The following is a 113,271-nucleotide window of genomic DNA, read 5'->3' on the forward strand; positions in this document are numbered from 1 at the left end:
TCCGTCCCACCAGCGGCACCATGGCCGCGTCCCCGACGGCCGGACCGCTGTCGGCGGGGTTCTCGGTCGAGACCCCGGGCAGGTCGATGAGGACCTCCATCGCGCGGGTCTTGCCGGCGTCGCGGCGGAGGTAGCCGCTGAGCTCGAGCTGGTTGAGCTGGTGCGTGACGCTCGAGAGGGATTTCAAGCCGACGGCATCCCCGATCTCGCGCATGCTCGGCGGGTAGCCGTAGCGGGCGATGGAGCGCTGGATCACCTCGAGGATCGCGAGCTGCTTGTCGCTCAGGCTCTTGCGCCGGCGCGTCTGGGGCTTTTCGCGGCCGTTCGCCTCGCTCATGGTCCTGCTCCTGTCTCCCGCTTGGGGGGCATCGGTCTTCGAATGTCGGAGGCCCGTGGTGGGGTGTCGGTATCGAAACCGTATCCGGTATCGACGCGGCTCTGCGGGAGGCTCCCCGCGTGTCGCGTTCGAGGAATCCTGATCCGGATCGCCAGTTGACAGTCTACAACTTCGAATATAACTTCGGAAGAGAGATTCGCATCCGCTGTTCCCGGCCGAGTGGCGGATGCGAACCTCTCCCCACCTGCAGGAGGACCCCATGAGCGCAATCGGCATCACCGCATCCACCGCGACCGGTCTGCCGGCGACCCGCCTGCGGCTCACCGTACGCGGCCGGCGAGTGCTCGCGGCGGCTGCTGCGCTGCCCGCCGTGATCGCGCTGAGCCTTGCGATCGTGGGCGGCGGTGCGGCCCTGGCATCGAGAGACAGCGGATCGCCCGCGGGCTCGTTCGCCACCGTCGTCGTCTCGCGGGGTGACTCGCTCTGGTCGATCGCCGAAGAAGTCGCGCCGAGCGCCGACCCCCGGGATGTCGTGGACGCCATCGTGCGACTCAACGCGCTCGACGGCGTGACGATCGCGGCGGGACAGCGTCTGGCGATCCCGGCGGAGTACTCAGCGGGCCGCTGAGCGTTCGCCCTACCATGGGACGGGTGAGCGCTCGCCTCGACGACCTGCCCCTCCGCGACGATCTGCGCGGTCAGACTCCGTACGGCGCGCCACAGGCATCTCTGCCGGTCGCGTTGAACGTGAACGAGAACACGCACCCGATGCCCGAAGACGTCGCCGACGACATCCTGGATGCCGTCGCCGTGGCGCTGCAGGAGGTGAACCGCTACCCCGACCGCGAGTTCACCGCCCTGCGAGAGGGTTTCGCCGACTACCTCGGGTTCGGCCTCACGCGCGACGAGATCTGGGCGGCGAACGGCTCGAACGAGGTTCTGCAGCATGTCCTGCAGGCCTTCGCGGGGCCCGGGCGGACCGCATTCGGCTTCGCGCCGACGTATTCGATGTATCCGATCATCACGCGGGGCACCGGCGCGGCCTGGACGGCGGGAACGCGATCCCACGACTTCACCGTCGACGCCGGGAGCGCGGCAGCCCAGGTCGCGGCGACGGCACCCGACGTCGTCTTCCTCTGTGCACCGAACAACCCCACCGGAACCCCGATGCCCCTCGACGTCATCGAGGCCGTCTACGAGGCGACGCACGGAGTGGTGGTCGTCGACGAGGCGTACCAGGAGTTCGCTCCGCGCAGCGAGCCGTCGGCCCTCGCACTGCTTCCGGGCCGCGAGCGGCTCATCGTCTCGCGCACGATGAGCAAGGCGTTCGCTTTCGCGGGCGCGCGGGTCGGGTATCTCGCCGCCGACGCCGCGGTCATCGACGCGCTGCGGCTCGTGCGCCTGCCGTATCACCTGAGCACGCTGACACAGGCTGCGGCGACGGCGGCGCTTCGTCACGCCCTCACGATGCTGCGGATGGTGGATGAGATCGTCGCCCAGCGGGATCGCATCTCGGCGACCCTGCCCGCACTGGGATACGAGCCCCATGACTCGTCGACGAATTTCGTGCTGTTCGGCGGTGTCAACGACCCTGCTGCGATCTGGCAGCAGCTGTACGACCGGGGCGTGCTGATCCGCGACGTCGGAATCCCGCATCACCTGCGCGTGACCGCGGGAACCGACATCGAGACGACCGCGTTCCTCGACGCACTCGCCTCGATAGACTCCCGATCATGACCCGTTCGGCCGCTCGCATCGCATCGATCCACCGAGCGACGAGCGAGTCCACGGTCGAGCTGGAGCTCGATCTGGACGGCGCTGGACGCAGCCATGTCGACACCACAGTGCCGTTCTTCGATCACCTCCTGACCGCCTTCGCGAAGCACTCGCTCACCGATCTCACGGTCCGCGCGTCGGGCGACACCGACATCGACGCCCATCACACGGTCGAGGATGTCGCGATCGTGCTCGGACAGGCGATCGGCGAGGCCCTCGGCGACAAGGTGGGGATCTCGCGCTACGGCGACGCTCTCGTGCCGCTCGACGAGGCACTGGCGCAGGCGGTCGTCGACATCAGTGGACGTCCGTATCTCGTCCACTCCGGCGAGCCGGCCGGTTTCGAGCACCACCTGATCGGCGGCCACTTCACCGGTTCGCTGGTGCGCCACACGTTCGAGGCCATCGCGTTCAACGCGGCGCTGACGGTCCACGTGCGCGTCGTCTCGGGGCGCGACCCCCACCACATCGCCGAGGCCGAGTACAAGGCATTCGCCCGTGCCTTCCGGCAGGCCAAGGCTCTCGACCCGCTGGTCGAAGGCATCCCGAGCACCAAGGGCGCTCTGTGAGCTCGAAACCGCTCGTCGCGGTCCTCGACTACGGCTCGGGCAACGTCCACTCCGCCGTCAAAGCGCTCGACGCGGCCGGGGCCGACGCCCGACTGACGTCCGATCGGGCACTCGTCCTCGAGGCCGACGGTCTCGTCGTCCCGGGCGTGGGGGCGTTCCGCGCCGTCATGGAGGCCCTTCGCGCCAGCCGCGCCGATCAGCTCATCGATCGCCGGCTCGCCGGGGGGCGTCCCGTCCTCGGCATCTGCGTGGGCATGCAGGTGCTGTTCGAGCGCGGAGTGGAGCGCGGCGTCGACACCGAGGGGCTCGGCGAGTGGCCGGGGGTGGTGACGGAGCTGGACGCGCCCGTCCTGCCCCACATGGGATGGAACACGGTCCGCGCCGGTGACGGCTCACGCCTGTTCCGTGGGATCGAGGAGGAGCGGTTCTACTTCGTCCACTCTTTCGGCGCTCAGAAGTGGCTGCTCGACGTCGTGCCGCCCTTCCCGCAGCCCGTTCTGACCTGGTGCGACTACGGCGAGCCGTTCCTCGCGGCCGTCGAGAACGGTCCGCTGTCGGCGACGCAGTTCCATCCTGAGAAGTCAGGGGATGCCGGCATCCGCCTGCTCGCGAATTGGATCGACGGGCTCGGCAGGGCTACTCTCTGAACTCGTGCCATCTTCGGGAGCGTCTGCCTTCGTGATCTGTCGGCACGAGGAGCCATGAACGATTTCGCGTCAACGCCCGAACTGATCCTGCTGCCCGCCGTCGACGTCGCGGACGGCAAGGCCGTGCGCCTCACGCAAGGCGAGGCGGGGAGCGAGACCAACTACGGGGATCCCGTCGACGCCGCACTCGACTTCGCGCGCCAAGGTGCCGACTGGATCCACCTGGTCGACCTCGATGCGGCCTTCGGACGCGGCAGCAACACCGGTGTGCTGCGCCGGGTGATCCGCCAGGTGCGGGGGGTGCAGGTGGAGGTGTCGGGCGGCATCCGTGACGATCGCAGCCTCGAGGAGGCGCTCGAGAGCGGTGCGTCGCGCATCAACCTCGGCACCGCGGCGCTGGAGAACCCGGAGTGGGCGGCAGACGTCATCGGACGATACGGCGATGTGATCGCCGTCGGCCTCGATGTGCGCGGCACCACGCTCGCCGCGCGCGGCTGGACGCAGGAGGGCGGCGACCTGTGGGCGGTGCTCGAGCGCCTCGAAGAGGCGGGATGCAGCCGTTACGTGGTCACCGACGTGACCAAGGACGGCACACTGCAGGGTCCGAACCTCGACCTGCTGCGCGAGATCACCTCCCGCACCACCAAGCCCGTCGTCGCGTCGGGCGGCGTGTCGAGCCTCGACGACATCATCGCCCTGCGCGACCTGGTGCCGCTCGGCGTCGAGGGCGCGATCGTGGGCAAGGCGCTCTACGCGGGCGCGTTCACGCTCGCCGAGGCACTGGATGTCGCCGGACACTGATCCGCACGCGCAGGGCGACTCCGCCGGGGTCCCGTGGGAGGGTCGCGTCTTCGAGCCCAACCCGCACGCGGGCGACGACGGCTCGGCCGACCCGCGCCTGCTGGCCGCGCTCACCGCACAGCGAGGGAGCGCCGCGGGGCAGACCGAGGTCATCGACGCCTACCGCACGGCGCGGCTGCTGATCCCGCTGGTCGCGGCGAAAGGCGATGAAGGCGTCGGCGCAGACGGGCTCGTGGTCGACAAGACCCAGGAGCTCTCGATCGTCACAGTTGCAGCACCCGATGGGCGCCGCGTGCTGCCGGTGTTCACGTCGGTGACGGCGATGCAGCGGTGGGATGCCGAGGCCCGGCCGGTTCCGGCCGACGGCGTCCGCACGGCGGTGGCGGCATCGACCGACGACACCGACCTCATCGTCATCGATCCGGGTTCCGACACCGAGTTCGTCATCCGCCGCCCCGCCGTGTGGGCGATCGCCCAGGGCCAGCCGTGGGAGCCGAGTCCCTCCTCACCCGAGGTGTTCGCGGCTCTGCACGAGAGCGTGGGCGGCGAGCTCGCCGTGCTCGACCTCGCCGTGGAGTCCGGGGATCCGTCCGCGCGGCTGCGCGGACCCGAGCTGCTCGTGCGGCTGGAGCTGATCAAGGGTCTCGATCAGGCGGAACTGGACGCAGTGCTCAGTCGCCTCGCCCGGCGGTGGGCCGCCGATGACCGCATCGCCGTGCTGGTGGACTCGCTGAGCGTCAAGCTCGTCCGGGGCGCCTGAGCTCCGCGGTGGTTCGGCGCGTTTCGTCTCGGCGCTTCGCGCCTCGCTCAACGACCAATGGCCCCCGGCCCGATGCCCCCGCCGGTCGTTGAGCGAGCCGAAGGCGAGACGAAACGCGCCGACTACGTGACCGGCCCGGTCCACTTCTCGCCGGGCCCCTTGCCGATCGGATCGGGGATGACGGATGCCTCGCGGAACGCCAGCTGCACCGAGCGCAGGCCGTCACGCAGCGACCGCGCGTGTACGTCGCTGATCTCGGGGGCCCCGGCCGTGATCAGGCCCGCCAGGGCGTTGATGAGCTTGCGCGCCTCATCGAGGTCGGTCTGCGTCCCGGGGTCGTCGGCGAGTCCGACCTTGACGGCGGCCGCGCTCATGAGGTGCACCGCGGCGGTCGTGATGACCTCCACAGCGGGAACGTCCGCGATGTCGCGGGTGGCGGATGCCGCGGCCCGCTCCTGCTCTTCCCAGCGGGCCTGGCGCTCGGCCGGGCCCACGCGCCCGGAGGCTCCGCGCGGCGCGTCAGCGTCGCGTGGAGGGGGCGGGGGGACCGCCGTCGGCAGTCCTGTCGCGCGGTCGCCGTCGGCGTCCCGAATCGTGTCCACGTGCCACTCTCTGTTAGACTATGGCGGGCTCCGGAGCGTTCTGCTTCGGAATCGAAAGAGGATCACATCCCACCCGCGCTTGCCGCTCCAGGCTACCGGGTCACGCACTCCGCCTCGTCCGCGCTCCGGACGGGGTAGCCAGTGAATGGTTCAGGGTGCAGGAGCCGGCGCTCACGCGTCGTGCCGGGTGGCATGCGACTCTTCCGCCCGCGACACTCCCTGTGCCGCGGTGGCCGACACCCTGCACGAAAGAGGAGTTCCGCATCAGCGATCCCCGCACCAATGACCGCATCCGCGTTCCCGAGGTCCGCCTCGTGGGCCCCGCGGGTGAACAGGTCGGCGTCGTCCGCATCGAGGTGGCGCTGCGCCTGGCTCAGGAAGCCGATCTCGATCTGGTCGAGGTGGCTCCCAACTCGAAGCCTCCCGTCGTCAAGATCATGGACTACGGGAAGTACAAGTACGAAGCCGCCCAGAAGGCCAAGGAAGCGCGTCGCAATCAGGCCAACACGGTCCTCAAAGAGGTCCGCTTCCGGCTGAAGATCGAGCCGCACGACTACGAGACCAAGCGCAAGCGCGCTGAGGGCTTCCTCAAGACCGGCGACAAGGTGAAGGCCATGATCCTGTTCCGAGGCCGCGAGCAGTCGCGTCCGGAGCAGGGTGTGCGGCTCCTGCGCAAATTCGCCGAGGATGTCTCGGAGTTCGGGACAGTGGAGTCAAACCCCACCATCGACGGTCGCAACATGGTCATGGTGATCGCCCCGCACAAGAACAAGTCCGAGGTCAAGACCGAGCAGAACGCCCAGCGCGCGGCGAACAAGGAAGCGGCGCGCTCAGCCCGCGTCGGCTCGGCCGCGGACGGCTCCACGGCGACCCAAGTCGTCGAGGAACCCGCCGAATAGGCCCCCACAGACTCCCGCACCGCGGGACACCGACTCCCGCAGCGCGGGACACCGACTCCCGCCCCGCGGGACGTGAAACGAAGGAAGAAGAGATGCCGAAGCAGAAGACCCACTCGGGCGCCAAGAAGCGCTTCAAGGTCACCGGCAGCGGGAAGCTCATGAAGCAGCAGGCGAACCTTCGCCACAACTTCGAGGGCAAGCCCAGCCGCCGCACCCGCCGACTTTCGCAGGATCAGGTGCTCGCACCCGGTGACGCGAAGATCGCCAAGAAGCTCCTCGGTCGCTGAGCCGCGCCGACGCAAGTTAGGAACGAAACGAAATGGCTAGAGTCAAGCGGGCCGTCAACGCCCACAAGAAGCGTCGCGTCATCCTCGAGCGCGCCTCCGGTTACCGGGGTCAGCGCTCGCGTCTGTACCGCAAGGCGAAGGAGCAGGTCACCCACTCGCTCGTCTACGCGTACCGCGACCGCCGCAAGCGCAAGGGTGACTTCCGTCGCCTGTGGATCCAGCGCATCAACGCGGCGAGCCGCCAGAACGGGCTGACCTACAACCGCTTCATGCAGGGCCTCGGCCTTGCGGGCGTGCAGGTCGACCGTCGCATGCTCGCCGAGCTCGCGGTCAACGAGCCCGCGACCTTCGCGTCGCTGGTCGAGACCGCCAAGAACGCGCTGCCCGAGAACGTCAACGCGCCCAAGACCGCGTAGTTCCGGCATCCCGACGTCGAGAGGCGTCCTCCTTCGGGAGGGCGCCTCTGCTTCGTCGACTGTTGTATACCGAACACGGGATGCCGCGGCCCTACACTGAGTCCGTGCTCGAGAATCCGCGGTCGCCGCGTGTGCGCGCCGTCGCGAAGCTCACCAAGCGCAGCGCCCGGCAGGAGACCGGGCTGTTCCTCGTCGAGGGTCCGCAGGCCGCCCGTGAGGTCCTCGCGTTCCGGGCGGACACCGTCCTCGAGGTGTTCGCGACCCCGACCGCTATGGAGCGGCACTCCGACGTGCGCGACGCTGTCCGTGACGCCGGGCTGGATGTCGTGTTCACGGCCGAGCCCGTCCTCGACGCGATGGCCGACACCGTCACGCCGCAGGGGATCGTCGTCGTCGCGAAGCAGTCGCCGACCTCGGTGCGAGATGTCTTCGCCGCATCCCCGCGGCTCGTCGCGATCTGCGAAGAGGTGCGGGATCCCGGAAACCTCGGCACCATCATCCGCGCGGCGGATGCGACAGGCGCGGATGCCGTCGTGCTGACCGGTCGCACGGTCGACCTGTACAACCCCAAGGTCGTTCGCGCATCGACCGGTTCGCTGTTCCATCTGCCCGTCGCCATCGGCGTCGACCTCGCGACGGCGGTCGACCGGGCGCACGCCGCCGGCGTCCGCGTCGTCGCCGCGGACGTCGGCGGAGAGGACTTCCTGGCGTCGCGGGCGCTGCTCGCCGAGCCCACGGCGTGGCTCTTCGGCAATGAGGCGCGAGGGCTCGAAGACGAGGCGCTGCGCCTCGCGGACCTGTCGCTGCGGCTGCCGATCTACGGGCGCGCCGAGTCTCTGAACCTCGCCACCGCGGCGAGCGTCTGCCTCTACGAGACGGCCTTCGCGCAGCGCGCGGCGGGCTGAACCGCTCCGTTCCGGCCCTGTCACAGAACGGTAAAGGCTCCCCCCGAGGTCTGGTCGCGCGTCACAGCCCGCCCATAGGGTGGCGATATGACGACCTCCGAGCGTGGCCCGAAGACGTCGAACATCAACGTCAGGCGCGGTGATCCGCTCGTCGAGATCACCGATGTGCAGAAGCACTACGGCGATTTCCAGGCGCTGAAGGACATCGACCTCACCGTCAATCGCGGCGAGGTGGTCGTCGTGATCGGTCCATCCGGCTCTGGCAAGTCGACGCTCTGCCGAACGATCAACCGGCTCGAGACGATCACGTCGGGCACGATCCGGATCGACGGCAGGGATCTCCCCAAAGAAGGCAAGGATCTCGCGACGCTGCGGGCGGATGTCGGGATGGTCTTCCAGTCGTTCAATCTGTTCGCGCATCTCACGATCCTCGACAACGTGACACTCGGCCCCATCAAGGTGCGCAAGCTCAGGAAGGCGGATGCCGTGCGCGAGGCCAGGGCGCTGCTGGACCGGGTCGGCGTCGGCCAGCAGGCGGACAAGCTTCCCGCGCAGCTGTCCGGTGGGCAGCAGCAGCGCGTCGCTATCGCCCGAGCGCTCGCTATGAACCCGAAGGTGATGCTCTTCGACGAGCCGACGAGTGCTCTCGACCCCGAGATGATCAACGAGGTCCTGGACGTCATGGTGAGCCTCGCCCAGGAGGGGATGACCATGATCGTGGTGACCCACGAGATGGGATTCGCCCGCAAGGCGGCCGACCGCGTCGTCTTCATGGCCGACGGGCAGATCGTCGAGGAAGCGACCCCCGAGGAGTTCTTCACCCACGCGAAGAGCGAGCGAGCGAAGGACTTCCTCTCCAAGCTGCTGACTCACTGACCCTCGCCCGACCCCGAGACCCGCCGAGAAAGGATCCCGCAGACCACACCACCAAGATGCATCCCAGACGGACCCGAACGTCTCATACGGAACCAACCCGGATATACGCAACCAGGAGGACAGCAATGAGAAAGTCACGGATCATCACAGGACTGAGCCTCGCGGCCGCGGCGCTTCTGACGCTCACCGCGTGCAACAGCGGTGCACCCGGAGGGTCGCCTACGAGCGGGACGCCGAGCGGGTCCGCCTCGGGCACGTGGTTCGAGGTATCCAAGGACGTATCGCTGCAAGGCAGCCCCACGTTCGATGCGATCACCGCACGAGGCTCGGTGAAGGTCGGCGTCAAGGAGGACCAGCCGGGGCTCGGATACCTCGACCCCACGACCGGTGAACGGACCGGCTTCGACATCGACATCGCACGCTGGATCGCGGCATCCCTCGGCTACGACGAGGACAAGATCGAGTTCACCGCGATCCCGTCCGCCAACCGCGAGCAGGCTCTGGTCAACGGCGACGTCGACTACTACGTCGGCACCTACTCGATCACCGACTCCCGCAAGGAGCAGATCTCGTTCGCCGGCCCCTACTTCACCACGGGCCAGGGCCTGCTGGTCGCGGCCGACAACACCGACATCAACGGTCCCGACGACCTCGCGGGAAAGACGGTGTGCTCCGCGACGGGGTCGACCTCGATCCAGCGCATCAAGGATAAGTATCCCGACGCGCAGACCACCGAGTTCGACACGTACTCCCAGTGCGTCGAACAGCTCAAGAACGGCCAGGTGGATGCCGTCACGACCGACGAGTCGATCCTCATCGGCTTCGCGGCGCAGGATCCCGACAACCTCAAGGTCGTGGGCGACGTGTTCAGCGAGGAGCGGTACGGCGTCGGGATCGCCAAGGGCGACACGGCGCTGCAGGAGTTCATCAACACGATGTTCACCGACGGCGGCGACATCTGGCAGGCGATCTTCGACAAGAACCTCGGCCCTGCCGGGGTCAAGGGCGAGCAGCCCGCAGTCGATCCTGTCAGCTGACCGATCCGGTGGCGGCATCCGCGACGAGCGGGTGCCGCCACCTCAGCGGAGGAGGAGGATGCCGTGAACCAGATCACCGATTACCCCGACCTGTGGGCGGCGGCGCTGTGGGGCACGCTCGTGCTGTTCTTCGCAGGCGGTGCGATCGCGCTCGTGCTCGGGGTCATCGTGGGTGGGATGCGGGTGTCGCCTGTGCCCGTGGCACGGGCTGTAGGCGCCGTGTACGTGAACTGGATCCGCAACACCCCGCTGACCCTCGTGATGTTCTTCTTCGCGTTCTGCGTTCCGCTCCTGCTGCCGGGGCGCGCGAACTTCCTCGTGCTGGCGATCTGGGCTCTCGGCATCTACACCGCGACCTACGTGGCCGAGACCATCCGCTCGGGCATCAACACCGTCCAGGTCGGTCAGGCCGAAGCGGCACGCGCGATCGGACTCACGTTCGGCCAGGTGATGTCCCTGGTGGTGCTGCCGCAGGCGATGCGCTCGGTCATCCCGCCGATGATGAGCGTCTTCATCGCGCTGCTGAAGAACACCACCGTCGCCGCGGGCTTCTCGGTCGTGAACCTCGGCAACATCCGCGCCGAGATGAGCGAGAACGGCGAGAACCAGCTCGTCACCATCCTCTGGGTGATGGTCATCTTCGTCGCCATGGTGCTGCTGCTGGCCTGGCTGCAGCGCACTCTCGAGAACCGCTGGAGGATCGCGCGATGAGCACCCCGAACGCGTCCCGCGCGCGCCGGCGCGTCGATCGCCCGAAGGGGGCGATCGAATGAGTTCAGTCCTGTACGACGTCCCCGGGCCGCGCGCGATCGTCCGCAACCGGATCCTCGGGGTGCTCACGATCCTGGTCGTCCTCGTCATCTTCGGGTTCGTGCTCTGGCGGTTCTGGGTCACCGGGCAGTTCAGCGCGGAGAAGTGGTACGCGTTCACCTTCACGCGCATCTGGGAGCAGTTCGGCCTCGCCACGCTGCGCACCCTCGCCGCGTTCATCGTGGCGGCGATCGGCGCGATCATCCTGGGCTTCGTCCTGGCGATCGGGAGGCTCTCCGATCACACCTGGCTGCGGGTTCCGGTGACGCTCGTCATCGAGGTGTTCCGCGCCATCCCGGTCCTGGTCCTCATGATCCTGCTGTATTACGGGCTTCCGGTGATCGGAATCCGGATGCCGTCCTACTGGGCCGTGGTGATCGCCCTCGTCGTGTACAACGGCTCGGTCCTGGCCGAGGTCATCCGCGCCGGCGTCGAGTCCCTGCCCCGAGGCCAGCGCGAAGCCGGGTTCGCGATCGGGCTCCGCAAGGCCGGTGTGATGCGGATGATCCTGCTGCCGCAGGCGATCCGCGCCATGATGCCGGTCATCATCTCGCAGCTGGTCGTGACCTTGAAGGACACCGCGCTCGGCTTCATCATCACCTACCCCGAGCTGCTCTACTTCGCCCGCCTGCTGGGCTCGAACGCCGTCCTCGGCTCGCCACTCATCCCGGCGGCCCTGGTCGCGGGCGCCATCTACGTCACCCTGTGTCTCGCACTGTCGTACACGGCATACGTCGTCGAGCGTCGCCTGCGCCGTTCGCCCAAGCTCGCGACCGGTCCCGCCGCTCCCGCGACCGACACCGAGGTGCTCGTCGCGCAGCAGTCGTTGACGCGGATCGAGAAGGGCGACGCCGGCGGCACCTGATGCGGGCGGGTCGGGGGATAGGCCGTCGGTAGACTCGTCTCTCGTGTCTGACGAACCAGAAATCTCTCCCGAGGCGGTGCATGCCGCGGTCGAGGCCGCGCTCGCCGCCATCGCCGGCGCCGCCGACGCCACCGCGCTGAAAGCGGCTCGCGCCGCGCACACCGCTGAGGGTTCGCCGCTCGCGCAGCTGAATGCACGGCTGCGGGATGTCGCGCCCGATCGCAAGGCGGAGTCCGGCAAGCTCGTGGGCCAGGCACGGGGGCGCGTGAGCCAGGCGCTCGTGGCGCGCGAGCAGGCACTAGACGCCGCAGAGACCGCGGCGAGGCTCGAGGCGGAGCGCGTGGACATCACCGCGATGCCGACCCGCGCTCGCGTGGGGGCGCGGCATCCCATCTCCCTGCTGCAGGAGCAGATCGCCGACCTCTTCGTCGGCATGGGATGGGAGATCGCCGAGGGGCCTGAGCTCGAGCACGAGTGGTACAACTTCGACGCCTTGAACTTCGACGCCGACCACCCGGCCCGGCAGATGCAGGACACGTTCTTCGTCGAGCCGACCTCACGCCACCTCGTGATGCGCACGCACACGAGCCCGGTCCAGGTGCGCTCGATGCTCGAGCGCGAGGTGCCGATCTACGTGCTGTGCCCGGGACGCGCCTACCGCACCGACGAGTTCGACGCCACGCACCTCCCCGTCTTCACGCAGTTCGAGGGCCTCGTCGTCGACAAGGGCATCACCATGGCCCACCTCAAGGGCACGCTCGACCACGCCGCGCGCGTGCTGTTCGGCTCCGAGGCCAAGACGCGCTTCCGCGCGAACTACTTCCCGTTCACGGAGCCGTCGGCAGAGCTCGACCTGTGGCATCCGACCTTCAAGGGCGGTGCCCGGTGGATCGAATGGGGCGGCTGCGGCATGGTCAACCCGAACGTGCTGCGCGCGGCGGGCATCGACCCCGAGGAGTACTCGGGCTTCGCGTTCGGGATGGGCGTCGAGCGGACGCTGATGTTCCGCAGCGACGTGCAGGACATGCGCGACATGGCCGAGGGCGATGTGCGCTTCAGCGAGCAGTTCGGGATGGTGGTCTGATGCGCGTCCCGCTCTCGTGGCTGCGTGAATACGTGGATGTACCCGTCGGCGCGTCGCCCGAGGAGGTCCTCGAGGCGCTCGTGCGCGTCGGGTTCGAAGAGGAGGAGGTCTTCCGGTTCGACCTGCACGGTCCGATCGTCGTCGGCGAGGTCCTCGAGTTCGTCGAGGAGCCGCAGGCCAACGGCAAGACCATCCGGTGGTGCCAGGTGCGCGTCGCGCCCGATGGTGGGCACGCAGCGGATGCCGGTCCCGCCGTCCACGGCATCGTCTGCGGCGCCCGCAACTTCTTCGCCGGCGACAAGGTCGTCGTGACTCTGCCCGGATCCGTGCTGCCCGGACCGTTCCCGATCGCAGCGCGCAAGACGTACGGCCATGTCTCCGACGGGATGATCGCCTCGGCGAAGGAATTGGGACTCGGCGACGAGCACTCCGGCATCCTGCGCCTCGTCGAACTCGGCGTCGACGCGCCGGTCGGCACCGACGCGATCGCGCTCCTGGGCCTCGACGACGTCGCGGTGGACATCAACGTGACGCCCGACCGCGGCTACGCCCTGTCGATGCGCGGTGTCGCGCGCGAGTACTCGCACGCGACGGGAGCGGCTTTCCGCGACCCCGCGATCCGCGCGGTCGACGAAGTCGCGCCGGGCAGCGGCTTCCCGATCGCCGTCGACGACCGCAGCCCGATCCGCGGCCGGGTCGGCGCGTCCGAGTTCGTCGCGCGCATCGTCCGGGACGTCGACCCGACCCGGCCCACGCCGCCGTGGATGATCGCACGGCTGACGCTCGCCGGCATCCGCTCGCTCGGCATCCTGATCGACATCACGAACTACGTCATGCTCGAACTCGGCCAGCCGATCCACGGGTACGACCTCGATCGGCTCACCGGCGGCATCACGGTCCGCCGCGCGACGGCGGGCGAGAAGCTCGAGACCCTCGACGGCAAGGTCCGCACGCTCGACGTCCAAGACCTGCTCATCACCGATGAATCGGGTCCGATCGGCCTCGCGGGCGTGATGGGCGGCGGCACGACCGAGATGGGGCCGGCCACCCGCAGCGTGCTCATCGAGGCCGCCACGTTCGACCCGGTGTCGATCGCGCGCACGGCCCGGCGGCACAAGCTGCCCTCCGAGGCGTCCCGCCGGTTCGAGCGCGGCGTCGATCCGGCCATCCCGTACGTCGCTGCCCGTCGGGTCGCCGACCTCATGGTCGAGTACGCCGGCGGCACGCACGACGATCGCGGCGGCGCGCTCTACGCCGAACTCCCGCGCACGCGCATCGCGCTGCCCGCAGGGTTCGTCGAGGGGGTGATCGGCGTGGCCTACACGCCCGAGCAGATCGCCGGCGCGCTGCGCCTCATCGGCTGCGACCTCGACGAGCGGCCCGAGGGCTGGATCGTCACGACGCCGACCTGGCGCCCCGACCTGACCGACAAGTGGACCCTCGCCGAGGAGGTCGCCCGCATCGAGGGGTACGACCGCATCCCCTCCGTGCTGCCGCTTCCGCCCTCGGGCCGAGGTCTCACCCCCGCGCAGCAGGGACGCCGCCGCGTCTCGAACGCGCTCGCGGCGGCCGGGTACGTCGAGACGCCCTCGTTCGCCTTCACGAGCGAGGAGCAGAACGACCTCCACGGCTCGGCGTCCGGGGGGCACCTGCCGAGCATCAAGCTGGCCAATCCGCTCGACGGGCAGATGCCGTTCCTGCGGCGCACGCTCATTCCCGGGCTCCTCGAGATCGCGCACCGCAACGTCTCCCGCGGATTCACCGACCTCGCGCTGTTCGAGGTCGGCGTGGTGTTCCTCCCCGAACCCGGCATCCGGTACGGCACGTCCTTCGTGCCGCCGCTGGCCGTGCGTCCGGATGCCGCGACCCTCACCGCGCTGGACGCGTCGATCCCGCCGCAGCGCCGCCATGTCGCGGTGCTGCTGTCGGGCAACGTGGTGGCGAAGCAGCCCGGAGCGGCCGCGATCGCGAGCGGGCTCGCCGATGCGCTGGATGCGGTGCGCACCATCGCCGCCGCGGCCGGAGTCACGATCGAGGTGGAGCAGGGTGAGCGCGCCGCGCTTCACCCCGGTCGCACGGGCGTCCTCGCCGTGCCTTCCGCGGCCTCGGGCACATCGGTCGAGGTCGGATACGTCGGGGAGCTGCTTCCGGCGGTAGCCGAGGCATCCGATCTTCCCGGCCGAGTCATCGTCGCCGAACTCGACCTCGACCTCGTGCTGTCGCTCTCCCGAACCCAGCCGGTCGCGCCCTCTCTGTCGGGGTTCCCCGCCGCGACGCAGGACGTGTCGCTCGTGGTCGGGTCGGACGTGCCCGCGGCCGAAGTGCGGGCGGCCCTCGTCGAGGGCGCGGGCGACCTGCTCGAGTCGCTGCGGATCGTCGACGACTACCGCGGCGCCGGAGTCGCCGACGGCGCGAAGAGCCTGACGTTCGCATTGCGATTCCGTGCGCCCGACCGCACGCTCACGGCGGGGGAGGCCACCGAGGCCAAGCTCGCCGGTGTGGCCGTCGCGGCGACCCGATTCGGAGCCACCCTTCGGGAGTAGCCATGTGCCCCGTTCCGGTCGTTGAGAAACCACAGCGCCGCTGAGAAACCACCCCGCGGATGGGACGTCCCGCGACGCACGCTGTCTCGTCCGGAAGGCGGTTTCTCGCCGTAGCGGCGCGAGCACGTCCCCCACCGAGCCTCCGTCTGGTGGGATGGATGCATGACCGACGTGCTGATCCTGGGCGGTACCGGCTGGCTGAGCGGGCGCGTCGCGGCGCGCTGGGTGGCTGACGGCGCATCCGTGACCTGCCTGGCCCGCGGTGGTCGCCCCGTGCCCGATGGCGCGACGCTCGTGGTCGCCGATCGCGCCGAGGCGGATGCCTACACGGCGGTCGCGGCGCGCGAGTGGGACGAGGTCGTCGACATCTCGTCCATTCCCGAACACGTCGACTCCGCCGTGAGGGCGCTGGCAGAGCGCGCCGCGCATTGGACCTACGTGTCGTCGCTCTCGGTCTACGCGAGCGACGTCGACGTCGACGCGGATGAGACGGCGGCGCTGCACGAACCCGCGGTGACAGGGGAGGAGTACGACTACGGCCGCGCCAAGTCGGCGGCCGAGGCATCCGTTCGCGCGGCTCTCGCGGAACGGGTCGCCATCGTGCGTCCCGGCCTGATCGTCGGCCCCGGCGATCCCACCGACCGCTTCGGGTACTGGGTCGGTCGGTTCGCGCTGGCAGGCGCCGAGCCGGTGCTCGCGCCCGTGCTCGACGGCCTCAGAGCACAGGTCATCGACGTCGACGATCTCGCAGGGTTCATCACGGCACGCGGCGGTGCAGGATGGCACGGCGTCGCGAACGCGACGGGCGAGAGCATCCCGCTCCGCGAACTGCTGACCGCGGCACGTGAGGCCGCCGGTCACACCGGCCCACTCGTCGAAGCCGACGACGAGTGGCTCACGGCTCGTGACGTCGCGCATTGGGCAGGCCCGAGGTCGCTGCCGCTGTGGCTCCCGCGCGACATGCCGGGCTTCGCGACGCGCTCGATCCGTGCCTATCACGCCGCCGGGGGAGGTCTCCGCGACCTCGGCCAGACACTCCGACGCACCCTGTCCGACGAGCGCGGTCGCGGCCTCGACCGCGAGCGCCGGTCGGGTCTCTCGCGCGCCGAGGAGCTCGAGCTGCTGGCGCAGCGGCCCTGACGCCGGATCGCGTCGATCCGCGGAAGCGAGCGCCTCGATTTGCGGATGCCGCAATCCGGCCGCTATCGTCGGCCCATGCCTTCGGCGACCCAGGGATCCGCGATGCTCGCTCCGAGCCTCGCTCCCGCGCGCCGACGTCTGGACCTCCGCCGACTGTAGGCGACCCCCTGCGCACCTTCTGAGAAGGGGAGCCGAGGGCGTCGCCGCTTATGGCCCTTCGTCCGCCGAGCCTCGGCGATCGACGAGACAGTCCAGACTCTAAGGTGGAACCCATGACATATTCGGTCGCCGTCTCCGGCGCATCCGGTTATGCGGGCGGCGAGATCCTCCGGATCCTCGCCGCACATCCCGACGTCGAGATCCGCACTGTCACCGCACACTCGAACGCGGGACAGCCCCTCATCCAGCATCAGCCGCACCTTCGCTCGCTCGCGCACCTCACGCTGCAGGAGACGACCCCCGACGTTCTCGCGGGCCATGACATCGTGTTCCTCGCGCTGCCTCATGGCCAGTCCGGGCAGTACACCGACGCGCTTCTCGACACGCCGCTCGTGATCGACGCGGGGGCCGATCACCGTCTCGAGTCCATCGCGGACTGGGACCGGTTCTACGGCGGCGACTTCCACGACCCCTGGACATACGGGGTTCCCGAACTCGTGGTCGGGGGCGCGAAGCAGCGCGAGCGGCTCGTGGCCGCGACACGGATCGCCGCCCCCGGCTGCAACGCCTCGACCGTGAGCCTGAGCCTCGCGCCCGGGGTGGCCACGGGGGTGATCGACCCGTCCGACGTCGTGAGTGTTCTCGCAGTGGGGCCGTCGGGTGCCGGCAAGAGTCTCAGGGCGAACCTGCTCGCGAGCGAGATCCTGGGCACCGCGAACCCGTATTCCGTCGGCGGCACGCATCGGCACATCCCCGAGATCCGGCAGGCGCTCGCCGCAGCCCGCAATTCGGGGATCGGCACGGATCTCGGGGCCGCCCCGGCCGGCACTCCGAATTCGGTGGCGGACCCCGATGGTCGGATCCCGTCATCGACCGGCGTCGACGCGTCCCGCGGCGCCGATGAAGGCATCCGCATCTCGTTCACCCCCGTCATCGTGCCCATGGCACGCGGCATCCTGGCGACCTCGACCGCGCCGATCACGGCGGGAGTGACGGATGACGACATCCGCGGCGCCTGGGAGTCCGCGTACGGCGACGAGATGTTCGTGCAGCTGCTTCCCCAAGGCGAGTTCCCGCGCACCGCAGACGTGCTCGGGGCCAATACGGCGCTCCTGGGACTCGCCATCGATCGCGCCGCCAACCGGGTGGTCGTCGTCGCCGCCGTCGACAATCTCGTCAAGGGCACGGCGGGCGCCGCCATCCAGTCCATGAACATCGCGCTGGGCCTTCCTGAAGGCCGCGCCCTGACCATCAACGGAGTCGCCCCGTGAGCGTCACTGCAGCCGACGGATTCGACGCGGCCGGAGTCGCCGTGGGCCTCAAGTCGACCGGCGAGCCCGACGTCGCCGTTGTCGTCAACCGCGGACCTCTCAAGGTCGGGGCCGCCGTGTTCACGTCGAACCGCGCGAAGGCCAACCCGATCATCTGGTCGGAGCGCGTCATCCGGGACGGAGTCGTCGAGGCGATCGTGCTCAACTCCGGCGGAGCGAACTGCTTCACCGGGTCGTTCGGCTTCCAGACGACGCACCAGACCGCGGAGAAGGCCGCCGCGCTGCTCGGCGCGAGTGCGGGCGACATCCTGATCTGCTCGACAGGTCTCATCGGCACCGGCGACGAGGTGTTCCGCGGCCGGGTGCTCGACGGCGTCGAGCAGGGCGTCGCGGCACTCAGCCCGGACGGCGGCGACGCGGCATCCCTCGCCATCATGACGACCGATTCGAAGCCGAAGCGCTCCACCGTCAGCCGCGACGGCTGGACCATCGGCGGCATGGCGAAGGGGGCCGGGATGCTGGCGCCCGGCCTCGCGACGATGCTCGTGGTGATCACGACCGACGCCGTCGTGGACGCCGCCCAGGCGGACGGGGCGCTGCGCGCCGCGACCCGCATGAGCTTCGACCGCCTCGACTCCGACGGCTGCATGTCGACGAACGACCAGGTCACACTCATGGCGAACGGTGCGAGCGGCGTGCAGCCCGCACCCGCTGCCTTTGCGGCCGCTCTCGCCGCGGTGTGCCTGGACCTCGCCCGGCAGCTCCAGGGCGACGCCGAGGGCGCGAGCCATGACATCACCATCGAGGTGCGCAACGCGGCATCCGAGGAGGATGCCGTCGAGGTCGGCCGCTCCGTCGCGCGCAACAACCTCTTCAAGGCCGCGATCTTCGGCAACGACCCGAACTGGGGCCGCGTGCTCGCCGCGATCGGCACGACCCACGCGGCGTTCGATCCGTACGACGTCGACGTGTGGATGAACGGCGTGCGGGTCTGCAGCGCGGGCGGTCCCGATCGTCCTCGCGAAGAGGTCGACCTGACGCCGCGCGCCACCGACCTGGTCATCGATCTCAAGTCCGGCGCAGCCACGGCGACGATCCTCACGAATGATCTGACCCACGACTACGTCCACGAGAACAGCGCCTACGCGTCATGAGCGACATCGACATCCAGGACACCGATCCGAGCGAGGCGAGCGCGAAGGCCGCCACCCTCATCGAGTCGCTGCCGTGGCTCCGCCGATTCGGCGAGCAGATCATCGTGATCAAGTACGGCGGCAACGCCATGGTGTCCGAGGAACTGCAGGATGCCTTCGCCGCAGACATCGCCTATCTGCGCTACGTCGGGGTCAAGCCCGTCGTCGTGCACGGCGGCGGCCCGCAGATCTCCTCGATGCTGGATCGCCTCGACATTCCGAGCGAGTTCAAGGGCGGCTACCGCGTCACGAGCACGGAGGCGATCGGGGTGGTGCGGATGGTGCTCACCGGTCAGATCAACCCTCAGCTGGTCGGCAAGATCAACGCCTACGGACCCCATGCCGCAGGACTGAGCGGCGAGGACGCCGGCCTGTTCGGCGGTCGACGGCGCGGTGTGGTGCTCGACGGCGTCGAGCACGACCTCGGCCGGGTCGGCGACGTCGTCACGGTCGATCCGCAGCCGGTGCTCGATCAGCTCGCGGCCGGCCGGATCCCCGTCGTCTCGAGCATCGCTCCCGACCTCGACCACCCCGGACATTCCCTGAACGTGAACGCGGATGCCGCGGCATCCGCTCTGGCCGTCGCGCTCGGCGCCGCGAAGCTCGTGGTCCTCACCGACGTGCCGGGGCTGTACGCCGACTGGCCGAACCGCGACTCTCTCGTGTCGCACTTGACCTCGACCGAGCTGCGCGCGATGCTGCCGCAGCTCGAGTCCGGCATGATCCCGAAGATGCAGGCGTGCCTGGAGGCGGTCGAGGGCGGCGTCGAGACCGCCGCGATCATCGACGGACGGGTGCCGCATTCGGTGCTCGTCGAGATCTTCACAAGCAAGGGAATCGGAACAGAGGTGGTGCTCGGATGAGCTGGCAGGAAGACGCAGGGCGCGATCTCGTCCGCAGCTTCGGTGAGCGGATGGCGTTGTTCGTCCGCGGCGAGGGTGCCTATCTCTGGGATGCCGACGGAAAGCGCTATCTCGATTTCCTCGCCGGGATCGCGGTCGACTCCCTGGGGCACGCCCACCCGGCGTTCGTCGAGGCGATCGCGTCACAGGCCGCGACGCTCGCACATGTCTCGAACTACTTCGCCACGCTGCCGCAGCTCGAGCTCGCCGCGCGGCTGAAGCGTCTTGCCGGCACCGGAGACGGCGGCCGCGTGTACTTCGGCAACTCGGGCGCCGAGGCCAACGAGGCGGCGTTCAAGCTCGCCCGGCTGCACGGTGGTGCCGAGCGGCCGCGGATCCTCGCGCTGACCGACGCCTTCCACGGCCGCACGATGGGCACGCTCGCGCTCACCGGCAAGCCGTACATGCAGGAGCCCTTCCTGCCGATGACCCCCGGCGTCGAGTTCATCGGCTCGACGGTCGAGGCGCTCGAGGCCGCACTCGACGACGGTGTCGCCGCGCTGTTCGTCGAGCCGATCAAGGGCGAAGCCGGTGTCATCGACCTCGCGGACGGGTACCTCGAGGCCGCGCGGGAGCTCACCGAGAAGCACGGGACGCTGCTGATCATCGATGAGATCCAGACGGGCGCGGGCCGCACCGGCGAGTGGTTCGCCTTCCAGCACGCGGGCATCACGCCCGACGCGATCACGGTCGCCAAGGGCATCGGCGGCGGCTTCCCGATCGGGGCGCTCATCACGTTCGGCAGCGCGAGCGAGCTGTTCTACCCGGGCACCCACGGCTCGACCTTCGGCGGCAACGCGCTCGGCACGGCGGTGGCGAGCGCCGTGCTCGCCGAGATCGAGCACGAGGACCTGGTGCGCAACGCCGCCGAGCGCGGCCGGCAGCTGCGCGACGCGATCGCCGCGATCGACACGACGCTGGTCGATGGATGCCGCGGCAAGGGCCTTCTGATCGGCGTAGGGCTGCGGCATCCGGTCGCGAAGGCCGTCGTCGCAGCCGCGCAGGAGCACGGCCTCGTCATCAACGCCCCGAACGACGAGACGATCCGGCTCGTCCCCGCCCTGAACATCGGCGACGTCGAGATCGACGAGTTCGTCGCCCTGTTCACCGCGGCGTTGCACACCGTCGAGCACGCGCTCATGCTCGACGATGCTCCGTCGCTGCCGAGTGCGGATGCCCACGACATGGAGGTCTCGGCATCCGCCGCATCGAGCGACCGCGGGGAGTCGAGATGACCCGCCACCTGCTGCGCGACGACGATCTGACCCGCGAAGAGCAGACCGAGATCATCGACCTCGCCATCGAGCTCAAGAAGGACCGCTGGAAGCTCACGCCCCTCGCCGGGCCCCAGACGGTGGCGGTGATCTTCGACAAGTCGTCCACCCGGACCCGCGTCTCGTTCGCGGTCGGCATCGCCGACCTCGGGGGCTCGCCGTTGATCATCTCGACCGCGAACAGCCAGCTGGGCGGCAAGGAGACCCCCGCCGACACGGCGCGCGTCCTCGAGCGCCAGGTCGCCGCGATCGTGTGGCGCACCTACGCCCAGGCGGGGCTCGAAGAGATGGCGGCGGGCACCCGCGTGCCCGTCGTCAACGCGTTGAGCGACGACTTCCACCCGTGTCAGCTGCTCGCCGACCTGCTCACGATCCGCGAGCACAAGGGAGAGCTCGCCGGTCTGACCCTCGCCTTCTTCGGGGACGGGATGTCGAACATGTCGCACTCCTACGTGCTCGCCTGCGTCACCGCGGGCATGCACGTGCGGGTCGCCTCGCCCGAGGACTACGCCCCGCGCGACGACGTCATCGCGGCCGCCGACCGCAGAGCCGCCGAGACCGGCGGCTCGGTCACGCTCTATACGGACCCCAACGAGGCGGCGGCGGGCGCGGACGTGATCGTCACCGACACCTGGGTGTCGATGGGCAAGGAGGAGGAGAAGCTCGCGCGATTGCGCGACCTCGGCGCCTACAAGGTGACGCGTGACCTCATGTCGCTCGCGAAACCCGAGGCGATCTTCATCCACTGCCTGCCCGCCGACCGCGGCTACGAGGTCGAGGCCGAGATCATCGATGGTCCGCAGAGCGTCGTATGGGACGAGGCCGAGAACCGGCTCCACGCCCAGAAGGCGCTGCTGGTGTGGCTGCTCCGCCAGGCGTGAGCGCCAGCGGGTGAGCGGGACCGAGCGGTCCCGGCCGTCCACCGATTCCGGCGAGACGGAACGCACGTACCTCGGCGAGCGCTTGGCGACCGGCCCGGTGTTCCGGCGCGTCGGCCGGGTGCGGGCACGGTCGAGGGTCGTCGGTAGGGTGGAGCGGTGAGCACAGGCAAGTCCGACGGGACCAACGACGGCGCCCTCTGGGGGGCCCGCTTCGCGACCGGACCCTCGCCCGAGCTTGCCACGCTGAGCCGCTCGACGCACTTCGACTGGGCGCTCGCGCTCTACGACATCGCGGGATCCCACGCTCACGCGAAAGCGCTTGCCGCCGCGGGATACCTGACCTCGGACGAGGAGAGCGCCATGCACGCCGGGCTGGACGAGCTCGCCCGCGGCATCACCGACGGCACCCTCCAGCCGGATCCCGCCGACGAGGACGTCCACGGTGCGCTCGAGCAGGCGCTGATCCGGGCCGTCGGGTCGGAGGTCGGCGGCAAGCTGCGCGCCGGCCGCAGTCGCAACGACCAGATCGCCACTCTCGTGCGGATGTACCTGCTGGATCATTCGCGCACGATCGCCCGCGACATCCTGCGTCTCATCGACGCGATCGTGGCGCAGGCCGAGGCCCACCCGGACGCGATCATGCCCGGACGCACCCATCTGCAGCATGCGCAGCCGATCCTGCTCGCGCACCACCTGCAGGCGCACGGCTGGCCGCTCGTCCGCGACCTCGAGCGGCTTCGCGACTGGACGGCTCGCGCCGCGGTCTCGCCATACGGCGGGGGAGCCCTCGCCGGCTCGACGCTGGGCCTGGATCCGCAGCTCATCGCCGCCGAGCTCGGTCTCGATCGCCCCGCCGAGAACTCGCTCGACGGCACCTCGGCGCGGGACGTGGTGGCCGAGTTCGCCTACATCGCGGCCCAGATCGGCATCGACCTGTCTCGGTTCGCCGAGGACGTCATCCTCTGGAATACCCGCGAGTTCGCCTTCGTGACGCTCGACGACGGCTACTCGACCGGCTCGAGCATCATGCCGCAGAAGAAGAACCCCGACATCGCGGAGCTCGCCCGCGGCAAAGCCGGAAGGCTCGTGGGCAACCTTGCGGGACTGCTGACCACGCTGAAGGGACTCCCCATCGCGTACAACCGCGATCTGCAGGAGGACAAGGAGCCGGCGTTCGATTCGGTCTCGACCCTCGAGATCGTCCTTCCGGCCTTCGCCGGCATGATCGCGACGATGCGCCTCGACACGGCGCGTATGGCCGAGCTCGCCCCGCAGGGGTTCTCGCTCGCGACGGATGTCGCCGAGTGGCTCGTGAGGCGCGGCATCCCGTTCCGCGACGCTCATGAGATCTCGGGGCAGCTGGTGCGCCGGTGCGAGTCCGAGGGCATCGAGCTCGACGAGGTCACCGACGCCATGCTGGCCGACGTGTCGCCGCACCTCACGCCCGCCGTTCGCGAGGTGCTGACGATCGAGGGCTCGGTCGCGAGCCGGGACGGCGTGGGCGGTACCGCGCCGGTGCGCGTCGCCGAGCAGCGGGCCGAGCTCATCGCACGGTCGCAGGCGGCGGTGCACGCACTGGGGCTCTAGCTACCAGATCGCGAGGCGGATGAGCCCGCCCACGATGCACGCCCACAGCAGGCTCGCGAGCGTGCCGATGATGAAGCGCTCGCGGGCTTCGGCTTCGGCCAGCTCCGAGAATCGGCCGATGCCCTTGACCGCGACCACTACGGCGATCGCCTCGGGGAAGCCGGCGACGATCGCCACGGCGACGCTCAGCCGTTCGAGGTAGCCGATCGTCGCTCCGCCGCGCAGCACCTCGTGCACCGGCGTGGCCGCCGACGGGGCTTCGCTTGCGGATGCCGTCTGCAGCAGGATGCCGCCGTTGTCGCCGTCCGGCACCCGGCCGTGGGTGGCGATCGTCAGAATGCGACGCGTGACCGGGTTGCCGCCGAGCACGGCGAGCGTGACGCCGAGAAGCGTGATCCCGAGCCCGACGATCACGGGGACGTTCACGGGCGACACGACGACGACGAGCAGACACAGCACGACGAGTCCGCCCGCGACGAGCAGCGGGATGTCGGTGGGCTTCCGCAGGCTCACGACCACGAGCGCGAGCGCCCCGCACAGGGCGAGGAACAGGAAGATCGACAGGATGCCGGCGACCAGCGCGTCGGGGATGACCATGCGGTCAGTCTCGCACGCGCCCCCGACGCCCCTGGCGTGGGCGCGCGGGTCTCCGACAGCCATCGCGACCGAGCTTCGGCTCCTACGGAACGCGGTCCGCACGATCGAGCATGCGAACCAGGGCGGGCACGGCGGACTCCTCGGCGCGCAGTGCGGCGACCTTGGCGCGAAGGCTCACAGCACCTTCGCTGATCCCCAAGCGCCGTGCCGCGTCACGCTGGCTGAGCCCGTCCGCGAGCAAGTCGTGCACTTCCCACCCCTCGGTGCTGCGCCGATCCCGCAGCTCGACGAGCAGACGGATCAGCGCCTCGGCGTCCGACGGCGCCTCGCCGTCGCCGGTCACGGCGAATCGGGTCGTTGCGCGCTTCGCGCGCTCGACCGCCTCGCGTGCATGGATGAATGCCTCGCCGCGGCCGGCCCGCACGCTCGCGGGGAGTGGCGTCTCGACATCCCCGATCCCGACGCCGACGCTCCACGAACCGAGTCGTGTCAGATGGAGGGCGATCGAGAGCACCGCAGCGGGGTCGCGATCGGCGACCTGCAGCTCGTCGCCCGCCGTGCGCTCCGCGACCGAGGTCGCATGCGGGCCCGTGATCCGCGCCACGTCATCGATCGCGGCCGGCACCAGGTCGTCCCCGGAGCGGCTGTCGCGCTGGTCCGCGGTGATGACGAACATGGATCGCTCCCTTTAGCTACTAGACTAACTCCATCAGAGTTTAGCATGAGGAATTGAACCGATGATGCCCTGGAACTTAATTCACCATTAGTTAAGCTCGTGAGCTAATGCGCTGGGCCGCCCGCCCCCGGGCAGAGGCATCCCGAACCCGCTGATAATCTGGCACGCGTGCAGGCCCCCCTCGTGAGCGCGACCGCCCCCGCCAACGACCCCGCATTCGATAACGTGTGGGATGAGATCGTGTGGCGCGGATTCGTGCAGGTGTCGACGGATCAGGAGGCGCTGCGGGCGCTGTTCGCCGGACCGCCGATCACCTACTACTGCGGGTTCGATCCGACCGCGCCGAGCCTCCATCTGGGCAACCTCGTGCAGCTTCTGCTCATGCGGCGGCTGCAGCTCGCCGGACACAGGCCGCTCGGACTGGTCGGCGGCTCGACCGGACTGATCGGCGATCCGCGACCCAGCGCGGAACGCACCCTCAACACGAAAGAGACCGTGAGCGAATGGGTCGGCTACCTGCGCTCGCAGGTGGAGCGGTTCCTGAGCTTCGAAGGCGACAGTGCCGCCCGGATCGTCAACAACCTCGACTGGACCGCGCCGCTGAGCGCCATCGACTTCCTGCGCGAGATCGGCAAGCACTACCGGGTCGGCACGATGCTCAAGAAGGATGCGGTCGCCGCTCGCCTGAACTCCGAAGCGGGCATCAGCTACACCGAGTTCAGCTACCAGATCCTGCAGGGCCTCGACTACCTGGAGCTCTTCCGCAGCTACGACTGCGTGCTGCAGACCGGCGGATCCGACCAGTGGGGCAACCTCACGAGCGGCGTGGATCTCATCCACTACGTCGAGCATGCGCCGGTCCACGCGATCGGGACGCCGCTCATCACGAACAGCGACGGCACCAAGTTCGGCAAGAGCGAGGGCAACGCCATCTGGCTGGACCCTGCGATGTGCAGCCCCTACCGGATGTACCAGTTCTGGCTCAACACCGACGACGGCGACGTGATCTCGCGCCTGAAGATCTTCACGTTCCTCACTCGCTCCGAGATCGAGGACTACGAGCGCCTCGTCGGGGACGAGCCATTCCGTCGTGCGGCGCAGAAGCGTCTCGCGCTCGAGGTCACGACCTTCGTCCACGGGCCGGATGCCGCGACGGCGGTGATCGCCGCGTCCGAGGCGCTCTTCGGCCAGGGTGATCTGTCGGCCATCGACGCCCAGACCCTCGGCCAGGCGCTGGAAGAGCTGCCGAACGCGACGGTGGCGTCGGGGACCCCGGTGATCCAGGCCCTCGTGGACACCGGGTTGGTGACGAGCCTCAGCGAGGCTCGTCGCGCGATCGCGCAGGGCGGCGTATCCCTGGACGGTGCGAAGGTCGAGGACGACGACGCCGTCGTGGGTGGCAGCCTTCCTGGGGGCGTATCGGTGCTTCGCCGTGGCAAGAAGACGCTCGCCGGTGTCTTCGTTGCCGAGGCGTAGGCGACCCGCGGTGTCGCTTGGGGCCGGCCACAGCGGCTGAGCGAGAGATAGGCGCCGGTGCGACGCCGATCCCGGCGCCGTGAAGACCTCCGGCGCTCGCTAAGAGTTGCGCAGCTCTGCAGCGACGACGCGCGCGACGGCTCGCGCGTCCAGATTGATCTGCAACAGCTGGCCCTTCAGAGGGAACGAGAGGCCCATGAACCGCAGACCGGGAGCCGACGGCAGCGTACGGACACCCGTGACGAGGGGGTGTCCGCGATGGTCGAGGACGCCGAGGTGCCCGACCATGGGCGCCAGGCCGGTGCTGTATCCCGTCGCGGCAATCACGGCATCCGGGGTCAGGCGACTGCCGTCGACCAGAACCACCTCGCCACCGTCGAATCGCTCGACCGCGGCGACCGGCATCACGCGGCCGGCGCGCAGCGACGCGACCATTCCGACATCGATCGTCGGTGTCAGGCCGGTGGCCCGCGCTTGAGCGACCAGTCCGGCGCGAGGCGCGGGAAGGCCGTAGCGCGTGAGATCGCCGAGGGTCCACCGCTGCAGGAGCCGATTGACGGGGTCGACCAGCCAAGCAGGGGAGTAGTCCATGGGGATGGCGACCAGCGTCGTGGGCAGGGGGCCGAGTTGTCGCGGGATGACGTTGGGTGGCGTCCGCACCGACAGGTGCACCGTTCCCGCACCACCCGCCGCGAGGTCGGCGGCGATCTCCGCGCCGGAGTTCCCAGCGCCCACCACCAGAACGTTCCTGCCGACGTAAGGCGTCGCCGTCCGGTACTCCGAAGCGTGGAGGATGTCGCCGCCGAATGTCTCCTGCCCGGGCCACGCCGGCCGGAGGGCGGAGTTGGCGTAGCCGGTGGCGAGGACGACCAGCCGGGCCGAGACCTCACCGCCGTCGGTGAGCGCGGTCCAGTGGCCGCCGTGCCGCTCGAGCCGACGCACCTCCGAGCGGAATCGAGGCAGGATCGCGTGATGCCGCGCGTAGCGCCGGAGGTAGTCGGCCACGTCGTCCTTCGACACCCACCGCCCGTACTCCGCGGGCATCCTCAGGCCCGGGAGCGCCGACTGAATCCGCGGAGTGTGCAGGTGCAGCCGGTCGTAGCGTGACCGCCAGGTGTCGCCCACGTCCGCGCCGCGGTCCAGAATCAGCGCGTCGATGCCCTTCCGCTGCAGGCAGGCCGCCGTGGCGAGGCCGGCGGGTCCAGCCCCGACCACGAGCACCTCGGCATCCACGGCACCACCTCCGGCGTCACGGTAATCGCGGCGAGCGCCGACGTCCAGCCGACTCCGGCACCGTGGGATGAGGGCCCGCCGGGGCGGAGTCACGGCCGGGAGGGCTCGCCGCCCATCATCCCGATCTCCCCGGTCTCGGGGTACGCCGCGTCGTGGGCGTCGGGATTCCAGCCGAGCGTCGTCCATGCCTGCACGCGGACCCGCTCGACCGGGTCGTCGACGAGGCGGTCGATGATCCCGTCGGGGTCGTCGATCCCGTGCCGCCGGATCACCTTGAGGCTCATCTCGCGGACGCGCCACGAGTCGTCCGAGAGCGCCCGCAGCAGCATCGCCGGATGCGCCGGCGGCCCGACGTGCAGCAGCCCCCGCGCGCCCCACACCCGGCCCCAGTAGTCCGCCCATCCGGTCGTGCCGCCAAGCCACGCGATATCGGGCCACCCGGGGTCGCCGGCCTGAGTCCGGCCGGCCAGGAGCCCCTCGCACCACAGCACGACGTGCTCGCGCCCGAACAGCTCCACCGCCTGCGCCGCCAGGTCCTTGGGCAGGGCACCGGGAGTCGCCGGGTGAACGGGTTCGCCCATACGCGGGACACTACGCCGCACGCCGCGCCCGCGCCAGAGTCGCTGCGCCGCGAGAACCCCGGAATTCCGCGGCACGACGCGACGACACGCCCGGGGTGCAGCCCCGATTTGCCCGATCCCCGCAAGCCACGTAACTTATTACCTGTTCGCCCCACAGGGAAGCGGAGAGGCCGAGAGCCTCACCCCCCTCAAGCGGAGAACCACCCCCCATCTCGTCTCTCTCATTGAGGGCGCAGACCCTTGGGTCTACGATGGAGGTTCCCACTCCTCGAAGCTGTCGTTGAGTGCTGCCGGAGACGCTGAAACAGTCCCGGTCAGCCGATTTGACAAGCAGAGCGGGAGGGATAAGATAGAGAAGTTGTCCCGCCAACTGACGGAGTCAGAGCGTGGGCCATCGGATCTCTCTTCGTGAGACGCTGTCGCCGGCACCATTCGAATTCATTTCGAATCACGCCGATTTGACAAGCCGAAGACGAAGAATAAGATAGAGAAGTTGCCCTGAAGGGGAAGCCGAGAGGCCGAGCCGCAGGAGCATCCGATCCTTGAGAACTCAACAGCGTGCACTTGTCAAATGCCAAAAAACCTCGCGGTCAGCTTGTCTGATCGATGAGATTCTTTTGAGATTAAACGAGATGTCAGCAATGACATCCGATCGTCAGATCAAACTCGCTCGGCGCGACCTATTCCGGTCTTGTCGCAGCAAAATTCTTTTACGGAGAGTTTGATCCTGGCTCAGGATGAACGCTGGCGGCGTGCTTAACACATGCAAGTCGAACGGTGAAAGAGAGCTTGCTCTCTGGATCAGTGGCGAACGGGTGAGTAACACGTGAGCAATCTGCCCCTGACTCTGGGATAAGCGTTGGAAACGACGTCTAATACCGGATACGAGCTGCGAAGGCATCTTCAGCAGCTGGAAAGAACTTCGGTCAGGGATGAGCTCGCGGCCTATCAGCTAGTTGGTGAGGTAATGGCTCACCAAGGCGTCGACGGGTAGCCGGCCTGAGAGGGTGACCGGCCACACTGGGACTGAGACACGGCCCAGACTCCTACGGGAGGCAGCAGTGGGGAATATTGCACAATGGGCGAAAGCCTGATGCAGCAACGCCGCGTGAGGGACGACGGCCTTCGGGTTGTAAACCTCTTTTAGCAGGGAAGAAGCGAAAGTGACGGTACCTGCAGAAAAAGCACCGGCTAACTACGTGCCAGCAGCCGCGGTAATACGTAGGGTGCAAGCGTTATCCGGAATTATTGGGCGTAAAGAGCTCGTAGGCGGTTTGTCGCGTCTGCTGTGAAAACCCGAGGCTCAACCTCGGGCCTGCAGTGGGTACGGGCAGACTAGAGTGCGGTAGGGGAGATTGGAATTCCTGGTGTAGCGGTGGAATGCGCAGATATCAGGAGGAACACCGATGGCGAAGGCAGATCTCTGGGCCGTAACTGACGCTGAGGAGCGAAAGGGTGGGGAGCAAACAGGCTTAGATACCCTGGTAGTCCACCCCGTAAACGTTGGGAACTAGTTGTGGGGTCCATTCCACGGATTCCGTGACGCAGCTAACGCATTAAGTTCCCCGCCTGGGGAGTACGGCCGCAAGGCTAAAACTCAAAGGAATTGACGGGGACCCGCACAAGCGGCGGAGCATGCGGATTAATTCGATGCAACGCGAAGAACCTTACCAAGGCTTGACATATACGAGAACGCTGCAGAAATGTAGAACTCTTTGGACACTCGTAAACAGGTGGTGCATGGTTGTCGTCAGCTCGTGTCGTGAGATGTTGGGTTAAGTCCCGCAACGAGCGCAACCCTCGTTCTATGTTGCCAGCACGTAATGGTGGGAACTCATGGGATACTGCCGGGGTCAACTCGGAGGAAGGTGGGGATGACGTCAAATCATCATGCCCCTTATGTCTTGGGCTTCACGCATGCTACAATGGCCGGTACAAAGGGCTGCAATACCGTAAGGTGGAGCGAATCCCAAAAAGCCGGTCCCAGTTCGGATTGAGGTCTGCAACTCGACCTCATGAAGTCGGAGTCGCTAGTAATCGCAGATCAGCAACGCTGCGGTGAATACGTTCCCGGGTCTTGTACACACCGCCCGTCAAGTCATGAAAGTCGGTAACACCTGAAGCCGGTGGCCCAACCCTTGTGGAGGGAGCCGTCGAAGGTGGGATCGGTAATTAGGACTAAGTCGTAACAAGGTAGCCGTACCGGAAGGTGCGGCTGGATCACCTCCTTTCTAAGGAGCATTTGGAGCTCTTCGGAGCTTCCAGAGCCAGACTCGAGACGAACGTTCTCGACTGGTCAGCTCATGGGTGGAACATTTGACAAGGTGCGAGGGCAGCGATCCCTCATCCAGTACGCCGCTTGCCGGCCGGAACGATGAGAGTTCGAACGCCTCGCACTGCACGCTGTTGGGTCCTGAGGGACCGGATGCCTCGACCTTCGGGTCGGAGCAGACGAAACTCAGGACCTTTTCTGATGTCGGCCGTGCGCCGGCAGCGGGGAAGGTACCGCCCGTACTTTGAGAACTACACAGTGGACGCGAGCATCTTTTGAATCGATCTTTGATCGGTTCATATTGATGATCTTAAAGATCATTAGTCAATTTCGAGTCGGACTCCGGTCCGAGCCGATTCTTGATAAAACTCATGTGATTTCAAGTCTTTAAGAGCAAACGGTGGATGCCTTGGCATCTGGAGCCGAAGAAGGACGTAGCAATCTGCGATAAGCCTCGGGGAGTGGATAAGCACACTTTGATCCGAGGGTGTCCGAATGGGGAAACCCCGCTGGGCGGCGTGCCGACCCAGTGACTCCCGCCTGAATATATAGGGCGGGTAGAGGGAACGTGGGGAAGTGAAACATCTCAGTACCCACAGGAAGAGAAAGCAACCGCGATTCCGTTAGTAGTGGCGAGCGAAACCGGAACAGGCTAAACCGAGTACGTGTGATATCCGGCAGGAGTTGCGTATTCGGGGTTGTGGGACTTTTCAGGCTGCTCTGCCGAGCAGCCGGCGTTACAAGAAGGTATAGACGAACGGCATTGAAAGGCCGGTCATAGAGGGTGCCAACCCCGTAGTCGAAATGCCTCCCTTGACGCGAAGAGTATCCCAAGTAGCACGGGGCCCGAGAAATCCCGTGTGAATCTGTCAGGACCACCTGATAAGCCTAAATACTCCCAGATGACCGATAGCGGACAAGTACCGTGAGGGAAAGGTGAAAAGTACCCCGGGAGGGGAGTGAAATAGTACCTGAAACCGTTTGCTTACAAACCGTTGGAGCCTCCTTAGTAGGGGTGACAGCGTGCCTTTTGAAGAATGAGCCTGCGAGTTAGCGATATGTGGCGAGGTTAACCCGAGTGGGGTAGCCGTAGCGAAAGCGAGTCTGAATAGGGCGATTCAGTCGCATGTCCTAGACCCGAAGCGAAGTGATCTATCCATGGCCAGGCTGAAGCGACGGTAAGACGTCGTGGAGGGCCGAACCCACTTAGGTTGAAAACTGAGGGGATGAGCTGTGGATAGGGGTGAAAGGCCAATCAAACTTCGTGATAGCTGGTTCTCTCCGAAATGCATTTAGGTGCAGCGTTGCGTGTTTCTTGCCGGAGGTAGAGCTACTGGATGGCCGATGGGCCCCAAAAGGTTACTGACGTCAGCCAAACTCCGAATGCCGGTAAGTGAGAGCGCAGCAGTGAGACTGTGGGGGATAAGCTTCATAGTCGAGAGGGAAACAACCCAGACCACCAACTAAGGTCCCTAAGCGCGTGCTAAGTGGGAAAGGATGTGGAGTTGCTTAGACAACCAGGAGGTTGGCTTAGAAGCAGCCACCCTTGAAAGAGTGCGTAATAGCTCACTGGTCAAGTGATTCCGCGCCGACAATGTAACGGGGCTCAAGCACGCCACCGAAGTTGTGGCATTGACATTATTGGTAGGCCTTCGTGGTCCAGCCGTGTTGATGGGTAGGAGAGCGTCGTGTGGCCAGCGAAGCGGCGGTGTGAACCAGCCGTGGAGGCCACACGAGTGAGAATGCAGGCATGAGTAGCGAAAGACGTGTGAGAAACACGTCCTCCGAAAGACCAAGGGTTCCAGGGTCAAGCTAATCTTCCCTGGGTAAGTCGGGACCTAAGGCGAGGCCGACAGGCGTAGTCGATGGACAACGGGTTGATATTCCCGTACCGGCGAAGAACCGCCCAAACCAATCCAGTAATGCTAAGTGTCTGAATCCCACTGACGGATCCCTTCGGGGTGAAGCGTTGGGCCTAGCACACGACCCTATGCTGAGGCGGTTAGCGTATTAACAGGTGTGACGCAGGAAGGTAGCCCAAGCCAGGCGATGGTTGTCCTGGTGCAAGTGCGTAGGCCGAGTGATAGGCAAATCCGTCACTCATACAGGCTGAGACACGATGCGGATGAAAAGTGGGTGATCCTATGCTGCCAAGAAAAGCATCGACGCGAGGTTCAAGCCGCCCGTACCCCAAACCGACTCAGGTGGTCAGGTAGAGAATACCAAGGAGATCGAGAGAATCGTGGTTAAGGAACTCGGCAAAATGCCCCCGTAACTTCGGGAGAAGGGGGGCCTTCGACGTATAAGGATTTACTCCGAAAGCGTTTGGAGGCCGCAGAGACTAGTGGGTAGCGACTGTTTACTAAAAACACAGGTCCGTGCCAAGTCGCAAGACGATGTATACGGACTGACGCCTGCCCGGTGCTGGAAGGTTAAGAGGACCGGTTAGCCGCAAGGCGAAGCTGAGAATTTAAGCCCCAGTAAACGGCGGTGGTAACTATAACCATCCTAAGGTAGCGAAATTCCTTGTCGGGTAAGTTCCGACCTGCACGAATGGCGTAACGACTTCCCAACTGTCTCAACCGCGAACTCGGCGAAATTGCAATACGAGTAAAGATGCTCGTTACGCGCAGCAGGACGGAAAGACCCCGTGACCTTTACTACAGCTTGGTATTGGTGTTCGGTGTGGCTTGTGTAGGATAGGTGGGAGACTTTGAAGCATGGACGCCAGTTCATGTGGAGTCATTGTTGAAATACCACTCTGGTCACTCTGGATATCTAACTTAGAACCGTAATCCGGTTCAGGGACAGTGCCTGGTGGGTAGTTTAACTGGGGCGGTTGCCTCCCAAAAAGTAACGGAGGCGCCCAAAGGTTCCCTCAACCTGGTTGGCAATCAGGTGGCGAGTGTAAGTGCACAAGGGAGCTTGACTGTGAGACTGACAGGTCGAGCAGGGACGAAAGTCGGGACTAGTGATCCGGCAGTGGCTTGTGGAAGCGCTGTCGCTCAACGGATAAAAGGTACCTCGGGGATAACAGGCTGATCTTGCCCAAGAGTCCATATCGACGGCATGGTTTGGCACCTCGATGTCGGCTCGTCGCATCCTGGGGCTGGAGTAGGTCCCAAGGGTTGGGCTGTTCGCCCATTAAAGCGGTACGCGAGCTGGGTTTAGAACGTCGTGAGACAGTTCGGTCCCTATCCGCTGCGCGCGTAGGAAGTTTGAGAGGATCTGACCCTAGTACGAGAGGACCGGGTTGGACGAACCTCTGGTGTGTCAGTTGTTCCGCCAGGAGCACCGCTGATTAGCTACGTTCGGGATGGATAACCGCTGAAAGCATCTAAGCGGGAAGCCGGCCTCAAGATGAGACTTCCATGCCTTCGGGCGAGAGGCTCCCAGCCAGATTACTGGGTTGATAGGCCAGATGTGGAAGCGTGGTAACACGTGCAGCTGACTGGTACTAATAAGCCGATGACTTGATAACACACCGTTTTTGGTGCTTGCGTCCACTGAGTGGTTCTCGATGTACGGTCGAGAACCGCACGACAATGACTTTTGTTGTGCAGACTGAAACATCAATAGTGTTTCGGCGGCCATAGCGTGAGGGAAACGCCCGGTTACATTCCGAACCCGGAAGCTAAGCCTCACAGCGCCGATGGTACTGCAGGGGGGACCCTGTGGGAGAGTAGGACACCGCCGGACTTCTTTCGAGAAATGGCCACCCAGAGCTGGGTGGCCATTTCGCGTTAACAGCCGTCATTGCCCGAACGTCGGGTACCCGGAAGGATCGAGAGATGGCAGAGCAGGAGTCGCGCGACGACCGGACCGGTCGGGAATCGCGCCCGCGCAGCGATCACGATCCGCGCCCGCCTCGTGGGTCGGGAGCCGGCAAGAAGCCGCACCAGAAGCACGACGGTGAGCGGAAGAGCTACCCGCCCCGTGACGGTGAGCGGAAGAGCTACCCGCCTCGTGACGGTGAGCGGAAGTCCTATCCGCCCCGCGACGGAAATCGCAAGCCCTACGCCGCGAGCGGTGGCAGCAAGCCCTATCCGCCTCGTGACGGTGAGCGTAAGTCCTATCCGCCCCGTGACGGTGAGCGGAAGAGCTACCCGCCTCGTGACGGTGAGCGGAAGTCCTATCCGCCCCGCGACGGAAATCGCAAGCCCTACGCCGCGAGCGGTGGCAGCAAGCCCTATCCGCCTCGTGACGGTGAGCGTAAGTCCTATCCGCCTCGCGATGGTGAGCGTAAGTCCTATCCGCCCCGTGACGGAGAGCGTAAGTCCTATCCGCCTCGCGATGGAAATCGCAAGCCCTACGCCGCGAGCGGTGGCAGCAAGCCCTCTGCGAAATACGACGGCGAGCGGAAGTCGTATCCGCCTCGCGATGGTGAGCGGAAGTCGTATCCGCCTCGTGGCGGAGCTCAGCGTACCGATCGCCCCGCGCGTGGGGGCGTCGATCGGCCCGACCACGGCCAGCGTCCTGACGAGAACCGGCCGGTTCGGCCGCGCCACGACGATCCGTTCATTCCGGATGACATCACCGCCGCCGACCTGAACGCGGGCGCGCGCAACGAGTTGAAGACGCTGAGCAAGGAGAACGCCGAGTGGGTGGCCCGTCACCTCGCCATGGCGTCGAAGCTCATCGACGTGGATCCCGAGCTCGCTCACCAGCATGCCCTCTCGGCGTCTCGTCGAGCAGGGCGTATCGCGATCGTCCGTGAGACGCTCGCGATCACCGCCTACGCGACAGGCGACTTCGCTCTGGCACTCCGCGAGCTGCGCACGTACCGTCGGATCTCGGGCCGCGACGACCAGATCGCGCTCATGGTCGACAGTGAGCGCGGTGTCGGGCGTCCGGACCGTGCGCTCGAGGTCGGCCGTGCCGTCGATCAGAAAACTCTGCCCACCGGAGCGCGGGTGGAGCTTGCGATCGCGATGTCCGGGGCGCGGCTCGACCTCGATCAGCCCGATCGTGCGCTGCTCGAGCTGGACATCCCCGAACTCGACCCGGATCGCGCGTTCGAGTGGAGCCCCGCGCTGTTCGCCGCGCGCGCGATCGTGCTCGAAGAGCTCGGTCGCGACTCCGAGGCCGAGGAATGGCATCGCCGGGCCGAAGTCGCGGCTGACGCGCTCGACGCCGCAAGCGGTCTCGGGGATCTCGAGACGGTCATCGTCGAAGAGGTCGAGGAGCAGTTCATCGACGACTCGCCCGAGGAGCAGGGCGAGCAGCAGGATGTCGTCGTCGAGACGTCCGATCGCTCGACCTCCGATGAGCCGCTCACAGAGGCAGCGCCATCCGACATCCCTCTGCCGCAGGACGATTGATGGCACTGTTCACCCGTCGACGCGAGCTCGCGCCGTTGGACGGGGTCGACGTGATCCTCGCCGACCTCGACGGGGTGGTCTACGCCGGCGCCGGCGCGCTGCCCTATGCCGTCGAGAGCCTCACCCGCGCCCGCGACGGGCGGACGCTCGCATACATCACCAACAACGCTTCGCGGACGGATGCCTCGGTTGCGGCCCATCTCTGCGACCTGGGTCTGGAGACCGAGCCCGAAGAGGTCGTCACGAGTCCGCAAGCGGCGATGCGACTGCTCGTGCAACGGATCACGCCCGGCGCGACCGTTCTGGTCGTCGGCGGCGACGGGCTCGTGAGCGAGGTAGAGAAGGCCGGGTTCGTCGTCACGCGCAGCGCCGACGACGCTCCGGCCGCGGTGGTGCAGGGGTTCGCCCCCGAAGTGGGCTGGTCGCAGCTCGCGGAGGCCGCGTACGCCCTGAAGGTGCCGGAGGAGGAGGGCGGCATCCCCTGGATCGCCACGAACACCGACTGGACCATCCCGCAGGCCCGCGGGATCGCGCCGGGCAACGGCACGCTGGTGTCTGCCGTGCACACCGCCATCGGGCGGCTCGCGACCGTCGCCGGAAAGCCCGAGGTGCCGATCTTCGAGGAGGCCGTCGCGAGATTCGGGGCGCGGCATCCGCTCTTCCTCGGTGACAGGCTCGACACCGACATCCTCGGCGCGAATCGCGCCGGCATCCCGTCGGCGATCGTGCTCACCGGGATCGACCGGCCGAAACACGTTCTCGCGGCGCCTGCAGGATCGCAGCCGACCTTCATCCTCGGCGATCTGCGCGAGCTCCACGAGCCCTACCCAGACGTCCGCGTGCACGAAGGAACCGCCACCGTGCGAGGCGCCTCGGTGCGCATCCACGGGCCCGACGTGCAGATCGTGTCGACGGGGGATCGGCCGATCGACCTGCTGCGTGCCGGTGCCGCCGCGATCTGGGCGACGGGGCGTGCGATCTTCGGATTCCGGGTGCCGGAAGAGCTGTACGCGGATCCGTTCCACAGGCCCTGACATCCCTGCCACGACCAGAGTCCGGCCGTATCCTGGGGACATGGACGAGACCCGCGACGACGAGGCCGCCGATCTGCTGTCCCGGCTCGAGGTGATCGAGGCGCAGCCCCTTGCGACACGAGCCGACGCGTACGATGCGCTGCACGATGCGCTCTCACGCCGCCTCGAAACCGGCCCCGCGGGCGCTGCGGCGCCCCGATGACGGCCCGACTCGATGCGGCACTTGCCGCGCGGGGCCTGGCGCGCTCACGCACGCACGCTGCGACACTGATCGCCGACGGACTCGTGACCGTGGATGGCCGACCCGTCGTCAAGGCATCCGCACAGGTGGACGATGACGCCGTGCTCGTTGTGGCAGGCGCCGATCATTACGTCAGCCGGGCTGCCCGCAAGCTCATCGCCGGTCTCGACGCGTTCGGTGTCGACGTCGCGGGGCGCCTGGCTCTGGATATGGGAGCGTCGACCGGCGGCTTCACGCAGGTGCTGCGCGAACGGTGCGCCGAGCCGGTGATCGCGGTGGATGTCGGCCACGGACAGCTGGCGGCATCCATCGCCCTCGACCCCGGGGTGATCTCGATCGAGGGATTCAACGTCCGCTACATGACGTCCGACTCGCTCGCGACGGCCAGCGGAGTGCATGAGGCGCCGTCGATGATCACCGGTGATCTCTCGTTCATCTCGCTCGTCCATGTGCTGCCTGCCGCCCGCGCGGTGTCGGCGGACGATGCGGATCTGGTGCTGCTGGTCAAGCCGCAGTTCGAGGTCGGGCGCGCCGCGGTCAGGGGCGGACTGGTGACGGATGCCGCAACCCGCGCCGACGCCGTGACGAATGTGCTGTGGGCGGCGTGGGACGAGGGGCTCGGCACGTGCGGTGTCGTCTCCTCCCCGATCGCCGGTACGCACGGGAATGCCGAGTACCTTGTGCACCTGGCTCCGGGCCGCGGCCGCAATCCGACAGAATGGTTGAGCACCGTGAACCGACTGGCGGGGAGCCGATGACACACGACGACGCGAACACCCAGCGCAGCATCCTGGTGGTCGCCCACGCGCATCGCGCCGACACCGTGGTCGCCGCCGAGCGGGTCGTCGGAGCGCTTCGTGCAGCGGGAGCGCGTCCGGTGCTGGCCGTCGACGACCGAGCGGAACTCGCCGCGGTGCGCCCGTCACTGGGTGAAGTCGCGACGCTGGACGACGTGCCCGTGGACGAGATCGAGCTCGCCATCGTGCTGGGCGGGGACGGCACGATCCTCCGCGCCGCGGAACTCGTCCGCGATGGGACCGCGCCCGTGCTCGGCATCAACATGGGTCACGTCGGCTTCCTCGCCGAGATCGAGCGCGACGACATGGACGACGCTGTCCGGCGTGTCATCGCCCGCGATTACGCCGTCGAAGAGCGCCTCGCGCTGCAGGTGCGGGTGAAGGATGCCGCCGACGCGGTCGTCTACGAGACGTGGGCGCTGAACGAAGCCACGGTCGAGAAGGCCAGCCGTGAGCGCATGCTCGAGGTCGTCATGGAGGTCGACGGACGCCCGTTGTCGACGTTCGGCTGCGATGGAGTCGTGGTGTCGACGCCGACCGGCTCGACGGCCTACAACTTCTCCGCCGGCGGCCCGGTGATCTGGCCGACCGTCGAGGCGATCGTGGTCGTGCCGCTTTCCGCGCATGCGCTGTTCGCCAAGCCGCTCGTCGTCGGCCCTGAGCACGCTGTCGCGATCGAGCTGCTCGAGGGGACGACCGACGCCGGCATCCTCTGGTGCGATGGACGTCGATCACACGACCTGCCCCCCGGCGCGCGCGTCGTCGTACGTCGCTCCGACCGGCCGGTGCGACTCGCGCGGCTGCATCCGGCCGCGTTCACGGATCGCCTCGTGCGCAAGTTCCGGCTTCCGGTGGCAGGATGGCGCGGCCCCGCGGCCATGCAGGGCGAGACGCCGTGATCGAAGAGATGCGCCTGCGAGACCTGGGTGTCATCGCCGAGGCGACGTTGCACATCGGCCGCGGGTTCACCGCGATCACCGGCGAGACCGGTGCGGGCAAGACGATGGTCGTGACCGGCCTCGGACTCCTGCTCGGGCAGCGCGCCGACTCGGGCGCCGTGCGATCGGGCGCGTCGCAGGCATCCGTGGACGGCGTGTGGATCGTCCCCGAAGACGGGCCGGTCGCCGATCGCGTGCGCGAGGCGGGCGGATCCGTCGAGCCCCTGGGCGACGGCACCGCCGAGCTCTTCGTCGGGCGCTCCGTCTCGAGTGAAGGCCGTGGCCGCGCCACCGTCGGTGGCCGCTCCGCTCCGGCCGGCGTGCTGGCCGACCTCGCCGATGAGCTCGTCGTGGTGCATGGCCAGTCCGACCAGCTGCGGCTGCGCTCGGCTGTGGCGCAGCGCGACGCACTCGACCGGTTCGGCGGCGAAGAGGTGCACGCAGCGCGCGAGTCCTATCGCGCGGCGTACGAGCACTGGCGTGCGATCGAGCGGGAGCTCACCGGCCTGACAGCCGACCGTGACGCGCGTGCAGCCGAGGCCGCGCAGCTGCGCACCTGGATCGCGGACATCGAACAGGCGGCACCGCAGCCGGGTGAGGATGCCGAGCTCGCGGTGCGGGCCGAGCGGCTCGCCAACGCCGAGGAGCTGCGGCTCGCGGCGGCGGCAGCGCACGAGGCGCTCTCGGGCGACGGCGAGGAGCCCGACGCCGGTTCGCTCCTGGCCGAGGCGCGCCGTGTGCTCGAGCGTGCGCACGATCCCGCGCTGGCGGAGCTCGCGGTGCAGGCGGCCGAGCTCGGCTACCGCACGGCGGACCTGGCGGCATCGCTGGCGGGCTACCTCGCGGATCTCGACGAGACCGGGCCTCACGAGCTCGCGGCTGTGGAGGAGCGGCGGTCCGTGCTGACCGGGCTCATCCGAACCCACGGCAGTCTCGACGACGCGATCGCCCTGCTCGACACGGGGTCGTCACGGCTTGCCGAGCTCGATGACGACGGCGACAGGATCCAGCGTCTCACGCGCGACCAGGATGCCGCGGCATCCGCACTCGACGAAGCCGCTGCCGCGCTCACGGCCGCCCGCACCGCCGCGGCCGGTCGGCTCGGAATCGCCGTCACGACCGAGCTGCGGGCTCTCGCGATGCCCGACGCCCGGTTGTCGGTGGCGGTCGGTTCGGGTGCCGAGACGGCATCGGGGCGGGATGACGTCGCGATCCTGCTCTCGCCGCACCAGGGCGCGGAACCGCGGCCGGTGGCGCGTGGCGCGTCGGGCGGTGAGCTCAGCCGGGTGATGCTCGCGATCGAAGTCGTGATCGCGGCAGCCGATCCGGTGCCGACATTCGTGTTCGACGAGGTCGACGCGGGCATCGGCGGGGCGGCGGCGATCGAGGTCGGCCGCCGGCTGGCGCGGCTCGCCGAGGCATCCCAGGTCATCGCCGTGACGCACCTCGCCCAGGTCGCGGCCTTCGCGAACAATCACCTGTCGGTCGTGAAGGCGAGCAACGGCTCGGTGACGGCATCCGACGTCCGCCGCCTCGAAGGGGCAGACCGCGAGGCGGAGATGGCGCGGCTGCTGTCGGGACTGACGGATTCGGCGGCCGCCCTGACTCATGCCCGGGAGCTGCTGTCGCTGGGCGGTTCGGTCGTGTGAGACCGCCGGCTCGCCGCGTTCGTCCAGTTTGGGCCGCAGGACGTGGGATAGGATAAAAGCCCGTGATGCAGAACTCTTCTTCAGGCGCGGGAACTTCGAACGACACCACCAAGCACATTTTCGTGACCGGGGGTGTCGTTTCCTCGTTGGGGAAGGGCCTCACGGCCGCGAGCCTCGGCAACCTCCTCACGGCCCGCGGACTGCGCGTCGTGATGCAGAAGCTCGACCCGTACCTGAACGTCGATCCCGGCACGATGAACCCGTTCCAGCACGGCGAAGTCTTCGTGACGGATGACGGTGCCGAGACCGATCTCGATATCGGGCACTACGAGCGCTTCCTCGACATCGAGCTCAGCCAGGCCGCGAACGTCACCACCGGTCAGATCTACTCGCAGGTCATCGCACGCGAGCGGCGCGGGGAATACCTCGGCGACACCGTGCAGGTGATCCCGCACATCACAGACGAGATCAAGCGACGGATGCGGCTGCAGGCCACCGAGGATCCGCATCCCGACGTGATCATCACCGAGATCGGGGGCACGGTCGGCGACATCGAGTCCCAGCCCTTCATCGAGTCCGCGCGCCAGATCCGTCATGAGCTGGGGCGGGCCAACGTCTTCTTCGTCCACGTGTCGCTCGTGCCCTTCATGGGCGCCTCCGGTGAGCAGAAGACCAAGCCGACGCAGCACTCCGTCGCGACACTTCGGTCCATCGGCATCCAGCCCGACGCGCTCGTGCTGCGCAGCGACCGCCCCGTGACCGAGGCCAACAAGCGCAAGATCGCCCTGATGTGCGACGTCGACGAGGGCGCCGTCGTCAACGCGGTGGATGTGCCGAGCATCTACGACATCCCGTCGATGCTCAACGAGCAGGGTCTGGACGAGTACATCGTGCAGACCCTGGGCCTCTCGCAGGCCAACGATGTCGACTGGTCGCGGTGGGAGCGGGTGCTGCAGGCCGTGCACAACCCCAAGCACGACGTGACGATCGGCCTCGTCGGCAAGTACATCGACCTGCCGGATGCCTATCTCTCGGTGACCGAGGCGCTCAAGGCCGGCGGGTTCGCGCAGGAGACCCAGGTCAAGATCCGCTGGATCCCCTCCGACGCATGCGAGACGCCGGAGGGCGCCGCGAAGGCCCTCGGCGAGGTGGACGGGATCGTCGTGCCGGGCGGGTTCGGCATCCGCGGCATCGAGGGCAAGGTCGGCGCCCTGCGCTTCGCGCGCGAGCAGGGGATCCCGGCGCTGGGGCTCTGCCTCGGACTGCAGTGCATGGTCATCGAGTACGCCCGCCACGTCGCCGGACTCGAGGGGGCGTCATCGAGCGAGTTCGACCCCGACACCGAGTTCCCGGTGATCGCGACGATGGCCGAGCAGGTCGACATCCTCGAGCACGGCGATCTGGGCGGCACGATGCGCCTCGGCCTCTACCCGGCCGACCTCGCCGACGGCTCGCTCGCCGCCGAGCTGTACGGCTCGGAGATCGTCCAGGAGCGGCACCGCCACCGGTACGAGGTGAATAACCGCTACCGCGACCGGATCGCCGACGCGGGACTCGTGTTCTCGGGTTTGTCGCCCGACCGCAATCTCGTGGAGTACGTCGAGCTGCCGCGCGAGGTGCACCCGTACTACATCGCGACGCAGGCGCACCCCGAGCTGCGCTCCCGACCGACGGATCCGCATCCGCTGTTCCGCGGCCTGGTGGGGGCGGCGATCGAACGCCACCGTTCCAGCGAGCTGTTCGACGTCGAGAATGACTGAGCCGGGCGTGGGAGTCGGGACCCGGCCCGTCGATGGTGTCGGCGAGCCCGTCGATGATCTCCGCGACGAGGCCTTCTCGGCGGAGGTCGTCGCGAGCGACCTCGTCTACGAGGGACGCGTGTGGGACGTGCGCAACGACACCCTGCGGTACCGCGAAGGCGAGATCAAGCGCCAGTACGTCGACCACCCGGGGGCGTCGGCCATCGTGGCACTCGACGCCGACGGCCGCGTGCTGCTGATCCAGCAGTACCGGCATCCGATCCGCTACCGCGACTGGGAGATCCCGGCGGGCCTCCTCGACGTCGACGGGGAGTCCCCGCTCGAGACGGCGAAGCGCGAACTCATCGAAGAGGCCGACCTCGTCGCATCCGACTGGCAGCCGCTGGTGAGCGTCTTCACCACTCCGGGCGGCAATGACGAGGTCGTGCACATGTTCCTCGCGACCGGGCTGTCGCTGGTCGGTCACGCGCACCCGCGCGAGGCAGAGGAGGCCGACATCCGCATCGAGTGGGTGCCGTTGGCGGATGCCGTCGCCGGCGTGCTCGAAGGGCGGCTGCGCAACGGGATACTGGCGACCGGCGTACTCGCGACGGCGGAGCGGCTGCGCCGCAGCGCTGCGGAGTCGCCGGAGGGCGCGCGTCCGCGGGCCGGGGGTTCGGGGCGGAGCCCCTTAGGACACTGACATGCGGCTCGAGCGTGCGGTCGACGCCTACCTGCGGCACATCTCGATCGAACGCGGACTGTCCGATCACACCGTCGCCGCGTATCGCCGAGACCTGGGCGGCTACGTCGCCTGGCTCGCCGAGCACGGCGTCGCGGACTCGAACGCGGTCACCCCGGAGCTCGTCGCGGAGTTCGCGGCCGACCGTGCCTCGGCGCAGCCGCCGGTCGCGGCATCCAGTCTCGCCCGCCTGCAGTCCTCGGTGCGCGGGCTGCACCGATTCCTCGCGCGGGAGGGCCTCGAGCCGGTCGACCCGTCGACGCGGCTGCGGCCGCCGAAGCAGCCCCAGCGGCTGCCGAAGGCCCTCACGATCGACCAGGTCGAGCGACTGCTGGATGCTCCTGAGCGCGAGACCATCCTGGGTCTGCGCGACCGGGCACTGCTCGAACTGCTGTACGCGACAGGCGCGCGCGTGTCCGAGATCGTGCAGCTGGACGTCGACGATCTCGCACACGGGGACGTCCTGAGGGTGCGCGGCAAGGGCTCTAAGGAGCGGATCGTGCCGGTCGGCTCCTATGCCCGCGCCGCCGTGGACGCCTACCTCACGCGGGCGCGGCCGGAGCTCTCGCGGCGGGGGCGGGCCACCCCACGGCTGTTCCTCGGCGCGCGCGGTGCGCCGCTGTCCCGGCAGAGCGCGTGGCTGGTGATCCAGGATGCCGCTGAGCGCGCGGACCTCACCGCACACGTGTCGCCGCACACGCTGCGGCACTCGTTCGCGACGCATCTGCTCCAGGGCGGCGCGGATGTTCGGGTCGTGCAGGAGCTGCTCGGGCATGCCTCGGTCGCGACGACGCAGATCTACACGCACGTCTCGGTGGACGCCCTCCGCGACGTCTACGCCACGTCGCACCCGCGCGCCAGGTGATCCTCCCGGGCGAAGGCCCCGGTCGTGGCTAGAATCGGTGCACGGCATGGCGAAGTCAAGGAGAGTCTGTGGCGGTCAGCAAGCGGGGCGCGACGACGACCTCAGAGGACGGGACCCCGATCGGTCCCACCGGGCGTCCCTACCACGGCTTCCCGACTCCGCCGAAGCTCGACGGTCACGGGCCCGCCCGTATCATCGCGCTCTGCAACCAGAAGGGCGGCGTCGGCAAGACGACGACCACCATCAACCTGGCGGCGGCTCTCGCGGTCTACGGGCGCAAGGTGCTCGCGGTCGACTTCGATCCGCAGGGAGCGCTGTCGGCGGGCCTCGGCATCCAGACCCACGAGATCCCGACCATCTACGACCTTCTTCTCGACGGCAAGCGCGACCCGCGTGAGGTCGTCGTGCACTCGCACCTCGAGAACCTCGACGTGATCCCGGCCAACATCGACCTCTCGGCCGCCGAGGTTCACCTCGTCAACGAGGTGGCGCGTGAGCAGACGCTCTCTCGCGCACTCCGCCGGGTCAGCGCCGACTACGACGTCGTGCTCATCGACTGCCAGCCGTCGCTGGGTCTGCTGACCGTCAACGCGCTGACCGCGAGTCACGGGGTGATCATCCCGCTCGAGTGCGAATTCTTCGCGCTGCGCGGTGTGGCGATGCTGATCGAGACCATAGACAAGGTGCGCGATCGCCTGAACCCGACCATCACGCTCGACGGCGTGCTCGCGACCATGTACGACTCGCGCACGCTGCACTCGCGCGAGGTGCTCGAACGGGTCGTCGACGCATTCGGCGACGACGTGCTCGAGACGGTCATCGGGCGGACCGTGAAGTTCCCGGATGCCTCGGTCTCGGGCATGCCCATCACCGAATTCGCGCCCGAGCACGCCGCCGCCCAGGCCTACCTGCGGCTGGCGCGGGAGCTGGTCGCCCGTGGCGCCGTCGCCTGACGAAAAACCCACATCTGAGGTCCACGAGACCGATCGCGAGTCGGGCGACGGGTTCCAGGTGTCGCTCGGCGTGTTCGACGGGCCGTTCGACCTGCTGCTCTCACTTCTGTCGAAGCACGAGCTCGACATCACCGAGGTGTCGCTCTCGCTCGTGACGGCGGAGTTCATCGCGTATCTGCGCGAACTGGGCCCCGATGAGGAGCTCGACCAGGCGTCGGAGTTCGTGGTCGTCGCCGCCACCCTGCTCGACATGAAGGTCGCCGGGCTGCTGCCGCAGGGTGAGCTCGTCGATGCGGAGTCGGTTGCGCTGCTCGAAGCACGCGACCTGCTGTTCGCGCGTCTCCTGCAATACCGGGCGTTCAAGGAGGTCTCAGCGTGGTTCGCCCGATGCCTCCAGCGCGAGGACCGTCGTCACTCGCGCTCCGTCCGCCTCGACGAGAAGTACCGCAACGCCGTTCGGGAGCTGGTCTGGACGCTGAGCGCCGACGATTTCGCGACCCTCGCCCTGCTTGCGATGACGCCGAAGGAGATTCCGCACGTCGGCCTCGACCACCTGCACGCGCCGCTGGTCAGCATCCGAGAGCAGGCGGCGGTCGTCGTGACGCTGCTCCGGGATGCCGGCACCCTGAACTTCCGCGAACTGATCGCCGGCGTCACACAGCCGGGGGTCGTCATCGCACGATTCCTGGCGGTGCTCGAGCTGTACCGCCACTCCGCCCTTTCGTTCGAGCAGATCGAGCCGCTCGGCGAGCTGACCCTGCGCTGGACCGCGCAGCGCTGGTCCGACGAGAGCCTCGCCACTCTGGGAGCCGACTATGACCGATGACCCCGAGTCGACCTTCGTGGAGCTGACCGAGCCGCCGGTCGACGAGCACGCCGCACCCGCACCGGTCGCCGATGTCGCGCGGCGACTGGAGGCGATCCTGCTCGTGGTCGACGAGCCGCAGAGCCTGGTCAGCCTCGCGGCTGCGGTCGCGGCACCCGTGCCCGCGGTCCGGCAGGCCATCGAGGGACTGGTCGAGGACTACGACGGCGAGGCCGGCGGACCACGTCGCGGGTTCGAGCTGCGCGAAGTCGGCGGCGGCTGGCGGCTCTATGTGCGCGAAGAGCACGACGACCTCGTCTCGGAGTTCGTCAACTCCCAGGCGCCGTCACGGCTGTCGCAGGCCGCCCTCGAGACACTGGCCGTGATCGCCTACAAGCAGCCGGTGACCCGTGGCCAGGTGGCGTCGATCCGGGCGGTCAACGTCGACTCGGTCGTGCGAACGCTGCTGTCGCGCGGGCTGATCACCGAACTGTTCACGGATGCCGAGACCGGCGCCATCCACTACGGCACGACGGATGCGCTGCTCGTGAACCTGGGCATCAACTCGCTCGACGAGCTGCCCCACATCTCACCCCTCCTGGAGGACGGCGCCGATGGCTTCGACGACGAGGTCCGACGATGAGCTCGCCGACAGGCTCGGGGGTCGCCGAGCCGGAGGGGGTGCGGCTGCAGAAGGTGCTCGCGAACGCCGGAGTCGCCTCCCGCCGAGTCGCGGAGGAGCTGATCGTGCAGGGCCGGGTGCGGGTCAACGGCGAGGCGGTCACCGAGCTCGGCTCGAGGATCGATCCGGCCGTCGACATCGTCGACGTGGACGGCACCGTCATCCAGCTCGATCCGTCGAAGCGCTACGTCATGCTCAACAAGCCGACCGGCGTGGTGAGCTCGATGAAGGACGATCGCGGGCGCCCCGACCTCCGGGGGTTCACGAAGGAATGGCCGGAGCGCCTGTACAACGTGGGCAGATTGGATGCCGAGACGAGCGGCCTGCTCGTCCTGACGAACGACGGCGAACTCGCGCACGTGCTCGCACACCCGTCCTTCGGGGTGACCAAGGTCTACATCGCCAAGGTCGAAGGTCGCGTCACCCCGCAGACGATCGCGAAGCTGACGCGGGGGATCGAACTCGAAGACGGGCCGATCGCCGCCGACAAGGCGCGGCTGCTCGACGCTTCGGCCGGCTCGGCGACCAGAGGAGACGCCGGGCACAGCATCGTGGAGCTGACCCTGCATTCCGGACGCAATCGCATCGTGCGTCGGATGATGGATGCCGTGGGCCACCCGGTCGTCGAACTCGTGCGGCGGCAGTTCGGGCCGCTGCACCTGGGAACGCTGCCAGCTGGGCGGGCGCGGGAGTTGACTAAAGTGGAGCGGGGAGCGCTGTTGACACTCGCGCGCCCGGCCACGAGCGGCCCGTCGCAGGATGAGCACCGCGACGAAGACCCGCACTCGGCGGGGAGCGACCAGGAGAGACAGTGACCGATTCCGCCGGATCGACGGCAGTGCCGCACGTCCGCGGCACGGCGCGCCCGCGTCCCGCCGATTCGGCTCTCGCGTCGCGCGTGCAGGGCACGGTGCGGATCGTGGGTGCAGGTCTGCTGGGGTCCAGCATCGGACATGCGCTCACCGGACGTGGCGTCGACGTGGCGCTGTACGACACCTCGCCCTCGCAGCTGCGGCTCGCCATCGACTACGGCGCAGGGCGCTTCGCGCGCGACGACGACCGGCCGTCGCTCGTCGTGGTCGCGGTGCCGCCCGACGTGACGGCGGACGTCGTCGAGCGGGAGCTCTCCCGCTACCCGCAGGCGGTGGTGACGGATGTCGCGAGCGTCAAGCTCGAACCGCGCAAGGTGCTGCGCGCCAGAGGTGTCGACCTGACCCACTACATCGGCTCCCATCCGCTCGCGGGCCGGGAACGCGGCGGGGCGATCGCCGCGCGCGCGGACATCTTCGTCGGCCGGCCATGGGTCGTCTGCCGCGACGAGGACACGTCGGCCGCCGACCTCGCGCTCGTCGAGGGCCTCGCGCTCGATCTGGGCGCTACGCCGCTCGAGATGTCGCCGGAGGAGCACGATCACGCGGTCGCCCTCGTGTCGCACGTTCCCCAGCTGGTCGCGAGCCTGCTCGCCGGGCGTTTCGTCGATGCGCCGGACGGATTGCTCCGCCTCGCTGGACAGGGCGTTCGCGACACGACGCGGATCGCGGCATCCGCCCCCGAGCTGTGGGTGCAGATCCTCGGAGCCAACTCCGCGCCCGTCGTCGATGTGCTCGACGCCCTCGCGACCGACCTCTCGTCGGTCGCCGACGCGCTGCGCGCACCCGATGCACCGGGCTCGCGTCGGGCGGTCGCCGACACGATCCGTCGCGGCAACGACGGCGTCGAGCGACTGCCCGGCAAGCACGGCCAGAACCGCCGTTTCGAGCAGGTCGTCGTCATGGTCGACGACACTCCTGGACAGCTCGGGCGGCTCTTCGGCGAGCTCGGCGAGCTCGACGTCAATGTCGAGGACCTCCGCCTGGAGCACTCGCCGGGCGCGCAGTTCGGGCTCGCCGAGATCAGCGTCGTACCGAGCGCCGTGCGCCGCGCCGTCGACGGGCTCGAATCCCGCGGCTGGAAGATCGCGAGCAGCAATGACTGACCGTTCCATCGCGGATGCTTCGGGCGCTTCGCGCGCCTCCGGTGCTTCTGAAGCCGCCGCAGCCTCAGCGGCCGAGGTGCCTGCGGGGTCCGCTCCGGTCGTGATCGCGATCGACGGGCCCGCCGGCAGCGGCAAGTCCAGCGTCTCGAAGCAGGTGGCACGTCGCCTCGGCTACGGGTTCCTCGACACCGGCGCGGCGTATCGCGCGCTGGCGTGGCACGCGCTCGAGCACGGGGTCGAGACGGCGGATGCGGCATCCGTCCTCGACGTCCTGGGCGAGTTCGACTACGCGATCTCGCTGGATCCCGATGTCTTCTGGGTGCGCGTCGGCACGAGCGACGTCACCGCCGCGATCCGCGAGCCGCGGGTGACGGATGCCGTCAGCGGCGTCGCGCGCGTGCCGGCCGTGCGCGAGTCGGTGAACGACCTCTTCCGCGCGCTGATCGCGGCATCCGATCGCGCGGGAGTCGTGGTCGAAGGACGCGACATCACGACGGTCGTGGCGCCGGACGCGCCGGTCCGGATCCTGCTGACGGCCGCGCCGGAGGTGCGCGCCGCTCGCCGCAGTGCCGAACTGACGACGCAGGATGCCGCAGCCGTCGCGGCAGCGCTGCACCGGCGCGACGCGAAGGACGCGGCGGTGGTCGACTTCCTCACCGCCGCGCCCGGTGTGACGGTCGTCGACTCGACCGACCTCGATTTCGAACAGACCGTAGACGCCGTGCTCGGCGTCATCCATGCGGGCGTCAGTGAACAGACAGGAGCCCGCGATGGGCGCTGAGAACCCCTCGACAAGCTCAGAGGAAGAGTACGAGGGCGGCCCCGACAACCTCGAAGCGAAGCTCGCCGATCTCGACGAGGAGCTCGCCGAGCAGCGCGCCGCCTCGTTGCGCGCCGGGCTCGCCGACTACGACCTGGACGATGAGGATGCCGACCTGCTCGCGGGCGTCGAACTCGGCGAGGACGGCATCGAGTACTCGCCGGCGCTGCCGGTCGTCGCGATCGTCGGACGGCCGAATGTGGGCAAATCCGCGCTCGTTAACCGCATCCTCGGGCGCCGCGAGGCGGTCGTGGAAGACACGCCGGGTGTCACGCGCGACCGCGTGACCTACAAGGCGGAGTGGATGGACCGTCGGTTCTCGCTCGTCGACACCGGCGGCTGGGAGCCGGACGCCCGCGGGATCGATGCGTCCGTCGCCGCGCAGGCCGAGGTCGCGATCGACCTGTCGGATGTCGTGATGTTCGTGGTCGACGCCATGGTGGGGGCCACCTCCACCGACGAGCACGTCGTGCGGCTGCTGCGCAAGGCCGGCAAGCCCGTGTTCCTGGTCGCGAACAAGATCGACGACGCGCGCCAGGAGCCCGAGGCCGCGGCGCTGTGGAACCTGGGACTCGGCGAGCCGCATCCGGTCTCGGCGATCCATGGGCGCGGCGTCGCCGACCTGCTGGACGAGGTCATGAAGGTGCTGCCCGATGTCTCCGCCGTCGCCAAGCGCGAGATCGGCGGACCGCGGCGCGTGGCGATCCTGGGGCGCCCGAACGTCGGCAAGTCATCGCTGCTGAACAAGGCTGCAGGCGAGGAGCGCGTCGTCGTCAACGAGCTCGCGGGTACGACCCGCGACCCGGTCGACGAGATCGTGGACCTGGGCGGCAGGCTGTGGCGGTTCGTCGACACCGCCGGCATCCGTCGTCGCGTGCATCTTCAGCAGGGCGCGGACTTCTATGCCTCGCTGCGCACATCGGCCGCCCTCGAGAAGGCCGAGGTCGCCGTCGTCGTGCTGGACGTGTCCGAGACGATCTCGGAACAGGATGTGCGCATCATCGACCTCGTGCTCGAGTCGGGGCGGGCGCTCGTGCTCGCGTTCAACAAGTGGGATCGCCTGAACGACGACGACCTCGAGAACCAGGATCGGCGCCGCTACCTCGAGCGCGAGATCGAGCAGGACCTCGCACACGTCGCGTGGGCGCCGCGGGTGAACATCTCGGCGCGGACCGGCCGTCACCTCGACAAGCTCGTGCCGGCGCTCGAGACGGCACTGGACTCGTGGGATCGCCGGATCCCGACCGGCAAGTTCAACGCGTTCTTGTCGGAACTCGTCGCCGAGCATCCGCATCCGCTCCGCGGAGGCAAGCAGCCGCGCATCCTGTTCGGCACGCAGGCGTCGACCCGGCCGCCGACGTTCGTGCTCTTCACGACCGGATTCCTCGACCCGGGGTATCGACGGTTCATCCAGCGGCGCCTGCGCGAGCTGTACAGCTTCGACGGCACGCCGATCGTCATCAACATGCGGGTGCGCGAGAAGCGCCAGCGCTGACGCGGCCTTTCGGGTGGATCGGCCGTGGCGGCGAGACTCGGTGACTCAGCCCTGCCGACTCGGCCGGACCATCGCGGTCGCATCGGGGGCGGCGAATCCGAACTGCTCGTAGAGCCCGTGGGCGTCGCCGGTGAACAGCACCCAGCGGAAGTCGCGTCCAGGACCGTCGTCGATCATGTGCCGCATGAGGCGCTTACCCAGTGCCCGCCCGCGATGCTCGGGCAGGATGAACACGTCCGCGAGGTAGGCGAAGCCCACGCCGTCCGACACCGCGCGCCCGAACCCGATCTGCTCGCCGGTGTCTGCGCGATACGCGCCGACGACCCGCCAGGCCGACACCAGCTGTGCGTCGAGGTCGGCGCGCGAGCGCCAACGACCCCAGTACGCATCGGTCGATAGGTACGTCCACACCACGTCGGGCTGGATGCGGGCGGGGTCGTCGTCGAATTCGTAGTCCACCGTCCCATTCTCGCGAGACTCCGGATGTCGGTGCCGGGGCCGATCGAGACCCGGTGGCCTGTCCGTGTGTCAGGCTGGGCGGGTGACGATCGAGCCGCCCGCACCCGGAGCGCCGCGGCGACCTTTCGGTCCGCGCGATCCCGGTGACGCGTGGGTGGTGGCGCCCACAGGGGAGCGGTACTGGGGCCGATTCGGAGCGGCGGGGCTGCTGGCGGTGGATGCCGAGCGCGGCGTGCTGCTGCAGCACCGGGTCTCGTGGAGCCATTTCGGCGATACGTGGGCCCTCCCCGGCGGTGCACGGCATGAGGGCGAGTCGGCGACCGAGGGGGCCCTGCGCGAGGCCGCCGAAGAGGCCGGCGTTCCCGGGGCGGCGGTGCGACCGCGGTTGATGAGCGTCCTTGATCTGGGGTACTGGAGCTATGCGACCCTCGTTGCGGACGTGGTCCGGCCGTTCGATCCGACGATCAGCGACCCGGAGAGCCACGAGCTCGCGTGGGTGCCGGTCGAGGCCGTCGACGAGCGTGCCCTCCATCCCAGCTTCGCAATCTCGTGGCGACGACTGCGGAGGATGCTCGGCATCCGTCCTGCCGTCGTCGTGGATGTCGCGAACGTGATGGGCGCCGTCCCGGACGGCTGGTGGCGCGATCGCGCGGCTGCGGCCGACCGCCTGATCGCCCGGATCGAGACCCTCGCCGCAGCCGGCGTGCGGGGCACGGCGCTGGATCTGGCCGAGGACACCTGGTTCGCGGAGTGGACTGCGGTCGTCGAGGGTCAGGCGCGGGGCGCGGGCGCCGGCGCTGCAGCGGTCGAGGTGGTCGGGGCCGCGGCATCCGGCGACGACACGATCGTGGTCGAGACATCGCGCCTCATCGCCGCCGGGCGGACCGTCACGGTCGTGACCAGCGATCGCGCGCTCGCGCGCCGGGTGACGGACCGAGGGGCGGCCGTCCGGGGCGCGCGCTGGCTGCTCGACCTCTTGGGCTGAGCCGGCTCACCCTTCGCGACCGCGCAGTCTGTCGATGTCGCGGCGCTCGCGCTTGGTCGGGCGGCCTGCGCCGCGGTCTCGCATCGGCACGAATGCCGTGAGCTCGCGTGGGGGTGAGGGAGGCGTGCGGTCTTCGACGGCGGCTGCCGCCTGGACTGCGCCGACGCGCTTGGTGATCGGCTGGCGGACGACGAGAATCCGGTCGAAGCCGGAGATGCGCACGCGAAGCTCATCTCCCGGGCGCACCGGCTGTGCGGCCTTGGCCCTGTCTCCGTTCACCCGCACATGCCCGGCGCGGCATGCGCTCGTGGCAGCGGAGCGTGTCTTGTAGACCCGGACGGCCCACAGCCACGCGTCGACGCGTGCCGAGCCGTCGGTCACGGCGTCGCTCCCGCCGTTTCAGCGTCGCCCGCGAGAGCACGGAGGCGGTCGGCGACGATGACACCCGCCGCGATGAGCCCTTGTCCGAGGCAGTAGGCGAGCATGATGACCGGGCTCGTCCACGCCGGCGTCACATCCGGCATGAACAGCTCCAAGGCCAGGATCGTGTCGGACGCGAGGAAGAACGCGCCGCCCACGGCGATGAGCGGATGACAGCGGGATGCCGCGACGGCCGTCCCGCCGAGCACGATCCCGTACAGAGCCACGGCGATGAGGAGTCCGCCGAGCGTCGGCCACAGCACTGCGAGCAGGATGCCGTACCAGAGCGCGTAGACCACGGCCCAGGGCGGAACCCGCCGCACCGCGAGGATGCGCCAGAACAGCCAGATGTAGCAGAGGTGGGCCATGCCGAAGCACAGCAGCATCATCGGCACCGTGGGCGCGAACGGGAAGAATGTGGTCGCGCCGTCGCCCAGCCAGGAGAGTGCGATCGCAGTGAAGAGCAGTGCGTAGGTCGTGCCCCAGCGCGATCCGCGCCCTCCCCAGAACACCGCAACGGCCAGCAGGGGCATCAGGACGAGCTTCGTCGGCGCGGCGACCTGGTCGGCGCCCAGCGCGAGCGCGGCGATGTGCACCAGCGAGGCGATGCCGAAGGGAACGAAACCGATCCAGAGCCGATTCATGAGCCTCCTCGACGAGCGTGCGACACCAACATATTCGCACGCTCGCCCGGGGTTCTTGCACGGGTGCGGAGGCTACGACGTCAGGTCGAGCGAGACGATCGCGCGATCAGGCTTGGGTCGGGCGACTTCGCGGAATCCCGCGCTTGCGAACGTCGACACGATGCCGCGGAACAGGTTGTTGACCGGCTTGTTCTTACCCGTCGCGGGGTCGATGGGTTCGGTCGGATACGCCTCGATCACGCGGGCGCCGTGCGCGCGCGCGAACTCGATCGCGGCGTGGAGCAGGCGGCTGTTGAGCCCCTCGCCGCGATGCTCGCGGCGGACGACGAAGCACGTCACCGCCCACACCGACTCGTCATCCCACGGCTCGACGGAGTGCCCGGTGAACTCCTTGGTGCGTGCCAGCCGCACCTGTCGGGTGCGGGGTCCGACTCGGATCCAGCCGGCGGCTTCGCCGTCCACGTAGGCGATGAGCGCCGGCGGGGGTGCTTCAGCCATCTCGTGTTCCAGGAGCGTCTTGCGCTCGTCGCGCGTGGTCTGCTGCCACTGCGTGTTGGTGATGGTCCACCAGGCGCACTGACAGGATGCGCCGTCGCCGCCGCCGCTGAGTGCATGCTGGGCGTCTTCGAATCGGTCGGCGGTCGCGGGTTCGATGGTGATCGTGGCCATGGAGCGACGCTATGCCCGGCCTCGGACACCGACAAGGCCGATGGCGCGAGGCTACGTCGCCAGACCGTGTTCACAGCTGCGGAGCGGTGTGCACAGCGGCGGGGCTCGATGCCGACCCGAGGTGATAGAGATCGCGCCGCGGCGTGTCGCCGAAGATCCCGCAATCGTGCACAGGGGTGGGATGGGGTCCCCGTGCGTTCGCGCCGGATGCAGGGCTCGGGTAGGATGGGGGAGTTGTCCGCGCTGAGGCTCGGGCTTCGGGATGTGGCGCAGCTTGGTAGCGCACTTGACTGGGGGTCAAGGGGTCGCAGGTTCAAATCCTGTCATCCCGACCGGAAAGTCCCGGGAACTCAAGGGTTCCCGGGACTTCCTAGTTGGTGAGATGTGACCACGTCACCGAAAACCTACCGAATTGACCTCGTTGCGCTTCTCCTGAGTCGGTCGGCGTCGACAGGCGCGAGTTCGTTGCGATTGCCCCCGGGTGGTTGGGCGGTGCGCGTCGCACCTCGTGAATATGGACGCAGACAACAACCTGTCGCTCGAGCTGTGGGGGCTGGAGAAGCTCCTCGACATCAACGAGCTCGCCGCGTATCGCCGCTTGTCACTCGACCGACGCGCCCTCGGTTAGCGGCACAACCCTTGGGCACGAGGAGCGTGCGCGCCGCAATCACGGACTCGTTCTCGGCGAGAACCAGCGCACCGCGCTCCACGCGATTGCAACCTCGGGACGAGCCCTGAACGTGCTCATCGGCCCGGCCGGTGCAGGCAAACAACAGCGATGCACGCCCTGCGCCTCGCGTGGGAGCACGAACACGGCAACGGTTCGGTGGTCGGACTCGCACCCTCCGCGGCGGCCGCGTCTGGGTCGAGGGCCGTGAGAGTGGCAGATAGGAATGGCGCGGTTGAGGTCCGGCTGACGAGCAGGGTGAGATGGCAACGAGTTACCTCGGTTCATACGTGAGGTGCACGGCGACGAGCGAGATTCGACCCGCGAGCGGGACGATCCTCTCCGAACATTGTCCGATTGGGTCGAGGGGCGCGGATGGGGATCGTTTGCGCGAGCGATGGATGGGAGGCGGGGCGGTCTGTTGCGGTCAACCATGCGCCCATCCGCTCCACTTCGTCACCTCGACCACGATGATCGGCCCAGGATGTGCGGCGTGACGGTACTGCTCATACTTGTCGTTGAGCGCCTCCCATGCTCGTTCCCAGAACCAACCGTCCTCGGCGACGGCGGCGACCCCATCAGCCCGTACCCACCACAGTCGGCTCCAGTCCTCGTCGTACCGGTCCCAGCAGAGGGCGACGCGTGGATCTCTTCGGATGTTCCTCAGACGCTTCAGATCGAGGGTGGACTTCGGTTTCTCGTCGATGCCGATGACCACGAGTCCCCCTGAGACGGCGAAGGTCACGGGCACCAGATGTGGACCGCCAGCCTCCGATACCGTCGCCAGCCGGCCGACCCGCTGCGCCAGCGCGAGGCTTCGGGACTCCTCGGCGGAATACCTCATCCAGCCATCCTGCCCCTCGAGGGGTCTCGCTGCCCTCGACATTCGGCAGCGTGACGGGATACCTGAATCGTCGTAGGGTGGGCGCGTGTCGGTCCTTCGGAGCGGCGCGGGCGCGGCATTGCTCGTCAACGCTGTTCCACACGGCGTGAGCGGTCTCCAGGGCAGACCGCTCCCCAGCCCATTCAGCGACCGATCCGGTGTGGGCGTGTCGCCCCCACACGTGAATTGCGGCTGGAGCGCGGGCAACGCGCTGGCAGGGACACTCCTCCTACGGCACGGCATCCGTTCTACAGCCGAAGGCGTAGCAGCGGCCGTCGGCGCCATCGCCATGGCAGTGGTGCTCTCATACCATTTCAGTGGCGTGCTGCGCGGAGGCAGGTCTCCGAGGACTCCGCGAACGACGTTCAGTCGACAGCGGCTGAGGACCACCGCGCGGTCACCGGCGCGAGACCCGCACCACGGGCGAGGTCAGCAATCGAGCCCGCGCCCCAGTGTAGAAGCACGAGGCCGATCCGCGACCCCCGGAAGCCGCAACCACGCGCCGCTGGTTATGTGCCGGCGAGACGGGCGACGACGGGGGCGAATTCGTCCATGCGATGAGGCATGACAGCGATGTACGAGATACTCAGCTGCTCGCGCCAGCCCCTGAGCTGGTCGACAATCTCGTCGACCGTGCCCACCAGGAAATGGACCGAGTCGAGAACCTGATCACCCGAGATGCCCCATCGTCGACCGATCTGCTCGGCACCCTGTTGCCGCTCCGCAGTGACTTCCACATCCAGCACCAGGATGTTGAGCTCGATGTCATCGAACCTCGCACCGGCTGCCTGACGAACCCACTCCACGCGCTCTGCGGTGGCAGCGACGGAATCGTCATCGAAGTCGAGGGCGCCATCCCGGGACCTCATCAGCAGCCCGACGATGTCCGCCTCGCGGGCAGCCAGCGACAGAATCCGCTGCACGCCGCCGGCGATCAGAATAGGCGGATGCGGCTGTTGGACGGGTTTGGGGAACCCGTCCAGTTCAGCAATGGTGTAATACTCACCGGCGAACGTAACCGGTGTCGGTCCGAACAGACCGTTGATGACATGCACCGCCTCGATCAGCCGGCTGACCCGCACTCCCGGAGCATCGTAGGGAATCCCAGTCTGCGCATAGTCGGGGCCGAAATAGCCCGCGCCGAGACCAAGCTCGAGTCGACCGTCAGTGAGCAGGTCGAGCGTGGCGGCCTCCTTGGCCAACACCGCGGGGTGCCGGTAGTCGTTGTCACAGACGAAACTGCCGACGCGAAGTGTCTTCGTCGCGTTCGCTGCGGCCAGCAGAGCGAGGAACGGGGTGAGTTGATCGTTGAAGTGATCCGGGAGAAGCAGCGCGGCGTAGCCCAGATCCTCGATCTTGCGCGCGAGAGCCGCATACTCCCCGGCGGAGGGCGCGTAGAACGCACCCGTTGCAAATCGAAAACGGCGGTCCACGGTCATGGCGATCGCTCTTCCTCTTGGCGTTGCGCCCGCTGGCCCGCGATCACTCTATGCCGATCTCGCCTAGACACAAGAGTCCCCGACGCCCACGGGAGGACCCTTGAACGCCCGATCAGCCACCCGGATTACGAACGCTGACGGACCCGCTTGTGTTCGGGGTGTTTGGTGATCAACGGCCTGACCCTCAGAATCGCCAGCGGTTTCTCGGCAAGCAGGGATAGCTGCCGGATCCTGGATCCCGAGGCCCTTGGCCCCGTGATGTCGGCGCTAACTGGTAGACCAGGGGCATGCCCGAGCACAATCGCATCGATCTCATCGAATTCCCTGTCGGCGGCGGCGATCTGGCTGCGGCACGCGTGTTTTACGAAGCGGTGTTCGCATGGCGGTTCACGGATTACGGCGAGTACCTCGACACCTCGGACAGCGGGGTGACAGCGGGATTCAACGCCGTCGACGACGGCACTCGTCAGAGGCAGCCGCTCGCGGTGCTGTACGTCGACGACCTCGAGGCGGCGCGCGAACGGGTGACGGATGCCGGGGGCACTATCCGGCACGACATCTATGAGTTCCCCGGCGGCCGGCGGTTCCACTTCGTCGATCCGGCGGGCAACGAGCTCGCGGTCTGGTCGCAGTAGCCCGCATCGCCTGCGGTCGGGTTCGCCGCACGTCAGCGGCGCGTGCGGGGAGCGTCGCTCAGGGCCACCGCGCCCAGCCCCGCGTAGGGCGAGCGTCCGAAACGCGAGCGCACAAGGCCGAGCGCCCTCCACACATGGCGCGCAAGAGGACCGGCTTGCGGGCCACGACATGCGTCGTCGAGCCCGGCAGGGACGTCAAACTCCAAACGCGGGTGCCCTCCAATCCTGCAGGGTGCCCGCGTGTCCTCGCAGTTGACGTCGCCCCCGTTCGTCGGAACGAGTGCGGCGTCGGTTGACATGCGGCCACCGATTCCTTCGCCCCGATCGCACGCCCCTCGACGACACGCGCTTCATCGACGAGACGGTGCAGTTCTTCGATGTATACCCCGAAGTCGTGCCTGTTACGGTTCGTTGGTCGCGGTCGGCGTCGGCGTCGGTGTTGGGGATGGTTCCGGATTCTGAAGCTCAGCGATCGTCTTCTCGAAGGCGGCAATGGTCGCGGAGTCCACGGTGCCTGTGGGCTCGACGCCCAGTGCGCTCTGGAATTCCTTCAGGGCCTCAGTCAGTTCGGGGGTCCACGCGCCGTCGACCGGTCCGTCCCAGAACCCTGCGAGCTTGAGGGTCTGCTGGACTGCAGCCGTTGTCGCTGTGCTCTGCTGCGCCGCGGCCCCGCCGAGCGCCTCGAGTTCGGCCTGCAGCGCGGCAGCGGTCGCCTTGTCCACGGTGCCGGTGACAGGCAGCCCGTTCGCCTTCTGCACGTCTTCGACGGCAGCCACCGTCGCCGGCCCATACACGCCGTCGACGGCACCGGCGTAATGACCCGCAGCAGCGAGATCCTGCTGCAGCGTCGTCGTATATGCGCGAACAATCTCCTGTGCCTGCTGCTGCTGCGCATCGGAGAGGCACCCGGCATCCGCGAAGAGCTGCAACCACGCCATCTCGAGAGCGACAGCGGCGCTGTTGAACTGCTCGGATGCGTCCGTCAACGTCGTGTCGTCCGTGACAGCGCCCTGTGCCGCCGTGAACTCCGCCTCCGCCTGCGTCACGCGGTCGACCGTCGTGGCCGGCGCAAGCGGCGTGCTGGTCGGCTGATCTGCGCTGGAGGGAGATGCGTCCGAAGAGCCGCCCTGAGCCTGCTGCAATGCGGCGCGAGCGTCGACGAGCTCCTGCTCGGCGACCACGAGAGCCTGCTGGGCTTCGACAGCCGCCTCGGCTCCGGCGAAAGCATCCGCACGCGGCTCCGTCAGGTCTGCGCCGGCGACCCGGATGTCTCCGACAGTCGGCGCGGTGGCATTCAGCACGTCGCCGTAGCGATCGAGCGCCGTGATGTAGGTCTTGCTCGCGTCGCAGAACTCGCCCGACGCGGCCGCCAGGTCGGCCTCGGCTTGCGTGACCGCGTTCTCTTTCGCGGTCACCCTCGCTTGAGCCACGTCGACACTGCTGAAGTCGCCACTGCAACCGGTGAGCCCGACAGCCGCGAATGCAACGCACAGCGCGGTCGCCGCCCGGAAGCCCGGCATCCCTCTCGGAGGGGTCTTCCCAGGTGCGGTCCGACGCAGGGCACTACCTCGCGAGTGACGGAGTGACATCGACGGCCTTTCGCAGTGGTGGCGCGGCGGCGCTCGGCATCTGCTGGTCACCGCGGAGCCGGGGCCGAGCGATGCGAAATCGTAGCTGAACGATCGATCGGCCGCGTACTCCTGACCGAGCCAACAACGCCGACGTGAACCACGCATCACCCCGCAGGAGTGATCAGACGCAATCCAAGAGCACCCCAAGCGTTCGACTGGATCTGCGCGAATCTCGACGAGGACGTCGCCGCGTTCCGCGACCGCCCGCTCGCGGACACCAGCTATCCGTTTGTGTTCCTGGACGCGACCTATTGCAAAGCGAGGGTGGCCGGCGGGCCGTCTCCCAAGCAGTCGTGGTTGCGGTGGGCGTCGCCGCGGACGGCAGAAGGGAGGTCCTCGGCTCCGACGCCGCTCGGCTGAGGCGCTGCCTGAGCCTCCGGGCTCAGAGACTGGCGCCCTCCAGCGACCGCCTCGCCCGACCGACGGCCTCCTCGACGGCCAGCTTTCGCCCACTCTTCCGCGCCGCCTCGAACGCCTCGTCGGCGGGATTGGGCTGCGCCTTCTCCATTCGCGGCAGCGCGAAGGCGGGCGGGGTCGCGAGACCTGCGCGCCCGCGCAGCCGCGCGGCCTCGAATGTCGCTTTGTCCGGACCTGACCGGAGCTCCGCCATGAAAGGCCCGTGGAAGGTGGGCTGGCTCGCGAGCCCGGTCCGCTCGCGAACCGACTGCGCCGCGCCGAGCAGGAACCCTGCGCGCTCCACGTCACCCTCCGACGCGGCCACAGCCGCCAGTCCTTCGAGAGCATAGGCCGTGCCCTCGTGGTGACCGATCCGGGAGGTCACGGCCAGGCCACGATCGAAATCGTCCGCCGCTCCTGCGACGTCCCCGAGAGTCAGCCGCACCCATCCTCGGTAGTACAGGGTGATCCCGAGGCAGAAGGAGTCTCCCAGTCGCTCGGCGACCGCAACTGCGGGGGCGATTCGCTCGAGCGCGAGATCGAACTGCCCAGCCCCGACAGCGAGTCGAGCGGTACCGATGCGCACGATCGTCTCGCCCCACCCGTCCCCGGCAAGGCGCACAAGTGCGGCGGCGTTCGCCAACAGCTCCTCGGCACGCTCGCTGCCCGATGGGGTCGGCAGCGAGAAGGCGATCGCACTCAGGGTCATCGCCTCGCCTGTCGGATCGCCGGCATCACGGAAGCACTCGGCGCCTTCGACGAGTCCGTTCACGTCCACGATGTCGGTGCCTTGCCAGTACCCGACAGTCCCGCGGAAATAGAGCGCGATCGCCCGCGTGCGGACTTCGATCGGCTCTCCGGCATCCAGGATCTCCTCCATCCACGTGCGCACCTCGGCGTGCCCATCGAGCCACCAGTAGACGAACAGCGACCACACACAGCGAGCGGCGAGATCCCATTGGCGGGTGTTCAGCAGATGTCGGATGCCTCGGCGGATGTTCTCGACGTCCTCGGCGAGCCGCGCGATGCATCCGGTCTGATCAGGGCCCTTGAGCGCCGAGGCGGAGCGCTCGGCACAGGACGCCACCCATGCAGCCTGCCGGTCCCGGAGCGCCTGGGCATCGGGGCGCGCGTCGAGCGCCGCCGAGACGTACTCGTGAACGGTGGAGAGCAGCATGAATCTCGCACGGTCTCCGCGATCCTGCTGCCGGAGGAGACTTCCGTCGACGAGAGCCCCGAGATCCGCGAGCACCCCCGCGCCCTCGGGGTCATCGGCGATGGCCTCGACAGCGTCCAGCGGAAACGAGCACGCGAAGACGCCGAGACGGGTGAGCAGCTCGCGGGCGGTGGGCGGGAGCAGCTGCACCGACCACTCGATGGCGGCCCGCATCGTGCGCTGGCGCTCCGGAAGATCGCGTGCACCGCTCGCCAGCACCGTCAATCTGCGGTGCAGCCGGTCGAGGAGATCAGCCGGCGGGAGCACTCTCGCATGCGCAGCGGCGAGTTCGATCGCGAGCGGCACGCCATCGAGGGCCACGCAGATGCGCCGAACGTCCTCGAGGTTGGAAGCAGTGAGCTCGAAGTCGGGCTTGGCTGCGCGAACGCTCGAGATGAACAGAGCGACCGACGGATTCGCGCTTTCGATCTCGACCGTGGATTCGCGCTCGAGATCGGGCACGTCGAGCGGCTCGACCTCCATCCCGTGCTCCCCCGACACGCGGAGCAGGATGCGGCTCGTGACGAGGGCCTTGGCGCGGGGCGCGCCCTGCAGCAACGAACGGATCGCCGGCGCCGCGTCGACGACCTGCTCGAAGTTGTCCAGGAGCAGCAGGACGCACCGATCGTGCAGAGCGGTGCGCAGCAGGTCCTCGATACGGCCGATCCCGTCGTCGCGGACGTCGAGCGCTTCGGCGATGACACCGAGCACGAGGGCGGCGTCGCTGACCGGGGCGAGATCGATGAACACGACTCCGTCAGGAAAGCGATCGCGCAGCAGCGTGCCGGCCTCGAGGGCGAGCCGGCTCTTCCCGATCCCACCCGATCCGGTCAGCGTGACCAGCCGAGCCTCACCCTCGAGCAGGCCGACCACCGCATCGAGGTCGCGATCTCGGCCAAACAGTCGAGTGAGCGCCGACGGCAGAGCGACCTCCGCGCCGCCGGCGGCCATCGGCGCTGGTGGATCACCAGCAGCCAGGGCGAACCGCTCCGCGAGCAGCGTGGCCAGGTCGCCGCGGACGAGTTCGGCGAGCTCGTCAAGGCTCGTGAAGTAGGCGTAGGACGTGCCGTCGTCGTCCCTGATCTGGTCGAGAAGCGCCTTCAGTCGCTCCTCCTGGTGGGCGCCCTCCTTGATATAGACGAGCTTTGGCATCTGTCGTGGCGCCAGTCGGTATTCGTCCTCCAGGCCTGAGATCTCCTCGCCCGGAGCGACCCATCCGTACCGCCCGGCGTAGATCCCGACGAAGACGTCGCTCTGCTCCAGGTAGGCGCGATACAGATCCCGCGGCGGGTGCGGCCGCGCCCCGAGCTCGAACATCACCGGGGCCAGGCGCAGCCCCTCGATCGCCACACGGACGGCGCGGCGCTCGGGGGCAAGCTCCTTGAGGGTGGAGCTCACGAAGATCCGCAGGCGCTGATCCGGCGTGCGGATCGAGCCGGTCCCCGGGGTCATGGGGTCAGTCTGATCCCGCCGTCACCCCGCTGTCCAGGACCAGAATCCGCTCCGCCCTCAGACGATCCCGGCGTACTCCCGCAGTGGAGTCTCCGCCGGGTCCGCGTCGGGATCGACCCGGTCGGCCCAGCCGAACCCTCCGCGGGGCGGACGGTCAGCGCCGGTGCCCGTGTCCTCGGCTCGCCTCTGGACGCGCCACGCGGCCACTGGCGTGACGGTGAGCGCCGCGAGTAGCCACACACCGAGGGGCCAACGGCCGGCAAGACTCCGATGGGCCGCGCAACCAGGGACCGGAAGGCGCCGACGGAAGGTGAACGGCAGCCAGGAGTGGACGGTCTGGAACAGGTCGGGCGTGGTCTGGATGGGATAGGTCGCGCCTGCAGATGCGAGCTGGAACACGATGAGCACGAGGACGACGAAACGACCGACCGGGCCCATCAGAACGATCAGGGCTGGTTGATCGCGACGAACGTCAGACTGGTCAGCAAGGCGATCCCGGCGAGGCCGGCGAGGTTGGAGGACTCGATGCCCACCCCGAACCGGACCATGAGAACGACCAGCAGGCTCTACACGCGACCTTGTCGGGCCGAGAACGAGCGGTACTCCGCTGCGTCGTTCGGGGCCTACTGGCACGAAAACGGCTTCCACGATGACAGACGCACGATCGGACTAGCGAATCTGCTTTGGGCCGCCCCGGGGGGTCCCTGATCCGTCCAGGGCTCCGGCTCCCCCGTTCAAGGATCGTTGCCGTTCGAAACTAGCCGAGCAACGCCACGCCGAACCCGGCGACCACAGCCCGCACTTCAGCAAGGTAGCGCTGAGCCTGTTCGGTGAGCGGAATTGCGGCGTGGCCGATCCAGCCGATCTCGATGCGTTCGTCGACGTCGAGCGGGATGGCCACGATCTCAGGGTCGAGTTTCTCGCTGATGATGCCGGTCGAGATCGTGTAGCCATCGAGTCCGATCATGAGGTTGAAGATAGTCGCGCGGTCGGCGACCCGGATCTCCTGCTTGCTCGACAACGTGGAGAGGATCTCCTCGGCGAAGTAGAACGAGTTGTTCGCCCCCTGGTCGAAGGTGAGCCGCGGCAGATCGGCGAGATCGGCGAGCGTCGCCCGATCTCGAGAAGCGAGTGGGTTGTTCCGGGAGATGAAGATGTGCGGCTCGGCGAGGAAGAGCGGGCGGAACGCAAGCCCGGAGTCCCGGAGCAGCTTGTCGATGACCTTCCGGTTGAAGTCGTTCCGGTAGAGGATGCCGATCTCGCTGCGGAGCGTCCGGACATCCTCGATGATGTCCCAGGTGCGAGTCTCACGCAGCGAGAACTCGTATTCGGCTGCTCCCGAAGCCTTGATCATCCGAACGAACGCGTCCACCGCGAACGAGTAGTGCTGCGCCGACACGCCGAGCAGGCGTCGCGACGGCGGTCGACCGAAGTAGCGCTGTTCGAGAAGTGCGACCTGCTCGACGACCTGTCTCGCGTAGCCGAGGAACTCCGCACCATCGACGGTGAGGGTGACGCCGCGGGCGGAACGGACGAGGAGCGGGCGACCCACCCGGGCCTCGAGGTCTTTCATCGCCGCGGACATGGTCGGCTGCGCGACGTAGAGCACGTCGGCGGCGCCGGAGATCGACCCCTCCGCTGCGACTTCGATGAAGTAGCGGAGCTGTTGCAGCGTCAGGCCGCTCGATACCTGGGGCATAGGTAAAGGCTATATGCATACATAGACGCCGCGAGTTACCCGATATTATCCCGGCGCCTGCACGATGGAGGCATCACTTCCGAAGGCCGAACCGCGGCCGTCACCCACCGGATTGGCCATCATGGCGGACGAGTTCACGTTCAGTTTCACTACTACTCGCTTCGACGAGGACTATTCGCCGTCGGAGAGCTCCCGGATGACGACGAACTTCGCCAACCTGGCGCGGGGCGAGCAGCGTCAGCAGAACCTCCGCAACACGCTCGCGATGATCAACCGCCGGTTCAACGATCTCGCGCACTGGGACAACCCGAACGGCGACCGCTACGTGGTCGAACTCGAGATCGTCTCCGTGCAGTTGCAGTTCGCTGCGGAGGGGGCGCATCAGCAGTTCCCGCTGCTCGAGATCCTCGACACCCAGATCGTCGACCGATGGACCGGTGCCCGCCACCACGGGATTGTGGGCAACAACTTCTCGTCGTATGTCCGCGACTTCGACTTCAGCGTGCTGCTGCCCGCGTTCAACGAGGGCGCAATCAAGCCGAGCGTCCCCGATGATTTCGGCGATCTGCACGGAAAGCTGTTCCAGCACTTCCTGGACTCGGCCGCATATGAGGAACGCTTCGCCAAGTCGCCCGTCATCTGCATCAGCGTCTCGACGAGCAAGACCTACCATCGGACCGCGAACCACCACCCCGTCCTCGGGGTCGAGTATCAGCAGGACGAGTTCTCGCTGACCGACGAGTACTTCGGAAAGATGGGGCTGCGCGTCCGGTACTTCATGCCCCGGGGCAGCGTGGCACCGCTCGCGTTCTACTTCCGCGGCGATCTGCTCAACGATTACTCCAACCTGCAGCTCATCAGCACGATCTCCACGATGGAGACGTTCCAGAAGATCTATCGCCCGGAAATCTACAACGCGAACTCGGCCGCCCCGGCCGTGTACCGGCCGAGCCTCGAGGCGCAGGATTACTCGCTAACCGAGATCGCCTACGACCGTGTCGAGCGCAGTCAGCTCGCGATCACCCAGGGGAAGTACACGGAGGAACACTTCATCACGCCGCACAGAGAAGTGCTGGAGCAGTGGGCCGGCGGCTACCTCACTCGAGTCGCATGATGAGCGGAGAATCTCCGGCCCCGCACACGCTGTTGCCGACCTCGATCGTCGGCAGCCTGCCGAAGCCGTCGTGGCTCGCACAGCCGGAAGTCCTCTGGTCTCCTTGGAAGCTGCATGGTGATGCGCTGGTCGAGGGCAAGCAGGATGCGCTGCGTATCGCCGTCGAGGAGCAGAGCCGACGCGGCATCGACATCGTCGGCGACGGGGAGCAGACCCGCCAGCATTTCGTCACGACGTTCGTCGAGCATCTCAGCGGGGTCGATTTCGAGCAGCGCAAGACAGTGCGCATTCGTGATCGCTACGACGCGAGCGTGCCGACCGTCATCGGGTCGGTCAGTCGCGAACAGCCCGTGTTCGTGGACGACGCGAAGTTCCTCCGCGCGTCCACCGATCGTCCGATCAAATGGGCTCTCCCCGGTCCGATGACGATGGTCGACACGCTCTACGACGCCCACTACAGAAGCCGCGAGAAGCTGGCTTGGGAGTTCGCGACGATCCTCAACGAGGAGGCGAAAGAACTCGAAGCGGCGGGGGTCGACATCATCCAGTTCGACGAGCCCTCGTTCAATGTCTTCTTCGATGAGGTTCACGACTGGGGAGTAGCGGCGCTGGAAAGAGCCGCGGAAGGATTGCGCGCGGAAACCGCCGTGCACATCTGTTACGGCTACGGGATCAAAGCGAACACCGACTGGAAGGCGACCCTCGGCTCGCAGTGGCGGCAATACGAGGAGTCGTTCCCGCTCCTGCAACAGTCCTCCATCGACATCGTCTCGCTGGAATGCCACCACTCCCATGTGCCGATGGACCTCATCGAGCTCGTCCGCGGCAAGAAGGTCATGCTCGGGGCCATCGACGTGGCGAGCGAGACGATCGAGACCCCTGAGGAAGTCGCCGACACCCTCCGGAAGGCGCTCAGGTTCGTCGATGCGGACAAGCTCGTTCCCAGCACGAACTGCGGCATGGCGCCGTTCCCTCGCGACGTCGCGCTTGGGAAGCTGAGCGCGCTCAGTGCGGGGACGAAGATCATTCGCGAGGAGCTGGCCGTTGCGGAGCCTTGACCCGCATGCATCCCCCACGGGCGGCCGGATCGAGACGCCGAAACACGGCTTCTCGTCCTCCCTTTCGCCCGACGATTTCAAAGCCCTGTTCCGCGGGCACCCAGCGGGTGTCGCCGTCATCACGGCGGATGCGGGCGATGGGCCCGTCGCGCTGACGGCGACGTCGGTCGCCTCGGTGAGCGCCGAGCCTCCGTTGCTGATCTTCTCGATCTCGGCACTGTCGTCGGCATCCGACGTGCTCTCGCGCGCCGAGACCGTCGTCGTGCACCTTCTCGACGCGCACGACATCGAACTGGCGAAGCTCGGTGCGACCGGCGGCACCGATCGCTTCGCCCAGACGCACCGCTGGTCGCGCCTGGTCACCGGTGAGCCGGTTTACCGCGATGTCCGCGCCTGGGTACGCTGCACTGTCATCGATCGCATGGATGCAGGGACCTCGACAGTCATCGCCGCCCACGCGCTGCAGTCCCACATCGAGCGCGACGTCCACCCGGGCGGGCCCGGCGACGCGCTGATCTACCACAACCGAACATGGCACCGACTCGGCGAGCACTCCCGCATCGAGGGCTGATCTGAGCGATCCCCCGAATAGGGATCCGAGCGGCACGGTGGCGGGTCCGAATCAAGTCGCGGCGCGGGCGCGGATTGTTTGATTCGCGCGCCCGCAACCCCCGATTAGGCGAGTTCAGCTGAGAACCGACGCTGCGCGGCGTCGAACTCGAGCACGCGCAACTCGAGCTCGGCACCTGGCTCACCCCCACCCTCCACGCCCCTCGCCGGCCCCGACACATTCGCGTAGTGCACGAGACCACCGAACGGCAGCGACTTCGTCATGGCCGCGGTGACCACAGTCACCGGCCGAGAAAACTTCTCATTCCTGCATCCACCCCGTCTCCCTGTATCGGCGAAGGAGAACGGACGGATCACGGGGCGGGCGGGTCGCACTTCCAGTTCGTGCCGCGCATCGCGTCCGGCACCATCCCGATCGGCGCGCGCACGCTCTAGCCCCGCCGCCAGGTGCCCAGAGCTGGGTGCCCTCACGGAGCCGTCGGCCGCAGCGCCCGGTTTGGCGATCCTACGCTGGCGTGGGTGGCAGCTGTATCTGGAGTGTCTCCCGGGTATACGCGCTCCTTATACTGACGACCGTCAGATGATCGCGGAGCCAAAGGAGAACCGACATGACTGATGAGACAGCCGCCGCGGCGGACGAGATCGCGGTGGCAGCCGTCAGCGACGGCGCGTACACGCTGATCGCTGCCGACTTCACCGACGTCGACGTCGCGTTGGAGGCCTATCAGGCGCTCAAGGACGTCGAGGACGGCGCGACAGTCAAGATCGACGGCGTTCTGGTCGTCAAGCGCGACGGCGCCGGCAAGCTTGAAGTGCAGAAGGTCACCGATCACAGCACTCGCGAGGGCCTCGGTTGGGGAGCCGTCGGCGGCGCTGTTGTCGGCATCCTGTTTCCGCCCTCGATCCTTGGCAGCGTCCTCGTCGTGGGCGCGGGCGGAGGGATTATCGGGAAGCTGCGTGAGCGCCACCACAAGAAGGAGCTGGCGGAGGAGCTGCAGGACGCGATCGAGCCGGGCCACTCCGGCATCATCGCCCTGGTGTCCGACCCGGGCGAGGTGAAGATCCGCAAGGCGCTCGAAAAGGCCGACAAGATCGTCGAGAAGGCAGTAGACGACGCGGTGGCCACGGACGCGAAAGCAGCGGTAAAGGCAGAACCCGACGACAACAAGTAGCGCGCAGACGGCGAGGAGTGCCGCCATTTCGCCTCCGGTCAGGACGTCGCGCTGATACTCGCCGCCACCGTGGCTCTGGACCAGTTGTCCCACTGACACCGTCGCTCTCCGACCCCGAGCACCCGGCAGTCGACCGACCGTCGCGGGGTTGTGTCGGCGTTGCGTGGTGGGGGCCGCGCGGCGCTGCGTCCGACCGGGAACCCCGGCCCGTCGAAGAGGTGGTCGGTCAGACGCCGCGCACGTGCTCGAGCACCTCAGGCGCACTCATCGGCGGGACTCACCCTGTTGCAGGAGCTGACAACCCTCCCCAACCTCGCCGCTCAGCTCCACCGAGTCCTCACGAACGATGGCGCATTGGTGTGTCGACGGTGCATCCCACGGGGTCAGCGGCCGCTATGCCCAGTACTCCAGGTTGCGACCGGCAGTTGGATCGGACTTCTACCCATTCCCCACCTGAGCATCTGACGTGGTTGAGGGTGGACCCGAATCCTGAGGTCCGTCGCGCGGCCTCTACGGTCCAAGCACCGCCCGATCGAGGATCCGACCGGGCGACAGCTTCGAGCGAGAACGCCGCGGAGCAAAGATGCGCGATGGAGCTGCGAAGTGTTCTGCCACCCCGGCAAACCGGGACCCGACCTCGGCGGCACTTCTCACCGCATACACACCGGCGATGGCGGCGGCCACGCTCATGACGATCGGTGTGACCGCGAGCACGAGGGCGATCGCATTGGGTTTGAAGACCGTCCCACTGGGGCCTTGGACGTATGCGCCAATGGGCAGCGCGATCCCGCCTCCGCCGCCACCCGAGCCTTCCCCCTTGCCCTGGGGCAGCTTCTCGGTCACGGGAGTCTCGCCGGACCCCTCCCCGGCACCGAACCCGAACGCGACGATCGCGACGGGGACGATGTCCTGCCCGCCGACCGTCGACTTCTCTCCGTACGCGATGCGGGCGCCCCACGAGGGTACGGACCCGGCGAGCTTCTCGACCAGTCTCTCCGTCATGAGGCGACCATATCGGCCAGCGCACTCCAGGACCAGCCTCCCGACGGTGCCGCTTCGGCACACTGCCCGATTGCGGATGGTCTCGGAGCGCGCGGGTTCCGGGTCTACTTCAGGTTCTGAGTGATCCCATCCGCCGTTGCGTCGACCTTCTTGAGGGTGTTCGAGAGAGGGGACATCATTCTCCGAAGCCTCGGCGTCGACCCTCCGCCTCACGCGCGCGTCCTGAACCCCCTCACGCCGCCGCGCTCGAGAGGACCCAATTGGTCGCGGTGATTCGCCCGCTCGCAGCGGGTCGTGCAGAGGTGATCCGTCCAGCCCGTAGAGGGATCCCAATCGCACCCGCTCAGGCCCGCACGCCATCTACCGTCAGCGTGAGCTGACTACTTACGGATCGCCTGTCGGTGGAAGATTGCCCGGGCTGATTCGACGCTGTTCAGGTGCTGGGCTGTTGGAGTTGCTGTGTGAGTCGTTCGGTTGCGCGTTGGAGAACCCGCACGGCTACGGCGAGGTCGTCGGGGTCGGCGTCCTCGAATGACATCGCCTGGGACACGGCCACGGGGTCGGGAAGGTTCGCCCAGAGGTTCCGCCCGGCTTCGGTGAGTTCCAGGATGCGTTGACGCTGGTCCACGGTGTCGGCGCGTTGTTCAACCAGGCCTTTGCGTACGAGGGTGGTCACGATGGCGCTGAGGGTGGCGCGCTCGATGTTCAGGATGCGGCCAAGATCTCGCTGCACCATCGCACCGTCGTGGGCGAGTTGGTACACCACGGCCCATTGGGTCGAGCCGAGGTCGTACGGGCGCAGGATCGACTCGATGGCGGCGCGGTTCGCGAGGTGGTACCTCTTCGCCCACGCCCCCACGGAAGCATGCGTCTCGGGATTGTCAGCCACCAGACATTCTCACCCGAACACGATCGCGTGTGTCAAGGCGGCCAGGAGCGGTCACCACGGGATGTCGGCGTTCTCCCACCGCGTGAAGGTGCCACGCGGGTCGTCGGGACCGTATTTCGCGACACGGACGATCTCGCGCGCACCCTGTTCCAGCGGCTCGGCTCCGGCGAATCCGTTGAGGTTCGTGGCGGTGAACGCGGGTGAGGCGATGTTGACCTTGATGTCGGTGTCCTCGAGCTCGATCATCATCGCGAGGCTCATCGCGTTCAGTGCGGTCTTCGAGGCGGCATAGATCGGCCCGTACATCTTGTGGTACGGGTAGCCCGGGTCGGCGTTCGTCGTGAGGGATCCGACGCCGCTGCTCACGTTGATGATGCGGGCATCCTTCGATTTGCGCAGCAACGGCAGCATGGCCTGGTACACGGCCAGGGCTCCGAACACATTCGTCTCGAACACGGCGCGCACCTCGTCGAGCGAGGCATTGCTGGCGAGCGCTCCCGCCCAGTATTCGGGTGACCCCAGCTCGCGACCCGAGGTGTTCGAGATACCGGCGTTGTTGACGAGCAGGTCAAGCCGACCGGCCTCGCGCCGGATGCGTTCCGCGGCGGCGGCGATCGAATCGGCGTCGGTGACGTCCAGCTGCACGGCGATGGCGCCCGGGCCGATCTCGGCGGCAGCGGTCTCGCCGCGCTGCAGATCCCTCGATCCGACGAATACGGTGTTGCCGACTGCGACCAGTTCCTTGGCGACCTGGAACCCGACGCCCTGATTGGCGCCGGTGATGAGAGTGATGCGGCTCGCTGACACGGCGATCTCCTTAAGACTTTGTTCGTTGCCTAACGACTATTGTTAGGTAGCAAACGACAATTGTCAAGGTGTCGGATGCCGCCGCCCACGGGCACGGCGATGCCCGCAGGCGGTAGAAGGCCGGGCGTGGAGAAGATGAGCAGCCTGTCCGCCTGAGTTCAGTCTTATGCTCGATGACGGTGGGGATGGACATTTCCCACTGAGCGGGCCATGGTGTGGGCATGCCAAATATGGACGAGGCGTCACAGAACATCCTCGCTGCCCGTGAGGCGGCGAACTCCGGGAATCTCAGCGGGGCCTTCGGCATTCTGCTCCACGGGCAGCAGGGCGCGGCTTCTCCGGGAGACGGCAACTCTGCCCCGACGAGCTCTGGAGACTCGTATCCTTATGTCGGTCAGACGAGCTCGGGAGACCCCTACTATCCCTACGTGCCTCCGACCACTGATCCCTACTACCCTGAGGTTCCGCCCCCTCCAGCGTTCGTCGTACAACCCGGATGGTACGCAGATCCGTTCGACGGCGTCGGCTACCGGTGGTGGAACGGTTCGGGCTGGACTCAAGCGACCTCCGGCTAGACGACACAAAACCATCACGGAGCAACGCCGCCGAGACGACGAAGTCGCATCGGGCTACCTCCAACTCAGCATCGCGCCAATCAGCCGGCAGCGTCGCCCTCGACTCGGGGGCGCCGAGCCGCTAGGGTTCCCGCATGCTCGACGGCCAGACCACCATCGCGCTCGTCGTGGCGCTACTGGGATTGGTCGGGGTATTTGGCGCATCGATCATCGCGCAGTTCTCGAGCCGAAATCAACAGGCTCGTGAGGTCCTGTTTGGACCTGCGCGCACGTTCGCGCGCGACGCGCTCAATGCTCTCGCAACGATGCGAGGGATCACCCCACCTCGGCCGCCAACCGACGGACAGGCACCGCATCGTAATGAACAGTTGATTGGCGATGCCGATGACCGGACAAAACGATTTGCGGAGTGTGAGGATGCGATCGACCAGATTCGCGTGGCGCGGGCGGACGTGAGGCTGGTCTTCCTGCCGCGCTCTCTCGCGGCCGAATACACCCGTCGAGTCCTCCTCGCTGAACGGATGGCGATGGAAGCGGCGGCAGACTACTTCCGTGAACTCGCCCGCGAGGATCCCGCCAATCACCAGCAATGGCGCTTGACGCGAGGTCGGGAGTTACGTGATCAGTACACGGCGTGGCGTGCAAGCGCCTATTTCAATCTTGATCGATTCTTTGATGACGTTGCCGCCCGGGTCAGGTTCCCCACATGGAATCCTCACCGGATCCCTCCGCGCTGGGACCTAGACACCCCGGTCACGCTCAATGCCCGCCTCGTGGATCAAGAAAACGTTTGGTCCGACGAGCGCCTTGACGCAGCCACGTACCACACGGGTCTTCAGCGGCTCGACGTCATCGCCAACCGAACCGACCGCACCCTGGGCTACCTCAACAGCATCCAGCGGCGCGGACGCCGCTGACCAGCCCTGATGTTTCGCATCGGCGCAATAGTCCTATGACCGTCACGGGGGTGACCGACCGCTGCCTGCCGGAGCCGCTTCCGCGACCGTGACCGCTGAAGGATCGCTAAGAGACTTGTCGCCGGCGGGCGTCAGTAGGCTCGACCCCCGCGTGTGCCTGGTCCGCCGACGATGCGAACACGCGGTTGCGGGGCTCCCGGCCTCAGGCGAGCACGGCGGCGGCCGCGCGTCGGAACGATCGCAACGCGGCGCCCCAGTATGAGCCCACGCTCAGGCCGCACGTCCGCAGCGCCGCCCCGTGATCGATCGCGACGACCGTGGCGGCGCCGACCGCGACGCACCACCACACACCGAACAGCAGTACTCGTACGAGCGCGGGGAGCGCCGCGAACCCCAGCCGCAGTTGATCGATCTGGAACGCCAGGTGGTGCTCCTCGTCCAGCGCGATCCGTGTGCCGATTCCCCGGATCACCTCGTCGGGTCCGCAACGCGCGAGCACGACGAAGTACGGCATGGCGACGGCTTCGGCGGTGAGAAACACGGCCAGCTCGGTGCGCAGCCCGAGAGACCGGCGCAGCTGTGTGAAGACACGGTCCGCCCAGTGGCCGGCCAGTGGGGGAGCACCAAGGTGCCGAAGACCCCGCTGGAACAGCCCGGAATGCTCCTGCTCCTCCGCCACGAGCATGCGCAGCGCTTCCTGCTGAGCCGCGCTGCAGCGAGAGGCGTTGTGGAGAAGGTGCGCACCGTCGCCCCCCTCACCCAGTTCGAACCTCTGGAACGACCGGATGAAAGCAGTCCGCACGGCGTCAGGAAGATCGGCCGGTGCGTCCCAATCGACGCCGGCCTCGATTGCTTCATGCCGCGCCCGGTTGGCGGCAAAGTGGGCGACCCAGCGTTCGAAGACGGGGTCGCCGACGCCGGCGGACACGGCAGCCTTCATGACGGCCAGTCTTGCAGCGCTATCCCGCCTCCGGGCCGGTCATCACGACGAAGACGACCATGTGGTGAACAATGCGACCCTGTCTGAACTGCCAGCGCGGACAACTGCACAGCGGGTATCCGTATCAGGATCAAGCCGAGCATTCCGCTGCACGGCGCCGCCGCTTAGTACTAACGAGGCGAGCCTCCAGCCGGAGTCAATCCATCGAGCCGACGATCTAACTCATGGAAGACGAGCCTCCCGCGCCAAAGTGGGTCATGCCCTCAAGAGCTAAGCCCCAACTCCGGTTGCCGCGAGGGCGGTGGTGGCGCGAAGCGCGACCAGGATTCGTGAGTCATGCGACCTCAGCGAGAAACCCGGGGCAATGGCGCTCGACAGCCGACGAACTGCCCGACAATCTCGCCCGGGCTCGCTAGCCTTGCGCGCGGCTGCGCGTTGAAGGATCCTTGCCGAGCGCGGCCGGCTGCCGTGGCGTCAGTAGATGTGCACCTCGCACGAGGCGAGGAACGATGCCCGCCGACGTTGCAGCTCACGGTAGACGGTCGCTCGAGAGACCCCCTGGGGGGTCTGGTCGCGACCCCGCCGTGGGTCCTCTGCTGACCTCCGCTCCGCTCGTCTGGAGGGGTCAGCTTCCGCCTTGCGGGCAACTCCCTCCGGCCTACTGAGCCAGAGGTGCGAGCTGGATCTGCTTCGCGAGCGCGTAGGCAGCGGGTCGGTCACTGTCGTCGTCGACGAAGACCCGTCCGATGACGAGAGCGGAAGCGTGGGGCGCTGAGATCTGCGTCATGCCCGCGGGGACTGTTCCCTGCCAACCCGGGCCGCTGAGCAGGTACTCGCCCGCCTTGGTGCCAGTTGCGCGCTTGCCGACGTACGCGAAATTGGCGCTGCTCGGGGGGTCGGTGAACTGAAGGCTGTAATACCGGCTGGCCATGTCGGGCACGCGCAGGACCTGCGGCCCGTCCTTGAGGTCGAGCCACCCGGCGATGTAGAGCACGTCGTCCGTTCCGGTTCCCATCAGGCTGCCAGTCGGCGATGCGGAAGAGACGTTGGGCTCGGCATACAGCGAGTTCACCGGGATCGGACCACCGCCGAAACCACGTTTGAGGATCGCCCTCTTGAAACCACCCACCGTGATGCGCGGCCAGAGAAGGACGAATGTCGGTGTGCCGATTGCCCACACCACCACCGCGGCGATGGCAAGCGTGGTGATCTCGCCGCTTCCTCGAACGAGCCTCGTATAGACGACCCACGCGAAGATCACCAGAATGACCGCGGTGATGGGATACGCGTACTTCACAATCAGGCGGTTCACGTCATCCCACCCGCACTACCGGCGGCACTCGGTAGCTGCCGTTGAGGACCGCTGCGCCCGGCAGATATGCGCGGAGCGTCAGCTTGAACTTCCCGGCAGGCGTCGGCAGCCAATTCTGCTCACGCCCCGTCGGAGCCTCGTGCCGCAGGTAGATGTCGATCGAGCCGTCGGCGTCTCTGGCGAGACTCGAGCGATCGTTGAAGCTCGAGCGGCCAATCGGATTGCTCACCATGTACCCGACAACATCAGTGATCGTGAGAGACCAGAACGCATCGTTAGGAGGGAATTGCCCGGCCGGAAAACGCAGCACGTACTCGTGCGTGCCGGTCAGCGTTCCGCCCGAACCGTCTCTCGTGGTCGTCCAGTACGCGGCTTCTTCAAACACATTGACGGCAGGCAGTGCTTTCGCCGCGGCGGCACGGATGAGGACACCGTTTCCGGGCTGGCCGACCGTCATGACGGAATCCCAGCCATTCGTCGTCGTGGTGATCATCCGACCCACGACATTCATCACGACAATTGCCGTGAGAAACGCCAACGTTCCGCCGATGATCACCCCCTGCACGACCCCGGAGGTCGAGACCCACCCAAGGACATTCGACATATCGGCACATTAGCGCTCGACAACCGACGGCCGGACTGTAACCCTCAGCAGGCGAACAGGCTTGAGTCAGCTGCCCGCTCAGGGATCTGAATCGGCCGCGGTTTCGTGCAAAGCACGCATTGGGATCCGAGCAGGCCTTTGGGGAAGCGACGAGAGAACTGTCCACAAGTCGGGGACGTTGGCGTGGGTCGAGATGGCTGCACCGAGTACGCTCGCCCGGTGACTGAACGTGCTCATGAACTCGCCCGTGACTGAGCAGAACGGGGACCCGCAGCTTCGCCGCATGCACCTGCGGTACAACGGGCAATGCCGCGTGTGCGGGATTGCCCTATCCGCAGGGACATTCGCAGTCTATGAGCGCTCACTGCGCACCGTTCGCTGCATCGATTGCGAAGCGCGGTCCTCACAACCGCCGGCCCCTTCTGCCACGATCGACGAGCTTCCGGCTGAACCCGTGGCAACCACAAACGATCTGCGACTGCGGGCGCCCGCTTCCGCCGTCATTGCTGAGGCTCTTCGTGTCCAGGCGGGCGCGGCACCGCGTTCTGCGGCCGCGCGCGTCTTCGGTCGCAGCCCGCGCACTGCGCAGAGCAGATCATGGTTTCTCGGAGCGATCGGCGAGCTCGAGGTGGGCCGGCTGCTCGACCTGCTCGGTGACGGTTGGCTGGGAGGGATGCCGGCTGTTGCGGCGTCCATTTCCGCATTGAGCTCGGGCGTTCGGGATGCACGATCGGGTAGACCAGGACGACCGATTCCGGCATCCGCTCGCCTGCGTCTCTCAGTCGCACTGCCCTGTGTCGACCGCGGTCGGTGGTCTGTTCGGAGACACGCGGTAGCGGAGGAGTTCGCAGCAGTGGGGGGCTCCCGTGGAACTGCTGAGTGAACTGAACGCGGCTTGATCCAGTCGGGAGGAGCTGATCCCGAGCGCGCGCAGCTGACAGACGGACCCCCCCGGCTGTCCGCCCCTGCCAGGATGGCCGATGTGGATGAGGTGGAGGTTGTCGTCGCCCACAGCCAGCGGGCCACCCTGCGCGTCGGCGACGTGTTCCTGAAGGTCGACGGCGACCCGTCGCACGCCGACGCCGAGGTGCGGGCGATGGCCATCGCGCCGATACCGACCCCGGCGATCCTGTGGCGCAGGCCGCCGGTGCTCGCCATCGCCGCCGTGCCCGGCCAGGCGCTGGGTGTCCTCGGCGAACCGTCGGCCGCGTCGTCGGCGGCGTGGGCTGCTGCGGGTGCCGCGATACGGATGCTGCACGATGCGCCGTTGCCGCCGTGGCCCGGGCGTGGACTCGACGACGTGGCGGCGGAACTCGACGGCGAGTGCGCATGGCTGCTCGCCAACGGAGTTCTGCCGGGCGCGGTGATCCGGCGCAACCGCGAGATCGCCGAGGCTGCGCTCCGGCCGTGGAAACCGGCGTTCATCCACGGCGACCTGCAGATCACACACGTATTCGTCGACGGCGACGAGGTCACCGGCGTCATCGACTGGTCGGAGGCCGCCCCCGGCGACGCCATGTTCGACCTCGCCATCTTGACGCTCGGGCACGAGGAGCGCCTGGACGACCTGCTCACCGGTTACGGTCCGGGAGTCGACCGGGAAGTGATCCGCGCCTGGTGGTCGCTGCGCAGCCTGGTGGCGTCGCGCTGGCTGATCGAGCACGGCTTCGATCCGGACGCGCCGGGATGCGAATTCGACGTCCTCAGATCCCGCATGCAGGACCTCTAGGGCTGTCTCAAAGCGGGGCGACGCCGCAGCCCGGCTTCCGCTCTGATTCATACCCAGGGGGAGGACGACTGAGCGTTCACCGCGGGCGAGGAAGCCGAGCTACAGGGATTCGAGTTCGCCGACGAGCGTGACGATCAGCGACGTGTGCTGTGTCGTGTCGGGCGCGAAGACCCGCGCCGTCGGAATACTGCCGGCTTCGAAATAGAGCCTGACCGGTGCTGTCACATCGTCGAGGTCGGGGTGGGACTTCGTCACGAAGTAGGGCACTCCATTGCCTTCCAGCACGAGGCTGCCGGAGGCGGGTCCGAGCTGAGCTGAAACACTGGTGATGCGTAGACGCTTGCCGGCAGGAACCGCCGGAAATTCGAACTCGCACTGGCCGCCTGGGCACGTCGCCGAATCGGCGACGGAGTCTGTCGCTTGATACGGCTCGATGGGTTGGCTCATGTTCCAGATCCTAGTGTGAGGCTCGTCGCACCGACAGGAGAAGACCCAACGCCCGACATCCCCATCCTGCTTCGCGGGGTCATTCTTCGGATGCGGTTGACCCGGGAGATGGTATCGGGCGCGTCGAGCCCAGGGAGATAGACGACATACTCGAGCCATTTCTGGAGGATCGGTCCCGCGACCGCGAGCCATTCGCGACCTTCTGCGGTGTCATCGAACCCGCCGCCCGGTGACACCCGATCACAGGCTTCGATGCTGTCCCCCTCGACGAGCGCAAGGTATTGCCCGACCTGGTCGCCGGCTCGCCTTTCAGCAACGCGATCCGCCAACCGGGCAGTGGCGGCAACTGCTCGGCGCGGCTGAGGAGAAACCGCTCGAAGTCCTCATCCTCGACGCCGGGCCGAAGCTCCAGCGACTGCAGTCCGTAAATCTTGCCCATGGCGTTTCCTTCCATCAGTGGGTGCGGCGGCAAAAAGGACGAGGTCGGCCGCGCACTGTCCCAGCGGAGGCTCGGGTGGGCACTTGACCAAGGCACGGATACCCGCTATTCCGAGAGTGGCGGCGAGAGCCGCGCGTGCGGCGTATGGCTGCGCACAGGGACAGGGAGGGCGCAATGGCTTATTCGGCACAACCCTTGGATGAGATCACCTTCGGGGGAGGCGTCGCGATGACCGAAAACGGGCTCGTGGCCGGCATCGACGAAGCGAACAGAACGGCCTGGATCTACCGTGACGGCGGCATCGACTTTCTCGCGTTCACCACCAGGGAGCTGATCGCATCCGACGTCAATGTCTCAGGTGTGGTGGTCGGGCATCAGGGCGATCGGGACGCGGCGACGGTGTGGGTCTTCGACTCGACGCTTCGGGACATTCAATCGAAGCTGTCAACCCAGTTCGGTCGAGCTCGGGCGATCTCCGACAACGGGGTCGTGGTCGGCGCTCGCCGCACCCCACCAGCCCCGGTGCTCGCGTACCGATTGGATCTGTCGAACGACGAGTTGACGCCTATCCCCATGTCGGAGACCGTGGGCCCGGAGTACGTGAGTTCGGAGGCAGTGGTCGTGTCGGCTGACGGGCGCCTCGCCGCCGGTCTGGCGTGGAAGGAGTTCGGCTCTGAGCCCCGAGGGTTCCTCTACGACCACTCCACCAGGAAGACGACCGATCTCGGCACAACGATCCTTCCCCGAGCGATGAATGAGGTCGGCAAGCTCGCCGGCTCCACTTGGCCTTCAGGGATCACCGTCACATACGACATCGCGTCCAAGACGACGAGAACGCATGGCGGCAGCTTTCTCGCCGAGGGGATGAACGATGCAGGCCAAGTCGTCGGATCGTTGCGGGGTGGGGGCGACCTCCCGAGTGCGTGCGTCAGCAGGCCCGGCCAGCTCCCGGTGGACCTGAATTCGGCGGTGACCGGCATTGCGGGATGGCTCGTCAGCGCAAGCGACATCATCAACGACGGCCGAATCCTCGTTACGGCGATCGTCGTCGATGCATCTGGAGCACGGCACAGCCGACCCTACATATTGACGCCCGTCTGAACTGTCGGCGCGCTCAGTCACCGCGCTTCCGCGTCGAACCCGCGGGCCGTCTCCCTTGGAACCGTTCCAGGTCGGGCAGCAGACCGCCTCCCCCCCCGAACAGCCCGGCGCCGGCCGATGTCGGACCCGGCGGCGCATGTGCGAGGGGTACCGCTGGTGCCTCCCGCCCACAAGGGAACCCGCCTACGGTCGAATGTATGACGCCCAAACTGGCAGCCGGTTCACGCGTGCTGCGAACTCCGAGTTCGCGTTTGCCGCGCTCCCGATGAATCGCCTGCTTTCCTCCTCCTCTGCGCTGCTCTGGGGTCTCCAGTTCGCCTTCTTGAGTCCGGTCTTGGCGCTCCTGCTCGTGAGCCTCTTCGATGCGACCCCGGCCGACGTCGGGTGGGTGCTCGCTCTGTACAACGCGAGCGGCTTCGTCGCTGCGCTGCTGATTCCCGGGTGGGCCGATCGCAATGGCGACTATCTGCGCCCGATGCTCGTGTGCGCGGTGCTCACCGTCGCCCTCGCCGGTGCACTCGCGATGACGACGTCACTGCCGATCGCCGTGATTGCGCTGATGGTTCTGGGCGGACCGGCGGGCGTGGGAAGCACGCTTCTGTTCGCCGAGCTGAGGCACTCCGGGGCGCGCACTTCTGAGGTGATGAACACCCGTGCGGTCGTGTCGTTCGCGTGGGTCGCCGGCCCTCCCGTCGCGACATTCGTCATGGGGACCCTGGGAGATCGGTCGATCATCCCGCTCCTGGCTGTCGTCGGCATCCTGAATGTGGTCACGACCTTGCTGCTGATGAGACGTCGCCGCTCCGCATCCACAGAGCGGGTCGAGCTCGGGGGGGATGAACCGCAGGAAGAGTCGATCGGAAGGATGGGCGTCGCGGCGGTCTTCACTGCCTTCGTCCTCTTGCAGGCGACCAACGCAGCAGTCATGGCGATCATGGTTCTCTACGTCACCGCAGTGCTAGGGCTCCCGGTGGTCTGGGGCGGTATCACACTGGGTGTGGCCGCGTTGGCCGAGATCCCCGCATTGTGGCTGATGGGGCGCTTCAGCCATCGCTTCTCCCTCCACTCCCTCATCATCAGCGGCTGCCTCGCAGGCGTGCTCTACTACGTCGCGCTGATCTTCATCCGCGACCCGATCACGCTGCTGGTTGCGCAGCCGTTGAACGCCTGGTTCTTCGCAGTCACCGCTGGGATCGGCATGACCCTGTTCCAACAGATCATCCCGCGCCCCGGGCTGGCAACGGGGCTGTTCATGAACACCCGCCGCATCGGCGCAATCGTCGCGGGTCCGATCATCGCCGTGGCAGGCATCGGCGGCCTCGGATACTCGGCCGTCTGCGCCCTGTGCGCGATCATCACCATCGTCGCCGTCGCGATCCTGATGGTGGCGCAGTCCGCCGTCAGGCGAACTCGCGCTGGATCGCGAACGGTGGGCACCTAGCTGAAGGCCCGAGCAGGGACGTCACCCATCCCATCGACGTCGCTGCGGTGTGGAGCAGACTTCGCAATCCCTCCGACCCAGAAGCCACCGCGGCAGCCGCATGGGTTCAGCGTCGTCGAGCCGAAATCCGCACGCGCATTTCCTTTGTCGGACGTTGGGCCGACAATGGCGGCATGACGGCGCACGTGATCAAACCCTTGACGCTCGAGACCTACCCCGCGTGGCTCGCGTTGGCCGAGAAGCACAACGGGGTGTGGGGAGGCTGTTACTGCCACTACTTCCACGACGACACCGAGACGACCAAGAAGGCGGACGTGGGCGGTCCCCTGTTCAAGAAGCGGATGATCGAGGAGGGCATCGCGCACGCGGCCCTCGTCTTCGACGGCGACCAGGCGATCGCCTGGTGCGAGTACGGCAGTCCCGCCGAGCTGCCGCGCATCTACCACCGCAAGGAGTACGACGCCGGGGAGTCCAATCCCGCTCCGTGGCGCATCACCTGCTTCTTCGTCGATCGCGACCATCGACGTAAGGGCGTCGCACTCGAGGCGCTCCATGGAGCGCTCGATCTCATCGCGCAGGCCGGCGGTGGCGAGGTTGTGTCGTTTCCCAACATCGTCGAACCCGGCAAAAGGGTTTCGTCTTCGTTCCTCCACAATGTGACACCCGGAATGTTCGAGGAGGCGGGCTTCACCTTCGAGCGACGGATCGGCAAGAACAAGACGGTCATGCGAAAGGTCGTGTCACCGGCCTGAGCCGCCGCATGCTCGGAGTCATCGTCACCGTCTGCAACGTACGGGATCTCGGCTTCCTCGCCTGTTACTATGGCGGCGCAGTGCACAGCGAGGCCTCGCGTCCCACTCCGGGACACGCCTGCGATTCCGTTCGTGGAGTCGCGCCTTTGCGGCTCCGGTCTGAAGGAGCATCCAGCATGGTCACCGTCACCAACGCCCACTTCGTCGGCAGCATCAACCAGCCCGATGTGGAATCCGTCTTCCGCGCGGTTGCCGAGCACATCGGCGGTCGCGCGCGGCGCATCCCGGATGGAGAAGTCGGCGAGCGGTTCTACTGGATCCAGTTCCAGACTTTCCGTCTCGAAGAGACCCCCGGGCTCGTCCGCGTCGGTGAGGAGCTCCCCTTCAGGATCCGCGACATCTTCGACCTGCGACCCTTCGCGCTCGACGGCACCGTCGCCGCCGCCGACCTTCAGTTCCCCAACCTCGGCTACGCCGACGCCGCGATCCAGTCGTTCGCGGAGTTCGCCGCGCTGCGCGACGAGGGCGTGATCCCCGCCGGTGTGCGCTTCCAGGTCTCGCTCCCGACGCCGGTCGGTGTCGTCGGGGCGTTCATCGTGCCGGACGACCGCGCTGCCGTAGAGCCCGCCTATGAGAACGCCCTCTTCGCCGAAGTCGGCCGCATCGTCGAGGCGATTCCCCATGAGGACCTCGCCATCCAATGGGATGCCGCGGTCGAGTTCGGAATCCTCGATCGTGCCGAGTTCGGCGGCGTCCCGTTCAGCGCGGGGTGGGGCGGCGACCTCCTGGGCGGCGTGATCGATCGCGCAGTACGCCAGATAGCGGTCGTGCCCGACGACGTGCAGGTGGGTTTCCACCTCTGCTACGGCGACGTAGAGGAGGAGCACTTCATCCAGCCGAAGGATTCCGGAACGCTCGCGTCCGTCATCCGGGGCATCGTGGCGGCGGCACCGCGGACCGTCAGCTGGTTCCACCTGCCGGTGCCGATCGAGCGAGACGACTCCGCATACTTCGCGCCGCTGGCGGACCTCGATCTTCCCGACGACACCGAACTCGAACTGGGTCTCCTCCACCACGAGGACGGCGTCGACGGCGCCGAGCGCCGCATCACGGCAGCCGCGACGGTTCTCGACAGGTTCGGCGTCGGCACCGAATGCGGATTCGGCCGCGGGCCGGCGGAGCGCACCGCGCCACTGCTCGATCTGCACGCCGCGGTGGTCGACGCACACAGCTGACCGTCGCTTGCGCACGGCCGCGACGACGCGCATAGTCGGTCGCGGAGGGACCGACATCCATGAAGCGCACCACGTGGATCGCCATCGCAGGCGGCGTCGTCGCGGTCGTCGCGGCGGGGGCGATCCTGTGGGGTCAGGCGGCGGCCGTGCCACCGCCCATCACGGCCTTTCCGCCCTGGTATCCCGCCGAGGATGCGCGGGGCGATCCGCCGTTCGTGGATTTCGAGTCGCACATTCCGTGCGCCATCGACCCCGAGCCCGACCCCGCCTGCCAGCGGGTGAAGTTCGGGCTGGTGCTCTACCGCGACCCGGTCACGCACGAACCGTCCACCTACGCGATGTCGATTCTGCGCGTGGGCGTCAGCGACGAGCGCGAGTACCACGAGGGGGCGTGGCAGGTGACCAGCGGGACGGCCCTCGACTCCGATGCCACCGTCTATCGGCTAGACGGAGTGCCCGCCCACCTGCAGAACTTCTGGGCGGTCGGAGACGGCATCCTGCTCATGCTCGATGAAGAGCGGATGCCGCGGGTCGGCGAAACGGCATACGGCTACACGCTCAACAGCATCCCGCTGCGAACCGATCGCTAGTCCGAATCGCCCGGCAGCTGAGCCTTGACATACCCGACGATCGCGTTCGCGTGCCCGTGGCCCATGCCGTATTCCGTCTTGAGCCAGGTTACGACCTCCATGTGACGCTCGGTGTCGAGGCGATCCGCGGCGAGGTCGAGCCAGTCCTGGATCGGACGGCCGTACGTCTTCTCTATGCTCGGGAAGTAGCTGGCAGGTCCGTAGACCTTGCCGTCCGCGGGCGGGGTGGGCGGTGTGACGCGATGTTCCGGCATGCGAACGACGTTAGCGAATTCATCGACGAGAGGGTGAGCCCCAGCAGGGTGAGCCGCGATCGGCGGCCGGGTTGCGGATGCCGGGTCGGACGCTGAGCATGTAGGCATGGCGAATGCGGGCGGATCGATGGAGTCGCGCCACCGCGGACGCCGTCTGGTGATCGTTGCGGCGGTCGTCGTCGCGCTCGTCGTCGGCGCCCTGATCCTGTGGGGGATCCGACCCGTCGTGGGCGCGGCATCCGCTCCCGCCCCCGCGGCGACGGCCACCCCCAGCGCGACTGCGACTCCGACCCCGACCCCGACCCCGGCCCCGCGCCCGACGCCGACCGGCTTTCCGGCGAACACGACGGCGTACGACGTGACTTCCCTGCCCCAGGTGAACGTGTTCGCGGTCATCCCGGCGCTGCCCGTCGACGGCGACCGGTTCGGCGCCTTCACGGGCGAGCAGGCGGTGGCGCACGGCGGCGGCGCGCCGGTGTTCGCCGACCCGACCCGGCCGCCCGTCGCGTACCTGCCGAGCCAGTTTCCCTACGGCGGCACGACGGTTCCGGTCATCCAGAAGCAGGAGCACTGGATCGAGGTGCTCTTGACCGGGCGTCAGGCGGTGCCATCGCACGGCGACTCCGCGCAGGTCACGGGCTGGCTGCGTGCGCAGGACGTCGAGCTCGCACCCATCGACACGATCGTGCAGGTCAGCATCTCCGCGCGCACCATCGACATCGTGCATGCCGGAGTGCCGGAACGGATCGCGACCGACTTCGCGTGGGGGACTCCGTCCACGCCGACCCCACGCGGGCGCGCGTTCATCATGACCGAGGCGGTCGTCCCCGAATACGCGTACACGCGGGGGCATCCGATCGTCTATCTCTCGGTCCAGTCGCCGACACTCGACGGATTCGGTGGCGAGGATGTCGCGGTCACCGCGTTCCACTACCACGACCAGCGGTCGGGGCCCATCTCGAACGGCTGCATCAGGGTCGACCCGTCGGCGATCACGCGGCTGGCCCAGCTCCCACTCGGCACTCCCGTCATCATCAAGGACTGAGCGCTCCGCTCAGAAGGAGGAAACACGCAGAAGCGATCCCTCGGACGCACCGGACGCGACGTCTCGGCCATCGGGCTCGGCACCTGGCAGCTCGGCGCCGACTGGGGGGCGGTCAGCGAGGAAGACGCGACGGCCGTGCTGGCGGCATCCGTCGATCGCGGCGTGACCCTCTTCGACACTGCGGATGTGTACGGCGACGGGCGCAGCGAGTCCGTGATCGGACGGTTCCTGGCTGCTCGGGCAGGGCACGACATCACCATTGCCACGAAGATGGGGCGACGGATGGCGCAGGAGCCCGAGAACTACACGCCCGAGAACTTCCGCGGGTGGACGGATCGGTCGCGGCGCAATCTGGGCGTGGAGACTCTGGACCTCGTACAGCTGCACTGCCCGCCGACCGAGGTGATCGAGGATGCCGCCACCTACGACGCACTCGACGCGCTCGTCGCGGACGGCACGATCGCCGCCTATGGCGTGTCGGTCGAGACGTGCGGCCAGGCGCTCGCCGCGATCGCACGGCCGAATGTGACGAACGTGCAGATCATCTTCAACCCGTTCCGGCTGAAGCCGCTCGACGAGGTGCTGCCCGCGGCTCAGGCCGCCGGCGTCGCGATCTTCGCGCGCGTGCCGCTCGCATCAGGGCTGTTGTCGGGCAAGTACTCGGCGTCGACGACGTTCGCTGCTGACGACCATCGCGCCTACAACCGCCACGGCGAGGCGTTCGATCGCGGAGAGACGTTCTCGGGCGTCGACTTCGAGACCGGGCTCGCGGCCGTCGCCGAGCTCTCTGCGGCACTGCCGGAAGGCGTCTCGCTTCCTGCCGCGACGCTCGCCTGGATCGTGTCGCAACCGGGTGTGACCAGTGCGATCCCCGGCGCACGGTCGATCGCGCAGGCGTCGTCGAATGCGGATGCCACGGCCCTGCTCGAAGACGGGTTCGATGTGTCGGCGTTCGATGCCGTGATCCGCGAGGTGTACGATCGCCGGCTGCGGGAGGCGATCCACCCGCTCTGGTGAGTACGCGGCGCTGGCCCAGCGACCGTGGAGGGAGACCAGGTCGCTGGGCCAGCGCGATTTGCGAGGGCGCTTGCTACGGCGCGGGGTAGTCCACCACGTACGACGGAACGCCGATGGCGGCCGTGGTCGCGGGGGCGCCCACGCCGTTCACGACGTGCTCGATCGTGCCCGCGCTGAGGTTCACCGTCATGATGTGGTGCAGGCGCACGCCGGGCGTCCGCGGAACCGAGAAGCCGTTCGCCGTGACGATGGACGGGTTGTTCTGGTTGAAGACGTAGACGCCGCCGCCATCGAGCCGATGGGTCTTCACCTTCTTGTCGACGACGTAGCCGGGGTAGCCGAGCGTTCCGTTGGGCTGGGTCCAGTCCGCCTGGGTGGGCGGATCGTACGGCAGCTCGTTCTGGTACAGGATGACGCGTCCGTTCTCGCCCTTCCAGAGGGTGTTGTACTTCTGGAAGTGCTCGACGAACAGGCCGGTCGCCGTGACGTTGTCGCCGTTCACGATGACGCCGTTGGTCCCTGTGTTGGTGTTCCAGCGCTGGGTGTCGCCGCCGGTGAAGCCCTCGACGCCGTGGTCCGCGCGCCAGACCCAGGTGTGGTCGACGAGCACGTTGTCGGCGTTGATCTCCAGCGCCGTCGTCGCCTTGCCGACGTGCGGTCCGCCGACGCGGAAGTACACGTCGTTCAGCGTGATCGGATTGTTCTTAGAGGCCTTGCTCGACAGGTTGCGCGTCTTGCTGAGTCCGACCTTGAGCAGCACAGGCGACAGCTTCTCGCCGGCGTCGATGGTCATTCCGGCGACGACGACTCCCGGCGCGTCGGCGATCGCAAGGGGAGTCGAGCCCTTGGTCGCCGTCAGTGTCGCGTGCCCGAGGCCGAGGACAACCGTGCCCGGGCGCCACACATGGATCGTCGACGGGATGTTGTAGACGCCCGGTGTGAAGATCAGGTTCTTGCCGAGCGCGAGCGCCGTGTTGATCTTGAGCACGGAATCACCCGGCTTGGCGATGTAGAAGTCCGTGATCGGGATGCTGCGGCCCGCCGTCGCGCCCGCGCCCCAACTGATTCCGCTCGAGTTCTGCTGCATCGCCGGCACGCGGACGTTGTAGCGCCCCTTGTCGTCGACGTACAGGTATGGCTTTTCGCGGCTCACGGGAGTCTGCGGGATCGAGGTGTAGGGCGGGCTCGGGAATGCCGAATCATCGGGCGCGCCCACGACACCTGAGAACACCTGATTCCAGACGCCGTTCGTCCATTCGCCGATCTCGCTGTTTCGCGTCAGCCACTGCTGCTGAGATCCGTTGACGGTGGTCTGCAGCCGCGAATCGCCGATGTATCCGCCGCTCGCATACTGGGGTCCGGCCGTGCAGTAGTCCATGAGTGAGAGCTTGCCGTCCACGTTGACACGGCGCATCGAGACGGCCTGCGAAACGGCCCAGAAATTGGCGGTTTGGCGGCATCCGTCCTGGCCCGCCTTATTCACGTGAAGCGAAAGGTTCGAGAGCGTGCGCCAGAAGTTGACGAGCGCGAGGCAGTTGCTGGTGCCACCGTTGTCGAGGCAGCGGTTGTAGACCTCGATGGCGCCGTTCACGTTGACGTCGGCGGGATTCAGGCCGAGGCCGGCGACCTCGGTGTAGTAACCCACCTCGAACTGCAGGGGAGCCTCGTCCGTCCCGTACTGTCCGGGCAGGAAGTAGACCGCGTGACGGCTGGTGCCCATCTCGTTGTCGCGCTGCTGGGCGGCGAGTGTGTCGAGGCTCGACTTGATGTCGGCGATTGGCGTGCTGGGACTGAAGATGGTGACATTGGGGCCGAAGTCCGGATGCATCGGATTGACAGCGCCCGGTGGGGCCGCAGCCGCTGGGGAGGCCGTCAGAGCCCCGGCGATCAGTGCGGCGCCGGTGACCAGGACGGCCAGTCGTCGTGTGCGGGGGGCGGGTGCGTTCATTGCGATGGTCCTCTCCGTGGAGCGATCTCGCGCACCAAAGGCCGCCTCTGCTTACAGGACTGTAACCAGGGCGTGGGAGCGCGTTCAAGAGGTTAGCGGTGAAAGACCGTCGCGGGTAGAGGTGCTGATCTGGGTTCCCAGCGCTGTGCCATCGTGGGTCGGGCTGCTGCGCCTCCGCGCAAGCTTGGGGCACAGCCCTGCTCGGCCCGCTATGCGGCCGTTGCATAGTCGAAACGCGCCCGCCCGCCGAGTCGTGGAGCACGATCGGGGTCGACGTGAGGGGGCGGGATGAACCACACTCTCGACCTCGTCGAGGCGTCGTCGATCCGGATCTCCCAGCCGTTGTCGTGGATCCGGTGATGACAGGACTCGCATAGCAGCACACCGTTCGACAAGTCGGTACCTCCGTGATCGCGCTGCCACCACGAGAGGTGATGCGCCCGAGTCATGCCCGGAGGAAGCCCGCACATCGCGCAGCCTCCGTCCCGCTCGACGAGTGCGAGGCGCTGAGCCTTGGAGAAGAGGCGCTTCCTGCGGCCCCAGTCGAGGATCTCGCCGCGCTCGCCGAGCACGCACGGGATCACTCCGCCGCCGGCTGCCATCCGTCGCGCGGTGGCGACGGTGACCGGCCGGTTGATTCCGTCGATGGTCGCGTAGCCGGCACCGGAACTGAGGTCGTCCAGGCTCATCCGCACGACGAGAGTCGCGCCCCCGAGCGGCAGATGGTCGTGTGTGCAGTCGAGGACATGCCGAGCCATGAGCGCCAGCACGTCGGCCTGGCGTTGCGGCACCGACCGGCGGTCGGCATCCGGATCGTTGGTCGTCTTCTGTGCCTCAAGAGCGGCCCGGAAGTCCGCAGTGACGAGTGCCTCGATCGCGATCTTCACAGGTGCGCCCGTCTCGGCGTCGAGTTTCGCATTGAGATGGATCATTCCGTCGCGCTCGAAGATGTGGAGCGACCGCTCGGCGCGAGCATCGCGCTCTCTCGGCTCGAGACCGTCGGGGTCGAGGTGGGCCTCGGCGCGGGCGATGAGCTTCGCGAGCTGATCCAGGCTGAGCCCGACTGCCTGCCCGACAAGTGTCTCTTCGGCTCGCTGGCATGCGGCCTGGTCGGCTCGCAGGGCGACGCGGTCGAGCATGGTGATGATGACGGAGGCCGCCGGCATCCCGATTCGTCCGGTCTTGAGTGCGTCGGCGACGTGCGGATGCCGTGGAGGAAGCGCCTCGCCGGTGAGCGTAGTGCGAGGGGCGGTCGCCTCACCCACTCTCACCAGACGGACTGCGTCGCCGGTCGAGGAGCCTTTCGTCGCTGCGATCAGCGCGGTGGGATTGCGGAAGCCCTGCTGCTTCGAGAGCCCGTCGGGCCCGAGCTCGGGGCGCGACTCGCGAGCGATTTCAGCGGCGAGGTCGGCGTGCAGCGAATCTGCGATTCGAGACACGACGCTCAGTGCGGTGTTCACCGCGATGAGCCGCGAGCGCTCCAGATCTTTCACCGCGCGCAGATCGTCGCCGCTCACGCCACGCCACGCGGCATGCAACTCGCCGACTGCCTCTTCGAGGACGGCGAGCGGGTTGTTCATGCATTCACTGTATCGAGCGGTGAGCCGACTGTCAAAGAAATATTCGAATCAGCCCGAAAAAATCAGCGTTGGATCCTGAACCTCCGCGGATGTCGGCCGACGACATTAGAATATTTGTATGATGAATCACAATTCAAGCCGCATCACCACCCGCCGCTTGGTCGGATGCGAAACCTCGCGAAACCCGGCAGCGACGAAGGGGCCGATCGGGCCGACGCTGAGTTCGTCCCAGATGACTTCTCTGCCTTCGGTCAGCAGTGGGTAGCCCTCGATCACGCGGGCGCCGCGGGCACGGGCGTGCTCGACCGCCGCCGCGACCAGGGGATAGGTCAGACCCTGGTGACGGAACCCTTTGCGCACGACAACGCACGCGATCGCCCAGACCGACGCGTCGTCCTTGTCTTCGCTGCGGTCCTTCCAGGGCACGGGCGAGCCGCGCACGCGACCGTAGACGCTGCGCGCGTCGACCGCGCACCAGCCGGCGGGGTCATCGTCGACGTAGGCGACGATGCCGATGGTCTCGGTCGCACGGGGATCTCCGCAGTGCGTCTCTTCGCGCAGGATCGCGGCACGCCCATCGACCGGGATCCGGAACCAGTCGTGATCGCCCAGCCGCTGCCGCTGGCACTGACAGCGGCCGGCCGAGCCGGTGAGGATCGCCTGCAGGTCGTCCCACGATGCTTCATTCGCGGGAACGATCCGGATGCCGTCACCTCGGCCACCGCCACCCATGAATCGAGGCTATGCCTACGATCCGACGACGACCGCTTCGCCGCGCGACGGGCCGCCCGATGCCCACGAGTGACCCGTCGAACTCACTCTTCTGCGACACCACCCAGAGGCGCGAACCGGTCCGGGAAGCCCAGAGTAGGGTGAGGATGTGACCCTCGCTCCCACGATCACGGTCGTCATCCCGTGCCGGAACGATGCGGATTTCCTCGACAAGTGCCTTCAGGCGCTCGCCGCTCAGTCACACCCGGCGACTCGGGTGATCGTCGTCGACAACGGCAGCACCGACGACTCGGCAGCAGTCGCCCGACGATACGGAGCGACCGTCGTCGGTGAGTCGATCGTCGGGATCTGGCCCGCTGCTGCCCGCGGATACGACGAAGCGATGGCGGATGCCGACATCATCGCCCGCATCGATGCCGACTCCCGTCCGCACCCCGACTGGATCGCGCGGCTGGTGCGCGCATTCGTCGCCGATCCCGGTCTCGGCGTCCTCACCGGTGGAGCGGAATTCTACGGAGGCAGTCCGCTCGCCAATTATCTCGGCGAGCACTGGTACATCGGCGGTGGCCACTACTGGATCAAGAAGTGGCTCGGCATCCCATTGGTCTTCGGCTCGAACTTCGCGATGCGCACGCGCGTGTGGCAGCGCGTGCGCGAGGATGTCGACCGGACGAATGCCGGCATCCACGACGATCTCGATCTGACCATCCGCCTGCGTCCAGCCGACGGGATCCGGTACGACCCGCAGCTGCGCATGCCGGTGTCGGCACGGCCCGTCCAGACCGTCACGGGGCTGTCGCGGCGTGTGTGGCGTGTCGCGACGACTTTCGCGTCCAGCTGGCCGGAGGGCTCGAGGTGGCGTCGTCGCGCCGAGCTTCGAACGACGACGGATGCCGCGGCCCCGGCCGCCGTCGACACGTCATGGTCGCCCACCGACGACGATTGGGCGCCAGGGTTCGGGCGCTGAGCCATCGCACCCGCCCGAAGGCCCGCGCGCCTGCCGCCGACTACCCGCCGACGATCACGACGATGTTGCCGATCTTGTGATCTGCGGCGTACTCGGCGAAGGCGGCTTCCGTGTCGTCCAGGCTCTTCTCGCGGTCGACGATCACCCGCAGCGCGCCCTGGTCGACGAGGTCGGCGAGCTTTCGCAGCCCGTCGCCGGTGGAGTATCCGGCTATCGTCGCGAACCGGATGCGCTCGGCATCCGGCCCCTCGAACGCGTACGCCACCGGCGACACCAGCCGGCCGCCGTCGCGCACGAGGCTGCCGACCTGGCCGACGTCCCCGATGAGATGCACGGCCGCGTCGACGCCCTCGGGCGCGATCGCGCGCACCTCTTCTTCGAGATCGGCGTAGTCGACCGCGTGCGCGGCGCCGAGCTCGCGCAACAGTGCGCGCCCTTCGTCGGTGCGGCCCGTCGCGATCACCGTGGCACCGGCGGCTGCGGTGAGCTGCACGAGCAGCGTGCCGACTCCGCCGGTGGCGCCGACGATGAGCAGCGTCTTGCCCGCGATGTCGCCGAGGGTGTCCAGTATCACGAGGGCCGTCGAGCCGGTGTGGGCGAGGCTGGCGGCTGCGGCATCCGACAGCGAATCGGGCGCGAGCGCCACTCCGCTTTCGACGATCGCCGTCGTGTACTCGGCGAAGGCGCCCTCCTGAAGGTGTGGCTTCGAGACCACGCCGATGACCCGGTCCCCGATGACCACCCCCTCGACGCCCTCCCCGAGTGCGTCGACCACTCCGGCGAACTCGCGGCCGAGCACGAGCGGGTAGCGATGCTCGAAGTATCCGGCCATGTATCCCGCGGCCACCGCGAGGTCGAAGCCGTTGACGGATGCCGCCGACACGCGAACGCGCACCTCTCCAGGCTCAGGTTCGGGGATGTCGACGTCGAGGATGGCGGGTGCTTCACCCGCCGATGGAACAACGTATGCCTTCATATCGGGCTGCTCTCTGGGCGTCCGTCCAGGCGGGTGCGAGGTGTGAGCGGACGCCGCGTCAGCCCACACTTATACCCCTCGGTTTCCCGGCGCAAGACCTGCAGCCAGTCTCAATGTTCCCCCCGGCCATTTCATGTCCGCAACGGCATGAAGGAAGCGGTAACACGCCGCCCCGTTGGTCATTGAGCGAGCGAAGCGAGACGAAACGCACCGAACCCGCACGCAACCTCCCCGTGCTCCGACGTCCGGACTACCGTTGCGAGCATGCATGAGCTGACCGAAGAGGCGCTGGTCGCGGCATCCCTCGATACCGTCTGGGTCGACTTCACGGATGCCGCATGCCTCGCCGAATGGTATTGGCCACCGCGCTTCGAGACCGAGGCGCTCGTCGAACTGGAACCGCAGGGTCGCTGGGAGGTCCGTTCGGCGGTGGCGGATCTCGCCGTCGAAGCCACCGTGCTCGCGATCGACGCGCCGCGCGCGCTGCGCCTCCAGTGGCGCTGGGCGGGGGAGGAGCACGCGACCGACGTCGAGATCGCCCTAGAGCCGGCGGCGGATGACGCGACCCGCGTGATCGTGCGGCACGCCGGCTTCGTCTCGGCGGAAGAGCGCGAGAACCACGTCGAGGGCTGGTCGAGCTGCCTGCAGCGCCTGATCGCCCGCCACGGCCTCCCTCCCCGCGGGTAGCCGCGTCCCGGCATCCCCGGTCGTTGAGCGAGCGAAGCGAGACGAAACGCCCCGAGCCATCGCGCTACCGTAAGCCCCATGCAGTTCGAGTTCACCGGAGAGGTCTACCGCTGGGCCGCCCGCGAGGACGCGGCATGGTTCTTCACAGATGTCCCTCTCGAGCTGAGCGGGGACATCCGTGAGATCCCGCGCCCCTACCGCGGCTTCGGCTCGGTGCGCGTGTGCGCGCGTGTAGGTGGGTCCGAGTGGCGGACCTCGATCTTCCCCGCGTCGGCGAGCGGCTCGTACGTGCTACCGCTGAAGAAGGCGGTGCGGGATGCCGAGCACCTCGTCGATGGCGGTCCGGTGGTTGTGAGGCTCGAGGTTCTCGACGGGTAGGGCCGATCCCGCGCAGATCAGGGACGCTTGGACGTCGGCTCGAAGGCTGCTCGTTTGACGGCGATCTCCATTCACGATAGTGGAGAGCAAGGATCTCCTTCGAACGTCGAACGCCCCGACATGAGCAAAACGACCTGGTCGGAATAGCTTTTCTGACCTTAGCGACGACGCAAGGTGTACATGCTTTGGGGCCGACAAAACTCATCCTGAGGATTTCCTGAGCCAACCCCGCGAAATCGGTTTGACTCCGATATGAGAGAACACTCATGCTTCTCTGCGGGAGAGGAACCGTGCATGCACGTTTCTGCACCTAGCTCTGGGGAGAACTAGGGGATCTGGGGATTCAGTAGCACCTGCAGGACAAGTCAGAGCTGACCTGTTCAATCACAACCTTTGGGGAGACAGCACATGCGTGCATCCATCAAGAACTACCTCGACGCTGCGAAGCAGCGTCGTGAGGAGACCGGCGAGTCCGGCTTCTCGCTGATCGAGCTCATCATCGTCGTCGTGATCCTGGGCATCCTTGTCGCGATTGCCGTGCCGATCTTCGTCAACATCCAGGACCAGGCTTCGAAGAACGCTGTGCAAGCAGCCGCCTCGAACGGGGCAACCGCAGCCGCGGCGGCCTTCGCAGCCAATGACCCCACTGTAACCCCGGCGGCGGCTGCGGCCTCCGGTGGTTCCGGCAGCATCAAGACGGTACTCAACAGCGGGACTAACGTCTCCAACGTCTGCGTCGGCGCATACACCGGAGCCACCGCACCGACGACCTGGCCGGCAAAGGGCGCGCCGACCATCACCGCCGCCGTCGCGGGCCCCGGCTGCCCGTAACAATCGCAAAGCATCAGGGCCGGGAAACCCCGGCCCTGATGCCATGCCCGCCTGAGAAATCAGCCGATGGGAGACGGACGGATGAGGTGCCGTGACACGGATGGTGAAGGCTTCGGTCTCGTCGAGGTGATCATCGCGATGGTTCTGCTCGCCGTGATCGCAGCCGCGATCCTGCCCGTGTTGTGGAGTGGCATTAGATTCTCGTCGGAGCAGGCGACCGTCGCGACCGCGACACGTCAACTCAACGCGCTCATTGAAGATGCGCGACAGTCACCATCCTGCAGCAGCCTGCCCGCGATCATTGCTCCACACAGCTTTAGTGCGGGCGACGGTCTGCCGTATGCCACCACGGGAACTCTGAGCGGATGTGCTTCTGGGTCCGCGGCCTCGGTCAGCCTGGTCGCTAAGCGTGGCAGCGCCACCCTGGCGACCGTCTCGGCATTGGTGTATGTCCCATGAGCGCTCACCAGAACGACGATGCCGGCATCACCTTCATCGAGCTCCTGGTCTACCTCGTTCTCCTCGGGATCTTTTCAGCGGTATTCGTCACCATTTTCGTAAACACTTGGACAGCGCAGGCGAGCGTGTCCTCGCAGACCCGCGCGACGATGCGCGGTCAGCTAGTCAGCTCCGAGATCGAGCGCGCGATGCGAAATGCTGTCGCGTTCACGATCTCGCCCGACGGGTCCACGCTCCAAGTCCGAACCTCTCTGACAGGAAGCCGGGAGTGCCAGGCATTCGCTCTCTCTGCCAGCGGTGCACGCATGATCGTCAGCACCAGCCCTGTGACGTCTTCGGTATGGCCCATCTGGCAGGACCGGATCGCACAGTCCGGAACAACTCCATTCTTCGAGCCGATCGACTCGACCGGAGTGACCTACACATTCGACTCGACCAGCGACTCAGCGCCGGTCCACTTCACAGGAGATGCGAACATGCGCAATGCAGCGGAAGGGACGATGGCACCATGTTGGTGATCCGCAGACTTAGGGCACGAAACGGCCGCGACGAAGGCGTCGCGCTCGTAGCCGTGATCGGGATCATGCTGGTGGGCTTCCTCGCGGTCGGAATGATCGCCTCGACAGTGATCTTCACGATCCAGTCGAACTCCCGAAACACGAGCGGGACGCAGGCGTTCATCGCCGCGGAATCGGGCCGCGACGCGGTGCTGGCGAAAGTCCTAGCCGGCACCTGCAGCCTCACAGCCTCGAACACAAATGCCACGCAGCCGCCTTTGTACAGCGCTTCGGCGCAGACTGGCGTGGACGCCGGCCACGTTAGCTCGGTATGCCCGAGCACCACAGTCAGCAACACGCTCGTTATTTCATCGACAGGTACAGGGCCGGATGGATCGACGGCGACCATCACGTCCGTGTACCAGCGCCCGGTCACGTACACCAATCAACCGGGCGGGACGATGGCCTACTTCTCGGGTGAGTTTCTCGCGACCCAGTCGACCTACACCGGCGACCTTGTCATCCGCGACGGAAACTACAGCTGCAACAGCCACTCCGTGATCGACGGGGACCTCTGGGTAACCAAGGGCAGCGTCGACCTCAGCGCCGACTGCACGATCAACGGCGATGTCTACGCACTTGGAAGTGTGAGCATCGGCAACGGCGCTGGTGTCACCATCAAGGGCAACGTTGTGGCAAACGGGATGATCAGCGTGACATCGAACAAGGCCCAGGTCGATGGGAGCCTGCTGTCGAATGCGACCATCTCAGTCACCAAAGGCACGATCAACGGGGACGCGAGGGCCGCAGGGGCGGCGACGGTCGCGGCGGGCACCGTCTTGGGAATGGTGAAGTCGAACGCGACTCCGAATCCCGCGGTCTTCGTGCCGGATCTTGCCACCGTCTACATGATGACCACCTGGGTCGATCTTCCGCTCGCCCGAGCCTCGTGGGGGTCCGACGTGAAGTGGCAAACCGGTCCGTGCAACGGCGCCGATGTGATGACTGCAGCGACGCAGACGCTCTCTGCCCCGTACACGCGCGCCGGCGTCGATTACACGGGGTGCACCGGACCGGTCACGATCAAGCTCTCTGGGGGAGCGGCGAACGTCAGGCAGGACGTCGTGTTCCTTGTGGCACCGGGATCGACGATGTCGGTGAACGTAGCGAGCAACCTCAACTCGACTCTGACTCCGCAGCCGCAGCTGTTCTTCATCCACGGCGACCAGGTGCAGGGCAACTCAGCCCCCAATTGTGGCGCGGGCTCCGCGAGTGACAGCTTGTCGTTACCCAACACGGTAAAAGCCCGTCTGCTCTTCTACAGCCCGTGCGGGTTGAAGCAGAGCTCGCAGAACGGCCTTGTGTTCAACGGGCAGTTCTACTCCAACAACGATGGAAATCCCCATTGGGTCCATCCCGACTTCACCTGCCAGCCGATGGCGTGGGCGCCGATGCTCGACCTCGGATGCAAGATCAACGCGTCAACGCCTGGCAGCGGATCCGCTACACCCACAGTGCAACCGCCTGTCCTCATCTCTCAGACGGAGCAATAGTGAATCCCGTACTCGGCGGCCTCGTCGTCGTCGGGGGGCTACTCGGCATGATCGTCGGGTCATTCCTCAACGTCGTCGCGTACCGCGTTCCGGTGGGCGTTTCACTCCTGCGCGAGAGTCGCTGCCCACATTGCGACGCGCCGGTGAGGCCCTGGCAGAACATTCCGGTGGTCTCCTGGCTAGCGCTGCGAGGAACGTGCGCAAGCTGTGGCACGGGAATCTCGGTGCGGTACCCGATCGTCGAGGCGCTCACGGGCGTTGCGTTCGCAGGCGTGACTTGGTGGGTCCTCATCGTCGCTTCGATGGGCTCAGCGCCGCTCCGGGACGGCTCCTCGGCGCGGACTGATCAATGGTCGTTGGCGGTCTTGATCTCGGCGTACCTGTACTTCGCAGCGATCAGCATCGTGTTGACGCTCCTCGATCTCGACACCCACAGGCTGCCAAATGCGATTGTGCTGCCGAGTTACCTGGTCGGAGGCATCCTGCTCACGCTCGCCTCCCTACTCAGCGGTGACTGGGCGGCGTTGGTGCGCGGCGGGGTTGGCATGGTGGCGTTGTACACCTTCTACTTCATAGTGAGGCTCATTCGCCCGGGCGGAATGGGTGGAGGTGACGTAAAGCTCTCCGGCGTTGTCGGTCTCTATCTCGGATACCTGGGGTGGGCCGCGCTGGTGGTCGGTGCGTTCGCAGCTTTCCTGTGGGGCGGCATCTTCGGTATAGCGCTCATCGCTTTGAGGCAGGCGGGCCGAAAAACGGCCATCCCGTTCGGCCCATGGATACTCGCTGGGGCGTGGACCGGAATCTTGATGGGCGAAACAATCGCCCGCTGGTATACAGGGCTGTTTTTCACCGTGTGATGGGAGCGGCGCAGCCGCCGCGGTGATGTTGGGGAAGGGATAGGTGAGACCATGGCGAAGACGCTCGTGGGACTCGAGATAACGGAGGAGAGTGTGCGCGCCGTCGAATTGACGACCGGACGCTCGCCTTCATTGATCGCGGCTGGGGAGATCCCGTTGCCGCGCGCTGCGGCAAAAGACTCCGAGGTGATCGATTCGGATGCTGTCGCGCTCGCGTTGCGTCAACTCTGGGCTTCGGCGGGCATCAAGGGGCGACGCGTCACGCTGGGAGTGGGCAGTCGGCGAATTCTGGTCCGGGAGTACACCACCCAGGCGCTTAGCCCAGACCTCTTGCGCGAGGCGCTCCCGTTCCAAGTGCAGGATCTGCTGCCTGTTCCGGTGGCACAGGCCGTGCTCGACTTCTACCCGGTCGCGCAGGAGGGCGATCAGGTCAGTGGACTGCTCGTCGCGGCGGTCTCGGAGACGATCGAGGAGATGATCTCGACGCTCGGCAAAGCGAAGCTGCAGGTCGACGCCGTCGACCTCGTGCCCTTCGGGCTCGCCCGCGTCGCCAAGCGCGTGGCTGCGCCGGACGAGACGGTCGCGATGATCCACCTAGGGGACCACACATCGCACGTCGTCGTAGCGACGAACGGGATACCGCATTTCGTTCGAATCATCCCGGTCGACATCGCCACTACGGCTGTTCGTCGAGAAGACCCCGCGTATGCGACTCCTGAACTGGAGCTGGAGGCGATGCTCGAGTCCGTTCCGCCCCGACCAGGTGGAACCCGTGCATCGCTGAGGAGCGGTACCAGCCAACCGGCGGTAACCGACCTCGCTGCGCGGTTGCGCAGCACGTTGGCATTCTTCTCTGCGCGACCGGCGGCGCCGGTGATCTCGACCGTCTGGGTGAGCGGGGCCGGGTATGCAGCCGCAGGCGTCGCCGAGACGCTCGATCGATCGCTCGACGTTCCTGCGCAGCCAGTCCGCCTGGATCAGCTGGTTCGGCTCGGAAAAGGCGCCCTGCCGGATGAGCTTGCCCTCAACGCCGTGGCTACCGCAGGAGTTCTCCTTGGGGAGGGAAGTAGATGAGCGTCGCCGCACCAACCTTGACCCGATCGGGGATTCCGCGGGTCAACCTGATGCCGCGCTTGGAGACCGAGCGCCGGGCACGGGATCGTGTCGTCCGCGCATGGCTATGGGGCATCGTCGCAACCGTTGTCGTCGCCTTCCTCGTCGTTCTGGGCGTTTTCGGACTCAAATGGGTCGCCGATCAAGGCCTCGCGGCTGAACAAGCACGCACGAATACATTGCTCACGGAGCTGGCGGGCCTTTCGGACGTCAGCGGCGCACTCGCCACTGAACAGGAACTCGGTGCTTTCCGCGCGGAGGCCATGGGGTCGGACTTCGTGTGGGCCCCGGTGATCAACTCGCTCGCGAGCGGACTGCCCGCCGATGTTCGGTTGACGGGCTTCGATCTCGTGACGGGCGGCATCCCACAACCCGGCGAATCCGCCTCCGGAGTGGGACTTGTCGGGACACTGACGCTCTCAAGTCCGAACGCAATCGACATCGCACCGACGGTCCGCAGGTTCCGGCAGCTACCTGGAGTCTCGCACGTCGATGGGCGCCTCGTTTCCAGCAGCCAACAGGCGGTCGGTTCGTACACATACGAACTCAGTATCTCATTCGATCAGTCGATCTACTCGGGCGCGTTCTCGGAAGGGGCTCATTGATGCCCAAGCAACTCATCAACGTGCTCGGTGTCGTCGTCTGTGTCGGCATCCTCGCACTGGCGATCGCGCTGGTAGCAGTGCCCGTTTTTGTTCAGTCGATCGCTACCGGCGCCCAATCTGCTGTCGTCGCACACACGAATGAGCTCTATCAATCGCAGGTGGACTCCCTGCAGACCGAGAACCAACGAATTGACGAGGTCAAGGCATCGGTCGCTGCCTTGCGGACTGAGATCCCGGCGACCAACCGGCTCGATGACGTCTTCGAACTCGTCGCATCAGCGGCCGCAGCATCAGGAGTCTCGGTGGAGTCCATCGCCGCGGGAGAGAATGCCGCATTCGCAGCCCGCACCGAGCCCCTCCCGATTGGGGACACGAGCGTGGCCCCCGCCGTTCCGCTCAGCGACGGCACCAAGACGACGAGTGGGGCGTCGACGAAGGGTGGGGGGGCCGCTTCGGCGGCTCAGCCGTCTTCGGACGCTCCCGCCGCTGCCGGCGACCGCAGAGAGCAGGTGGATTTCACGATCAGTGTGGTCGCCACCGAGCTCGACAGCACTGTCCGGTTCCTCGACGCACTCCGCGCTGGCCCCCGACTTCTGAGTCCCATACAGACGACAGTGACACCGACGGCGACCGGCTGGGATGTCACCGTCGCCGCACTGACGTTCGTACTTCCGGAAAGCTGAGCCATGTCCGACTCATCATTGGATGCCCTGCTCGCGCGCGCCGCTCGTCTGCGTGCGTCAGATGTGCATCTGACAGCCGACGCCCCACCACTGATGCGCGTCGACGGTGACCTGGTCTCGATTCCCGATTACGCGAAGCCCCTGCCGCTTGCGTGGGTGGAGGCCGCAGCTTTGGAGCTCATGTCGTCGGATCAGCGAACCGAGTTCGAGGAGCGTCACGAGGTCGACCTCGCGCACTCAGCAGAGGGACTCGGGCATTTTCGGGTGAACATCTTCCGCCAGCTCGGGTCTGTAGCGGTAGCGCTCCGGTTCATCCCCGACCGTGTCTACACTCTCGAGGAGCTCGGCGCACCGGCAATCGCGTACGACCTCGCCCTCAAACCCCGTGGACTCGTGCTGCTCACCGGCCCGACCGGATCCGGGAAGTCGACGACGCTCACCGCGATGATCGACATCATCAACGGGTTGATGCCCGCTCACGTGATCACGATCGAAGACCCGATCGAGTTTCGCCACGAGAGCAAGAGAGCGCTCATCCACCAGCGTGAAGTCGGGACTGATACGCACTCGTTCTCAGAAGCGCTGCGCCGCGTGCTGCGCCAAGACCCCGACGTCATCCTGATCGGTGAACTTCGTGACCCCGAGTCCATCCGCACGGCGCTCTCGGCGGCTGAGACTGGCCACCTCGTGCTATCAACGCTGCACACCCAGGGAGCCGCAAAGAGCGTGAACCGCATCGTCGACGTGTTTCCCGCAGACCAGCAGGCGCAGATTCGAACACAGCTCGGCGACACGCTCCAAGGCATCATCAGCCAGACGCTGATGCCGCTGTCTCAGACCGACGGCCGGACGATCGCGACCGAGGTGCTCATCAACACACCGGCAGTGGCGAACATGATCCGCGAAGGTCAGGTTGCGCAGCTGTATTCCGCGATGCAGGCGGGGGCAAGCGTCGGGATGCACACGCTCGACCAGGATCTTAAACGCCTTGTCGAGGAAGGGATGATCGCCCAGAATGTCGCGAAAGCGTTTGCCGTCGACCCCTCGTCGCTTGACCACGTCCGCGTTCGCCCGCGGGACCTGGACGTTGAGGCGTGGAGTCAGCATGCGGGCGAGTGGCTCGGCCAGAGGGCGAGGGCGTGACATGCCTGTGATCCAGGAGTATTCGTATCGCGCCGTAGATCCGCGCGGAGGATCGGTCGTCAAGGGAACGATTGAGGCGGCGACCGAGTCGGCAGTCACCGGCAAGTTGCGCGCGCAAGGTCTGACTCCGCTCGAGGTCAAGGCACTCTCGAAGACCGGCCTCCGCATGGACGTCAAGCTTCCGGGTGCGACGAAGCACGTTTCGTCCAAGTCACTGGCGATCTTCAGCAAACAGATGGCGGGGCTTATCAATGCGGGCCTGCCGCTGATGCGTACGCTTTCGATCTTGATCGAGCAGACGGAAGACAAGAAGCTCCAGCCGGCCCTGATTTCGGTTCAGGCCGACGTCGAAGCCGGATCCTCGTTCTCGGCTGCGCTCGCCCTCCACCCGCAGGTCTTTCCGCCGCTCATGCTCAGCATCGTGCGCGTCGGCGAGACAGGCGGCTTCCTCGGTGCCGCACTGGGCTCGGTCGCGGAGAATTACCGCAAGGAGGCCGAGCTTCATAACAAGATCCGCGCGGCGACCACCTACCCCGTCATTGTCCTCATCATCGCGATCATCGGTGTGCTCGGGATGGTCACCTTCGTCGTGCCGGTCTTTGCAAACATGTTCGCGAGCCTCGGCTCGCAACTTCCGCTACCCACGCAGATCCTCGTGACGATCTCGAACAACATGGTGTGGATGCTGCCGCTGCTCATCCTCATCGTCTTGGTGGCGTGGACTTGGTGGGTGCGAAATCGTCATACAGAGCGCGTCCGTCGGGTAGTCGATCCGATCAGATTGAAGTTGCCGATCTTCGGCCCGCTGGCCACAAAGATGGCGGTTGCCCGTTTCAGCCGGAATCTGTCGATGATGCTCAACGCCGGCGTTCCGATCATCCAGGCGCTCGGAATCGTTGGGCAGGCATCGAACAACTGGAAGATCGAACAGGCGATCCTCGAGGTGCAGGAGTCGATCCGGCAGGGGAAGTCCTTCGCGGCGCCGCTCGCGAAGGCGGGCGTCTTCCCACCCATGGTGCCTCAGATGGTGTCAGTGGGTGAAGAGTCGGGCACTCTGACAGAAATGCTCGCGAGCATCGCCGACTTCTATGAGGACGAGGTCGAGACTGCAACCTCGCAGCTGTCGTCGACGATCGAGCCGGTGCTGATCGTCGGGCTGGGTGTGATCATCGGCGGAATGGTGATCTCGCTCTACCTGCCGATCTTCACGCTGTATGGGGAGATCGCGAAGCAGTAGTCAAGCACGAGATCCGGTCCCGTCCCATCGGGCCCGGGTGTCGAAGCGCCGCCCCGGTGAGGCTTGTGCCACCGGGGCCGGTGTCCTGCTTCGTCTCGCTTCGCCCGCTCAGGGACCGAGGCTACACAGCGACGCGAAGAACCTCTTCGATCGTCGTGAGACCCTGGGCGACCTTGCTCCAGCCGTCGTCACGCAGTGCAACCATGCCCTGTTGGAGAGCCAGCTGCCGCATGGCGGTACCCGTCGCGCGGGCAACGACGAGCTGTTCGATCTCGTCGCTCATCATCATGACCTCGTGGAGGCCGATACGGCCTCGATACCCCGTGCCAGAGCACGCCTGGCACCCGACAGCGTTGTACAGCTGCGGCGGATCGCTGGGGTCGTGCGGGAAGTTCAGGGCCTCAAGCACTCCTTCGGGCTCGGTATAGGCCGAGCGGCACCGCAGACATAGGCGCCGCGCGAGACGCTGAGCGACCACGGCGGACAGCGCAGTCGCGACCAGGAAAGGCTCGGTGCCGATCTCGGTCAGGCGCGTCAAGGCCGAAGGAGCATCGTTGGTGTGGAGTGTCGAGAGAACCAGGTGGCCTGTGAGTGCGGCCTCGATGGAGATGACCGCGGTCTCCTGATCACGGATCTCGCCGACGAGGACGACGTCGGGGTCGCTGCGGAGGATCGACCGCAGGGCTGCAGCGAACGTGAGGCCCGCACGGTTGTTCACCTGCACCTGGTTCACGCCGGCGATCCGGTACTCCACCGGGTCCTCGACGGTGATGACATTGATCCGCGGGTTGGCCACCGTGCGCAGCGCGGTGTAGAGAGTCGTCGACTTGCCCGAACCCGTCGGCCCGGTCGCGAGGATCATCCCGTGGGGGCGGCTGATCGCCTCACGGAATCGCTGCTCGTTGATCGAAGAGAACCGCAGATCGCTCATCGCCATGACCTGGCCGGAGTTGTCGAGGATGCGCATGACGATCTTCTCGCCCCACACCGTCGGCAGGGTCGCGACGCGAAGATCGATCTGACGGCCCTCGTGAGTGACCGAGAGACGGCCGTCCTGCGGTCGGCGCCGCTCCGCGATGTCGATCGCCGACATGATCTTGAGGCGCGAGATGACGCCGTCCTGGATGCCGCGATCCGCCTTCTGCATCTCGTGCAGCACTCCGTCGATCCGGTAGCGGACAGTCAGCTGGTGCTCTCCCGGTTCGATGTGGATGTCGCTCGCTCGGTCGTTGATCGCCTGGGTGATGAGCAGGTTGACGAAACGGACGACGGGGGCGTCGGCATCCTGTTCCTCGAGAGTCTCGGTGAACGTCACGCCGGCGGTGCTCGTCGCCGATTCACCCATCTGCTCGGAGAGGTCGCTGAGTTCTTCATCAGAGCGGAGGAACCGCTCGAAAGCGTTGTGGAGTGCATCGGCGGCGACGACGACCGACTCCACCTGCAGATCCGTAAGGCTCGTCACGTCGTCGATCGCGATGATGTCGGTGGGATCCAGCATCCCGAGGACGACCTTGCCACGCATCAGGTCGAGTGGGATGAGCTGGTACTTGCGGCACAGCGCTCCGGGGACGAGTGCCAGCAGGTCCGGCGCGATGTCGATCTCGCTCATGTCGTAGTAGCGATGGCCGGTCTGCAGCGCGATGGCTTCGGCGATCTGGGCCTCCGACGTCAGGTTCTGACTCACGAGCAGGCGCTGAAGCTCGGGTCCCTCGCCGACCCGAGCGAGCGCGGCCGACATGTCAGCGGCACGCACGGCCCCAGTGAGCACAAGCGTCTGTGCGAGTCCTCTCACGGCATCCCCTATTCCCCCTGACATACTACGTGGCGCTTGTCGAGCCCGAACTCCGGGGGCGGCGGCGGTGGATAAGGTGGCGCCATGAAGGACCTGATCGAGCGTGTCACCGCCTGGGCGCTCACGCTCAAGCCGGTGCGCGCGTTCCTGCTCTACGCCGACAGCCGGGGGCCGATGCTGGCCGACAGCATCAGCTACCGCACGATGTTCAGCGTGTTCGCCGGCGTCTTCCTCGGGTTCTCTGTCGCCTCGCTGTGGCTCGCCGGCAACCCCGATGTCCTCAATTCCCTGGTGAGTGTGGTGGATGCCGCGATCCCGGGGCTGCTCGGAGACCAGGGGCTCATCGATCCGAAGACGATCCAGGCTCCCGCGGGTCTGACGATCACCGGCATCGTCGCCCTGGTCGCCCTGCTGGGCGCGGCGATAGGAGCGATCGGCTCGCTGCGCATGGCCTTTCGGCAGCTCGCCCGGCACGTGCACGACGACATCTTCTGGATCTGGGTGATGCTGCGCAACGTGGTCATCGCGATCGGCATCGGCGCGGCGTTCCTCGCCTCGGCGGTGATCACGTTCTACGGCACGGCCGGCATCGGCGCCCTCACGGAATGGCTCGGTCGGGGACCCGATGATCCGCTCACGGTGTTCAGCGCCCGCGCGCTGTCGATCGCAGTCGTGTTCGTGCTCGACGCGCTGTGCATCGGCATCCTGTTCCGGCTGCTCTCGGGACTGAAGCCCTCGGCGCGGTCGCTGTGGAGCGGGGCGCTGCTCGGGGCGGTGGCGCTGACGGTGCTGCAGCAGCTGTCGTTCCTGTTCGTCGGCGCCGTGTCGCGCAACCCCATCTACGCCTCTTTCGCCTCGCTGATCGCGCTGCTGGTCTGGCTGAACCTCTCGGCGCAGGTGATCCTCATCGCCGGCGCCTACATCATCACCGGCGTCGCCGAGGAGTCGGATCGGGTACGTGCGCGGTACGGCGCGAGGACCTTCGCGCAGCGGCGCGTGCGGGATGCCGAAGACCTCGCCCGACTCGCGAACGAAGAGCTCGTCAACGCCCGTGCGGGGGAAGAGAAGGAGCGCACGCGTGGCTGAGGCCTTCTCGACCTATCGCGCCATGCAGGTGCGGGCGGCCGAGGCGCCGCTGCTCGCGGCAGGGGAGCCGCTGATGCGGCGGGCCGCCGCGGCGCTCGCCTCGGTCGTGCGCGACGAGTTGACGGATGCCGCGAGCAGCCGCGTGCTCGTCCTCGTGGGCGGCGGCGACAACGGCGGCGACGCGCTCTTCGCTGCGGCTGAACTGGCATCTGTCACTGAAGTTCGTCTGCTGCTCCTGTCGGATCGCTTCCATGAGGAGGGGTTGGCGACAGCGATCGCGGCGGGAGCCGCGCGGGTCGAGCTTCCGGAGGCCCGGGACGCGGCATCCGGATACGACGTGCTGATCGACGGGATGGTCGGGATCGGGTCTTCGGCGTCGTCGGCGCTGCGCGGGACAGCGCGCGAGGCTGTGGAGCTCCTGCTGCCGGCGGTACGCGCGGGGCGGCCGCGGGTGGTCGCCGTCGATGTGCCGAGCGGCCTGAACCCCGACACCGGAGAAGCGGATGACACCGTCCTGCCGGCGGCCGTAACCGTCACGTTCGGTGCGGTGAAGGCCGGGCTCGCGTCGGGGCGCGGCCCTTCGCTCTGCGGCAGGATCGTCCTGGTGGAGCTGGGTCTCGAGCGGGGCCTTGCGGACGAGGTGCCGGCTGGAGAGGCATCCGTCGACCGGGTCGTCCGGGGCTGACGCGGAGAACGGATCCGGCGGTTCGGGGGCGCGGTGGAAGGACTCGCTGAGCGGCCAGGCCCCCAGGTCCCGGCCGCTCAGCGACATCCCAGTCCGACGCTCTTGGTGGTGACGAGTGTGGATTCGATCTCGGGATCGAGCAGGCTCAGATGACGGCGAGGATTGCTCCTCAGTCGCTGCTCCCCCAGGACCTAATCGGACCTCACGGTCCGTATAGGCTGGAGATTACCAGAACTCAAACCGAAAGAACAATGGTCGGGGTCGGATTCGAGTCCGCAATTGCGGTACGCAGGAATGAGCGCACGGGGGAGCAGTCGGGCGGAAGGAAGATACCGTGCGAGCGGATGCCGAGGCGAACCGGGAACGGGTGCTCGATGCGGCCGCCGAGGTCTTCGTCGAACACGGAATCGAGGCGCCCTTCAACCTCATCGCCGAGCGGGCGGGAGTCGGCAAGGGCACTCTCTACCGGCACTTCATCGATCGCGAGGCGCTGATGCAAGGGCTCGCCGATCGACTTCAGCGCAGATATGCGGAGATCGCCGAGGCGGCGGAATCCGCGGCCACCGGCTGGGACGGGCTGGCGATATACCTGGACGGCGTCACCGCGATGTACTTCGACACCCCCTGGGTGGTCGTGTCACGTGCGCGTGCGCGCCGGGTGGCCAGCACGAACGGCCGGGCCGAGCAGGACTTCCGAGTCGTGCTCGAGAGAGCGTGGGCCGAGGGGTCGCTGCGCAGCGACGTCGATCTGACCGACCTCGCGTTCGTGACGTCGGCGCTCGGCGGGCTCGCGAGACTGCCTGAGCCGTTGCGCAGCGTGATCGTCGGGCGGATGCGGGGCATCCTGTTCGACGGGCTCCGCGCCGAAGGGTCGCCGCGGCCGCCGCTCGGCGGGAAGCCGCTCGATCTCGAGCAGTTCCGGGGGTACCTCGCGGAACAGGTGGGAGAGACTTCCGGGCAGTAGCTCGCGCAGCGCTATCGGGCGTAGCGCTCGACGAAGTTCCGCAGGATCCGGCTCGGATGCGAGACAGGTGCACGCCGTGCCGCGGCGAGGGTCAGCTCCAGCTCGTCCGCGGCGAAATACCCGTGGTCGGCGTACGCATGGATCCTCGTCATGATGCCCTCGACATCCAGCTCGGGGTGGAACTGTGTCGCGTACACGTTCGTGCCGACCCGGAACATCTGCACCGGGCACGCCGGCGACGATGCCAGCAGCACCGCGGACGGCGGAAGAATCGAGATCGCCTCCTTGTGGCCCACGAAAGCCTCGAAGGTCGGCGGCATCCCATCGAGAAGGGGGTCGGATGCCGCGCCCTCGGCGAGCGTGACCGGCACCACGCTGATCGGCTCGGGGTAGGTGCGGTCGATCGTCGCGCCCTGGTGCACTCCCAGGGTGCCGATGCCATAGCAGGCACCGAGGAACGGGAAGTCGCGTGTGACGACGTCGTCGAGAAGCACCTGGAACTCGGCCTCCACCCGGTGCTGCACGTCGGACTTCTTCTCCGGCGGATCGGAGGCGTTGAATGGTCCGCCGCCGACGAAGATGCCCGAGAAGTCGTCCAGATCGAACTGGGGCATCGGCCCGGCCTCGAGCCGCACGCGGATCAGCTGCTCCGCGGTCAGCCCGCCGTAGCGCAGGAAGAGTGCGTACTCCTCATCCGCGGGGAGGTCTTCAGCCCGGGTGGCGAGGAGGACGAAGGGCTTCACGTGTCGAGGATACGGGGTTGCGGGGCCTCGGTCGTTGAGCGAGCGGAGCGAGACGAACGCGTCTACGTCATGAGGCGTAGGTGACCAGGCCCAGCTCCACGGGCGAGACGAGCTGCGGGTGCGTCGGCACCACGCGCACGGTGTATCCGAAGGTGCCGGTCACCGTCAGCGGCAGCACGCCCGTGAACGTCGTCACGCCGTCGACCTCCTTGCCGACGGGCGACAGGCGATACACCGAGCGATCGCCGGCGAGCGCGTCGTCCTCGTTCGTGCGTCCGTAGGCGAGCTCGACCGCCACATCGTCCGGCGAGAGTCCGTCCAGCCGCACGCCTGCACGCACCTCGAGCGTGTCGCCCGCCTGCGCCTGCTGCGGGATGCCCGAAGAGTCGACATTGTCGACATGCACCCTGGGCCAGGCATCCCGAACACGGCTTACGAACACCGCGAGAGCCTTCGCCTCTTTGAACCTGTTCGCGCGCAGCGCGGCGTCGTGAGCCGCGGCGGGCACATACAGCCGCGTGACGTAGTCGCGCACCATCCGGTCGCTCGTCGCCTTCTTGCCGAGCTCGGTCATCGTGTGCCGCACCATTCCGAGCCACGCGAGCGGCAACCCGTTCTCGCGCTCGTAGAAGCGCGGCACGAGCTGGTGCTCGATGAGGTCGTACAGCGCGGACGCCTCGGCGTCATCCCGCTCCTCGTCGTTCGAAGCCGTGTCGGCGGTCGGAATCGCCCAGCCGTTCTGCCCGTCGTACCACTCGTCCCACCATCCGTCGAGGATCGACAGGTTGAGCGCGCCATTGAGCGCCGCCTTCATGCCGCTCGTGCCGCAGGCCTCGAGCGGACGCAGCGGGTTGTTCAGCCAGACGTCGCAGCCGGGGTAGAGCGTCTTCGCGAGGCTGATCTCGTAGTCGGGCAGGAAGACGATTCGGCCGCGCACCTGCGGATCGCGGCTGAATCGCACCAGCTGCTGGATCAGGATCTTGCCCGAGTCGTCCGCCGGGTGCGACTTTCCGCCGATCACGATCTGCACGGGCCGGTCGGGATCCGTCAGAAGCTTCGTCAGCCGCTCCGGATCACGGAGCATGAGCGTGAGGCGCTTGTACGTCGGCACGCGCCGGGCGAAGCCGATCGTCAGCACCTCGGGGTCGAGGATCCGCTCCACCCACGACGGAACGACGCCGCTGCCGGTGGCCTGAATGGATGCCGCGACCCGCCGTCGCGCTTCCGCCACGAGCTGCTGCTTCATGTGCTGACGGACGCCCCACAGCTCGCCATCCGAGACGATTCCCCGGTCGGTCCAGTCATGCGTGTCGGTGTGCGCGTTGCCCCAGGCCCGCTCGCTCACGCCCTTGAGCGCCGGATGCACCCACGTCGGCGCGTGCACGCCGTTCGTGATCGACGTGATCGGCACCTCTTCGGTGTCGACGCCGGGCCAGAGCTGCCCGAACATGCCACGGCTCACCTCGCCGTGCAGCACCGAGACGCCGTTGGCGTGCTGTCCGAGGTGCAGGCCGAGCACCGCCATGTTGAACACGCCCTGGTCGCCGCCGTCGTAGGTCTCCAGGCCGAGCGCGATCGCGCGACCCGCGTCGAGCCCGGTGAAGAGGCTGCTCGCGAGGAAGTCCGCGATGAGGTCGCGCGGGAAGCGGTCGATGCCGGCGGGTACCGGCGTGTGGGTCGTGAAGACGGTGGATGCCCGCACCTGGGCGAGGGCCTGGTCGAAGTCGAGGCCGTCCTGCGTGATGAGCTCCGACATCCGCTCGAGGCCCTGGAAGCCGGCGTGCCCCTCGTTCGTGTGGTAGACGTCGGGAGTGGGCTTGCCGTTGAGCGCGCTCCAGGCGCGCACGGCGCGGACGCCGCCGACCCCGAGCAGCAGCTCCTGCAGCAGACGGTGCTCGCCGCCGCCGCCGTAGAGGCGGTCGGTGACGCGGCGCATGTCCTCGGAGTTGGACGGCGTCTCGGAGTCGAGCAGCAGCAGCGGAACGCGGCCGATGTCGGCCACCCACACGCGGGAATGCAGCTGCCGGTCGCCTGGCAGGTCGAGCGTGATCTCGACGGGCGCGGCATCCTCATCGCGCAGCAGCGTCAGCCCCAGCCCGTACGGATCGAGCAGCGGGTAGCTCTCGCGCTGCCAGCCGTCCTCGCCGATCGACTGCCGGAAGTAGCCCGCCCGGTAGAAGAGGCCGACACCGGTGAGCGGAACGCCGAGGTCCGACGCGCTCTTCAGATGATCGCCTGCGAGGATGCCGAGGCCGCCCGAGTACTGGGGGAGCGAGCCGTCGACACCGAACTCGGGGGAGAAGTACGCGATGTGGGCCGGCTTGTCGCCCTCGAGGTTCTGGAACCATCGGTCGCCTTCGAGGTACGCGGTGAGCCGCTCGTCCTCTGCGCGCACCCGGCCGACGAACTCGCCGTCGCGGGCGAGCTGATCGAGCTTGTCCTGTCCCAGGGCGCCCAGCATCCGAGCCGGGTTCTCACCGATCTCCTCCCAGCGGGCGGGGTCCATGGATGCGAACAGCGCGTAGGTCGCACGACTCCACGACCAGCGCCAGTTGGAGGCGAGTCGATCGAGTGGAGCGAGGCTGTCAGCGAGGACGGGGCGGACGGTGAACGTTCGGATGGCCTTCACTCGTGCGATTCTATGGGCACCGCATGAAATCGCATGCACTCGCATGTTACGGCTGCGTGCACGGTCCTCGCGTGTGCGCGGCCCCGCGCGGGACGCCGGGTCTATGCTCACCCCATGGCGATTGCACGACTTCACGGAGGCCCGCTGGATGGGCAGCTCCTGCCCCTCGAGAGCCCCGAGCTCGATTCCCTCATCGTTCCTTATGGCGAGGGGCAGATCGTGTACCGTCGCGGCGGCGCAGAGCACACCGGGGATGGCGACGCCGGTCCCACCGCGGCGGCATTCTGGTTCGTCGAGGCCACGGACGAGATCGGACCCTCCGACGACTGAGCGGGGGTCGGACGCAGACGCCAGCCGCTCAGTGGAGATCGAGCGCAAGTACGACGTCGACGACCTCGCGGCGCTGCCGGACTGGACCGCCTTGCCCGGGGTCGCGGTCGTCGGCGCGGCGGAGATCCGTGAGCTCGACGCGCAGTACCTCGATACCGCCGACAGGTCTTTGGCCCGCTCGGGCTTCGCGCTGCGACGCCGCAGCGGAGGACCCGACGAGGGCTGGCATATCAAGGGACCGCTCGTGGATGGCGGGCGCGTCGAACAGCACTGGCCGCTCGGCGACGCCCGGGACGCTTCGGTCGTGCCGCCGGCGATCCTGGCCGCGCTGTCACCGGTGACGACGGAGCCCCTGCTGCCGCTCGCCCGGATCCGCAACGCGCGCACCGCCTACGCGCTGCGCGCGGCCGATGGCGGTCTCGTCGCCGAGTTCGTCGACGACCGAGTCAGGGCGACAGACCAGCGCTCCGGCGTGGAGCGCGCGTGGCGCGAGTGGGAGTTCGAACTCGGGGCGGCGGCGCCGGCGGATCCGGCCTCGCTGTTCGCTGCTGCGGACGACGCGATAACCGCGGTCGGCGGGCGACCGGCGGGATCCGCTTCGAAACTCGCACGCGCACTCGGCGCCTGACCCGGGTTGAATCCGGCCATAGTCTGGCGTCATGGATGCCGACTTCGTGGAGCGCTCCCGCACGATCACCTGGGAGGATCCGGTGCCGCCGCTTGCGGCATCCCGGGAACTCGACGGCCTCAGCTATCTGCGTGCACTCATCTCGGGCGAATATCCGCCGCCGCCGATCTCGCGGCTGATGGGCTTCGAGATGGTGTCCGCCGAGCCGGGTGAAGCCGTCTTCGAGTGCGAAGTGGGGGAGTACCTCTACAACCCGCTCGGCATGGTGCACGGCGGCCTCGCGTGCACGCTGCTCGACACGGTGATCGGCTGCGCCGCGCATACGACGCTTCCGGCTGGCGTCGGCTACACGTCGATCGACCTGAACGTGTCGTATCTGCGTCCGATCCTCGCGACCGCGGGGCTGCTTCGGGCGCGCGGCCGGGTGGTCAAGGGCGGTCAGCGCGTGATCTTCGCGTCCGGCGAGCTGACGGATGCCGAGGGCCGGGTCTTCGCAACGGCGACGGGTTCGCTCCTCGTGCTGCGGGGATAGTCGGTCGCCGGCGGGGGGCTGCAGTGACGCGTCGGCGTCCGGCTCGCGACGGGTCGGGGTGCGGTTGCGGCGCCGCTCCGACGCCTAGAGGTTGATCATGTGGCCGACGAGACCGTGGAAGGTCTCTTGCACGGCCTCGGACAGCGTCGGGTGCGTGTGCACGTTGCGCGCCGCCTCGAGCGCCGTCAGGTCCCACTTCTGCGCCAGCGTCAGCTCCGGAAGAAGCTCCGACACGTCGGGCCCGATCAGGTGTCCGCCGAGGAGCTCGAGGTGCTCGGCATCCGCCACCAGCTTCACGAAGCCGATCGGCTCGCCGAGGCCGTTGGCCTTGCCGTTCGCCGAGAACGGGAACTTGGCGACCTTCACGTCGTAGCCGGCATCCCGCGCCTGCTGCTCGGTGAGGCCGAACGAAGCGACCTGCGGCGAGCAGAACGTCGCGCGCGGCATCATCCGGTAGTCGCCGAGCGCCATCGTCTCGGCCTTGCCGATCGTCTCGGCGGCGACGACGCCCTGCGCCTCGGCGACGTGCGCGAGCTGAAGCTTCGCGGTGACGTCGCCGATCGCGTAGATGTGGGGGACCGACGTGTGCATGAAGTCGTCGATCTCGATCGCGCCGCGGTCGGTGAGCTTCACACCGGTGTTCTCGAGCCCGAAGCCCTCGACGTTGGGAGCGAATCCGATCGACATCATCACCTTGTCGGCATCGATCGACCCCTGGCCGCCGTCCTTCGGCGTGTACGTCACCGTGACGCGGTCGCCATGGTCGACGACCGTTTCGACTTTCGTCGAGGTGAGGATGTCGACGCCGTACTTCTTGTACTGGCGGGCGATCTCCTTCGAGACATCCTCGTCCTCCATCGGCAGAGCCCGGTCGAGGAACTCGATGATCGTGACCTTCACGCCGTAGTTCACGAGCACGAAGGCGAACTCCATGCCGATGGCGCCCGCGCCCACGATGACGATCGACTCGGGAAGGTCGCGAGCGAGGATCTGCTCCTCGTAAGTGACGACGTTGCCGCCGAGTTCGACTCCAGGAAGAAGTCGCACCTTCGACCCCGTGCTGATGATCGCGTTGTCGAACGTGACGCGCTCGGTGGATCCGTCTTCCTTCGCGACGTCGATCGTGTGCGCGTCGACGAAGGAGCCGCGACCCTGATGCTCGGTCACCTTGTTCTTCTTCATCAGGAAGTGGACACCCCTCACATGGGTGTCGGCGACCTTGCGGCTGCGATCCCACGCTGCGCCGAAGTCGAACGACACCTCACCCGAGATGCCGAACAGCTCCGCCTTGTGGTGGAAGGTGTGCGCGAGATCGGCGTTCTTGAGGAGCGCCTTCGAAGGAATGCACCCCACGTTCAAGCACACACCGCCCCAGTACTTCTCTTCGATGATCCCGACGGAGAGGCCGAGCTGAGCGCTGCGGACGGCCGCGACGTACCCGCCGGGGCCGGCGCCGAGAATGACGACGTCGTAGTGAGGCATGGCTGAAGCCTATCGGTCGGCGGGGGGCTCGTTTCGGGTGGCGGACCGGGCGGCCGCATCCAGCGCCGCCTTGTCGCGCTCCCGGCGCGCCCGCGACACCAGAACGTAGGTGATCGCGCCGAGCACAGCGGCGAGGATGATCCCGCCGATGATCCACGCCACGGCGGCACCGGCGTCCCCAGTGTCGTCGGGGACGGTCGAGGGGGACGGGCTGGCCGTCTCGGTCGGCGTTGGCGTCGGGGAGACGGTCGCCGTCGGTGTGGGAGTCGGCGTCGTCGTCCCGCCGGACACGGTGAACGAGAGCTCGCCCGAGACCGGGTGGCCATCGGCCGAGACGACCTTCCACAGCACCCTGATGGCCCCGGATGCCGCGCCCTCGAGCGGCTGCGTGAGGACGTTGTCCTGCGCGATGGGGGTTCCCGCGGTCAGGGATGTGCCCGCGGCATCCGTCACCTGCACCGCTGAGGCGCCCGCATCGGTGGAGATCGCCTCGTTGAACGTCAGCGTCAACTGGGCCGGGAGGGCATCGACGGTCGAATCGGCTGCGGGATCCGTCGACACGAGCTCGTCATGGGCGCTGGCAGGCGCCGCCATCAGAAGGCCACCCCCGGACAGGAACACGGCGACTGCCGCGGCGATCAGTAAACGAGTGAGGAAACGTGGGGAGGAGGTCTTCTCAGGCATCCCGACCAGGCTACGCCTCTCGTACAGCCACGCTGGGCGCCGGACATTTCATATGTCGGGCATGTGAATTGAACCTGAGCGCGCCGCCGACCCCGTGACGTGGGACGTGCGTCGGAGTAGCGTTCCGATCAGGCGGTCACCGCCGCCACCACCAGAGGAAGGAGCGTGAGATGGACTCCATGATGATGGACGCCATGTCGAAGGACATGATGTCGATGCCCGGAATGGACTCGATGGACATGTCCGTGATGCAGGCCTGTATGGATGCCTGCTCGGCCTGCGAGCAGGCGTGCACGGTATGTTCCACGCAGATGATGGATTGCGCCCCGGCGTGCATGAATTGCGCTGATATGTGCAACACGATGATGCGCACCATGATCCGGATGCAGGGGACCACCCAGGCATCCATGATGGCGATGCTCGACGCGTGCATCGCGATGTGCCAGACCTGCATGGATGAGTGCATGAAGCACGCCGACCAGAGCGAGGTCTGCAAGATGTGCGCTCAGTCGTGCCAGGCCTGCATGGACGCGTGCATGGCGGTCAAGAACTCGATGATGGCGATGAGCTGACAGCAGTCATCGCCGGACGCGGTGGCTCAGTCGTTCGAGGTCAGCCGCGCAGGATGTTGAAGCGCTCGCGCCCGACCGCCAGCACGTGGTAGCGCCCGTGCAGCGCGACCGGCGAACCGGGAGCGAGTTGCTCTGCCGCGCCCGCGGCGCTCCACACGGCGACAGGCGCGGCGTCCGACAG

General features: G+C 67.3%; 112 protein-coding genes, 1 tRNA gene, 3 rRNA genes and 2 pseudogenes (2 of these 118 only partly in view). 82 read left to right on the forward strand and 36 right to left on the reverse strand.

What is annotated here, in order from left to right:
* Positions 1-337 carry the 5' end (the start) of a transcriptional repressor LexA gene (lexA, locus tag ABD212_RS03770; protein ID WP_344091327.1) on the reverse strand. It extends 344 nt beyond the left edge of the window, so the window shows 337 of its 681 coding nt (coding positions 1-337); the start codon lies at positions 335-337; its stop codon lies beyond the left edge, outside the window.
* 259 nt (positions 338-596) lie between these two features.
* Between lexA and ABD212_RS03775 the strand changes: the two genes are divergently transcribed.
* From ABD212_RS03775 to ABD212_RS03800, 6 genes are read left to right on the forward strand one after another with little or no spacing between them, the layout of a single operon-like run.
* On the forward strand, positions 597-965 hold the full coding sequence (locus ABD212_RS03775; protein ID WP_344091329.1) for a LysM peptidoglycan-binding domain-containing protein: 369 nt from the start codon (positions 597-599) through the stop codon (positions 963-965).
* 14 nt (positions 966-979) lie between these two features.
* Positions 980-2,074: a histidinol-phosphate transaminase gene (locus tag ABD212_RS03780; RefSeq protein WP_344091331.1), complete on the forward strand. Its 1,095-nt coding sequence runs from the start codon at positions 980-982 to the stop codon at positions 2,072-2,074.
* On the forward strand, positions 2,071-2,682 hold the full coding sequence (hisB, locus tag ABD212_RS03785; RefSeq protein ID WP_344091333.1) for an imidazoleglycerol-phosphate dehydratase HisB: 612 nt from the start codon (positions 2,071-2,073) through the stop codon (positions 2,680-2,682). The genes ABD212_RS03780 and hisB overlap by 4 nt, the downstream gene beginning before the upstream one ends.
* Positions 2,679-3,329: an imidazole glycerol phosphate synthase subunit HisH gene (hisH, locus tag ABD212_RS03790; protein ID WP_344091335.1), complete on the forward strand. Its 651-nt coding sequence runs from the start codon at positions 2,679-2,681 to the stop codon at positions 3,327-3,329. The genes hisB and hisH overlap by 4 nt, the downstream gene beginning before the upstream one ends.
* A 54-nt stretch (positions 3,330-3,383) precedes the next feature.
* The gene (priA, locus tag ABD212_RS03795) at positions 3,384-4,130 is read left to right on the forward strand and encodes a bifunctional 1-(5-phosphoribosyl)-5-((5-phosphoribosylamino)methylideneamino)imidazole-4-carboxamide isomerase/phosphoribosylanthranilate isomerase PriA (protein WP_344091337.1); all 747 of its coding nucleotides are present in this window, start codon (positions 3,384-3,386) and stop codon (positions 4,128-4,130) included.
* Entirely contained in the window at positions 4,114-4,890 is a 777-nt protein-coding gene (locus ABD212_RS03800; protein ID WP_344091339.1) for an SseB family protein, read from the forward strand. Before priA ends, ABD212_RS03800 begins: the two co-directional genes overlap by 17 nt.
* Positions 4,891-5,012: 122 nt before the next feature.
* Here ABD212_RS03800 and ABD212_RS03805 read toward each other — a convergent pair whose 3' ends face one another.
* Positions 5,013-5,384 (reverse strand): DUF1844 domain-containing protein, encoded by a 372-nt coding sequence (locus ABD212_RS03805; RefSeq protein ID WP_344092421.1) that lies wholly within the window; start codon positions 5,382-5,384, stop codon positions 5,013-5,015.
* A gap of 329 nt (positions 5,385-5,713) precedes the next feature.
* Here ABD212_RS03805 and infC point away from each other — a divergent pair, with 329 nt between their 5' ends.
* From infC to argH, 17 genes are all read left to right on the forward strand, one after another.
* Positions 5,714-6,391: a translation initiation factor IF-3 gene (gene infC, locus ABD212_RS03810; RefSeq protein ID WP_344091341.1), complete on the forward strand. Its 678-nt coding sequence runs from the start codon at positions 5,714-5,716 to the stop codon at positions 6,389-6,391.
* Between the two features lie 92 nt (positions 6,392-6,483).
* Positions 6,484-6,678 carry a 50S ribosomal protein L35 gene (gene rpmI / locus ABD212_RS03815; protein WP_344091343.1) on the forward strand — a complete coding sequence of 65 codons (195 nt, stop codon included), beginning with the start codon at positions 6,484-6,486 and terminating at the stop codon, positions 6,676-6,678.
* Positions 6,679-6,710: 32 nt separating this feature from the next.
* Positions 6,711-7,094, forward strand: coding sequence for a 50S ribosomal protein L20 (gene rplT / locus ABD212_RS03820; RefSeq protein ID WP_344091345.1), 384 nt, complete (start codon positions 6,711-6,713; stop codon positions 7,092-7,094).
* A 104-nt stretch (positions 7,095-7,198) separates the two neighbouring features.
* The gene (locus tag ABD212_RS03825) at positions 7,199-7,999 is read left to right on the forward strand and encodes a TrmH family RNA methyltransferase (protein WP_344091347.1); all 801 of its coding nucleotides are present in this window, start codon (positions 7,199-7,201) and stop codon (positions 7,997-7,999) included.
* Between the two features lie 87 nt (positions 8,000-8,086).
* On the forward strand, positions 8,087-8,875 hold the full coding sequence (locus tag ABD212_RS03830) for an amino acid ABC transporter ATP-binding protein (protein WP_344091349.1): 789 nt from the start codon (positions 8,087-8,089) through the stop codon (positions 8,873-8,875).
* A 125-nt stretch (positions 8,876-9,000) separates the two neighbouring features.
* On the forward strand, positions 9,001-9,912 hold the full coding sequence (locus ABD212_RS03835; RefSeq protein WP_344091351.1) for a glutamate ABC transporter substrate-binding protein: 912 nt from the start codon (positions 9,001-9,003) through the stop codon (positions 9,910-9,912).
* A gap of 63 nt (positions 9,913-9,975) precedes the next feature.
* Positions 9,976-10,623, forward strand: a complete 648-nt coding sequence (locus ABD212_RS03840) for an amino acid ABC transporter permease (protein WP_344091353.1) — start codon at positions 9,976-9,978, stop codon at positions 10,621-10,623.
* 58 nt (positions 10,624-10,681) lie between these two features.
* A complete protein-coding gene (locus ABD212_RS03845; protein ID WP_344091355.1) occupies positions 10,682-11,587 on the forward strand; it encodes an amino acid ABC transporter permease in 906 nt (301 codons plus the stop codon).
* 43 nt (positions 11,588-11,630) lie between these two features.
* On the forward strand, positions 11,631-12,671 hold the full coding sequence (gene pheS / locus ABD212_RS03850; protein WP_344091357.1) for a phenylalanine--tRNA ligase subunit alpha: 1,041 nt from the start codon (positions 11,631-11,633) through the stop codon (positions 12,669-12,671).
* Positions 12,671-15,214: a phenylalanine--tRNA ligase subunit beta gene (gene pheT / locus ABD212_RS03855; protein WP_344091359.1), complete on the forward strand. Its 2,544-nt coding sequence runs from the start codon at positions 12,671-12,673 to the stop codon at positions 15,212-15,214. The genes pheS and pheT overlap by 1 nt, the downstream gene beginning before the upstream one ends.
* Before the next feature lie 162 nt (positions 15,215-15,376).
* Positions 15,377-16,354, forward strand: a complete 978-nt coding sequence (locus ABD212_RS03860) for an NAD-dependent epimerase/dehydratase family protein (RefSeq protein WP_344091361.1) — start codon at positions 15,377-15,379, stop codon at positions 16,352-16,354.
* Between the two features lie 272 nt (positions 16,355-16,626).
* Positions 16,627-17,784, forward strand: coding sequence for an N-acetyl-gamma-glutamyl-phosphate reductase (locus tag ABD212_RS03865; RefSeq protein WP_344091363.1), 1,158 nt, complete (start codon positions 16,627-16,629; stop codon positions 17,782-17,784).
* The gene (gene argJ / locus ABD212_RS03870; RefSeq protein ID WP_344091365.1) at positions 17,781-18,938 is read left to right on the forward strand and encodes a bifunctional glutamate N-acetyltransferase/amino-acid acetyltransferase ArgJ; all 1,158 of its coding nucleotides are present in this window, start codon (positions 17,781-17,783) and stop codon (positions 18,936-18,938) included. Before ABD212_RS03865 ends, argJ begins: the two co-directional genes overlap by 4 nt.
* The gene (gene argB / locus ABD212_RS03875; protein WP_344091367.1) at positions 18,935-19,840 is read left to right on the forward strand and encodes an acetylglutamate kinase; all 906 of its coding nucleotides are present in this window, start codon (positions 18,935-18,937) and stop codon (positions 19,838-19,840) included. Before argJ ends, argB begins: the two co-directional genes overlap by 4 nt.
* Positions 19,837-21,114: an acetylornithine transaminase gene (locus ABD212_RS03880; protein WP_344091370.1), complete on the forward strand. Its 1,278-nt coding sequence runs from the start codon at positions 19,837-19,839 to the stop codon at positions 21,112-21,114. Before argB ends, ABD212_RS03880 begins: the two co-directional genes overlap by 4 nt.
* Complete coding sequence (argF, locus tag ABD212_RS03885; RefSeq protein ID WP_344091372.1) at positions 21,111-22,034, forward strand: ornithine carbamoyltransferase; 924 nt, start codon at positions 21,111-21,113, stop codon at positions 22,032-22,034. The genes ABD212_RS03880 and argF overlap by 4 nt, the downstream gene beginning before the upstream one ends.
* A 156-nt stretch (positions 22,035-22,190) precedes the next feature.
* Positions 22,191-23,621 carry an argininosuccinate lyase gene (argH, locus tag ABD212_RS03890; RefSeq protein ID WP_344091374.1) on the forward strand — a complete coding sequence of 477 codons (1,431 nt, stop codon included), beginning with the start codon at positions 22,191-22,193 and terminating at the stop codon, positions 23,619-23,621.
* Here argH and ABD212_RS03895 read toward each other — a convergent pair whose 3' ends face one another.
* Positions 23,622-24,218 carry a hypothetical protein gene (locus ABD212_RS03895; protein ID WP_344091376.1) on the reverse strand — a complete coding sequence of 199 codons (597 nt, stop codon included), beginning with the start codon at positions 24,216-24,218 and terminating at the stop codon, positions 23,622-23,624.
* Positions 24,219-24,300: 82 nt separating this feature from the next.
* Entirely contained in the window at positions 24,301-24,894 is a 594-nt protein-coding gene (locus ABD212_RS03900) for a DNA-binding protein (protein WP_344091378.1), read from the reverse strand.
* A gap of 168 nt (positions 24,895-25,062) precedes the next feature.
* Between ABD212_RS03900 and tyrS the strand changes: the two genes are divergently transcribed.
* Complete coding sequence (gene tyrS / locus ABD212_RS03905) at positions 25,063-26,370, forward strand: tyrosine--tRNA ligase (RefSeq protein WP_425561229.1); 1,308 nt, start codon at positions 25,063-25,065, stop codon at positions 26,368-26,370.
* Positions 26,371-26,469: 99 nt separating this feature from the next.
* Here the strand turns inward: tyrS and ABD212_RS03910 are convergent, their stop codons facing one another.
* Together ABD212_RS03910 and ABD212_RS03915 are read right to left on the reverse strand one after the other, a co-directional pair.
* On the reverse strand, positions 26,470-27,603 hold the full coding sequence (locus ABD212_RS03910; RefSeq protein WP_344091380.1) for a flavin-containing monooxygenase: 1,134 nt from the start codon (positions 27,601-27,603) through the stop codon (positions 26,470-26,472).
* Between the two features lie 89 nt (positions 27,604-27,692).
* Complete coding sequence (locus ABD212_RS03915) at positions 27,693-28,184, reverse strand: HEAT repeat domain-containing protein (protein WP_344091382.1); 492 nt, start codon at positions 28,182-28,184, stop codon at positions 27,693-27,695.
* Between the two features lie 709 nt (positions 28,185-28,893).
* Between ABD212_RS03915 and ABD212_RS03920 the strand changes: the two genes are divergently transcribed.
* The 19 genes from ABD212_RS03920 to der all read left to right on the forward strand — a co-directional run bounded on the left by ABD212_RS03920 (position 28,894) and on the right by der (position 50,512).
* Positions 28,894-30,415 (forward strand): 16S ribosomal RNA (locus tag ABD212_RS03920).
* Positions 30,416-30,833: 418 nt separating this feature from the next.
* A 23S ribosomal RNA gene (locus ABD212_RS03925) occupies positions 30,834-33,937 on the forward strand.
* Positions 33,938-34,038: 101 nt separating this feature from the next.
* Positions 34,039-34,155 (forward strand): 5S ribosomal RNA (rrf, locus tag ABD212_RS03930).
* The 16S, 23S and 5S rRNA genes sit together here, the layout of an rRNA operon.
* A 92-nt stretch (positions 34,156-34,247) precedes the next feature.
* Positions 34,248-35,777, forward strand: coding sequence for a primosomal protein (locus tag ABD212_RS03935; RefSeq protein WP_344091384.1), 1,530 nt, complete (start codon positions 34,248-34,250; stop codon positions 35,775-35,777).
* Positions 35,777-36,811, forward strand: coding sequence for an HAD-IIA family hydrolase (locus ABD212_RS03940; RefSeq protein WP_344091386.1), 1,035 nt, complete (start codon positions 35,777-35,779; stop codon positions 36,809-36,811). Before ABD212_RS03935 ends, ABD212_RS03940 begins: the two co-directional genes overlap by 1 nt.
* A 40-nt stretch (positions 36,812-36,851) precedes the next feature.
* Positions 36,852-37,013 carry a hypothetical protein gene (locus ABD212_RS03945; RefSeq protein WP_344091388.1) on the forward strand — a complete coding sequence of 54 codons (162 nt, stop codon included), beginning with the start codon at positions 36,852-36,854 and terminating at the stop codon, positions 37,011-37,013.
* Positions 37,010-37,810, forward strand: coding sequence for a TlyA family RNA methyltransferase (locus ABD212_RS03950; RefSeq protein WP_344091390.1), 801 nt, complete (start codon positions 37,010-37,012; stop codon positions 37,808-37,810). The genes ABD212_RS03945 and ABD212_RS03950 overlap by 4 nt, the downstream gene beginning before the upstream one ends.
* Positions 37,807-38,748, forward strand: a complete 942-nt coding sequence (locus ABD212_RS03955; RefSeq protein WP_344091392.1) for an NAD kinase — start codon at positions 37,807-37,809, stop codon at positions 38,746-38,748. The genes ABD212_RS03950 and ABD212_RS03955 overlap by 4 nt, the downstream gene beginning before the upstream one ends.
* Positions 38,745-40,436, forward strand: coding sequence for a DNA repair protein RecN (recN, locus tag ABD212_RS03960; RefSeq protein WP_344092426.1), 1,692 nt, complete (start codon positions 38,745-38,747; stop codon positions 40,434-40,436). The genes ABD212_RS03955 and recN overlap by 4 nt, the downstream gene beginning before the upstream one ends.
* Before the next feature lie 65 nt (positions 40,437-40,501).
* The gene (gene pyrG / locus ABD212_RS03965) at positions 40,502-42,196 is read left to right on the forward strand and encodes a CTP synthase (RefSeq protein ID WP_344092428.1); all 1,695 of its coding nucleotides are present in this window, start codon (positions 40,502-40,504) and stop codon (positions 42,194-42,196) included.
* Positions 42,189-42,878, forward strand: a complete 690-nt coding sequence (locus tag ABD212_RS03970; protein ID WP_344091394.1) for an NUDIX domain-containing protein — start codon at positions 42,189-42,191, stop codon at positions 42,876-42,878. The genes pyrG and ABD212_RS03970 overlap by 8 nt, the downstream gene beginning before the upstream one ends.
* A gap of 1 nt (position 42,879) precedes the next feature.
* Entirely contained in the window at positions 42,880-43,782 is a 903-nt protein-coding gene (xerD, locus tag ABD212_RS03975; protein WP_344091396.1) for a site-specific tyrosine recombinase XerD, read from the forward strand.
* Positions 43,783-43,850: 68 nt separating this feature from the next.
* Positions 43,851-44,735 carry a ParA family protein gene (locus tag ABD212_RS03980; protein ID WP_344091398.1) on the forward strand — a complete coding sequence of 295 codons (885 nt, stop codon included), beginning with the start codon at positions 43,851-43,853 and terminating at the stop codon, positions 44,733-44,735.
* Positions 44,719-45,561 carry a segregation and condensation protein A gene (locus ABD212_RS03985; protein WP_344091400.1) on the forward strand — a complete coding sequence of 281 codons (843 nt, stop codon included), beginning with the start codon at positions 44,719-44,721 and terminating at the stop codon, positions 45,559-45,561. Before ABD212_RS03980 ends, ABD212_RS03985 begins: the two co-directional genes overlap by 17 nt.
* Positions 45,551-46,183, forward strand: coding sequence for an SMC-Scp complex subunit ScpB (gene scpB / locus ABD212_RS03990; RefSeq protein ID WP_344091402.1), 633 nt, complete (start codon positions 45,551-45,553; stop codon positions 46,181-46,183). Before ABD212_RS03985 ends, scpB begins: the two co-directional genes overlap by 11 nt.
* Positions 46,180-47,037 (forward strand): pseudouridine synthase, encoded by an 858-nt coding sequence (locus ABD212_RS03995; RefSeq protein ID WP_344091404.1) that lies wholly within the window; start codon positions 46,180-46,182, stop codon positions 47,035-47,037. Before scpB ends, ABD212_RS03995 begins: the two co-directional genes overlap by 4 nt.
* Before the next feature lie 23 nt (positions 47,038-47,060).
* A complete protein-coding gene (locus tag ABD212_RS04000) occupies positions 47,061-48,197 on the forward strand; it encodes a prephenate dehydrogenase (RefSeq protein ID WP_425561238.1) in 1,137 nt (378 codons plus the stop codon).
* On the forward strand, positions 48,190-48,978 hold the full coding sequence (cmk, locus tag ABD212_RS04005) for a (d)CMP kinase (protein ID WP_344091406.1): 789 nt from the start codon (positions 48,190-48,192) through the stop codon (positions 48,976-48,978). Before ABD212_RS04000 ends, cmk begins: the two co-directional genes overlap by 8 nt.
* Entirely contained in the window at positions 48,968-50,512 is a 1,545-nt protein-coding gene (der, locus tag ABD212_RS04010) for a ribosome biogenesis GTPase Der (RefSeq protein ID WP_344091408.1), read from the forward strand. The genes cmk and der overlap by 11 nt, the downstream gene beginning before the upstream one ends.
* 45 nt (positions 50,513-50,557) lie before the next feature.
* On the opposite strand, the gene ABD212_RS04015 is transcribed toward der, so the two are convergent.
* Positions 50,558-50,971, reverse strand: a complete 414-nt coding sequence (locus tag ABD212_RS04015) for a GNAT family N-acetyltransferase (RefSeq protein WP_344091410.1) — start codon at positions 50,969-50,971, stop codon at positions 50,558-50,560.
* Between the two features lie 82 nt (positions 50,972-51,053).
* On the opposite strand from ABD212_RS04015, the gene ABD212_RS04020 reads away from it, so the two are divergent.
* On the forward strand, positions 51,054-51,956 hold the full coding sequence (locus ABD212_RS04020) for an NUDIX domain-containing protein (RefSeq protein WP_344091412.1): 903 nt from the start codon (positions 51,054-51,056) through the stop codon (positions 51,954-51,956).
* A 6-nt stretch (positions 51,957-51,962) separates the two neighbouring features.
* On the opposite strand, the gene ABD212_RS04025 is transcribed toward ABD212_RS04020, so the two are convergent.
* The 3 genes from ABD212_RS04025 to ABD212_RS04035 all read right to left on the reverse strand — a co-directional run bounded on the left by ABD212_RS04025 (position 51,963) and on the right by ABD212_RS04035 (position 53,689).
* Positions 51,963-52,337: an RNA-binding S4 domain-containing protein gene (locus ABD212_RS04025; protein ID WP_344091414.1), complete on the reverse strand. Its 375-nt coding sequence runs from the start codon at positions 52,335-52,337 to the stop codon at positions 51,963-51,965.
* A complete protein-coding gene (locus ABD212_RS04030) occupies positions 52,334-53,020 on the reverse strand; it encodes a lysoplasmalogenase (protein WP_344091416.1) in 687 nt (228 codons plus the stop codon). Before ABD212_RS04030 ends, ABD212_RS04025 begins: the two co-directional genes overlap by 4 nt.
* Before the next feature lie 72 nt (positions 53,021-53,092).
* Positions 53,093-53,689: a GNAT family N-acetyltransferase gene (locus ABD212_RS04035; protein ID WP_344091418.1), complete on the reverse strand. Its 597-nt coding sequence runs from the start codon at positions 53,687-53,689 to the stop codon at positions 53,093-53,095.
* A 258-nt stretch (positions 53,690-53,947) separates the two neighbouring features.
* Between ABD212_RS04035 and ABD212_RS04040 the strand changes: the two genes are divergently transcribed.
* Both ABD212_RS04040 and ABD212_RS04045 read left to right on the forward strand, forming a co-directional pair.
* Positions 53,948-54,021: transfer RNA gene (locus tag ABD212_RS04040), tRNA-Pro, on the forward strand.
* A gap of 339 nt (positions 54,022-54,360) precedes the next feature.
* Positions 54,361-54,548, forward strand: a pseudogene (locus tag ABD212_RS04045) (AAA family ATPase); the annotation flags it as partial.
* Between the two features lie 235 nt (positions 54,549-54,783).
* Here ABD212_RS04045 and ABD212_RS04050 read toward each other — a convergent pair.
* A complete protein-coding gene (locus ABD212_RS04050; RefSeq protein ID WP_344091420.1) occupies positions 54,784-55,200 on the reverse strand; it encodes a TIGR03668 family PPOX class F420-dependent oxidoreductase in 417 nt (138 codons plus the stop codon).
* A 548-nt stretch (positions 55,201-55,748) separates the two neighbouring features.
* A complete protein-coding gene (locus ABD212_RS04055) occupies positions 55,749-56,678 on the reverse strand; it encodes a TIGR03621 family F420-dependent LLM class oxidoreductase (protein WP_344091422.1) in 930 nt (309 codons plus the stop codon).
* Positions 56,679-56,965: 287 nt separating this feature from the next.
* Here ABD212_RS04055 and ABD212_RS04060 point away from each other — a divergent pair, with 287 nt between their 5' ends.
* On the forward strand, positions 56,966-57,313 hold the full coding sequence (locus ABD212_RS04060) for a VOC family protein (RefSeq protein WP_344091424.1): 348 nt from the start codon (positions 56,966-56,968) through the stop codon (positions 57,311-57,313).
* A 401-nt stretch (positions 57,314-57,714) separates the two neighbouring features.
* On the opposite strand, the gene ABD212_RS04065 is transcribed toward ABD212_RS04060, so the two are convergent.
* The gene (locus ABD212_RS04065; RefSeq protein ID WP_344091427.1) at positions 57,715-58,743 is read right to left on the reverse strand and encodes a peptidoglycan-binding domain-containing protein; all 1,029 of its coding nucleotides are present in this window, start codon (positions 58,741-58,743) and stop codon (positions 57,715-57,717) included.
* Positions 58,744-59,103: 360 nt separating this feature from the next.
* Between ABD212_RS04065 and ABD212_RS04070 the strand changes: the two are divergent.
* Positions 59,104-59,291: pseudogene (locus ABD212_RS04070) on the forward strand (transposase); the annotation flags it as partial.
* Between the two features lie 35 nt (positions 59,292-59,326).
* Here ABD212_RS04070 and ABD212_RS04075 read toward each other — a convergent pair.
* The 3 genes from ABD212_RS04075 to ABD212_RS04085 form a co-directional block, all read right to left on the reverse strand.
* Entirely contained in the window at positions 59,327-62,008 is a 2,682-nt protein-coding gene (locus tag ABD212_RS04075) for an ATP-binding protein (RefSeq protein ID WP_344091429.1), read from the reverse strand.
* 57 nt (positions 62,009-62,065) lie between these two features.
* Positions 62,066-62,446, reverse strand: a complete 381-nt coding sequence (locus ABD212_RS04080) for an ABC-2 transporter permease (protein WP_344091431.1) — start codon at positions 62,444-62,446, stop codon at positions 62,066-62,068.
* A 319-nt stretch (positions 62,447-62,765) separates the two neighbouring features.
* A complete protein-coding gene (locus tag ABD212_RS04085) occupies positions 62,766-63,707 on the reverse strand; it encodes a LysR family transcriptional regulator (protein WP_344091434.1) in 942 nt (313 codons plus the stop codon).
* Positions 63,708-63,828: 121 nt separating this feature from the next.
* Between ABD212_RS04085 and ABD212_RS04090 the strand changes: the two genes are divergently transcribed.
* From ABD212_RS04090 to ABD212_RS04100, 3 genes are read left to right on the forward strand one after another with little or no spacing between them, the layout of a single operon-like run.
* Positions 63,829-64,821 carry a DUF1852 domain-containing protein gene (locus tag ABD212_RS04090; protein ID WP_344091435.1) on the forward strand — a complete coding sequence of 331 codons (993 nt, stop codon included), beginning with the start codon at positions 63,829-63,831 and terminating at the stop codon, positions 64,819-64,821.
* Positions 64,821-65,879, forward strand: a complete 1,059-nt coding sequence (locus ABD212_RS04095) for a methionine synthase (RefSeq protein WP_344091437.1) — start codon at positions 64,821-64,823, stop codon at positions 65,877-65,879. The genes ABD212_RS04090 and ABD212_RS04095 overlap by 1 nt, the downstream gene beginning before the upstream one ends.
* A complete protein-coding gene (locus tag ABD212_RS04100; protein ID WP_425561230.1) occupies positions 65,866-66,450 on the forward strand; it encodes a flavin reductase family protein in 585 nt (194 codons plus the stop codon). Before ABD212_RS04095 ends, ABD212_RS04100 begins: the two co-directional genes overlap by 14 nt.
* A 104-nt stretch (positions 66,451-66,554) precedes the next feature.
* Here ABD212_RS04100 and ABD212_RS04105 read toward each other — a convergent pair whose 3' ends face one another.
* The gene (locus tag ABD212_RS04105) at positions 66,555-66,734 is read right to left on the reverse strand and encodes a hypothetical protein (protein WP_344091439.1); all 180 of its coding nucleotides are present in this window, start codon (positions 66,732-66,734) and stop codon (positions 66,555-66,557) included.
* Between the two features lie 362 nt (positions 66,735-67,096).
* Here ABD212_RS04105 and ABD212_RS04110 point away from each other — a divergent pair, with 362 nt between their 5' ends.
* Complete coding sequence (locus tag ABD212_RS04110) at positions 67,097-67,621, forward strand: DUF1269 domain-containing protein (RefSeq protein WP_344091442.1); 525 nt, start codon at positions 67,097-67,099, stop codon at positions 67,619-67,621.
* A 510-nt stretch (positions 67,622-68,131) separates the two neighbouring features.
* Here the strand turns inward: ABD212_RS04110 and ABD212_RS04115 are convergent.
* The 3 genes from ABD212_RS04115 to ABD212_RS04125 all read right to left on the reverse strand — a co-directional run bounded on the left by ABD212_RS04115 (position 68,132) and on the right by ABD212_RS04125 (position 70,319).
* Positions 68,132-68,623 carry a hypothetical protein gene (locus ABD212_RS04115; protein WP_344091444.1) on the reverse strand — a complete coding sequence of 164 codons (492 nt, stop codon included), beginning with the start codon at positions 68,621-68,623 and terminating at the stop codon, positions 68,132-68,134.
* Between the two features lie 433 nt (positions 68,624-69,056).
* Complete coding sequence (locus tag ABD212_RS04120) at positions 69,057-69,512, reverse strand: MarR family winged helix-turn-helix transcriptional regulator (protein ID WP_344091446.1); 456 nt, start codon at positions 69,510-69,512, stop codon at positions 69,057-69,059.
* Positions 69,513-69,563: 51 nt separating this feature from the next.
* Complete coding sequence (locus ABD212_RS04125) at positions 69,564-70,319, reverse strand: SDR family NAD(P)-dependent oxidoreductase (protein WP_344091448.1); 756 nt, start codon at positions 70,317-70,319, stop codon at positions 69,564-69,566.
* Positions 70,320-70,747: 428 nt separating this feature from the next.
* Between ABD212_RS04125 and ABD212_RS04130 the strand changes: the two genes are divergently transcribed.
* The gene (locus ABD212_RS04130; RefSeq protein WP_344091450.1) at positions 70,748-70,894 is read left to right on the forward strand and encodes a DUF2510 domain-containing protein; all 147 of its coding nucleotides are present in this window, start codon (positions 70,748-70,750) and stop codon (positions 70,892-70,894) included.
* A 134-nt stretch (positions 70,895-71,028) separates the two neighbouring features.
* Positions 71,029-71,811, forward strand: coding sequence for a hypothetical protein (locus ABD212_RS04135; RefSeq protein WP_344091452.1), 783 nt, complete (start codon positions 71,029-71,031; stop codon positions 71,809-71,811).
* A gap of 202 nt (positions 71,812-72,013) precedes the next feature.
* Here the strand turns inward: ABD212_RS04135 and ABD212_RS04140 are convergent, their stop codons facing one another.
* The 3 genes from ABD212_RS04140 to ABD212_RS04150 all read right to left on the reverse strand — a co-directional run bounded on the left by ABD212_RS04140 (position 72,014) and on the right by ABD212_RS04150 (position 74,619).
* Positions 72,014-72,751, reverse strand: a complete 738-nt coding sequence (locus ABD212_RS04140; protein ID WP_344091454.1) for a ferritin-like domain-containing protein — start codon at positions 72,749-72,751, stop codon at positions 72,014-72,016.
* Between the two features lie 658 nt (positions 72,752-73,409).
* Entirely contained in the window at positions 73,410-74,063 is a 654-nt protein-coding gene (locus ABD212_RS04145; RefSeq protein ID WP_344091456.1) for a DUF1254 domain-containing protein, read from the reverse strand.
* Position 74,064: 1 nt separating this feature from the next.
* Positions 74,065-74,619: a DUF1214 domain-containing protein gene (locus ABD212_RS04150; RefSeq protein ID WP_344091457.1), complete on the reverse strand. Its 555-nt coding sequence runs from the start codon at positions 74,617-74,619 to the stop codon at positions 74,065-74,067.
* Between the two features lie 1,021 nt (positions 74,620-75,640).
* Here ABD212_RS04150 and ABD212_RS04155 point away from each other — a divergent pair.
* Complete coding sequence (locus ABD212_RS04155; RefSeq protein ID WP_344091459.1) at positions 75,641-76,396, forward strand: aminoglycoside phosphotransferase family protein; 756 nt, start codon at positions 75,641-75,643, stop codon at positions 76,394-76,396.
* A gap of 99 nt (positions 76,397-76,495) precedes the next feature.
* Here the strand turns inward: ABD212_RS04155 and ABD212_RS04160 are convergent, their stop codons facing one another.
* Both ABD212_RS04160 and ABD212_RS04165 read right to left on the reverse strand, forming a co-directional pair.
* Positions 76,496-76,843 (reverse strand): hypothetical protein, encoded by a 348-nt coding sequence (locus tag ABD212_RS04160; RefSeq protein WP_344091462.1) that lies wholly within the window; start codon positions 76,841-76,843, stop codon positions 76,496-76,498.
* A gap of 79 nt (positions 76,844-76,922) precedes the next feature.
* The gene (locus ABD212_RS04165) at positions 76,923-77,282 is read right to left on the reverse strand and encodes a hypothetical protein (protein WP_344091465.1); all 360 of its coding nucleotides are present in this window, start codon (positions 77,280-77,282) and stop codon (positions 76,923-76,925) included.
* Positions 77,283-77,510: 228 nt separating this feature from the next.
* Here ABD212_RS04165 and ABD212_RS04170 point away from each other — a divergent pair, with 228 nt between their 5' ends.
* From ABD212_RS04170 to ABD212_RS04190, 5 genes are all read left to right on the forward strand, one after another.
* Positions 77,511-78,383, forward strand: coding sequence for a hypothetical protein (locus ABD212_RS04170; RefSeq protein ID WP_344091467.1), 873 nt, complete (start codon positions 77,511-77,513; stop codon positions 78,381-78,383).
* Between the two features lie 265 nt (positions 78,384-78,648).
* The gene (locus tag ABD212_RS04175) at positions 78,649-79,824 is read left to right on the forward strand and encodes an MFS transporter (RefSeq protein ID WP_344091470.1); all 1,176 of its coding nucleotides are present in this window, start codon (positions 78,649-78,651) and stop codon (positions 79,822-79,824) included.
* Positions 79,825-79,997: 173 nt separating this feature from the next.
* Complete coding sequence (locus ABD212_RS04180) at positions 79,998-80,576, forward strand: GNAT family N-acetyltransferase (protein WP_344091472.1); 579 nt, start codon at positions 79,998-80,000, stop codon at positions 80,574-80,576.
* 176 nt (positions 80,577-80,752) lie between these two features.
* Entirely contained in the window at positions 80,753-81,811 is a 1,059-nt protein-coding gene (locus ABD212_RS04185) for a uroporphyrinogen decarboxylase/cobalamine-independent methonine synthase family protein (RefSeq protein ID WP_344091475.1), read from the forward strand.
* A gap of 59 nt (positions 81,812-81,870) precedes the next feature.
* A complete protein-coding gene (locus tag ABD212_RS04190) occupies positions 81,871-82,401 on the forward strand; it encodes a hypothetical protein (protein WP_344091477.1) in 531 nt (176 codons plus the stop codon).
* Here the strand turns inward: ABD212_RS04190 and ABD212_RS04195 are convergent.
* The gene (locus tag ABD212_RS04195; protein ID WP_344091480.1) at positions 82,398-82,655 is read right to left on the reverse strand and encodes a DUF4287 domain-containing protein; all 258 of its coding nucleotides are present in this window, start codon (positions 82,653-82,655) and stop codon (positions 82,398-82,400) included. The genes ABD212_RS04190 and ABD212_RS04195 overlap by 4 nt on opposite strands.
* Positions 82,656-82,761: 106 nt before the next feature.
* On the opposite strand from ABD212_RS04195, the gene ABD212_RS04200 reads away from it, so the two are divergent.
* Both ABD212_RS04200 and ABD212_RS04205 read left to right on the forward strand, forming a co-directional pair.
* Positions 82,762-83,700, forward strand: coding sequence for a L,D-transpeptidase (locus tag ABD212_RS04200; protein ID WP_344091483.1), 939 nt, complete (start codon positions 82,762-82,764; stop codon positions 83,698-83,700).
* 69 nt (positions 83,701-83,769) lie between these two features.
* On the forward strand, positions 83,770-84,717 hold the full coding sequence (locus tag ABD212_RS04205; RefSeq protein WP_344092437.1) for an aldo/keto reductase: 948 nt from the start codon (positions 83,770-83,772) through the stop codon (positions 84,715-84,717).
* Positions 84,718-84,790: 73 nt separating this feature from the next.
* Here ABD212_RS04205 and ABD212_RS04210 read toward each other — a convergent pair whose 3' ends face one another.
* From ABD212_RS04210 to ABD212_RS04220, 3 genes are all read right to left on the reverse strand, one after another.
* Positions 84,791-86,665 carry an adenylyl cyclase gene (locus ABD212_RS04210; protein ID WP_344091485.1) on the reverse strand — a complete coding sequence of 625 codons (1,875 nt, stop codon included), beginning with the start codon at positions 86,663-86,665 and terminating at the stop codon, positions 84,791-84,793.
* Positions 86,666-86,874: 209 nt separating this feature from the next.
* The gene (locus ABD212_RS04215; protein ID WP_344091487.1) at positions 86,875-88,245 is read right to left on the reverse strand and encodes an HNH endonuclease; all 1,371 of its coding nucleotides are present in this window, start codon (positions 88,243-88,245) and stop codon (positions 86,875-86,877) included.
* 126 nt (positions 88,246-88,371) lie between these two features.
* Entirely contained in the window at positions 88,372-88,977 is a 606-nt protein-coding gene (locus tag ABD212_RS04220; protein ID WP_344091489.1) for a GNAT family N-acetyltransferase, read from the reverse strand.
* A gap of 148 nt (positions 88,978-89,125) precedes the next feature.
* On the opposite strand from ABD212_RS04220, the gene ABD212_RS04225 reads away from it, so the two are divergent.
* On the forward strand, positions 89,126-89,944 hold the full coding sequence (locus tag ABD212_RS04225) for a glycosyltransferase family 2 protein (protein WP_344091491.1): 819 nt from the start codon (positions 89,126-89,128) through the stop codon (positions 89,942-89,944).
* Between the two features lie 40 nt (positions 89,945-89,984).
* Here the strand turns inward: ABD212_RS04225 and ABD212_RS04230 are convergent, their stop codons facing one another.
* Positions 89,985-90,920, reverse strand: a complete 936-nt coding sequence (locus ABD212_RS04230; protein WP_344091493.1) for an NADP-dependent oxidoreductase — start codon at positions 90,918-90,920, stop codon at positions 89,985-89,987.
* A gap of 264 nt (positions 90,921-91,184) precedes the next feature.
* Between ABD212_RS04230 and ABD212_RS04235 the strand changes: the two genes are divergently transcribed.
* The 12 genes from ABD212_RS04235 to ABD212_RS04290 all read left to right on the forward strand — a co-directional run bounded on the left by ABD212_RS04235 (position 91,185) and on the right by ABD212_RS04290 (position 100,963).
* Entirely contained in the window at positions 91,185-91,607 is a 423-nt protein-coding gene (locus tag ABD212_RS04235; RefSeq protein WP_344091495.1) for an SRPBCC family protein, read from the forward strand.
* 78 nt (positions 91,608-91,685) lie between these two features.
* Positions 91,686-91,985: a DUF1905 domain-containing protein gene (locus tag ABD212_RS04240; RefSeq protein ID WP_344091497.1), complete on the forward strand. Its 300-nt coding sequence runs from the start codon at positions 91,686-91,688 to the stop codon at positions 91,983-91,985.
* 408 nt (positions 91,986-92,393) lie between these two features.
* Complete coding sequence (locus ABD212_RS04245) at positions 92,394-92,816, forward strand: type II secretion system protein (protein WP_344091500.1); 423 nt, start codon at positions 92,394-92,396, stop codon at positions 92,814-92,816.
* Between the two features lie 81 nt (positions 92,817-92,897).
* Entirely contained in the window at positions 92,898-93,275 is a 378-nt protein-coding gene (locus ABD212_RS04250; protein WP_344091502.1) for a type IV pilus modification PilV family protein, read from the forward strand.
* Positions 93,272-93,793 carry a pilus assembly FimT family protein gene (locus tag ABD212_RS04255; RefSeq protein ID WP_344091505.1) on the forward strand — a complete coding sequence of 174 codons (522 nt, stop codon included), beginning with the start codon at positions 93,272-93,274 and terminating at the stop codon, positions 93,791-93,793. The genes ABD212_RS04250 and ABD212_RS04255 overlap by 4 nt, the downstream gene beginning before the upstream one ends.
* A complete protein-coding gene (locus ABD212_RS04260; protein WP_344091507.1) occupies positions 93,784-95,325 on the forward strand; it encodes a polymer-forming cytoskeletal protein in 1,542 nt (513 codons plus the stop codon). Before ABD212_RS04255 ends, ABD212_RS04260 begins: the two co-directional genes overlap by 10 nt.
* Positions 95,325-96,182 carry a prepilin peptidase gene (locus ABD212_RS04265; protein ID WP_344091509.1) on the forward strand — a complete coding sequence of 286 codons (858 nt, stop codon included), beginning with the start codon at positions 95,325-95,327 and terminating at the stop codon, positions 96,180-96,182. The genes ABD212_RS04260 and ABD212_RS04265 overlap by 1 nt, the downstream gene beginning before the upstream one ends.
* A 51-nt stretch (positions 96,183-96,233) precedes the next feature.
* Positions 96,234-97,256 (forward strand): type IV pilus biogenesis protein PilM, encoded by a 1,023-nt coding sequence (gene pilM / locus ABD212_RS04270; protein WP_344091511.1) that lies wholly within the window; start codon positions 96,234-96,236, stop codon positions 97,254-97,256.
* Positions 97,253-97,900, forward strand: coding sequence for a hypothetical protein (locus tag ABD212_RS04275; RefSeq protein ID WP_344091513.1), 648 nt, complete (start codon positions 97,253-97,255; stop codon positions 97,898-97,900). The genes pilM and ABD212_RS04275 overlap by 4 nt, the downstream gene beginning before the upstream one ends.
* Positions 97,900-98,583 carry a hypothetical protein gene (locus tag ABD212_RS04280; protein WP_344091516.1) on the forward strand — a complete coding sequence of 228 codons (684 nt, stop codon included), beginning with the start codon at positions 97,900-97,902 and terminating at the stop codon, positions 98,581-98,583. The genes ABD212_RS04275 and ABD212_RS04280 overlap by 1 nt, the downstream gene beginning before the upstream one ends.
* 3 nt (positions 98,584-98,586) lie before the next feature.
* Positions 98,587-99,726: a type IV pilus twitching motility protein PilT gene (locus tag ABD212_RS04285; RefSeq protein ID WP_344091518.1), complete on the forward strand. Its 1,140-nt coding sequence runs from the start codon at positions 98,587-98,589 to the stop codon at positions 99,724-99,726.
* A gap of 1 nt (position 99,727) precedes the next feature.
* Positions 99,728-100,963, forward strand: coding sequence for a type II secretion system F family protein (locus ABD212_RS04290; protein ID WP_344091520.1), 1,236 nt, complete (start codon positions 99,728-99,730; stop codon positions 100,961-100,963).
* Between the two features lie 121 nt (positions 100,964-101,084).
* Here the strand turns inward: ABD212_RS04290 and ABD212_RS04295 are convergent, their stop codons facing one another.
* Positions 101,085-102,755, reverse strand: coding sequence for a GspE/PulE family protein (locus ABD212_RS04295; protein WP_344091523.1), 1,671 nt, complete (start codon positions 102,753-102,755; stop codon positions 101,085-101,087).
* 84 nt (positions 102,756-102,839) lie between these two features.
* Between ABD212_RS04295 and ABD212_RS04300 the strand changes: the two genes are divergently transcribed.
* The 3 genes from ABD212_RS04300 to ABD212_RS04310 all read left to right on the forward strand — a co-directional run bounded on the left by ABD212_RS04300 (position 102,840) and on the right by ABD212_RS04310 (position 105,490).
* On the forward strand, positions 102,840-103,841 hold the full coding sequence (locus ABD212_RS04300; RefSeq protein WP_344091525.1) for a YihY/virulence factor BrkB family protein: 1,002 nt from the start codon (positions 102,840-102,842) through the stop codon (positions 103,839-103,841).
* On the forward strand, positions 103,834-104,526 hold the full coding sequence (locus ABD212_RS04305; protein WP_344091527.1) for an NAD(P)H-hydrate epimerase: 693 nt from the start codon (positions 103,834-103,836) through the stop codon (positions 104,524-104,526). The genes ABD212_RS04300 and ABD212_RS04305 overlap by 8 nt, the downstream gene beginning before the upstream one ends.
* Before the next feature lie 334 nt (positions 104,527-104,860).
* Positions 104,861-105,490, forward strand: a complete 630-nt coding sequence (locus ABD212_RS04310) for a TetR/AcrR family transcriptional regulator (protein WP_344091530.1) — start codon at positions 104,861-104,863, stop codon at positions 105,488-105,490.
* 11 nt (positions 105,491-105,501) lie between these two features.
* On the opposite strand, the gene ABD212_RS04315 is transcribed toward ABD212_RS04310, so the two are convergent.
* Complete coding sequence (locus ABD212_RS04315; protein WP_344091532.1) at positions 105,502-106,233, reverse strand: glutamine amidotransferase; 732 nt, start codon at positions 106,231-106,233, stop codon at positions 105,502-105,504.
* Between the two features lie 67 nt (positions 106,234-106,300).
* Positions 106,301-108,862: an alpha-glucan family phosphorylase gene (gene glgP, locus ABD212_RS04320; protein WP_344091535.1), complete on the reverse strand. Its 2,562-nt coding sequence runs from the start codon at positions 108,860-108,862 to the stop codon at positions 106,301-106,303.
* A 114-nt stretch (positions 108,863-108,976) separates the two neighbouring features.
* On the opposite strand from glgP, the gene ABD212_RS04325 reads away from it, so the two are divergent.
* From ABD212_RS04325 to ABD212_RS04335, 3 genes are read left to right on the forward strand one after another with little or no spacing between them, the layout of a single operon-like run.
* Positions 108,977-109,192: a response regulator gene (locus ABD212_RS04325; RefSeq protein WP_344091537.1), complete on the forward strand. Its 216-nt coding sequence runs from the start codon at positions 108,977-108,979 to the stop codon at positions 109,190-109,192.
* Between the two features lie 31 nt (positions 109,193-109,223).
* Complete coding sequence (locus ABD212_RS04330) at positions 109,224-109,820, forward strand: CYTH domain-containing protein (protein WP_344091539.1); 597 nt, start codon at positions 109,224-109,226, stop codon at positions 109,818-109,820.
* Positions 109,821-109,851: 31 nt separating this feature from the next.
* The gene (locus ABD212_RS04335) at positions 109,852-110,352 is read left to right on the forward strand and encodes a PaaI family thioesterase (protein ID WP_344091541.1); all 501 of its coding nucleotides are present in this window, start codon (positions 109,852-109,854) and stop codon (positions 110,350-110,352) included.
* A gap of 84 nt (positions 110,353-110,436) precedes the next feature.
* Here the strand turns inward: ABD212_RS04335 and lpdA are convergent, their stop codons facing one another.
* On the reverse strand, positions 110,437-111,834 hold the full coding sequence (gene lpdA / locus ABD212_RS04340; RefSeq protein WP_344091543.1) for a dihydrolipoyl dehydrogenase: 1,398 nt from the start codon (positions 111,832-111,834) through the stop codon (positions 110,437-110,439).
* Between the two features lie 9 nt (positions 111,835-111,843).
* Entirely contained in the window at positions 111,844-112,518 is a 675-nt protein-coding gene (locus ABD212_RS04345; RefSeq protein WP_344091546.1) for a copper resistance CopC family protein, read from the reverse strand.
* 170 nt (positions 112,519-112,688) lie between these two features.
* On the opposite strand from ABD212_RS04345, the gene ABD212_RS04350 reads away from it, so the two are divergent.
* The gene (locus ABD212_RS04350; RefSeq protein ID WP_344091548.1) at positions 112,689-113,090 is read left to right on the forward strand and encodes a four-helix bundle copper-binding protein; all 402 of its coding nucleotides are present in this window, start codon (positions 112,689-112,691) and stop codon (positions 113,088-113,090) included.
* A 40-nt stretch (positions 113,091-113,130) separates the two neighbouring features.
* Here the strand turns inward: ABD212_RS04350 and ABD212_RS04355 are convergent, their stop codons facing one another.
* Positions 113,131-113,271, reverse strand: the 3' end of a protein-coding gene (locus ABD212_RS04355; RefSeq protein WP_344091550.1) for a hypothetical protein. It continues 210 nt past the right edge of the window; the window shows 141 of its 351 coding nt (coding positions 211-351); the start codon falls outside the window, past its right edge — the gene reads right to left on this strand; its stop codon occupies positions 113,131-113,133.

Source organism: Microbacterium deminutum, assembly GCF_039530205.1.
Classification (GTDB): Bacteria; Actinomycetota; Actinomycetes; order Actinomycetales; family Microbacteriaceae; genus Microbacterium; species Microbacterium deminutum.

Bases quoted from the DNA above. Each gene is read 5' to 3' on its own strand.
- ABD212_RS03775 (WP_344091329.1), top strand. From the start codon at position 597: ATGAGCGCAATCGGCATCACCGCATCCACCGCGACCGGTCTGCCGGCG.
- ABD212_RS03780 (WP_344091331.1), top strand. From the start codon at position 980: ATGGGACGGGTGAGCGCTCGCCTCGACGACCTGCCCCTCCGCGACGAT.
- hisB (WP_344091333.1), top strand. From the start codon at position 2,071: ATGACCCGTTCGGCCGCTCGCATCGCATCGATCCACCGAGCGACGAGC.
- priA (WP_344091337.1), top strand. From the start codon at position 3,384: ATGAACGATTTCGCGTCAACGCCCGAACTGATCCTGCTGCCCGCCGTC.
- ABD212_RS03800 (WP_344091339.1), top strand. From the start codon at position 4,114: ATGTCGCCGGACACTGATCCGCACGCGCAGGGCGACTCCGCCGGGGTC.
- rpmI (WP_344091343.1), top strand. From the start codon at position 6,484: ATGCCGAAGCAGAAGACCCACTCGGGCGCCAAGAAGCGCTTCAAGGTC.
- rplT (WP_344091345.1), top strand. From the start codon at position 6,711: ATGGCTAGAGTCAAGCGGGCCGTCAACGCCCACAAGAAGCGTCGCGTC.
- ABD212_RS03830 (WP_344091349.1), top strand. From the start codon at position 8,087: ATGACGACCTCCGAGCGTGGCCCGAAGACGTCGAACATCAACGTCAGG.
- ABD212_RS03835 (WP_344091351.1), top strand. From the start codon at position 9,001: ATGAGAAAGTCACGGATCATCACAGGACTGAGCCTCGCGGCCGCGGCG.
- ABD212_RS03845 (WP_344091355.1), top strand. From the start codon at position 10,682: ATGAGTTCAGTCCTGTACGACGTCCCCGGGCCGCGCGCGATCGTCCGC.
- pheT (WP_344091359.1), top strand. From the start codon at position 12,671: ATGCGCGTCCCGCTCTCGTGGCTGCGTGAATACGTGGATGTACCCGTC.
- ABD212_RS03860 (WP_344091361.1), top strand. From the start codon at position 15,377: ATGACCGACGTGCTGATCCTGGGCGGTACCGGCTGGCTGAGCGGGCGC.
- ABD212_RS03865 (WP_344091363.1), top strand. From the start codon at position 16,627: ATGACATATTCGGTCGCCGTCTCCGGCGCATCCGGTTATGCGGGCGGC.
- argB (WP_344091367.1), top strand. From the start codon at position 18,935: ATGAGCGACATCGACATCCAGGACACCGATCCGAGCGAGGCGAGCGCG.
- ABD212_RS03880 (WP_344091370.1), top strand. From the start codon at position 19,837: ATGAGCTGGCAGGAAGACGCAGGGCGCGATCTCGTCCGCAGCTTCGGT.
- argF (WP_344091372.1), top strand. From the start codon at position 21,111: ATGACCCGCCACCTGCTGCGCGACGACGATCTGACCCGCGAAGAGCAG.
- ABD212_RS03895 (WP_344091376.1), bottom strand. From the start codon at position 24,218: ATGGTCATCCCCGACGCGCTGGTCGCCGGCATCCTGTCGATCTTCCTG.
- ABD212_RS03900 (WP_344091378.1), bottom strand. From the start codon at position 24,894: ATGTTCGTCATCACCGCGGACCAGCGCGACAGCCGCTCCGGGGACGAC.
- ABD212_RS03915 (WP_344091382.1), bottom strand. From the start codon at position 28,184: ATGGGCGAACCCGTTCACCCGGCGACTCCCGGTGCCCTGCCCAAGGAC.
- ABD212_RS03935 (WP_344091384.1), top strand. From the start codon at position 34,248: ATGGCAGAGCAGGAGTCGCGCGACGACCGGACCGGTCGGGAATCGCGC.
- ABD212_RS03940 (WP_344091386.1), top strand. From the start codon at position 35,777: ATGGCACTGTTCACCCGTCGACGCGAGCTCGCGCCGTTGGACGGGGTC.
- ABD212_RS03945 (WP_344091388.1), top strand. From the start codon at position 36,852: ATGGACGAGACCCGCGACGACGAGGCCGCCGATCTGCTGTCCCGGCTC.
- ABD212_RS03950 (WP_344091390.1), top strand. From the start codon at position 37,010: ATGACGGCCCGACTCGATGCGGCACTTGCCGCGCGGGGCCTGGCGCGC.
- ABD212_RS03955 (WP_344091392.1), top strand. From the start codon at position 37,807: ATGACACACGACGACGCGAACACCCAGCGCAGCATCCTGGTGGTCGCC.
- pyrG (WP_344092428.1), top strand. From the start codon at position 40,502: ATGCAGAACTCTTCTTCAGGCGCGGGAACTTCGAACGACACCACCAAG.
- ABD212_RS03970 (WP_344091394.1), top strand. From the start codon at position 42,189: ATGACTGAGCCGGGCGTGGGAGTCGGGACCCGGCCCGTCGATGGTGTC.
- xerD (WP_344091396.1), top strand. From the start codon at position 42,880: ATGCGGCTCGAGCGTGCGGTCGACGCCTACCTGCGGCACATCTCGATC.
- scpB (WP_344091402.1), top strand. From the start codon at position 45,551: ATGACCGATGACCCCGAGTCGACCTTCGTGGAGCTGACCGAGCCGCCG.
- ABD212_RS03995 (WP_344091404.1), top strand. From the start codon at position 46,180: ATGAGCTCGCCGACAGGCTCGGGGGTCGCCGAGCCGGAGGGGGTGCGG.
- cmk (WP_344091406.1), top strand. From the start codon at position 48,190: ATGACTGACCGTTCCATCGCGGATGCTTCGGGCGCTTCGCGCGCCTCC.
- der (WP_344091408.1), top strand. From the start codon at position 48,968: ATGGGCGCTGAGAACCCCTCGACAAGCTCAGAGGAAGAGTACGAGGGC.
- ABD212_RS04030 (WP_344091416.1), bottom strand. From the start codon at position 53,020: ATGAATCGGCTCTGGATCGGTTTCGTTCCCTTCGGCATCGCCTCGCTG.
- ABD212_RS04035 (WP_344091418.1), bottom strand. From the start codon at position 53,689: ATGGCCACGATCACCATCGAACCCGCGACCGCCGACCGATTCGAAGAC.
- ABD212_RS04050 (WP_344091420.1), bottom strand. From the start codon at position 55,200: ATGAGGTATTCCGCCGAGGAGTCCCGAAGCCTCGCGCTGGCGCAGCGG.
- ABD212_RS04055 (WP_344091422.1), bottom strand. From the start codon at position 56,678: ATGACCGTGGACCGCCGTTTTCGATTTGCAACGGGTGCGTTCTACGCG.
- ABD212_RS04060 (WP_344091424.1), top strand. From the start codon at position 56,966: ATGCCCGAGCACAATCGCATCGATCTCATCGAATTCCCTGTCGGCGGC.
- ABD212_RS04075 (WP_344091429.1), bottom strand. From the start codon at position 62,008: ATGACCCCGGGGACCGGCTCGATCCGCACGCCGGATCAGCGCCTGCGG.
- ABD212_RS04080 (WP_344091431.1), bottom strand. From the start codon at position 62,446: ATGGGCCCGGTCGGTCGTTTCGTCGTCCTCGTGCTCATCGTGTTCCAG.
- ABD212_RS04085 (WP_344091434.1), bottom strand. From the start codon at position 63,707: ATGCCCCAGGTATCGAGCGGCCTGACGCTGCAACAGCTCCGCTACTTC.
- ABD212_RS04090 (WP_344091435.1), top strand. From the start codon at position 63,829: ATGGCGGACGAGTTCACGTTCAGTTTCACTACTACTCGCTTCGACGAG.
- ABD212_RS04095 (WP_344091437.1), top strand. From the start codon at position 64,821: ATGAGCGGAGAATCTCCGGCCCCGCACACGCTGTTGCCGACCTCGATC.
- ABD212_RS04115 (WP_344091444.1), bottom strand. From the start codon at position 68,623: ATGACGGAGAGACTGGTCGAGAAGCTCGCCGGGTCCGTACCCTCGTGG.
- ABD212_RS04135 (WP_344091452.1), top strand. From the start codon at position 71,029: ATGCTCGACGGCCAGACCACCATCGCGCTCGTCGTGGCGCTACTGGGA.
- ABD212_RS04140 (WP_344091454.1), bottom strand. From the start codon at position 72,751: ATGAAGGCTGCCGTGTCCGCCGGCGTCGGCGACCCCGTCTTCGAACGC.
- ABD212_RS04155 (WP_344091459.1), top strand. From the start codon at position 75,641: ATGGCCGATGTGGATGAGGTGGAGGTTGTCGTCGCCCACAGCCAGCGG.
- ABD212_RS04160 (WP_344091462.1), bottom strand. From the start codon at position 76,843: ATGAGCCAACCCATCGAGCCGTATCAAGCGACAGACTCCGTCGCCGAT.
- ABD212_RS04165 (WP_344091465.1), bottom strand. From the start codon at position 77,282: ATGGGCAAGATTTACGGACTGCAGTCGCTGGAGCTTCGGCCCGGCGTC.
- ABD212_RS04170 (WP_344091467.1), top strand. From the start codon at position 77,511: ATGACCGAAAACGGGCTCGTGGCCGGCATCGACGAAGCGAACAGAACG.
- ABD212_RS04175 (WP_344091470.1), top strand. From the start codon at position 78,649: ATGAATCGCCTGCTTTCCTCCTCCTCTGCGCTGCTCTGGGGTCTCCAG.
- ABD212_RS04180 (WP_344091472.1), top strand. From the start codon at position 79,998: ATGACGGCGCACGTGATCAAACCCTTGACGCTCGAGACCTACCCCGCG.
- ABD212_RS04185 (WP_344091475.1), top strand. From the start codon at position 80,753: ATGGTCACCGTCACCAACGCCCACTTCGTCGGCAGCATCAACCAGCCC.
- ABD212_RS04190 (WP_344091477.1), top strand. From the start codon at position 81,871: ATGAAGCGCACCACGTGGATCGCCATCGCAGGCGGCGTCGTCGCGGTC.
- ABD212_RS04195 (WP_344091480.1), bottom strand. From the start codon at position 82,655: ATGCCGGAACATCGCGTCACACCGCCCACCCCGCCCGCGGACGGCAAG.
- ABD212_RS04200 (WP_344091483.1), top strand. From the start codon at position 82,762: ATGGCGAATGCGGGCGGATCGATGGAGTCGCGCCACCGCGGACGCCGT.
- ABD212_RS04210 (WP_344091485.1), bottom strand. From the start codon at position 86,665: ATGAACGCACCCGCCCCCCGCACACGACGACTGGCCGTCCTGGTCACC.
- ABD212_RS04215 (WP_344091487.1), bottom strand. From the start codon at position 88,245: ATGAACAACCCGCTCGCCGTCCTCGAAGAGGCAGTCGGCGAGTTGCAT.
- ABD212_RS04220 (WP_344091489.1), bottom strand. From the start codon at position 88,977: ATGGGTGGCGGTGGCCGAGGTGACGGCATCCGGATCGTTCCCGCGAAT.
- ABD212_RS04230 (WP_344091493.1), bottom strand. From the start codon at position 90,920: ATGAAGGCATACGTTGTTCCATCGGCGGGTGAAGCACCCGCCATCCTC.
- ABD212_RS04235 (WP_344091495.1), top strand. From the start codon at position 91,185: ATGCATGAGCTGACCGAAGAGGCGCTGGTCGCGGCATCCCTCGATACC.
- ABD212_RS04240 (WP_344091497.1), top strand. From the start codon at position 91,686: ATGCAGTTCGAGTTCACCGGAGAGGTCTACCGCTGGGCCGCCCGCGAG.
- ABD212_RS04245 (WP_344091500.1), top strand. From the start codon at position 92,394: ATGCGTGCATCCATCAAGAACTACCTCGACGCTGCGAAGCAGCGTCGT.
- ABD212_RS04250 (WP_344091502.1), top strand. From the start codon at position 92,898: ATGAGGTGCCGTGACACGGATGGTGAAGGCTTCGGTCTCGTCGAGGTG.
- ABD212_RS04255 (WP_344091505.1), top strand. From the start codon at position 93,272: ATGAGCGCTCACCAGAACGACGATGCCGGCATCACCTTCATCGAGCTC.
- ABD212_RS04260 (WP_344091507.1), top strand. From the start codon at position 93,784: ATGTTGGTGATCCGCAGACTTAGGGCACGAAACGGCCGCGACGAAGGC.
- pilM (WP_344091511.1), top strand. From the start codon at position 96,234: ATGGCGAAGACGCTCGTGGGACTCGAGATAACGGAGGAGAGTGTGCGC.
- ABD212_RS04275 (WP_344091513.1), top strand. From the start codon at position 97,253: ATGAGCGTCGCCGCACCAACCTTGACCCGATCGGGGATTCCGCGGGTC.
- ABD212_RS04280 (WP_344091516.1), top strand. From the start codon at position 97,900: ATGCCCAAGCAACTCATCAACGTGCTCGGTGTCGTCGTCTGTGTCGGC.
- ABD212_RS04285 (WP_344091518.1), top strand. From the start codon at position 98,587: ATGTCCGACTCATCATTGGATGCCCTGCTCGCGCGCGCCGCTCGTCTG.
- ABD212_RS04290 (WP_344091520.1), top strand. From the start codon at position 99,728: ATGCCTGTGATCCAGGAGTATTCGTATCGCGCCGTAGATCCGCGCGGA.
- ABD212_RS04300 (WP_344091525.1), top strand. From the start codon at position 102,840: ATGAAGGACCTGATCGAGCGTGTCACCGCCTGGGCGCTCACGCTCAAG.
- ABD212_RS04325 (WP_344091537.1), top strand. From the start codon at position 108,977: ATGGCGATTGCACGACTTCACGGAGGCCCGCTGGATGGGCAGCTCCTG.
- ABD212_RS04335 (WP_344091541.1), top strand. From the start codon at position 109,852: ATGGATGCCGACTTCGTGGAGCGCTCCCGCACGATCACCTGGGAGGAT.
- lpdA (WP_344091543.1), bottom strand. From the start codon at position 111,834: ATGCCTCACTACGACGTCGTCATTCTCGGCGCCGGCCCCGGCGGGTAC.
- ABD212_RS04345 (WP_344091546.1), bottom strand. From the start codon at position 112,518: ATGCCTGAGAAGACCTCCTCCCCACGTTTCCTCACTCGTTTACTGATC.
- ABD212_RS04350 (WP_344091548.1), top strand. From the start codon at position 112,689: ATGGACTCCATGATGATGGACGCCATGTCGAAGGACATGATGTCGATG.